The organism is Nocardioides luti, assembly GCF_014212315.1.
Taxonomy (GTDB): domain Bacteria; phylum Actinomycetota; class Actinomycetes; order Propionibacteriales; family Nocardioidaceae; genus Nocardioides; species Nocardioides luti.
The window spans coordinates 2,311,912-2,425,852 of record NZ_JACKXE010000001.1; the positions used below are offsets into that span (position 1 = coordinate 2,311,912).

Sequence of the window (113,941 nt, forward strand, 5' to 3'; positions counted from 1 at the left end):
CCGGCACCCACGACGATGACGGGCAGGCCGGACTGGCTGATCTCGTGGCAGGCGGCGCACAGCGCGGAGATGTCGTCGGGTCCGAGGTCCTGCATCTCGTCGATGAAGATCGCCACGCCCTTGCCGAGGTCGGCCGCGAGGCCGCCCAGCTCGCTGAGCAGCTCGACCAGGTCGATCTCGATGTCGCCGGAGTCGGCCCGGCCGCGGACGGCCGGCACGTCGATGCCCGGGCTCCAGCGGTCGGCGAGCTTCGCGGCCGAGCCCGCCTCGCGCTGGGCGAAGGAGCGGATCACGCCGAGGACGTGGTCGACGTCCTCGCTCTGCGGGTGGCCGAGCTCGCGCACGGCCTGGTGGAGCGCGCTGGACAGCGGGCGACGCAGCCCCTGGTCGGGCCGGGCCTCGAGCTTGCCGGTCCCCCACTGCTTGCGGACCGCGGCGGAGCGCAGCGCGTTGAGCAGCACGGTCTTGCCGACGCCGCGCAGGCCGGTGAGCACCAGGCTCCGCTCGGGGCGACCGTGCGCGACCCGCTCGAGCACCACGTCGAAGGCGCGGAGCTGGTCGTCGCGACCGGCGAGCTCGGGCGGGCGCTGGCCGGCGCCGGGGGCGTAGGGGTTCCTGATCGGGTCCACGATCGGACCGTATCCGGGAATCTAGCGAGATCCCTAGAGTGACGCGCCGAGGGCCAGCGTCAGGCGCCGGAGGCGATCCGCCGCACCGGCTGGGTGTCGTGCGGGCCGCGCCGGTCGCTGCGGCGCTGGCCGAGCGCGACGTCGTACGCCGTGTCGAGGCCCGACCGGAGCAGGTCGATCAGCTCGGGGACCTCGTCGACGGCGAGCCGGAAGGAGCCGGAGCAGACGTTCTCGCGCCACAGCGACAGCACGACCATCCCCGACTCGTGGTGCCACGAGACCCGCATCGCGCGGTCGGTCCCGCGGGCGTCGAGGAAGATCGACCCCGCCTCCGGGAGCGGACGCGCGGTGGGCATGGGGCCATTCTGCCCCCGGGTGCGCCCGACCGGTAGCGATCTCGACGAGCCCGCTGCGCGGGGAGAGTGCCTAGGATGACCCCGTGCCCGAGCTCCCCGAGGTGGAAGCCCTGGCCCTGGACCTGAAGGGCCGGCTCACCGACCGCGCGATCGTGAAGATCCACGTCGCGGCGTTCAGCGCCCTCAAGACCTTCGACCCGCCGCTCTCGGCGCTCGAGGGGACGATGGTCGACGACGTGACGCGGCACGGGAAGTACCTCGACGTGCACGCCTCCGGGCTGCACCTCGTGCTGCACCTGGCCCGGGCCGGCTGGATCCGCTGGCGCGACGAGGTGCCGACGATCCCGCCCAAGCCCAGCAACAAGAACCCGCTCGCCGTCCGGGTCGTGCTCGACAACGGCGCCGGCCTCGACATCACCGAGGCGGGCACCAAGAAGAGCCTGGCGATGTACGTCGTGCGCCGGCCCGACGACGTGCCCGGCCTCGCCAGCCTGGGCCCCGACCCGATGACCGACGCGTTCACGATCGAGGTGCTGGCCGACATCCTCCAGCGTGAGGGCCGCAAGCAGATCAAGGGCGTGCTGCGCCACCAGGGCACGATCGCCGGGATCGGCAACGCCTACTCCGACGAGCTCCTGCACGCCGCGAAGCTGTCGCCGTTCAAGCCGGCCAACAGCCTGACCGACGCCGAACTGCAGACGTTGTACGCCGCCATCCGCGACGTCCTGGGCGACGCGGTCGCCCGCTCCAGCGGCCTCGCGATGAGCGAGCTCAAGGGCGAGAAGAAGTCCCACCTCAACGTGCACGCGCAGACCGGCAAGCCCTGCCCGGTGTGCGGGGACATCGTGCGCGAGGTGTCGTTCGCGGACTCGAGCCTGCAGTACTGCCCCACCTGCCAGACCAACGGCAAGCCGCTCGCCGACCGGCGGATGAGCAAGCTCCTCAAGTAGACGAGAGATCCCATGAACCAGGTCCCCAGCGTCAGCGTCGAGCAGGTCCCGACCCCTCTCCCGGAGGGGCTGGCGGTCCTCGACGTGCGCGAGGACGTCGAGTGGGACCACGGGCACATCGAGGGTGCGGTGCACGTGCCGCTGATGGAGCTGCCGCAGCGCCTCGACGAGGTGCCGGTCGGCCAGGTCCTCGTGGTCTGCAAGATCGGCGGCCGCTCGGCCCAGGCCACGGGCTACCTCGTGCAGCAGGGCATCGACGCGGTCAACCTCGACGGTGGGATGGTCGAGTGGGCGGCCGCGGGCCGCGACTTCGTGAGCGAGTCGGGGGCCGACCCCCGGGTCGTCTGACCCGGGAGCGGCCCCCGACCGTGCCTGCCTGAGGACTCAGGTCACGAGCAGGTCTTCGTCTGGTAGTCGTTGAAGGCCTTCTCCTGCGCCTTCTCGTCCTTGCTGAGGTCGTCGGTGAGCTTGGTGATCTCCTCCTCCGACGCGTCGTCCGGGAGGTCCTTGATCAGCTTGATGGTCAGCTCGAAGCCCTTGCGGGCGTCCTCGGAGATGCCCTTCGGGGTCCCGGTCTCCTCGATCTTGTCGCCGGCCTTCTTGAGGGCCTTGACGATGTCGGCGTCCTTGGCGTCCTCGCCGAGCTGGGTGAAGTCCTTCTCGATCGCGGCGAAGTTCGCGCAGAAGTCCTTCACGGACGCGTCCTCGGGGGCACCCCCACCGCAGCCTGCGGTCGTTCCGGCCACCAGCGCCAGGGTGGCGGCGAGCAGGGTCAGCTTCATGAATGTCTCCTCTTGTCGGTCCGTCTCGAGGTCACCCTGCCCCATGGCAGCGCATTCATGCATCGGTGGACGCGTCGAACAGCGCGGCGGTCTTGACCGCCAGGGTCACCGGGAGCCGGCGCAGGTACGCCGCCCGCGACAGCTCCACCACGCCGAGGCTCGCCAGGTGCGGGGTCGACCACTGCACGTCGACGATCCGGTCCGCGGCCCGGTCGTCGCGCAGGCCCTCGACCAGGCCCACCAGGGCGACCTTCGAGGCGTCCCGCTCGCGGTGGAACATCGACTCGCCCGCGAAGAGCCCGCCGACGGCCACGCCGTACAACCCCCCGACGAGGCGGCCGTCGCGCCAGGCCTCGACCGAGTGCGCCCAGCCGAGCTCGTGCAGGCGGAGGTACGCCGCGCGGATGTCGGCGTCGATCCAGCCGGAGTCCCGCGACGGGTCGGCGCAGGCGTCGACGACCTCCTCGAAGGCCGTGTCGACGCGGATCTCGTGGTCCCGGCAGGAGCGGCGCAGCGAGCGCGAGACGACCAGCCGGTCGAGCGGGAGGACCCCGCGGCGGACCGGTGAGAACCAGTACATCGGGTCGCCCGGGGTGCCCGACGGCATCGGGAACAGGCCCCGGCGGTACGCCGCCAGCAGGGTGCCCGGCTCCAGGTCGGCGCCGATCGCCACGAGGTCGTCGTCGGCGTCGAACGCCGCGGCCTCCCCGAAGGACCAGGCGGAGGGCGGGGGCTCGACGGGCACGGCGCCCACCGTAGTGGCCGCCCGCGGGCGGAGACGCGGCCGTTCCTGTGGGCCCGTAAGTACGCTGGCGCCATGAGTGTGAAGAGCAACGTCGGCAAGCGCCTGGCGCCACGCATCACGAGCCTGGCCCCCGACCTCACGACCTCCTTCGTGCGCGAGGCACTGAACCGCGCCATCCTCGGCGCCGGTCCGCTGCCCGCCGCCGCGAAGGCCGCCGACAAGCAGCTCGCCGAGCAGAAGGGCGACGTCGGCAAGGCCGTCCACGAGGTGATCGAGAACCACGTCCGCTACGCCGGCGCCCAGGGCTTCGTCACCAACATCGGCGGCCTGGTCACCGCGGCCCTCACGATCCCGACGAACATCACCGGCCTGGCGCTGATCCAGTGCCGGATGGTCGCGGGCATCGCGCACCTGCGCGGCTACGACCTGCAGGACCCGCGGGTCCGCAACGCGATCCTGACCTGCATCCTCGGCGAGGACTCGGTCAACTCGCTCGTGAAGAAGAAGAAGCTCCCGGCCCCGCCGATGGCGCTCGCCACGGCACCGGCGCACGACCCCGACCTGGACCGGATCATCTCCGCCGAGGTCGCCTCCGAGCTGATCACCAAGGTCGCCGGCAAGCGCCTGGCGATGACGGTCGGGCGCCGGGTCCCGGTGGTCGGCGGTGTCGTCGGAGCGGGGGCTGACGGCTACGCCACCTGGCGGATCGGCCGCTACGCCGACCGCGAGCTCCTGCCGCGCAGCACGCGGTAGGCCTTGAGGGCGCGCCGGCCGGTGCTGCCGTCCTGCAGGCGGCGTACGAGCTTCTCGCGCCAGCGGTAGGTCGGGCGCAGGTAGGACCGCTCGAGCGCGAGCTGGGTGTCGCGCAGCTCGGCGGAGAGCCGGCCCTCGACGCCGCGCAGCCGCGCGGTCTCGAGGAGCAGCGCCCGGATGGCGTCGACGGCCGCGCCCGCGACCTGCTTGTTGTTCGGGCGGTCGGGGTCCGCCCAGTCCGCGAGCGGGGCCGGGCCGGCCAGGTCGTCCAGGTCGCCGACGACGTCGTACCCGCGCTTCTCGACCTCGGCGCGCCACGACGCCGCGACCTCCTGCGCCCACGGGTGGACGTCGGGCGGCAGGGCCAGGCGCGGTGAGGCGGTGCGCTGCGACAGCGTCTGGTGGGCGAGCAGCTCGCGCACCAGCGGCCGGTAGTCCGGCGGGTCGATGACCCGGTTGGCGGCCAGGTTGATGCGGCGCACGAGCGCCGTCTCGGGGACGCCGAGCGAGGGGTTGACCCGCTCCGCCTCGAGGTCGAGCTCGATGCCCTCCAGCCCGAACGCCCGGCTGAAGCGCTCCCAGAGCAGCTGCGGCGGGCCACCGGGCGGCGGCACGGTCACGAGGTGGACGCGGTCCGGAGGCAGGTCGCCGCCCCAACGGTCGAGGATGTCCGGCACCTCCTGGACGCCCCAGAACCACGACGACAGCCGGCTCTCGCGCAGCGGGTCGCGGATCTCCTCGAGGAAGCGCTGGTAGCTGATCACGCTGCGGTGCTTGACGTTCTCCTGCCACTCGGCCGGGATCTGGCGGACCAGGTCGCGCACCGAGAGGATCACGTGGACCTCGGTGCCGTCCTCGTGGCCCAGCGACGCGAGCGCGCGGGCCACCTGCGAGCGGGACGCGGTCGCGAGGATCTCGTGGCTGATGATCGAGGTGCCGCGGGCACGGCGCACCTCGCCGGCGAGCCGGTCCCAGGCACCGACCGCCTCGGTCTCGAGCCCGCCCCACGGCAGCCGCATCAGGTCGAGCGCGGCCAGGAAGTGCGCGTCGAAGCGGTCGGCCGGGTAGTGCAGGCCGTGCGCGAGCAGCAGGCGACGGTTCCGGAACAGCACGTCCTGGAGGTACGACGTGCCGGTCTTGGGGGTGCCGACGTGCAGGAGGACCCGCTTCGTCACATCCGCTCCTTGCCGTCGTCCGGGGCGCCCACACGCCCGCCGTCCAGCAGGAACCTGATCGCCAGCGCGAGGGTGCCCTCGTCGGACGGGACCGCGCCGGGGTCCCCCGCGGGGGCCCGTGCCGGCAGCAGCGTGTCCAGGTCGCCGTGGACAGCGTAACCAGCACGGCCGAGGTCGTCGCGCATCCGGGCGCCACGGCGTCGCAGCCAGCCGGCGTGCCGGGCGGGCACACCGAGCGCCGGTCCGTCGTGGGCGGCCAGCAGCGGGCGCAGGGTGTCGCGGAGCAGCACCTGGCAGGGCTCGCGGAGGACCAGCAGGCGCAGGACGGCGCCGACCCGGCGGGCCAGGTCGGTCGCGTCGGCCGAGACCGGCGGCGCAGGCGTGAAGCCACGGCGTACGCCGACCAGGCGCGGGAGCGCGGCAGGATCGAGCACGATCCGCACGCGGTCGGCGCCGACCCGCCCGCTCCAGGCCCGGGCCTGGCGCACGAGGTCGACCGAGCGGGGCACCTGGTTGCGCCGGGCCAGGGTGGCGACCCAGTCGGGCCACGGCGGCGCCCCCTCGTCGAAGCACAGCGACGTCCAGGCGTCGACGAGCATCCGGTCCAGGTGGGTGCCCGTCACCAGGATCACCGAGCCGCGCCCGCCCGGCGGCCGGCCGCGGGCGACCAGCTGGGCGCGGACGGGGTCGGCGATCTCGGGGTCGCCGACGACCCGGTAGCGCGTCCGCCACGGACGGAGGCGGGCCACGCGTGGCTCCGGCGGCTCGCCGAGCGCGACGACGTCCTCGGCCACCAGGCCGGTGGCCACGCGGAGCAGCTCGTCGGCCGACAGGTCACCCGGGTCCACGGGCGGCGGGCCGAAGGCGCGCGGCGCCATCCCGCCCACGAGCTCGAGGTCCGGACGGCCGCGGCCGGGTGCGGAGGCGGCGAGCACCCGCTCGACGAGCACCGGGCCGGGGCGCCCGGCGACGTTGAGCCGGCGCAGCAGCTCGAGCTGCTGGGCACCGGGCACCACCCGGCCCGCAGGCTCGGCGGCGTCGCTCCAGTCCAGCCAGGGCGTCGTCCCCCCGGCCCGCAGGTGGGCGACCCAGCCCCAGGCGCGGCGGACGCCGGGCGTGAGCTGGTCCGGCGCCGGCGTCACGGCCGCCGCAGCCGCTGGGCCTGCGTGCGCACCCGCCGCACGAGCTGCCGCTCCGGGTCGGGGCGGCTCGCGGCCTCTTGGGTCATCGCCGACAGCGCGGCCAGGGCGACGCGGAGCTGCTTCTTGGCCTTTACGCGGTCGGGGTCGTTCCACCGCTGGCCCTCGGGCAGGCGGAGCGGCTGCAGGTCGTCGAGGCTGCCGATTACGTCGACCCCGCTGCCCACGATCCACTCGCGCCAGCGCTCGGTCTCCGCGTCGGCCCAGTCGAAGAGGTCCTCGCGCAGCCGGACCGGGCGCGACGAGCGGGCCGCGAGCGTGCCCTCGGCCAGGGTGCGCCGGATCAGGTCGTCGTACGCCGGGTCGCGGTTCACCCGGCCGACGCGTTTGTTCAGCTTGCGGATCACCTGGGTCTCGGCGGCGCCCAGGCCCTGGTTGGTGTTCGCGCTGTCGAGCGGCGCCCAGGCGGGGTCGATCCCGAGCACGCCGCACATCCGCCGCCAGAGCAGGTCGCGGTCGCTGCCGGCCGGGGGCACCGTGACGACGTGCACCCGCTCGGGGGGCAGGCCCGCGCCCCAGGTGCCCAGGACCGTCGGGAGGTCGAAGGCCCGGTAGAACCACGGGCTGCCGTTCTCGACCTTGGTGAGGAACTGCCGGTAGGACCACTTGCGGCCCTGCTTGATGCTCTCCTGCCAGGCCGCGGGGATCTGGCGGGCGAGGTCGCGGGCGCTGTAGACGACGTGCACCTCGTGGCCGGACAGGTCCCGCATCACGCGCGCGACCTGCGCGGGCGAGGCGGGCGCGAGGATCTCGTGGCTGACGACGACCGTGCCCTTGCGCCGGTTGACCTGCCGCACCAGCGCGGGCCAGCCGCCCTCGGCATGGCCGGGCGCGCCACCCCAGTCCTGGCCGAGCAGGTCGAGCGCCGCGCGGAAGTGGAAGAGCCCCGGGCTGACGAGCGGCGACTTCGTGGGGAAGTGCACGCCGTGGCGGGCCAGCGAGCGGGCGTTCAGCGCCAGGCGGTCCTGCAGGTAGGTCGTCCCCGTCTTGGGTGCGCCGATGTGCAGGAAGACGCGACGGCTCATGCCCCCGATTCTGCCGTACCGCCCGCCCGGTCCCCCGCGAGGGCGCGCACCACGGCCGACGGCGACGGGCGGCCCAGGTGGCCGGCCATCCAGGCGCTCGTCGCCACGACCTGCTCGAGGTCGACGCCGTGCTCGATCCCGAGCCCGTCGAGCATCCACACGAGGTCCTCGGTGGCCAGGTTGCCGGTCGCGCTCTTGGCGTACGGGCAGCCGCCGAGGCCGCCCGCGCTGGCGTCGTACGTCGTCACGCCGGCCTGCAGCGCGGCGTACGTGTTGGTCAGCGCCTGGCCGTAGGTGTCGTGGAAGTGCAGGGCGAGCTGGTCGACGGCCATGCCGGCGGCGCCGAACGCGTCGAGGAGCGCCGTGACGTGACCGGCGGTGCCGACGCCGATCGTGTCGCCGAGGCTGAGCTGGCTGGCGCCGAGGTCGAAGAGCCGCTTGCCGACGGTGACGACCTGCTCGAGCGGGACCGCCCCCTCCCACGGGTCGCCGAAGCACATCGAGACGTAGGCCCGGACGTCCAGACCCGCCTCCCGGGCGCGGACGACGGTGGGCTCGAACATCGCGAACTGCTCGTCGAGGCCTCGGTTGAGGTTCTTCTGCGCGAAGGTCTCGGTGGCCGAGCCGAAGATCGCGATGTGCCGCGCGCCGAGCTCCAGGGCGCGGTCCAGGCCGCGCTCGTTGGGCACCAGCACCGGCAGCTCGCCGGCCCGCGCGCCGAGGCGCTCGTGCAGCAGCGTCATCAGGTCGCCTGCGTCCGCGAGCTGCGGGACCCACTTCGGGTGCACGAAGCTGGTCGCCTCGACGACCGGCAGCCCGGCCGCGAGCAGCCGCTCGACGAACTCGGCCTTGACCTCGGTCGGGACCAGGGCCTTCTCGTTCTGCAGGCCGTCGCGGGCGCCGACCTCGTAGATCGTCACCCGCTCGGGGAGGCCGTCCGCGCGGACCACCGTGGGGGTCCTCATGCGTCGGCGCCCGTCGTCGCGTCGGGCCCCGCGGCGTCGGCGTCGGCGTCGCTGTCCTCCTGGGCGTCGGCGTCGGGCTCGACGAGGAACAGCCGGGCGCCGAGCGCGACCTGGTCGCCGGTCGCGACGTCGACCGCGCCGACGGTGCCGGCGAAGGGCGCCTTGAGGCTGAGCTCCATCTTCATCGCCTCGAGCACCCCGAGGACGTCGCCCTCGGCGACCGCCTGGCCGGCCTCGACGCGGACGTCGAGGACGGTGCCGGGCATCGGCGAGAGGATCGAGCCGTCGCCGGCGGCGGGGCCGTGGTCGGCGAAGGCGTCGGGGCGGTCGAAGACGAAGCGGTGCCCCTCGTAGGACACCTCGGCGATGTGCGGCTGCACGTTGACGGTGGCCCGGACCCGCCGGCCGTCGACGGTCAGCACGGCGACGTGGTGCTCGGCGCTGAGCTGGCGTACGTCGTGGTCGCCGACGCGACCGCGGGCCCGGTCGACCAGCACGGTCTCGTCGAGCTCGACGACGGTCGGCGCCGGGTCCGCCCCGAGGCGCCACCCGTCGGACTGGAACGGGTGGCCGGTGTCCTGCAGCGCCACGAGCATCGCCTGGATCCACGCGACGAAGACCCGCGGCACGTCCCGCGCCGGCTCCTCGATCGTCTGCTGGTCGAGCCAGGCGGTGTCGATGGTCGCGTCGCGGAACTCGTCGCTCGCGACCAGCGTGCGCAGGAAGCCGGCGTTGGTCGTGAGGCCGAGGATCGCGGTGTCGTCGAGGGCGGCGACCAGGCCGCGGCGGGCGGCCTCGCGGTCCGGACCGCGGACGATGATCTTGCCCAGCATGGGGTCGTACGACGTGCTGACGACCTGCCCGTCCTCCAGGGCCTCGTCGACGCGGACCGTGGTGGCGTCGGGCAGGCCGGTGCCGGCGCCGCCGGGCCAGCGCACCAGCGTGGCCGTGCCCGCCTGGGGCAGGAAGCCGTGGAACGAGTCCTCGGCGTACACCCGCGCCTCGATGGCGTGGCCGCTCAGGCTGAGCTCGTCCTGGCGGAAGGGCAGCGGCTCGCCGGACGCGACGAGCAGCTGGAGCCGCACCAGGTCGACGTGCTCGCCGGGCGCGCCGGTGGCGCGCTGCTGGGGGGTCGAGTGGACGACGACCGACTCCGTCACCGGGTGCTCGACCTGGAGGCGGGTGTTCATCTCGAGGAAGTAGACCTCGCCGGTGTCGTCGTCGAGGAGGAACTCGACGGTGCCGGCGTTGACGTAGCCCACGTGCGCCGCGAGGGCCACGGCCGCGTCGGTGACCGTGCGGCGTACCTCCTCGGAGATCGTGGGCGCGGGCGCCTCCTCCAGCACCTTCTGGTGGCGGCGCTGGGTCGAGCAGTCGCGCTCGAAGAGGTGCACGACGTTGCCGTGGGTGTCGGCGAGCACCTGGACCTCGATGTGGCGGCCGTGCTCGACGTACTTCTCGACCAGGATCGTGTCGTCGCCGAACGCGGACGCGGCCTCGCGCTTCGCGGCCGCGATCGCCTCGGCGAGGTCGGCCTCGGCACGGACGATGCGCATCCCCTTGCCCCCGCCGCCGGCGGCGGCCTTGACGAGCACCGGATAGGACATGGCGCCGGCCTCGCCCTCGCCGCGCGGGACGACCGAGACGCCGGCGGCGATCGCGATCTCGCGGGCGGCGTCCTTGCGCCCCATCTGCTCCATGACGGCGGAGGACGGGCCGACCAGGGTCAGGCCGGCCTCCTCGACGGCGCGGGCGAAGGCGGCGCGCTCGGAGAGGAAGCCGTAGCCGGGGTGCACCGCGTCGGCGCCCGCGCTCACGGCGGCCGCGACCACCTCGTCGATGTCGAGGTAGCTCGACACGCGCACCGCCTCGTCGGCCTCGCGCACGTGCGCGGCGCCCTGGTCGAGGTCGGAGTGGATCGCGACGCTGCGGACCCCGGCCGCACGGCAGCCGCGGATGATCCGGCGGGCGATCTCGCCACGGTTGGCGATCAGGACGGACGTCACCATGCTGCTCACATCCTGAAGATGCCGTAGGAGGGCTCCGGGATCGGCGCGTTCGCCGCCGCGGCGAGGCCCATGCCGAGCACCCGGCGGGTGTCGGCGGGGTCGATGATGCCGTCGTCCCAGAGGCGGGCGGTGGAGTAGTACGGCGAGCCCTGGTGCTCGTACTGGTCGCGGATCGGGGCCTTGAAGCCCTCCTCGTCGTCGGCGGACCACTCCTGGCCCTTCGCCTCGAGGCCGTCGCGCCGGACGGTCGCGAGCACGGAGGCGGCCTGCTCGCCGCCCATGACGGAGATCCGGGCGTTCGGCCACATCCACAGGAAGCGCGGGTCGTAGGCCCGTCCGCACATGCCGTAGTTGCCGGCGCCGAACGAGCCGCCGATGATGACGGTGAACTTCGGGACGACCGAGCAGGCGACGGCCGTGACGAGCTTGGCGCCGTCGCGGGCGATGCCGCGGTTCTCGTACTCGCGGCCGACCATGAAGCCGGTGATGTTCTGCAGGAACACCAGCGGCACGCCGCGCTGGTTGCACAGCTCGATGAAGTGGGCGCCCTTGAGCGCGGACTCGCTGAAGAGGATGCCGTTGTTCGCGACGATCCCCACCGGGTGGCCGTGGATCCGCGCGAAGCCGCAGACCAGGGTCTCGCCGTAGAGCTTCTTGAACTCGTGCATCCGGCTGCCGTCGACGACCCGCCGGATCACCTCGCGGACGTCGTACGGCGTGCGCGTGTCGGCCGGCACCACGTCGTACAGCGTCGAGGGGTCCTCGTGCGGCTCCTCGACCAGCTCGCTCGGTGGTTGAGGAAGGCGTCCTGCGCCTGTCTCGAAACCACCGTGCCGCGGGAGCGTGTCGACGATGCTGCGCACGATCGCGACCGCGTGCGCGTCGTCCTCGGCGAGGTGGTCGACGACGCCCGAGGTGCGGGCGTGCACGTCGCCGCCGCCGAGGTCCTCGGCCGTGACGACCTCGCCGGTCGCGGCCTTCACCAGCGGCGGGCCGCCGAGGAAGATCGTGCCCTGGTTCTTCACGATCACGGTCTCGTCGGACATCGCCGGGACGTAGGCGCCGCCGGCGGTGCACGAGCCCATCACGCTGGCGATCTGCGGGATGCCGCGCGCGGAGAGGTTGGCCTGGTTGAAGAAGATCCGGCCGAAGTGCTCGCGGTCGGGGAAGACCTCGTCCTGCATCGGCAGGAAGGCCCCGCCGGAGTCGACGAGGTAGACGCAGGGCAGGCGGTTCTCGGCCGCGACGGCCTGGGCGCGCAGGTGCTTCTTCACGGTGATCGGGTAGTACGTGCCGCCCTTGACCGTCGCGTCGTTCGCGACCACCACGACCTCGCGGCCGCTGACCCGGCCGATGCCGGTGACGATCCCCGCGCTGGGAACGGCGGTGTCGTCGGCGGCGTCCTTGCCGTACATCCCGGTCGCGGCCAGCGGGCTGAGCTCGAGGAACGGGCTGCCCGGGTCGAGCAGCCGGTCCACCCGCTCACGCACCAGCAGCTTGCCACGGTCGGTGTGCTTGGTCCGGGCCGCCTCGCTGCCACCCTCCCGCACCCGCGCGAGGCGCTGCCGCAGGTCGTCGACGAGGTCCCGCATCTCCTGGCTCACGGGGCAAGGTTAGCGAGCGTTAACCGGGGCGTCCACGTGCCGGCGGATTCACCGGGTACCCGGTGAATCCGGCGCTCCTGTCATGGAGTTCCGTGACAGGAGCGCCAGTTCCGTGACACCAGTCCGGCAGGAGCTGAGCAGCGGACTCAGGAACGGCCGAAGAGCCGCTTGAGGAAGCCCCGGCCGTCGCTCGGGCCGGCGGCAGCGGCCTTCTCGGCGGCGCTGTGGCCGCCCGGGCACCAGTCCCCGGCAGGCACGCCGGCCCTGACGGTGGCGACGTGCTGGCCGCAGCCGGCCCAGGTCGTCTTGCCGCAGGTCTTGCATCGGACTGCTCGGCACATGGGTGGTTCTCCTTCGGATCGGGTGTGGTGGAGCGGGGGGTCGGGACGGGTCAGCTGTGGGAGAAGCGGATGTCGGGGAGGACGCGCGTGAGCCAGCGCGGAGTCCACCATGCTGCCCGGCCGGTCAGGCGCAGGAGTACGGGCAGCAGGACCAGCCGGACGAGGAAGGCGTCGAGGAGCACGGCGATGCCGAGCACGATGCCCATCTCCTTGGGCGGCAACGGCCCGGACAGCGCGAAGGTGAAGAACACCGCGACCATCACGGCGCCGGCCGCGAAGATCACCCGGCCGGAGTGGGCCAGCGAGCCCACCAGGGCGTCCTTAGGGTCACCGGACTGCTCGAAGTGCTCCTTGGCCGAGGCGAGCAGGAAGACGGTGTAGTCCATCGCGATCGCGAAGATCATCGCGAAGAAGAACACCGGCGCCCAGGCGTCGAGGAAGCCCTGCGACTCGAAGCCCATGACACCGGAACCCCAGCCCTCCTGGAAGACGAGTCGGGCGACGCCGAAGGCCGCCGCGGTCGAGAGCAGGCTCGCGAGCGTCCCGAGCAGCGCGATGAGCGGGGCCCGGAGGGCGATGAGCAGCAGCAGGAACCCGAGCGCGAGGATCACGCCGATCACCAGCGGGGTGGAGTCGTCGAGCTGGGTCTTGAGGTCGAGGTTCTCGACCGCGGCCCCGCCGACGTACGCCGAGGCGGGCAGGTCGGCGCGGAGCCGGTCTACGGTGGCGCTCAGAGCGGGGTCGGAGGGGTCGACGTCGGGCACCGCCTGGATCAGGGCGTACGACGACCCGTCGGCTGCCGGCGTCGCCGGCATCGCACCGGCGATCCCGCTGTCGTCGGCGAGGACGGCGGACGCCTCGGCCGCGTCGGCCTCGTTCACCACGATCGTGAGGGTCCCCGGAGCACCGTCGCCGAACGCGCCCTGGACGAGGTCGTAGCCCACACGGGCCGAGGCGTCCTCCGGCAGCACCTTGATGGACGGCATGGCGGTCTTCAGCCCGAGCACCGGGGCGGCCAGCGCGAGCAGCACCACGAGGGCGGCCAGGCCGAAGACGACCGGACGCTTCCACAGGCGCTCACCCCAGGCGGCGAACGTCGGGGAGCGGTGCTCACCGGAGTGCGACCAGGGCAACGACAGCTTGTTGATGCGGGTGTCGAGCTTGACGAGCACCAGGGGCAGCAGGGTCAGGGTGGCGGCGAGGACGAAGACGACGGCGAGCATGATGCCGCCTGCCATCGAGCGGAACGACGGGGACGGCACCAGCATCACGGCCGACAGCGAGATGAGCACGGTCGCGCCGGACAGCAGCACCGCCTTGCCCGCGGTGTCCATGGTCTCGGCGACGGCCTCGCGGGCGGTGCGGCCCGAGCCCCAACGCGAGGCGCGGTAGCGGACCACGATGAAGAGCGCGTAGTCGATGCCGAGGGCGAGCGCGAACATCATCGCGAAGTTCATCGCCCAGATCGAGACCGGGACGACGTGGTTGATCAGCACCAGGGAGCCGGCCGACGCGACCAGTCCGGCCAGCGTCAGGATCAGCGGCAGCCCGGCGGCCACCAGCGCACCGAAGGCGAGCACCAGGATCGCGAGCGTGACGGGCCACGAGAACATCTCGGACTTCAGCATCGCCGAGAGGTTGGCCTCGTCGAAGTCCGACCAGAGCAGCGAGGCACCGGTCGGGTTCACCTGGATCCCCGACTGGGAGAGACCCTGCAGGGGACCCTTGAGGTCGTCGGCGACGCGGACCATCTCGTTGGGGTCGGCGTCAGCACCGGCCACCAGGACCGCGGTCGTGCCGTCCTTGCTGAGGGTGGCGCCGGGCTGGGGCTGGACCACGTCGGCGATGCGCAGGTCCTCCTCCAGGATCGCGGTGGCCCGGGCCAGAACCTGCTTGCCGGCACCCGAGGTGAGAGGTCCGTCGGTGGAGTGGACGACGACCTGGATGGCGGTGGACGCATTGCCGCCGAAGTGCTCCTGGGCGAGCTCGCGGGCGGTGACGGAGTCGGATCCGTTCGCCTGCCAGCCGGCTCCGGACAGCTCGGTCTCGACCCGCGGGGCGAAGGCGCCGAGGCCGACGATGACGAGCAGCCAGACGACCGTGGTCAGCCGGGCGTGGCGGGTGACGGCCACGCCGAGCCTGCCCAGGGGGCCGGATCGGGAGCCGAGGTCGGGATCGGGTGACGAAGCGTGGCGACGGGTGGCCGTCGAGGTCATGGCGGTCTCTTCCGTGAGGAGGGCTGGAGGATCAGACGAGGGAGGGAAGGGCCCGCGCCGCGGTGTAGACCGCGACGACGAGCACGAGGACGGTGAAGGCGACCTGAAGGCGGCGGGTGTCGACCCGGCACGCCAGCCGGGCACCGAGCACGGCGGCCGCCGCCGAGGCGGCGGTCAGGGCCAGCACCAGCCACCAGTCGGGGGCGACGCCGACGCCGGCGCGCACCGCGAGCGCCATCGCGCTGGTCATCGTGATGACGACGAGCGAGGTGCCGACGGCGTACTCCATCGGCAGCGCGAGGGCGAGCAGGAGGGCAGGGACGACCAGGAAGCCGCCACCCACCCCGAGGAAGCCGGTGAGGAGGCCGACCACGGTCGCGGTGACGAGCACCTTGAGCGCGCGCGGGCACTGGCAGGCGAAGGTCGGGCTGAAGGTGATGATCGGCTCGTCCAGCACGCGCGGGTGATCGCCCGCGCCGCCCCGGCGGCGCCACAGCCGCAGCGCCATGACGGCGGCCACGACGAGCATCAGCACGGCGAAGCAGGCGAGCAGCACCGGCCCGGGCACGTGCGTCGAGGCCTTCGCCCCGACCACCGCCCCGCCCAGCGCCACCGTGCCGAAGGCGACGCCCCGGGCGAGCAGCACGTGGCCGGAGCGGTACGCCGTCACGGCGCCGATCAGTGAGGTCACGCCGACCACGACCAGCGAGCCGGTCGTCGCCTGCGCGGGGCTCTGGCCCAGCGCGTAGACCAGCACCGGGACCGCGAGGATCGAGCCGCCGCCGCCGAGCGCACCGAGGCTGAGCCCGATCAGCCCACCGGCCGCGATCGCGAGGACGAGGGTCACGCCGACTCCGGGCCGACCAGGTGCAGCCCGACCTCCGCGGCGTGGTCGAACGAGTCGTCGATCGCGACGAGGGTCCGGCCGGCCGCGTCGAGCAGCGACGCCGCGACCGAGGCGCGGTAGCCGCCGGCGCAGTGCACCCAGACCTCCCCCGCCGGCACCTCGCCGACCCGGGTGGGCAGCTCGTGGAGCGGGATGTTCACGGCACCCGCGATCCGGGCCGCGTCGTGCTCGTCGGCGCGGCGGACGTCGAGCACGACGACCTCACGGTGGTGCCGCACCTGGGCGAGGTCGGCGAAGGTCGCGGTGGGGAAGGAGGCCAGGGCGCCCGTGGCCCAGTCCTCGGGACCGCCGGTGGCGTGCGCGGCCGGGCGGTCGATGCCGATCCGGACCAGCTCGCGCTGGGCCCGGGCGACGTCGGCAGAGGTCTCGCCGAGCAGGGTCAGCGGCGCGCCCCAGGGCAGCAGCCAGCCGAGGTAGGTGACGAAGCCGCCGTCGAGACCGAAGTTCAGCGTGCCAGGGGCGTGCCCGGCGGCGTACGCCGTGCGGGTGCGCAGGTCGACGACCCACTCGCCGGCCTCGATGCGCCGGCGCAGCTCGACCGCGTCGGCGACGGCGGGAGCCGACAGGTCGGGCTCGCCAGGGCCGGCCGCGTTGGCCGGCGCCATGTGGGCGTAGTACGCCGGCCACGGGCCCAGCCCCTGCAGCAGCTCGCGCACCCAGGTGTCGACGTCCTGGACCAGGACCGGGTTGGCCTGCCTCTCCCGGCCGATCGTCGACGAGGTGGCGTCCGACTGGGTCGCCGAGCAGAACGAGCCGAACCCGTGGGTCGGGAAGACGGCCGCCTCGTCGGGGAGCAGGTCGGCCAGCCGCCGCGCGGACGCGTACTGGTGGTGCACCAGGTCATGGGTGTGCTCGGCGCCGAGCAAGTCCGGGCGCCCGGTGGCGCCGTAGAGCAGCGACCCGCCGGAGAAGACACCGACGGCGGTGTCGGTGGCCGCGTCGACCAGGGCGTAGCTCAGGTGCGTGAAGGTGTGCCCCGGGGTCGCGAGGGCCGTGACCCGCATCCGCGTGCCGATCGCCAGGACCTCGCCGTCGGTGACCGGCGTGCGCGTGAAGGAGACCGCGTCGGCCGCGTTGACGACGTACGCCGCCCCCGTCCGCGCCGCGAGCGCGAAGCCCCCCGTGACGTAGTCGTTGTGGAGGTGCGTCTCGAGGACGTGGGTCAGCCGCACGTCGTGCTCGTCGAGGAGTGCCAGGACGCGGTCGATGTCGCGCTGGGGGTCGACGACGAAGGCGACCTCCCCGTCGTGGACGAGGTAGCTGCGGTCGCCGAGGGTCGGGGTGTCGATCGTGACGATCGTCAGCTCTCGGAGCTCGGTCATCGGGCACCGACCTCAACCGGACGCCCGGAGGCGATCCAGGCCCGCGTCCCACCCGTGACGTCGACGGCGTCGTAGCCCCCGGCAGCGAGCAGGTCGCACATGGCCCGGCTGCGGTTGCCGCTGGCGCAGATGACGTGCACGGGTGCGAGGCGGGACAGGTCGCCCATCCGGGCGGACAGTCGGCCCATCGGGATGGAGACGGCACCGGGCACGTGGCCGGCGGCATACTCCGCCGGCTCGCGCACGTCCACGAGGACGGCTCCTCGGTCCAGCTTCGCCGCCAGCCGGTCCACGTCGATCTCAAGCATCTCGGTCCTCTCCGCTCGTCTAAGATACCCCCCGGGGTATGTGTGATGGACTCACGTTAACACCCCCCGGGGTATTGTCAAACCCACCGGAAGAGGAGGATCCACCCATGAGTGCACGCACGCTGACCGCGGAGAACTTCGAGCAGACCGTCCTGGAGAACGACGTCGTCCTCGTCGACTTCTGGGCGTCCTGGTGCGGCCCGTGCCGCCAGTTCGCCCCGATCTACGAGGCCGCCGCCCAGGCCCACGACGACGTCGTCTTCGGCTCGGTCGACACCGAGGCCGAGCAGCAGCTGGCTGCGATGGCGCAGATCACGTCCATCCCGACGCTGATGGCCTTCAAGGAGGGGACGCTGGTCTTCGCCCAGCCGGGCGCGCTGCCGGCCGCCGCCCTCGAGCAGCTGATCAGCCAGGTCAAGGAGCTCGACATGGAGAAGGTCCGCGCCGAGCAGGACGCCGCCGCGCCCGACGGCGAGGCCTGACGTGGAGCTCGACCCGCAGGAGATGGTCCCGGTCATCAACCGGATCAAGCGTGCCCAGGGCCAGCTGGCCGGCGTGCTCAAGATGCTGGAGGAGGGCCGGGAGTGCGAGGACGTCGTCACCCAGCTCGCCGCGGTCTCCAAGGCGCTCGACCGGGCGGGGTTCGCCATCGTGTCGACCGGGCTCCAGCAGTGCCTGACCCGGGGTGACGGCCTCGACGGCCTCGACGTGAAGAAGATGGAGAAGCTCTTCCTCTCCCTCGCGTGAGCGGCGCCCGCGTTAGCGAACGCTAACCTTGGGCGGTGACCACCGACGTGAGCACCGGGGCTCCCGGTCCGCTGAGCCGTCGCGAGCAGATCCTCGCCACGGCCGCGGAGCTCTTCGCGGCGCGCGGCTTCCACGGCGTCTCGGTCGCCGACCTCGGCGCGGCGGTCGGCATCTCCGGCCCGGCGCTCTACAAGCACTTCGTCTCGAAGGACGCCGTCCTCGCCGAGATGCTGGTCTCGATCAGCCAGGACCTGCTCTCCGTCGGCCGCAGCCGGGTCGCCGACGCGGCCGGCCCCGCGGACGCGCTGGTCGCCCTCGTCGACTGGCACGTCGACTTCGCGCTCCGGCACCGGCCGCTGATCGTCGTCCAGGACCGCGACTGGGAGTCCCTGCCCCGCGAGGCGCGCGAACGCGTCCGTACCCTCCAGCGGGAGTACGTCGACCTCTGGGCCGACCAGCTCCGGCTGGTGCACGGCGGTCTGGCCCTCGAGCGCGCGCGGGCGATGGCGCACGCGGCGTTCGGCCTGATCAACTCCACCCCGCACAGCGGCCTGCTGCCCGACGTCCCCATGCACGACCTCCTGCGCCAGATGGCGCTGGGCGCGCTCGGCCTCGACGACCCGGACCGCCGGTGAAGCGGTCACGCGTGCTGGTCCTCGCCGCGGTCCTCGGCCTGCTCGCCGGGGTCCTCGTCGCCTTCCTGGTGCCCGGCACCCGGACGACAGGTCCCTCCGCGGACGCCGACCCGCTCGGCCTCGGCGTGCCGTTCCGCGACCTCCCCGACTGCACCGGCGCGAGCATCCTGGTGATCGGCTTCGGCGAGAGCCGGGCGCCGCTGGCGGCGGCCATCCAGGACAACGCGGGCGCCGACGTGAGCTACCTGCGCACCGCGGACTCGTGCGCGGCCGTCTACGGCCGCGAGACGCAGCCCGCCCCGACGTACGTCGCCTACCTCGGGCCCTACGACAGCCCCAGCGAGGCCTGTGCCCAGCGGATGACGCCGGCGCACCGTGGCGACAACGTCACCCGGCTCCGCGCCAGCAGCCGGATCCACGTGCAGTGCATCTGCGAGCTGCCGACCGAGACCTTCCCGGAGCTGGCCGTCGGGCGCCCGCAGGACGCCGCGACCCAGATCTGGACCCGCGCCCTCCAGACCACGCTCGACGACATCGGCCGCAACCCCACCCACCACATCAACGGGGTCTACGACCAGCGCACGGCCGACCTGGTGCGGACCTTCCAGTCCTTCCGCGACGTCGCGGACACCGGCGTCACGGACACCGACACCTGGCAGCTGATCCGGACGCGGGCGTGCGGGGAGTACGACTACTGAGCCGGACCGCTCAGAAGAGGTGGTCGACCGGTCGCTCCGGGTCGTCGAGCAGGTCGAGCACCCGGGCCGCCCGCAGCGCGGCGTCCAGGCCCGTCTCGAGGTCGTCGCCGACCGGGGGCTCGGGGTCGGGCACCGCCCGGGCGTGCAGCTCGGCCAGCAGGTCGTCGCGGGCCAGGCCGCGCAGCCCGAGCAGCACGAACGGGTCGGCCTCGATCAGCCAGGTCAGCTGGTAGAGCACGCCGAGCGCGTGCGCGCACGGGTCCACCCAGGCGTCGCAGGTGCAGGCCGAGGCCAATTCGCCGCCGTACGGCAGGAGCTCGACGCCCGCCTCCTCCGCGTGCTCGACCAGCGTGTGCGGCAGCTCACCGGCCAGCAGCGCCGCGACCCGCCCGGCCTCGGCCGCGACCGTCTCGACCAGGGCGCCGCGCGACGGGAGGTCGAGCAGCGGGACCGAGCCCGAGACCGTCCACAGCCCCTGGTCGTCCTCGACGGCCGCCACGAAGCCACCCTCGTCGGTCGTGATCTGCCCGATCCGCCCCGAGCGCGACAGGGCGCGGCCGGCGACCAGGTCGCGATCGGCGTACGCCGACTCCTCGACGGCCCGCACCCACGCCTTGCCCCACCAGGTGCTCGCCCGGGCCGCGCCGCGGCAGGCGGCGACGCGGGGGTGCACCAGCGCGGTCAATCCGGGTCCTCGAGGTCGGTGCGACGCAGGCTGACGAAGTCGCGCAGGTCCTCGTTGCTCAGCTCGGTCAGCGCCGCCTCGCCCCCGCCGAGGACGGAGTCCGCGATGGCCCGCTTGCGGCCGAGCAGCTCGGCGATCCGCTCCTCGACGGTGCCGCGGGTGACCAGGCGGTGCACCTGCACCGGCCGGGTCTGGCCGATCCGGTAGGCGCGGTCCGTCGCCTGCTCCTCGACGGCCGGGTTCCACCAGCGGTCGAAGTGGATGACGTGGTCGGCGCGGGTCAGGTTGAGGCCGGTGCCGCCGGCCTTCAACGACAGCAGGAACACCGGGACGCTGCCCTCGTCGTCGGCCTGGAAGCGCGCCACCATCGCCTCGCGCTCGCGCACGGGCGTGCCGCCGTGCAGGAACTGGTGCGGGACACCCGCCCGGGCCAGGTGGGTCTCCAGCAGCCGCGCCATGGCGACGTACTGCGTGAAGACCAGCACCGCACCGTCCTCCGCGAGCACCGTGCCGACCAGCTCGTCGAGGAGGTCGAGCTTCTGCGAGCGGCCGGACAGCCGGGTGCCGGACTGCTTGAGGAAGTGCGCGGGGTGGTTGCAGATCTGCTTGAGCCCGGTCAGGAGCATCAGCACCAGGCCGCGCCGGGTGGCCGGGTCGCTGGGGTCGGCCCGTTCGATGCGCTCCATCGTGTCGCGCACGTACGCCTCGTAGAGCACGACCTGCTCGCGGGTCAGACCCAACGGGTGGTCGGTCTCGGTCTTGGCGGGCAGCTCGGGCGCGATGCCGGGGTCGGACTTGCGGCGCCGCAGCAGGAACGGCCCGATCAGGTCGGCGAACTGGCGGGCCTTGGTCGGCTCGAGCCCGGACTCGATCGGCGCGGCCCAGACCTTGCGGAAGGCATTGCGGCTGCCGAGCAGTCCCGGCGTGGCCCAGTCGAGGATCGACCACAGCTCGGTCAGGTCGTTCTCGACCGGGGTGCCGGTCAGCGCGACGCGGGCGGCGCTGGGGATCTCGCGCAGCGCCCGTGCGGTGGAGGTGCGGGCGTTCTTGACGTGCTGCGCCTCGTCCGCGACGACCAGGCCCCACCCGACCGAGGCGAGCAGGACGTGGTCGCGGCGCATGGTGCCGTACGTCGTCAGCACGAACCCGGGGCCGGTGAGCCCCTCGGCCCCGGCGAGCCCGCCGAGGTCGCGCTGGGAGCCGTGGAAGCGCCGCACCGGGACGCCGGGGGCGAAGCGGGTGATCTCGGCCTCCCAGTTGCCCAGGAGGCTGGCCGGGCAGACCACGAGGGTGGGCCCGGGCGCGACCCGGCCCGCGGCCGCCGCCTGCTCGCTGCGGTGCAGGTGCAGCGCGATCAGCGTGACGGTCTTGCCGAGCCCCATGTCGTCGGCGAGGCAGGCGCCGAGCCCGAGGTCGGTCATCTCGGCCAGCCAGGTCAGACCGTGGCGCTGGTAGTCGCGCAGCGTCGCCGCCAGGCCCGCCGGCACCGCCACCGGGTCGCGGGTCGCCGCACCGAGCAGCCGCTCGCGGACCTTGAGCAGGCTCGCCCCGACGACGACCTGCTCCTCCTGCTCGTCCACCTGGACGATCCCGGTGAGCGTCGCCGCGACCGCCTGGGCGGGCTTGACCGTGCGGACCAGCCGCTTGCGCGCCTTCCGGGCGATCGCCGGGTCGACGACGGTCCAGCCGCCGCGCAGCCGCAGGATCGGCGCTGCCGAGCCGGCCAGCTGGTCCATCTCCTCGTCGGTCAGCGGGTCGCCGTGCAGGGCGATCCGCCAGGAGAAGGCGAACATCGTGTCGAGGCCGAGCATCCCCTCCTGCAGCGGCTCCTCGCGACGACCGGCCGGCGCCCGGTCGAGCACGGTCGTGGCGGTGAGGTCGCGCCCCAGGCTGCGCGGCCAGAGCACGTCGACGCCGCGCTCGTGCAGCGCCCCCACGCCCCGGTCGAGCAGGCTGACCAGCTCGTCGGTGTCGAGGGTGATCTCGTCGGGCACCCGCAGCTCGAGCAGCCGGTCCAGCGGTGGCCACGCCTCCGCGGCCGCCCGCAGCGCGATGGTGGCGTGCGTGCGCGCCCGGTCGCCGAAGCCGTGACTGGCGCCGGGGCCGCTCTCGGTCCAGAGCAGCGCGGCGTCGCAGACGTGCAGCTGGTTGCGCTCGTCGTGGACCTGCAGCACCACGCGCAGCGAGCCCGCCACCAGCTCCTCCTCGTCGGCCTCGACCCGCAGGGAGATCGTGACGAGGTGCGGGCGGTCGTCGGGCGCGCTCAGGTGCCGCGCCAGCCGCGACTGCAGCCGGCTGGCGTAGTCGTCCGGGCCGGCCCGTCGGCGCGCGGCCGGGCCGCCCCGACCCCCCGGGCCGGTCGGCGTGGTCGTGGGGCGGCCGGCGGCGGACGCCGTCTGCCGGGTGGCGACCGGCGCGCTGCGGGGCATCGCGTCCGCGACCGCGTCGAGCACCTCGTGGACCAGGGCGGCGGCCTGGCGCTCGTCGACCCCGGCGTACGCCCGCGAGCGCGCGAGCATCTCGACCCGGTCCCGGTCGGCGTGGTCGAGCGCCGCGACCCGCCAGCTGGCCCCGCCCTCGACGGGCTCGAACTTCCCCGCCGCCACGAGCCGCATCCCGAGCAGGGCCGCCCCCGAGAGCAGCCCGACGCTCGGGTGCAGGTCGTCGCGCGCGTGCGCCCGGGTCAGCACCGGCAGGGCGGCACGGATCGGCAGCGCCACGGTGCGCCGCGCGTCGGTGAACTCCACGACGCCCTCGCGGGGCGGGTCGGCCGCACGGAAGACGGCCGGGCCCGTGACAGGGACGAAGCTCACCCGGTGCCCTCCCCTCGTCGACGCGTCCTCGGTGCCGGGACGCTAGCGTCCGCCGCCGACACCTCGACGCCCCCTGCTGAGGGGGCAACCCTAGGCTCGTCCCCATGAGCATCCTCGACGCCCCGATCGCCCGCCTCGACGGAACCCCCGCCACGCTCGGCGAGATCACCGGCGGTGGCCCCGCCCTCCTCGTCAACGTCGCCAGCAAGTGCGGCCTGACCCCGCAGTACACCGCGCTGGAGCAGCTGCAGGAGCAGTACGCCGACCAGGGCTTCACCGTCGTCGGCATCCCCTGCAACCAGTTCGGCGGCCAGGAGCCCGGCTCGTCCGAGGAGATCGCCGAGTTCTGCTCCGCGACCTACGGCGTCACCTTCCCCATGACCGAGAAGGTCGAGGTGAACGGCGAGGGCCGCCACCCGATCTACGACACCCTCGTCCAGACCCCCAACGAGAAGGGCGTCGACGGCGACATCACCTGGAACTTCGAGAAGTTCCTCGTCGACAGCCAAGGCCAGGTCGTCGCCCGCTTCAACCCCGGCCTCGAGCCGGACGACCCGGTCGTCGTCGGCGCGATCCAGCAGCTCCTCGCCTGAGACGCTCGCCGCGGGGCGGACCCACCCACCCCGGACCCCCACCCACCCGCACCGTCCGACGCGGGCGCGTGGCTGGCCGGGTGGGCGCGGGGAGCGCACCCACTGCGGGCGCGTCAAGGCGACCCACCGCCCGCCCTTCAACGGACTCCTTCACCGCACCGGTCTCTGCGGGCGGTCCCGGGAGCAAGCGCCCGCGGTGGGTGGGCGCACCGCGCCCACCCCGCGAGCACGGCCGACCAAGGGCTGCAAACGACCCGACCCCGTCGGACAGACCCGGCCCCGCCGGCCCCCACACCGGCGCGATCGGTGACCGATCGCACTCAGCGCAGCGACCAAAGTCGGATGCGCCCTGTCGGCGGTGCGACCTAGCCTCGACCGGGTGAGTACCGACACCTCTCCCCAGACCACCGAGAGCACCCCGCCCGACGGGAGCGGCGGCAGCGACCGCCTCGACCGGGGCGTCCTGATGGTCGCCGGCGTGGTCGTGCTGGGCGCGATCATGTCGATCCTCGACATCACGGTCGTGTCCGTGGCCCTCAACACCTTCCAGCGCGAGTTCGACGCGACGTCGGCGGAGGTCGCGTGGACGATGACGGGCTACACCCTGGCGCTGGCCAGCGTGATCCCGCTGACCGGCTGGGCGGCCGACCGCTTCGGCACCAAGCGGCTCTACCTCCTCGCGGTGCTGCTCTTCGCCGCCGGCTCGGCGCTCTGCGCCACGGCGGACAGCCTCGAGATGCTGGTGACCTTCCGGGTGGTCCAGGGGCTCGGCGGCGGCATGCTGATGCCGCTCGGCATGACGATCCTGACCCGCGCGGCCGGCCCCGAGCGGGTCGGCCGGGTGATGGCGGTGCTCGGCATCCCGATGCTGCTCGGCCCGATCTTCGGCCCCATCCTCGGCGGCGCGCTCATCGACTCGGCGAGCTGGCACTGGATCTTCCTCATCAACCTGCCGATCGGCGCCCTCGCGCTGGTCTACGCCTGGATCGTGCTGCCCGCCGACGAGGTGGAGCCGTCCGAGACGTTCGACTGGCTCGGCATGGTGCTGCTCTCCCCGGGCCTGGCGGCCTTCCTGTACGGCGTCTCCTCGATCCCCAGCGCCAAGGCCGAGCACGGCACCGTGTGGACCGCGCAGGTCGTCGCGCCGGCGATCATCGGGGCGCTGCTCATCGCGGCCTTCGTGCCGTGGGCACTCCACCGTCGCAACCTCCACCCGCTGGTCGACCTGCGGCTGTTCACGAACTCCCGGATGACGGTCGCCGTGATCGCGATGTCCCTCTTCGCAATCGCGTTCTTCGGGGCCAGCCTGCTCTTCCCGCTGTACTTCCAGCAGGTCCGCGGCGAGTCCGCGCTCCAGTCCGGGCTGCTGCTGGCGCCCCAGGGTCTCGGCGCGATGATCACGATGCCGCTGGCCGGGATCCTGGCCGACCGGATCGGCCCCGGCAAGATCGTGATGACCGGGATCGTCGTCATCACGGTCGGCATGGAGATGTTCACCCAGCTGAGCGAGAGCACGTCGTACGCCTACCTCCTCGGGGCGCTCTTCATCATGGGCCTCGGCATGGGCGGCACGATGATGCCGATCATGTCCGCCGCCCTGGCGACGCTGAAGGACCACACGGTCGCGCGCGGCTCCACGCTGCTCAACATCGTCCAGCAGGTCGCGGCCTCGATCGGCACGGCCGTCTTCGCGGTGCTGCTCACCAACGGCCTGCTCGAGGTCGACCCGACGGACCCGTCGGGCGCACCGGCCGCCACGGCGGACGCCTACGCCACGGTCTTCGTCGTCGCGACGATCATGGTGGCGGCCGTTCTGGTGCCGGCGTTCTTCCTGCCCCGGCGCCGGCTGGCCGCGTCGAGCGAGGCGCCGGTCGTCCTGCACTGAGACCGGCACCGACCCACCGCACCACCCCACGAGGGCGCGGCCGCACACCGCGGTCGCGCCCTCGCGGCGTCCGGCCGTCGCGCGCCACCGGACCCTCCGGAGGTCGTCCCGGCGCTGGAACACGTTGCACATCCGCGAGATCTCCGCGTGGTCGCCGCCACACCCGGGACGCCCGAAACCCCGTGGTTGAGCGTGAAACGGCGCTGTGACGGCCGTCGCGTGACTCGGAGCACGTCGCTCCGGCTTGCGTACGCCGCGCGGCGGTTGCGACGGTGGAGGATCAAGCGCGACTCACGCAGCTCGCCTTTCCCGCGGCAGCTCGGCCCCGATCCTGTGCCGACCCGCACTCGACATCTCGGGTTCCCCGAACCCCCCGACCGTCGATCCCCCGAAAGGTCTCCTCCGTGTCCCTGCTCGCTTCCCGTCGTCCCGACCCCGCTCCCGACCAGGTCGCCGACCGCCCCGCCGACGCCGGCCGGGTGGGCTCGCGCTCCGAGGTCGTCACCCTGCCCGTCCGGGGCCGCCTGCGGCTCCCGACCCGGCACCGCCAGATCGTCGCGGTCATCGACCCCGTGTGGGCCGCCCCCGACAACGCCACCGCCTCGGTGCGCGCCGAGGAGGACATCCTCGCCGCGGCCGCCGAGCGGCTCACCCGCCACCTGCACCCGGGCGAGATCATCGCCCGAACCGCCGAGGGCAAGCTCAGCCTCCGCCTGCGCCACGAGGACCGGGCCGCGCGCCCGGTCCGGCTGCAGGAGATGGCCTACCACGCGATCGAGGTCTTCGGCTCGCTCGACCAGCGGGGCGTCAGCGACCTCGGTGTCGGCTGGGCGCCCATCACGCGCAAGCAGGACCCGCTCACCGCGGAGTCGTACGCCGCCGCGGCCGCCTCCGAGTCGGTGCGGCAGCGCGACCTGCAGCCCCGCCAGGACGGCGCGCACGTCAAGGCCCGGCACCCGGTCATCAACCTGTGGACCTCGAGCCGCCAGGTGCTGGCCGCGACCGTCGGCTCGGTCGTGCTGCCGTTCCTGCTGCTGGTCGGCCTCTACGCGATCGGCATCGACGTCTCCGGCGCCCTCTACTGGGCGCTGGTCGCGGCGCTCGGGCTCACCGCCCTGACCATCTGGGCGGAGTGCTCGCAGGCCCTCGACCCGCCGCGGCTGCCCGCCACCCCGGAGGGACCGGCCCCGCGCGCGACGGCCGTGATCGCGGCGTACCTCCCCAACGAGGCCGACACGATCGTCGAGACCGTGCACCGCTTCCTGGAGCAGGAGTACTCCGGCGGCCTGCAGATCGTGCTGGCCTACAACACCCCCGTCGTCCTCGACGTCGAGGACGAGCTGCGCCGCCTCGAGCGCGAGCACGCCGACCTCACCGTCCTCAAGGTGCCCGACAGCACCTCGAAGGCCCAGAACGTGAACGCCGCGCTCCGGGTCGCCGAGGGCGAGTTCGTGGGCATCTTCGACGCCGACCACCACCCGGCCGCCGGCTCGTTCGACCGGGCCTGGCACTGGATCGCCGACGGGGTGGACGTCGTACAGGGCCACTGCGTGATCCGCAACGGCCACGACTCCGCGCTCGGCAAGCTCGTCGCCGTCGAGTTCGAGCAGATCTACGCCGTCGCCCACCCGGGCCGTGCCGCGGTCTACGGCTTCGGCATCTTCGGTGGCTCCAACGGCTACTGGCGCGCGTCCGCGCTCGAGCGGATCCGGCTGCGCGGCTCGTTCCTCACCGAGGACATCGAGGCGTCGATGCGGCTGCTCGAGGCCGGCGGCCGGATCGTCAACGACCCGGGCCTGGTCAGCCGCGAGCTGGCCCCCGAGACCGCGAAGTCGCTGTGGAACCAGCGGATGCGCTGGGCGCAGGGCTGGTTCCAGGTGTCCTGCCGGCACTTCGTCTCCACGCTCCGCAGCCCGACGCTGTCGCTGCGCCAGAAGCTCGGCGTCGTCTACCTGCTCGGCTGGCGCGAGCTCTACCCGTGGGTCGCGATGATGGCCTGGCCGCTCTTCGGCTTCCTCGCCTGGCGCGACGGCGGCCTGGACCTCGGCTCGCCGATGTTCCTGCTGCTGACGCTGTTCATCACGCTCTCCGGCCCGCTGCAGACGTTGGCCGCGTGGCGCCTCGCGGCACCGGACCTGCGCCAGCACCCGTCGTGGTTCGTGATGGCCGCCCTGGCCAACCTGCTCTTCTACACGGAGCTGAAGAACCTCGTGAACCGGGTCGCGCACCTCAAGCAGCTCCGCGGCGAGCACCAGTGGGTCGTCACCCCGCGCACCGCGGCGAGCTCCGGCTCGTCCGACGCGCCCACACCCCCCACCACCGACACGCCCACGTCCACCTCCACGGACAAGGAGGCCGCAGCATGACGGTCACCCCCCTGAACCGCCCCCGCTCCACCGCCCCCGACCCGCTCGACGAGCACGCCGTCGACGTGGCCGAGCAGGCCACCACGATCGACGAGGCACCCCGCTCCAGCCGCCCGATCTACCCGCTGGGCTGGCTACGCGGTCTCGCCGCGCTCTTCGTGGTGTTCTTCCACGCCTACCAGAACAACCGCTCCGGCCCGGAGAGCGCGTGGCCCTGGTCGGGCACCGCCCACCAGCTGATGCTCGGCACCGACCTGTTCGTCGACATGTTCTTCGTGCTGTCGGGTCTCGTCCTGTGGCTGCCGGTCGCCCGCGCCGCCGCGGACGGCCTGCCTGGTCGACCCGGCCGGGTGCTGCTCTACCGCCGGATGGCGAGGCTGGTGCCGCTGTACGTCACGGTCGTCCTGGTCGTCTGGGCGGTCACCAACCCGGACCTGCCGGGCCACTGGCAGGACCTGCTGCTGCACCTGACGTTCACGCACGTCTACAGCGACCAGTACATCTTCTGGACCGACGGCCCCGCGTGGTCGCTCGGCGTGGAGTTCCACTTCTACGTGCTGATGGCGCTGGCCGTCCCGGTCGTGAACGCGCTGGTCCGGCGTACGACGTCCCGCCGCGGCCGGCTCGCCGTCGTCTCCGCCCTGCCGGTGCTCTCCTCGCTCGTCGGGGTCGGCTACCTGCTGTGGAGCACGGTGCTCACCGACCAGGCGCCCGAGAACTGGTCGATCTGGTTCTCGCCGCTCTCGCGGGCGGCCGACTTCGGCATCGGGATGGGCCTCGCGGTCCTCGCCGCCGCCGGTGTGCGCCTCGCGCGCCCGGTGCGGGGCCTGCTCGCCGCCACCGGTCTGCTCGCCCTGACGGCGCTGGTCCTGACCCGTCCGGTCACCAGCGTGGCGGGCGAGTGGTGGCACCCGGCGTACGCCGTGGCGATCGCCGTCGCGATGGCCTCGATCGTCTTCCACGACGGCCCGTGGCCGAGCGTCCTGGACTGGAAGCCGCTCGCGTGGGTCGGTGGCCTGGGCTACGGCATCTACCTGATCCACGAGCCGGTGATGCGCTTCCTCGGCTCGATCGGGGTGCTGCCCGAGGCACGACCCGGCCCGCAGTTCGTCGTGACGTTCGTGCTGGTCCTCGGCCCGACGCTCGGCCTGGCCTGGCTCTCGTCGCGCACCGTCGAGGCCGCGGGCCTGCGGATGCTGTCGATGATCGACCGCAACGGCCGGCCGCGCGACTACTACGCGCACCTCTCGGCCGACCGGCTCGAGCAGGACGAGCTCGACGGCTCCGACCGGGACGGTGCCCGGGCCGAGGAGGTCAGGACTCCGTCGCCAGCGCCAACGGCCTGACCTCGGTCGCCCCCTCGCGTCGCAGCGCCCGCGCCGCCAGCGTGAGGGTCCAGCCGGTGACGACCCGGTCGTCGACCAGCAGCACCGAGCGACCCTCGAGGGCGCCGGGCTCCGCCTCCAGGCGGAACCGGCGCCCGACGGCCGCGACCCGCTGGGCGGAGTTCATCGCGCCCTGGCCCGGGACGACCGACTCGTCGACGATCGCCCAGCGCCCCACGACCGGGATCTTGAGGTAGCGCGACAACCCGTCCGCGAGGTCGGCCGTGAGGGTCGGCCGGGTCGCGGACTCGACGACCACGATGGCGTCGACCGCGGGGCGCCAGTCGCCCAGCACCTCGACGACGGCCCGCACCAGCGGGACCGGGACCGGGCCGTCGGGCGTGCCGGGGCGGAAGAGCTCGCGCAGCGCCTGGCCGTAGCCGAGGTCGGTCAGCCGGGCGACCACCCGGCCCTCGGCCGCGCCGTCGGCGATCTTGCCCTTGAGCTCGATGCCGAGGTTGGCCAGCGCGGACGGCCACATCTTGCGCGGCTCGACCACCACACCGGGCCGCGAGAGCCGGGCCCCGGCCTCCTCGACGGAGGCCTCGGACACCGTCGCCGAGAGCTCGAGGCCGCCGCAGTTGTCGCAGCGCCCGCACTCGGTCGCGTCGGGGTCGTCGAGCTGGTCGCGCAGGAACCACATCCGGCAGCGGTCGGTGCGGAGGTAGTCCAGCATCGCCTGCTGCTCGCGCTCGCGCGCCTCGCTCACCCGGCGGTAGCGCTCCTCGTCGTACGACCACGGCTGCCCGGTCGACTCCCAGCCGCCGCGGACCCGCCGGGCGGCGCCGTCGACGTCGAGGACCTTGAGCATCGTCTCGAGGCGGTTGCGGTTGAGCTCGACGTACGTCTCCAGCGCGGCGGTGCTCATCGGGCTGGGTGAGTCGGCCAGCACGGCGAGGGTCTGGCGGACCAGCTCCTCGCGCGGGAAGGCCAGCGAGGCGAAGTAGGCCCAGATGTCGCGGTCCTCGATCGCCGGGAGGAGCACGACCGTGGCCTCGTCCGTGCCGCGACCGGCACGGCCGACCTGCTGGTAGTAGGCGACCGGCGAGGCCGGGGCGCCCATGTTGACGACGAAGCCGAGGGTGGCGTCGAAGCCCATCCCCAGCGCGCTGGTGGCCACGAGCGCCTTCACCCGGCCGGCGATCAGGTCCTGCTCGAGGGCCTGGCGCTCGGTGGTGTCGGTCTGGCCGGAGTACGCCGCGACGTCGTGCCCGCGGGTGCGCAGGTAGTCGGCGATCTCCTGCGTCGCGGCCACCGTCAGGCAGTAGATGATGCCGGAGCCGGGCTGCTCCGCGAGGTGGTCGGCGAGCCAGGCCAGGCGCTGCTCGGCGGTCTTCAGGCGGACCACGCCCAGGCGCAGCGACTCCCGGTCGAGGGAGCCGCGCAGCACGAGCACGCTCTGGCGACTCTCGGGGGGACCGAGCTGCTCGGCGACGTCGGAGGTCACCCGCGCGTTGGCCGTCGCGGTGGTGGCGAGGACGGGGATGCCCTCGGGCAGGTCCTCGAGGAGGGTGCGGATCCGGCGGTAGTCGGGGCGGAAGTCGTGGCCCCAGTCGGAGATGCAGTGCGCCTCGTCGACCACCAGCAGCCCGCAGGTGGCGGCCAGCCGGGGCAGCACCTCGTCGCGGAAGCCGGGGTTGTTGAGCCGCTCGGGGCTCACCAGGAGGACGTCGACCTCGCCCGCGCGGATGGCGTCCTGGATCGGCTCCCAGGACTCGATGTTGGTGGAGTTGATCGTGACGGCCCGGATCCCGGCCCGCTCCGCGGCCTCGATCTGGTTGCGCATCAGCGCGAGCAGCGGCGAGACGATGACCGTCGGGCCCGCCCCGGCCTCGCGCAGCAGCAGCGTCGCGACGAAGTAGACCGCCGACTTGCCCCAGCCGGTCCGCTGGACGACCAGCGCCCGGCGGCGGTCGACGGCCAGCGCCTCGATCGCGGTCCACTGGTCCTCGCGGAGGCTGACCTCACCCTGCCCGCCCCGCGGCCCGACCAGGGCGCGCAGGTGCGCCTCGGCGCGCTCGCGGACGTCGGTGCCGGTCGGGGCGCTCGGGGCGGTGCCGGGGGTGCTCACGCCCGCCTGTCTACCAGCGCGTCCCGACACCCGGCGTACCGCCTCCACAGGGCCGCGGGACGTCATGCGCTCCGAGGAGACGGGTGCCCCGTCCGGATGACGTCCCCGGGCGGGACGGGTGCGCGTCTGTGATGCGGGCGGGCGCCGGCTGGGGGCGGGGTCGGGGCCGTCGGGATCCCCGGATATCCGGGGAATTTGGCGCTTTCCGGGTGTTGCAACACCCGGAAAGTGACAGTTTCCCCCGGGAAGTGGGGGCGAACGGGCCGTAGGCTCCGCCCCCATGGAGCCCGAGACCACGCTGCCGCCGCGCCACCTGCTCGCGTGGGCGTCGCTCGGGCTGGCCGCGTTCTTCAGTTACCCACTCGTGCAGGTCGTGCGCGCCGGCCAGCGGGGCGAGATGCCCGCGCTCGCGGCGGCCGGGATCGCGGCGCTGATCGCGCTGCTGTTCGTGATCGGCCCCCTGTGGGCGGCCCAGCACCTGCTGCGCCTGAGGATCGCGGTGTCCCGCGAGCACCTGACGACCTACCTCGGCGGCCGCCTGCACCACCGGCTGGCCCTCGCCGAGCTCACCGAGGTGCGGCCGGTGGTCGACGGGTCGGTCGGCGCGCTCACCCCGGAGGCGTGGAACCCGGCCGTGTGGCTGATCGGCCCCGACCAGCACGGCCGCCGGCGGGCGCTCAAGATCACCCTCCAGCGCGTGACCACGATGGCGCCGCTGCTGGAGGCGCTGCGCCCTGTCGTGGCCGCGCGGCCCGACCTGGTGCGCGACGAGCCCGCGCGGAAGCTGCTGGCGGAGTACCTCAGCGACCCGCGCTGAGGCCCACCAGTGCCCACCCGCGCCCACCCGGGCGCCGCGGGTCACCAGATCCGCACGCGCTCCGCGGGGTCGAGCCACAGGCCGTCGCCGGACGCGGTCTCGAACACCTCGTGGAACTCGTCGAGGTTGCGCACGATGTTCGCGCGGAACTCCGGCGGGCTGTGCGGGTCGATGGTGAGGTACTGCTGCTCCTGCTCGGCACGCCGCTTGGTGCGCCAGCAGTAGGCCCAGTTCATGAACAGCTTCTGCCGGTCCTCGACCGAGGCCGAGCCGCCCTGCGAGATGACGTACGCCGTGTGGCCGATCGTCAGGCCGCCCAGGTCGCCGATGTTCTCGCCGACGGTGAGCGCGCCGTTGACGTGCTCGCCCGGCAGCGCCCGCGGCTCGAAGGCGTCGTACTGCTCGATCAGGGCCTTCGACTTCACCTCGAAGGCGGCCTTGTCGTCGGCCGTCCACCAGTCGTTGAGGTTACCCTGGCCGTCGTACTGCGCGCCCTGGTCGTCGAAGCCGTGCCCGACCTCGTGCCCGATGACCGAGCCGATGCCGCCGTAGTTCTCGGCCGGCTCGGCGTCCGGGCTGAAGAACGGCTTCTGCAGGATGCCGGCCGGGAAGCAGATCTCGTTGGTGCCGGGGTTGTAGTAGGCGTTGACGGTCTGCGGCAGCATGAACCACTCGTCGCGGTCGACCGGCGAGCCGATCTTGGCGAGCTCGCGGTCGGTCTCGAACGCCGAGGCGGCCGCGACGTTGCCCAGCAGGTCGTCGGCGCTGACGTGCAGCGCGGAGTAGTCGCGGAACTTCTCGGGGTAGCCGATCTTCGGCAGGAACGTGTCGAGCTTCTCGTAGGCCCGCTGCTTGGTCTCGTCGGTCATCCAGTCGAGCTGCGAGATCGAGGAGCGGTACGCCGCCAGCAGGTTCGCGACGAGCTCGTCCATCTGCGCCTTGGAGGACGGCGGGAAGTGCCGCGCGACGTACTCCTTGCCGACGGCCTCGCCGACCGCGCCTTCGACGAACGCGACGCCGCGCTTCCAGCGGGCCCGCAGCTCCGGGGTGCCGTTGAGGGTGCGGCCGTAGAAGTCGAAGTTGGTGTCGACGAAGTCGTCGGTGAGGTACGGCGCCGCCGAGCGCAGCACGTGGACGAGCATCCACGACTTCCACTCCTCGATCGGCACCTCCTCGATCACCGTCGAGAGGTGCGCGAAGAACGACGGCTGGCGCACGCACGACTGCGCGATGGTCTCGGCGTTGCCACCGAGGTTGGTGACGTAGGCGTCCCAGTCGAACGCCGGGCAGAGCTCCTTGAGCTCGTCGGCCGACATCAGGTTGTAGGTCTTCTGCACGTCGCGGGTCTCGGCGCGCTCCCAGTGACCGGCCGCCAGCTTCGTGTCGATCTCGAGCACGGTCGCGGCCGCCGCGGGGGCGTCCTCGTGGCGGCCGAGCGCGAGCAGCTTGGTCAGGTAGGCCACGTAGGCGTCGCGCTGGCCCGCGAACTTGTCCTCGCGGTAGTACGACTCGTCCGGCAGCCCGAGCCCGCCCTGGGTCAGGTGGACGAGGTAGCGGTCGGACTGGCGGCTGTCGGTGTCGACGTACGACCCGAAGAGGCCGTGCCCGCCGACCCGCTCGAACTCGCCGAGGAACGCCGCCAGGTCGCGAGTGTCGCGCAGCGCGCCGACCGCGTCGATGAGCGGCCGGACCGGGCGGATGCCGCGCTGGTCGATCGTCTCGGTGTCCATGAAGGAGGCGAACAGGTCGCCGATCTTGCGGGCGTCCTCGTCGATGTTCGCGGGGTCGCCCTCGGTCACGGTGCGCGCGAGGTCCTCGATGATCGTGCGGACCTGCCCCTCCGCGACGTCGGCCAGCTGGACGAACGGCCCCCAGCTCGACCGGTCGGACGGGATCTCCACCTCGTCCAGCCAGCGGCCGTTCACGTGGCCGAAGAGGTCGTCCTGCGGACGGATGTCGGGGTTCATGCCCTCACGGGCGTCATCCAGGATGCTCACGCTCCGACCCTAACCGGCGGGCCGAGGAACCGGTACGGTCGCCAGCATGACCGATCTCCCCACCGACGCCGTGCGCGTCGTCGCGACCATCCCGACCAAGCCCGAGGCGACCGAGGCGGTGCGCGGCGCGCTGCGCGAGCTGGCCGCGGCCAGCCTCCGCGACGAGGAGGGCTGCCTGGCCTACGACGTCTTCGAGTCGCAGGCCAAGCCCGGCGTCTTCGTCACCATCGAGGCCTGGCGAGGCAAGGACGACCTCGACGCCCACATGGGCACCCCCCACGTGGCGAGCGCCATCGGGATCCTGGGCGACGGCCTCGACGGCAACCTCGACATCCACCCGCTGGCGCCGCTCTGAGTCCCGTCAGTCGCGGACCCGCACGACCGACTTGCCGAGGGTGCGGCGCTCGTCCATGTCGACGAGCGCCCGCCCGACCTCGTCGAGGGCGTAGCTCTCGCCGATCGGCGGCTTGACCACGCCGCTCTCCATCATCGGGACCAGCTCGGCCCACTGCTCGAGCATGTAGCCGGGCCGCATCATCGCGTAGGCGCCCCAGCCGACGCCGCGGACGTCGACGTTGTTGAGCAGCAGCCGGTTGACCTTGACCTCGGGGATGCCCTGCCCGGAGGCGAAGCCCACGACGAGCAGCCGGCCCTGGGCGGCCAGCACGCGCAGCGAGTCGGTGAAGAGGTCGCCGCCGACGACGTCCATCACGACGTCGACGCCCCGGCCGTCGGTCAGCGCCATCACGGCGTCCTTGAAGCCGTCGACCAGCACGGTCTCGTCGGCGCCGGCCCGCTTGGCCATCTCGGCCTTGGCGTCCGAGCTGACCACGGCGATGGTGCGGGCGCCGTACCCCTTGGCGACCTGGATCGTCGCGGTCCCGACGCCCCCCGCGGCGCCGTGCACGAGGACGGTCTCGCCCTCCTGCAGCTGGCCACGCTCGGCGAGCGCGAACTGCGCGGTCAGGTAGTTCATCGGCAGCGCCGCACCCTCGTCGAAGGTGATCGAGTCGGGCAGCGCGAAGGTCGAGACCTTCGGGTTGACGACGAGCTCCGCGCCCGCGCCGTACGGCGCCACGCCGGCCACCCGCTGACCGGGCTCGAAGCCGCCGCCGCTGACGACGGTCCCGGCGAAGTCGACGCCCAGGGTGAACGGGAGCTCCGGCTTGAGCTGGTACTGCCCCTTGCTCAGCAGCAGGTCCGGGAACGAGATCCCGAGGCGGTGCACCTCCACCAGGACGTCGTCGGGACCGGGCGTCGGCTCCGCGACGTCACGGATCTCGAGATCGGCGGGACCGGTGGTGGTGACGACCTGGACTGCGCGCATGCCGTGCACGCTACCCATCCGCTGCGGCCGTCGGCGACGAAGGGCTGTCGTGAGACTCGACGACCGGCTGCGCGCGACGTTGATGCACGCCACCGCGCGCTGGACGGTCCGCTACGGCGAGGACCTGCGCTTCGCCGGCTCCGACCTGCCGGCGCCGGACCGCGTCCACGTGCCGACCCGCCACGGCGAAGTGCCCGTGCACGTCTACCGCCCGCGGGGCGAGGCGCAGCGGGTGCTGCCGGCGTACGTCCACTTCCACGGCGGCGCGTGGCTGATGCGCTACCCCGAGATGGACGACTTCTGGTGCCGGTACGTCGTGGCCACCGCCGACGTGGCGGTCGTGAACGTCGACTTCCGGACCGGGCCGTACGTCGCCTACCCGGTCGCCCAGCACCAGTGCCACGACGTCGCGGCCTGGCTGGCCGAGCACGGCGACGGTCTCGGCCTGGACGGCTCGCGGATCGCGGTCGGCGGGTTCAGCAGCGGCGGCGGCCTCGCCGCGTCGGTGTGCCTGCAGGCGCGTGACGCCGGGTCGTTCACCCCGGTCCTGCAGGTGCTCGGCGTCCCCGCGCTCGACCTCGCCAGCGACCTCCCGGCCGGCGCCGGGATGATCTCGCCGTCGTTGCGGGGCCTCGTGCGCCGCGTCTACTTCCCCGACCCGGCGACCCGCGCGGAGCCCTACGCCTCGCCGGTCCTCGCCGCCGACCTCACCGGCCTGCCGCCCGCGGTCGTGCTGACCGCCGAGCGGGACACCCTGCGGCGCGACGGCGACCGGTACGCCGAGCGGCTCCGCGAGGCCGGCGCCGAGGTGGTCCATGACGTCACCCCGGGCGCCGACCACTACTTCCTGACCGAGGACCCGGTCCGGGCGCGCTCCACGATGGCGATGACCGCCCTCGAGATCCGGCGCCGGCTCTCGATGGTCGAGTAGGTCGCGCAGCGACCGTATCGAGACCCCGGCTCCCAGGCCCCGAGACTCAGCCGGGGTTGACGATCCGGTCCGCCTCGAAGTGCATCGGGTCGGTGTAGTGCCAGTCGCCGCCCCAGGCGAAGCCCCACTTCTTGAAGATGTCGACGACCCCGCGGTCCATCTCGCCGACGGTGCCGCGCTGGTTGCCGGGGGTGTTGAGGTCGAGCGCCAGCCCGAAGGAGTGGTTGGACAGCGACGTGGTGCCCGCGATGAAGCGGGGGTAGTAGCAGCCGGCGTACTCGCCCGGGTGGATCTTGTCCGTCAGCCCCCGGGCCTCGACCTCGTTCAGCGCCGCGATCAGCTGCGGGAAGATCAGCTTGTTGCAGGTGACGTTGCCGAGGATCGGGACCTGCTGGGTGGTGATGTGGGCGGCCACCCACGAGGCCTCCGGCGCGATCCGGCCGCCCCCGAGGACGCTGTAGTTGAACGTCCCGACGGCCTCGCCGACCGAGCCGACCAGGAAGGCCGTCTGCTGGACCTTGGGGTCGAGGCCGTAGCGCGCCACCGCGTCCAGCATCTGCACCGACGCCTTGCTGCCGGCCAGCTGCTCGATCTTCTTGCGGAGCGACTCGGGCGAGGTCTGGCCGGTGTTGATGACGATCGCGTTGTCGGGCTTCATGCCGAGCGTCTTGATCCAGGTCTCGTTGACGACCGCGTCGACCTGCCCCACCTGCGGCGCGAAGGCGCCGATGTGGATGTCCGGCGCCTGCTCGTCGCTGCCGAGGTGGAGGTAGCCCGCCTTCGTGATCGGGGCGGACTTCTTCAGCTCCGGGTCCAGCGCGAGCTCGCCGCCGGCGACCCGGTCCCAGACGTCCTGGGTCTCGGCGCTCGCGGCGGGGGTGAAGTTGCGGTACGTCGACGGGTCGACCGCGGCGACGTTCATCAGCTTGTTCTCGATCGAGACCTGCGCCATCGCTAGGGGCTGGGCGCCGACGACGCCCTTCAGCCTGCTGATCGCCGTGAGGGTCTCGGGGCTGAGCGAGTCGGGGTTCCACACCAGGATGTCGCCGAGCGTGAGCTGGCCCTTGCGCGGGCCGGGCTCGTCGACCGCGTGCTCCGGGTCCGCCACCGCGGGCACCGCGCTGCCGGACTTCTCGGGAGCGGCGACCGCCGTGGTCGAAGCCGGGCCCGGGTCGTCCGGACCGGCCTTCGTCGACCCGTCCGAGCCCTGGCAGGCCGCCAGCAGCAGTGCAGGCAGCACTGCGGCCACCACCAAGCGCCCCGTTCGCATGACTCTCCCTCTTCCCCACCTGCAGGGTAGGCGCCCGGCTCAAGAAGCGGGAGCGGTCCGGGGAATCGGCGGTCAGGACGGCTCCGGCGTCCGGATCGTCAGCCACGAGACCGCGCCGCCCGCGACCAGCAGCAGCGCGCAGGCGACGATCGCGACGTCGTACGCCGCGTCGAAGGCGACGGGGTCGGCGTACTCCGCACCGCCCAGCCCGACGGCGACCGGCAGCGCCGCGACGGCGAGCAGCGAGCCCGCGCGGGCGACGGCGTTGTTGACGCCGCTGGCGATCCCGGCGTGCTCGTCCGGGGCAGCCGCCAGGACGGTGGAGGTCAGGGGGGCGACCATCAGGGCCAGCCCGAGCCCGAAGACGGTGATCCCGGGGAAGACGTCGAGCCAGTAGCTCACGTCCGGGCCGACCCGGAGCAGCAGCGCGATCCCGGCGGCCATCACCAGCGGCCCGAAGGTCATCGGGATCCGCGGACCGATCCGGGCGCCGAGCGCGCCGCCCCGCTTGGCGAGGAAGAACATCACCACGGTGAGCGGCAGCGTCGCGATGCCGGCCGCCAGGGCGCCGTACCCGCTCACGGTCTGCAGCTCGAGCACCAGGAAGAACATCGCCGCCCCGAGTGCGCCGTAGACGAGGAAGGTCATCACGTTGGCCGCGCTGAAGGTGACGTCGCGGAAGATCCCGAGCTGCAGCATCGGCTCGCGCAGCCGGCCCTCGGCGACGACGAAGCCGACCCCGGCGAGCACCGCGACGACCCCGGCGTACGGCGCCAACGGGCCGCCCCACTCGATGAGGGCGTAGGTCAGCCCGCCCAGGCTCGCGGAGCCGAGCACCGCCCCGAGCAGGTCGAAGTGGTTCGAGGCGTGCGGGTCCCGGGTCTCGGGGACCGCGCGCTGCGCGATCGCGACCGTGACGGCGGCCAGGGGGAGGTTGACCAGGAAGATCCAGCGCCAGTCGGCGTACTCCACCAGGGCGCCTCCCACGAACGGCCCGAGCGCGGCGGCGATGCTGCCGAGGCCCGACCACGAGCCGATCGCCGCGGCGCGGTCCTCGCGGGCGAAGGCGCCCTGGATCATCGCGAGGCTGCCGGGGGTCAGCAGGGCCGCGGCGACGCCCTGCAGGACCCGGGCCGCGATCAGGACCTCCGGGTTCGGGGCCAGGCCGCAGAGCAGGGACGCGACCGCGAAGCCGACGGTGCCCCAGACGAACACCCGCCGCCGGCCGAAGCGGTCACCCAGCGAGCCCCCGAGCAGGATCAGGCTGGCGAGCGAGAGGAGGTAGCCGTTCGACACCCACTGCAGCTCGGCCAGGCTGGCGTCCAGGTCCTCGCCGATGGTCTTGAGGGCCACGTTGACGACCGAGCCGTCCAGCAGCGTCATGCCCGAGCCGAGCGTGGCGGCGGCCACCACGGCCCGCCCCGTGGGGGTGCCGAGCCGGACTCCTGCGCCCCCGTTGGTCCCGCCCGTGTCGCGCATCACCGCAGCGTAGGCCCCACGACCGGCAGCACGTCGTACCTGCCAACCGCCTGACTAGAATCGGGCCATGCCCCGCGCGACCCTCCTCGAGGCCTCCCGGACCACCACCCGCCTCGTGGAGCACGTCGAGCGCCTCGGCGCCGAGCACCCGCCGATCGAGCTCGGCAGCGTCGACTACACGGTCCACCGGCCCGAGCTGTTCAGCCAGCGCTTCGGCCACGTCCTCGACTACATGGCGCGCGTCGAGCTCGAGGTGGACCGCAACGTGCTCGAGCTCATCACGCTGCTGCCCGACCCGCCCGAGGTCGACCGGCGCTTCTACGCCGACGTCTGGCAGCCGCAGGAGATCCAGCACGGGCTGATCCTCGACCAGCTCCAGGTGCACGTCGGCCGCCCGCCCGCCACGCCCGACCTCGACACGGTCGGCGCCAAGATCAAGGTGCTCGGTGCGCTGGCGCACGTCGGGGCGATCCAGGACGTGGTCCGGATGCTCTACTACCTGACCGGGATGGCCACCGAGCGCTCCGCGGTGCTGGCCTACAACCTGCTCCACGACGGCGTCCGGGAGATGGGCGAGACCTCGGTGGCCGAGACCGTGATCGCCCCGATCCGGCGCCAGGAGCCGGGGCACTACGCGTTCTACCAGCTGTCCGCGAAGGGCCTGTGGGCCGAGCTCGCCGGCTGGCAGCACTGGCTGGTGCGGCGCCTGCGCCGCTTCTCCTTCGCCCCCGTCGGCGCCAACGACGACGCCCAGAAGGCCGACTTCGGCGAGGTGATGCGCACCCTGGGCATCGACCGCGAGGCCAGCACCTTCGCCCAGCAGATCTCCCGCGTCGAGCGCGAGCTGCTGTGGGCCCGCGACCGCGGCCTCAAGGTGCCGGATTACGTCGCCGCGGCGTTCCGCGAGGCGGTCGAGCTGGCGCAGGCGCGGCGCGCCGGCTGAGGCTTCTGCGCTGACCCGGCGCCCGCGGGGTGTGGTGCCCGCGCGGTGTTGCGCCGGGCCGGGCTCCTGTCATGAAACTGGCGCTGGTGTCATGGAGTTCCGTGACAGGAGCGCCAGTTTCACCGGGTACCCGGTGAAACCGCCCCTCACCCCCGCAGCACCCGCTGCGCGATCCAGGCGATGTCGGCGGCGGTGTCGGCGGGGTCCGCGGACGGCTGCATCACGTGGCTGAGCACCAGCCGGACGACCATGTCGGTGGCGGCGTCGAGGTGCTCGTCGTCGAGGCCCACGTCGTACGGCGTGATCCGGTCGCCGATCACGATCTTGGCGGCGGCGAGCAGCGACTCGGCGTGGGTGGTGAGCAGCGGCAGCAGCTCGGTGTCGGCGCCGTGGGTGGCGGAGACGACCGCGTGCAGGAGCTGGTTGTCCTGGGCCAGCTCGAGGACGCCGCGGGAGGCGGCCTCGATCGCGCCGACCAGGTCGTCGGGGTGGGCGTCGAAGGCGAGCGTGACGACCCCGAGGAAGCGGTCCAGCTCGTGCAGGATCATCGCCTCGGCGAGCGCGGGCTTGCTGCCGATCTCGTTGTAGACCGTCTGCCGGCTGACCCCGACCTGGTCGGCGAGCTTGCCCATGGTCACGCGGGCCCAGCCCACCTCGCTGGTGAGCGCCACCCCGGCGGCCACGACCCGCTGGCGCATCGTCGGCGCCGCGGGGGCCACGGCGCTGCCGGGGAGGGTCGTCATGGTCCCCAGTCTAGGAACCACCCGGGCGGGACCCGTCCACCCCGCCGCAGGCGCGGGCGCTGCGCCCGACACCGCCGCACCCGCGACGGTCACGGCTCACCCCTCGAGCGTGAGCGCCAGCACCGGGCACGACGCGACCGCCGCCTTCACCTGGCTGCGGTGCTCCTCGGCGGGCGACTCGTCGCGCACGTGCATCACGTCGTCGTCGTCGAGCTCGAAGAACTCGTGCGCCATCGCCTCGCACATGCCCAGGCCCTCGCAGGTGTCGCGGTCCACCACGATCCTCATCAGGCGGCACCCGTCGTCGAGTCCGACTTCGAGAGCGGCACGAAGTCGACCTTCTCGCGCACGCCGCAGTCCGGGCAGCACCAGCTGTCGGGGATGTCGGCCCAGGCGGTGCCCGCCGCGAAGCCCTCGTGCTCGTCGCCCGCGGCCACGTCGTAGACGTAGTCGCAGCCCGGGCACGACGCCGCCAGCACCTCGACGGCCTGCGCCGCCGCCACGGTGTCGTCGCCGGCCTCGGCGCGGTCGTCGCGGACCGGCGGGGGGTACGCCGCGAGCAGCTTCTCGCGCTTGCGCGGCTGCAGGTTGGCGCGGGTCAGGTCGCCGTCGAAGTGCGCGAGGACGCGGGGGTCCATCACCCGGCGGTAGACCGGCGGCACGAGGGCCAGCACGATCATCCCGGCGTACCCCGTCGGCAGCACCGGGCTCTCCTCGAAGTCGCGCAGCGTCTGGTAGCGGCGGGTGGGGTTCGCGTGGTGGTCGCTGTGCCGCTGCAGGTGGTAGAGCAGCACGTTGGTCGCGATGTTGTTGGAGTTCCACGAGTGCGACGGGTCGACCCGCTCGTAGCGCTGCCGCTCGCCGACGCCGACCTTCTGCCGCAGCATCCCGTAGTGCTCCATGTAGTTGACGACCTCGAGCAGCGAGAAGCCCACGACCGCCTGGATGAGGAGGTACGGCGTGATGCCGATGCCCAGCCACGCGATCAGCGCCCCCCACAGGACCGCGGACATCGCCCAGGCGTTGAGCACGTCGTTGCCGAGCCGGAAGGGGTGCTGCTTCTTGCGGGCGTAGCGCCGCTTCTCGATGCTCCAGGCCGAGCGCAGCGAGCCGCTGACGGTCCGCGGCCAGAAGGCGTAGAAGCTCTCGCCCATCCGCGACGAGGCCGGGTCCTCGGGGGTGGCGACGCGGACGTGGTGGCCGCGGTTGTGCTCGATGTAGAAGTGGCCGTAGAAGCTCTGGGCCAGTGCGATCTTGGACAGCCAGCGCTCGTGGCTCTCCTTCTTGTGCCCGAGCTCGTGCGCGGTGTTGATGCCGATCCCGCCGATGCAGCCGATGGAGACGGCCAGGCCGATCTTGTCGATCGTGGACAGCTCGCCGTTGCCGAGCGGGTCGCCGTGGGCGACGAGCCACATGGCGCCGACGAAGCCGACGTACTGGATCGGCAGGAAGAGGTAGGTGATCCAGCGGTAGTAGCGGTCCTGCTCCAGCGCCTCGATCACGTCGTCGGGCGGGTTGGAGCGGTCCAGCCCGGCCACCAGGTCGATGGCCGGCACGACCACCAGGATCACGAACGGGCCGATCCAGAAGAAGGCACCCCAGCCGGTCAGCGCCCACAGGCCGTAGCCGATGAAGGCCAGGACCGGCACGACCAGCCCGATCAGCCACAGGTAGCGCTTCTGGTCGGTCCAGCCGGTGCTCGATCCGTCCGGGACGGTGCTGTTCGGGATGCTGCTGCTCATGGGAGCCTCCTCGGTGCGGGCTTTACAACACCCTAGGGAATGTCAACCTCCTTGACAACCCCCCACTTTTTGTAAAGCGCCCGGGACGGTCGCGGCTTGCGTCCCGCGGCCGCGCCGACGAGATTGGGCGGATGGCTTCCAGCGAGCACCCCTGCGGCATCGACTTCGGCGGCACCGGCATCAAGGCCGCGCCCGTGGACCTCGAGGCCGGCGACTTCGCCGCCGAGCGGGTCCGCACCCCCACCCCGCACCCCTCCACCCCGGACGCGGTCGCGCAGGTCTTCGTCGAGCTGCTCGCCCAGCTGCCCGACTCCGGCGCCCCCGTCGGCGTCACCGTCCCGGGTGTGGTCCGCCACGGCGTGGTCCACTCGGCGGCGAACATCGACAAGTCCTGGATCGGCACGGACGCCGACGCGCTCTTCACGAAGGCCACCGGCCGCGACGTGCACGTGGTCAACGACGCGGACGCCGCCGGCCTCGCCGAGGTGAGGTACGGCGCGGCGCGCGGCCGCCGCGGCCTGGTCATCGTCACCACGCTCGGCACGGGCATCGGCTCGGCGCTGGTCCACGACGGGGTGCTGGTGCCGAACTCCGAGCTCGGCCACCTCGAGGTCGAAGGCCACAACGCGGAGAAGCGGGCGGCCAACAGCGCCCGCGAGGCCGAGGACCTGAGCTGGGAGCAGTGGGCGAAGCGGCTCACGACGTACTACCGCACCCTGGAGAAGCTCTTCTCCCCCGACCTGTTCGTCGTCGGCGGCGGGATCAGCAAGAAGTCCGACGAGTTCCTGCCGCTGCTCGACCTCGACACCGAGATCGTCCCCGCCGCGCTGCGCAACAAGGCCGGGATCGTCGGCGCCGCGCTCTACGCGTCCGAGAGCGGGTCCTGAGCGGCGCCCCGATCAGTCGGTCGCGGCGAGACGCACGTGCTCGGTGTGGCTGATCGCCTGCTCGATCAGCTCCGCGACGTGCTCGTCGTAGAGGCTGTACACGACGTGCCGACCCTGCCGCTCGCTCTCGACCAGGCCCAGGTTGCGCAGCAACCGCAGCTGGTGGGACACGGCCGACTGCTCCATCCCGACCGCACCCGCGAGGTCACCGACCGTGCTCGGGGCACCGTGCAGGCGGGTGAGGATGAGCAGGCGGCTCGGCGTCGCGAGCGCCTGCAGGGTCGTCGCGACGGACTTGGCCGTCGCTGCGTCGAGCGTCGCGAGCTCAGGGCGAGTCTCGCCACGGTGTCCCATGCCCGCATCCTACGCAGGACAGATGAACACATGAACATCTGTTTATACTTACGGACGTGATCCCCTCCTCTCCACCCGACCAGGACCACGACCACCAGCACGACCACGCGCACCACCACGAGCGTGCGCACGGTCTTCGTGGCCGGCTCGCCGAGCTGGCGCGTCCGCACAGCCACGATGCGGCGGACTCGGTGGACGAGGCCCTCGTGTCGAACGCCCGCGGCATCCGGGCGGTCAAGGTGGGCCTCGTCGTCCTGGGCGCGACGGCGCTGGCCCAGGGCGTGCTCGTGGCGCTCACGGGATCGGTGGCCCTGCTCTCCGACACCATCCACAACGCCTCCGACGCCCTCACGGCCCTGCCGCTGTGGGTGGCTTTCGTGCTCGCGCGCCGGCCCCCGTCACGCCGCTACACCTATGGCTACGGCCGGGCCGAGGATCTCGCCGGTGTCTTCATCGTGGTGATGATCGCCGCCTCGGCACTGGTGGCGGGCTACGAGTCGGTACGTCGGCTCCTGGACCCGCCGCCGGTCCAGCACGGCTGGGTGGTCGTCGCGGCCGGCCTGGTCGGGTTCGCCGGCAACGAGCTGGTGGCGGGCTACCGGATCCGGGTGGGTCGCGAGATCGGCTCGGCCGCCCTCGTCGCCGACGGGGTGCACGCCCGCACGGACGGCTTCACGTCCCTCGCCGTGGTGGCCGGGGCACTCGGTGTGCTCGCCGGCTTCCCTCTCGCCGACCCGGTCGTGGGAATCCTCATCGCGGTGGCCATCCTCGTCGTCCTGCGCGGTGCGGCGCGTGACGTGTGGCGCCGACTCATGGACGCCGTCGACGGCGAGCTCGTCGACAGCGCGGAGCGTGCCCTGGTCGACACCCCGGGCGTGGCGGTGGTCGAGGACGTCCGGTTGCGCTGGATCGGCCACCGCTTGCACGGCGAGGCGACGGTCGCGGCCGACCCCTCCCTCGACCTGGCCTCGGCCGGTCGCATCGGCGAGAGCGCCGCGACACGGTGGCGGGCGGGAACCGCCAAGCTGGCCGACGCCCGCGTGCGCGTCATCGGCCGGGAAGACGTCACGGGCTCGCGGGACCGAGCGACCTGAGTCCCGGACAGGCGCGAACCCCTCAGGCGGTGCCGCGGATCGCCGCCGCGACCGCCTTCGGGACGTCGGGGTGGAAGACGGTCGGGATGATGAAGTTCGGGTTCAGCTCGGAGTCCTTGACCACGTGCGCGATCGCCTCCGCGGCCCGCAGCAGCATGTCGAGCGTGATCTCCGAGGCGCGGGCGTCGAGCAGGCCGCGGAAGACGCCGGGGAACGCCAGCACGTTGTTGATCTGGTTCGGGTAGTCCGAGCGGCCGCTCGCCACGACGGCGGCGTACTTCTCCGCCTCGGCCGGGTCGACCTCCGGGTCCGGGTTGGCGAGCGCGAAGACGACCGCGTCGGGGGCCATGTCCTGGATCCACTCGGCCTTCAGGACGCCCGGGGCGCTCACCCCGATGAAGACGTCGGCGCCGGCCAGGCCGGCGCGGAGGTCCCCGCGCACCCGGCGCGGGTTGGTGACGTCGGCCAGCTGCTTCTTGGCGGGCGGCAGCGCATCGTCGTCGGCGGACAGGCAGCCCTCGCGGTCCCAGACGACGACGTCGGTGACGCCGGCCGCGATCAGCAGGGTGACGATGGCCGTGCCGGCAGCCCCGGCGCCGGAGACGACCACGCGGACCTGGTCGAGCTCCTTGCGGACCACCCGCAGCGCGTTGGTCAGCGCGGCCAGGACGACGATCGCCGTGCCGTGCTGGTCGTCGTGGAAGACGGGGATGTCGAGCGAGGCCCGCAGCCGGCGCTCGATCTCGAAGCACCGCGGCGCGGCGATGTCCTCGAGGTTGATGCCGCCGAAGCCGGGGGCGATCATCTCGACCGCGCGCACGATCTCGTCGGTGTCCTGGGTGTCGAGGCAGATCGGCCAGGCGTCGATGTTGGCGAAGCGCTTGAACAGCGCCGCCTTGCCCTCCATCACCGGCATCGCGGCGCCGGGCCCGATGTTGCCCAGGCCCAGCACGGCCGAGCCGTCGGTCACGACCGCGACCGTGTTGCCCTTGCTGGTCAGCCGCCAGACGTCCTCGGGGTGCTCGGCGATCGCCATGCTGACCCGGCCGACGCCGGGGGTGTAGGCCATCGACAGGTCGTCGCGGTTGCGCAGCGGCACCTTGGAGGTGACCTCGATCTTGCCGCCGAGGTGCAGCAGGAAGGTCCGGTCGCTGGTCTTGTGCACCTCGACGCCGGGGATCGCGTCGACCGCGACCTCGAGCTCCTTGGCGTGGTCGGCGTCGCTCGCCGAGCAGGTGACGTCGACGACGAGCCGCTCGTGGCTGGACTCCGCGACGTCGATCGCGGTCACGATCCCGCCGTCCTGCGCGATCGCCGTGGCGACCGCCCCGACGATCCCGTGGTCGGGAGCCGTGTGCAGGCGCATGGTGATGGAGTACGACGAGGTGGTGGCGGCCATGTCGGCACTCTCGTCCGCACGCGTGGTTACGAGCAAGTCACATGCGCACGAGCGGGGACCACAACGACCAGAACGCCCCTCAGCGGGGGACGCCGAGCTCCTTGAGCAGGTTGCGCGAGAACCGGTCGCCCATCGTGGCCATCACGCCCTTCATGGCGGAGGTCACCGCGGGCGACGACATCTTGGGCAGCGGCAGCTCGACGGTGACCTCGAGCGAGGTCTCCAGGTGCGTGCCGCCCTCGACGTCCTTGAGCACGTAGAAGCCGCGGACCCCGGCCTTCTCCTTCGCGCCCGCGGGCGGGGCGTGCTCGAAGTCGATCCGGTCGTGGTCGGTGAAGGTCATCGCCTCGGTGAACTTCGGGGCGAAGCCGACGCCGACGACCTCGACACCGGTCATCTCCCAGAACCACGCGTCGCCGTCGGCGGTGATCCGGCGGACGAACGGCGTGAGCCGGGCGATCTTCGCGGGGTCGACCAGGACCGCCCAGATGGCGTCCCGGTCGGCCTTGACCACGGCCTCGGCCGAGGTGCTCGCGGTGAAGCTGGCCATCAGGCCGCGAGCGCCTTCTCGATGTCCTCGACGATCGCGTCGGGCTCCGTGGTCGGGCTGTAGCGGCCGATGACGTTGCCCTCGCGGTCGACGAGGAACTTCGTGAAATTCCAGTTGATCCGGCCGCCCAGCAGGCCCTTCTTCTGCTTGCGCAGCCACCGGTAGAGCGGGTGGGTGTCCTTCCCGTTCACCTTGACCTGGGCGAACATCGGGAACGACACGCCGAAGTTGCGCTCGCAGACCGCGCCCATCTCGTCGTCGCCGAGCGGCTCCTGCTTGAACTGGTTGCTCGGGAAGCCCAGGACCGTGAAGCCCCGCTCGCCGTACTGGTCGTGCAGCTTCTGCAGCGCCGGCAGCTGGGAGGCGTAGCCGCACTGCGAGGCGGTGTTGACGACGAGGGCGACCTGACCGGCGTACGCCGAGAGGTCGACCTCCGAGCCGTCGAGGGCGCGGGCGGAGAAGTCGCTCAGGGTGGGCATGACCTCGATTGTGGCAGGCTCGTGGTCATGCCCCAGGTGACGGCCGAGACGTGGGTCCCGGTGCCCCCGACGACGGCGTTCGCCGTGTCCCAGACGACCGGCGAGGTGCGCCTGCGCTGGGACCCCTTCATCCGGCACCAGCAGCTGGTCGACGCCGACCTCCCCGCCAAGGGGGTCCGCACGGTCACCCGCGCCCGCGTCGGCCCGCGGATGGTGAGCGAGTACGTCTCCTACCGCCCGCCCACGTCGGTCGGGATGACGATGGTGACCGGGCCGTGGTTCTTCGACTCGTTCGGCGGCGGCTGGCGCTTCAAGCCCGAGACCCGCAACGGCGTCGAGGGCACCCACGCGGTCTGGAAGTACACCTACTCCGTCCGCCCCGCCTGGCTGCGGCGGGTCGCCGAGCCGGTCGGCCAGTGGCTCCTCGGCCGCGAGATCGGCGCCCGGATCGCGGCCTTCGGCCGGGCCTGCGAGGACCCTGTGGTGCTCGCCACGTTGGCAATCTGAGCCGACCAGGTTTGAGGAGGGCCCCGATCGAGCACGTAGGGGCTGGGTGCCGGCCGTTCCGTCCAGCCCGGCCGGCCACCCCCGACTTCGAGGAGCTCTTCACATGTCGTTCGTCACCGTCTTCACCGTCGGCACCATGGGCTTCGTGCTCCTCGTGCCGATCCTGATGGTCGCGGTGCTGATGTCGACCGTCTCCCCGCTGCGCCAGGCCGTCTCGGCCGAGGTCGAGGAGGACGGGGCAGACGATCTAGCCCCCGCCACGGTCACCCCGCTGCGCCGCGCCGCCTGACCACTGACGTCAGCAGCACCAGCGACGCCGCCTGGCAGACGCCGATCACGACCACCAGGTCCGTGACCCCGTTGTCGTAGAGCGCGCCACCCAGGGCCCCGCCCGCGAGCGCGGCCGCTCCCTGGAATGCCGCGAACACGCCGTACGCCGTCGCGAGGCGTCCGCTCGGCACCAGGTCCGCCACCAGCGCCTTGACCGTCGAGTCCTGGATGCCGACCGCCAGGCCCCAGACGACCAGCCCGACGAGCACCAACCGCAGCGTGTCCGCGAAGGCCAGCAGCGGCACCAGCGCGACGAGCACCGGCAGCGCCAGCAGCACCCGCGCCCCGACCCGGTCGTAGGCGAAGCCGGTCGCGAGGGCGGCCACCGCCTCGACCGCCATCGCCAGGGCGTAGACGAGCGGGACCGCGGCCGGGCGTACCAGGTCGGCCTCGACCAGGTGGAACGAGATGATCCCGAAGGTCATCAGCCCCAGGGTGCTGGCCGCGCAGGAGACCGCGAAGACGTAGAAGATCCGCGGCAGCCGGGTCGGGTGCTCGATCGGCGCCGAGGCCCGGACCTCGAGCGGCTCCTCGTCGAAGACCGTCATGTCGGGCACCCGACGGCGTACGACGACCAGCAGCGCCATCGCGGCAGCACCCGGGACCGCGAGCACCGCGAGGCCGGCCCAGGTGCGCGCCGTCAGCGCGATCACCCCGGCGACCAGGAGCGGGCCGGCGAACGCGCCGACCTGGTCGAGCGCCTTGTGGACCGCGAAGCCGCGCCCGCGGCCGACGGCCCGCGCCGCGTGGGCCAGCAGCGCGGACTTCGACGGGCTGCGGACGGCCTTGCCGGTGCGCTCGAGCAGCACCATCGTGGCCCCGAAGGCCAGCCCGGCCCCGCCCAGGAACGGCGCGACCGCCATGAGCGGGACGCAGACAGCGGTCAGGGCGTAGCCGACGATCGTCAGCGACCAGTAGCGACCGCTCCGGTCGGCCAGCGGCCCGGACACCAGCCGCAGCACCAGCGCGGCGGCCTCGCCCGCCCCGGTGACGACGCCGACCAGCAGGGCCGAGGCCCCCAGCGAGGCGAGGAACGGCCCGGTGATCGCGCGGGCGCCCTCGTAGACCATGTCCGCCGCGAGGCTGACCACGCCGAACCAGACGACGGTCCGCCACGGCGACCACGCCGGGGCGCGCGTCGTCGTGCCCGGTGCGGACTCCTGCCCGGACACGCGCCTCAGCCGATCAGCCGGCCCCGCACCTCGGCCGGCTGCTGGTAGCCGACCGGGTTCGCGTGGCCGTCGAGCTGCACCTGCACCTGGCGGTCGCCGAGGTCCAGCGTGATCCGCCCGTCCTCGATGACCGAGACCTCGCCGCGGATCAGGTAGAGGTCGCCCTCGACCCGCTCGAGCAGCGACTCCGGCGCGCAGCGCGTGACGTCGCCGATGGCGACGGCCACGAGCGGGGCACGCAGGGTGCCGCGGAAGCGCCAGAAGAGCAGCAGCACCAGCAGCAGCGCCAGGTCGGCCAGCAGCGTGGCGACCAGGCCGAAGCGGTGCGTCACCTCGCCCTCGGCGGTGTACGCCGCCGGCTGGCCGCGCAGCACCCGGACCCGGATCTCCTTGCTGTCCACGGCCCGCTGGGCGGTGGCCTCGTCGACCTCGGCGTTCCACTCGGTCTGCTGCGGGTCGATGTCCTTGTCGAAGCGGAAGGAGACGAGGTACTCCGGCTGCTCGGCCGCGGGCACCGAGCCGCCGCCCGTCACGGTGGCCGTCACGTCGATCCCGGACCGCTCGACCCGCCAGTTCACCCAGCTGCTGTGCACGAGCGGCAGGTTGATCATCACGACCATCAGCAGGACGAGCAGCAGCGGCTTGATCCGGGGGCGGCGTTTCACCGGGCCAGTATCGCCCCCGCCTCGTGCCGGGCGACAAAGGAGGATCGCCGGCACCGGGTGCCGGAGATCCTCCTACGTCGCGCGGACCTTCGGCGTCAGCCGCACAGCCGCCAGGAGGACGCCACGGGCGCGGGCTCCGCCACCACAGGGCGCGGGTGCCGGTGCCGCCACCGGCGCCGCGCTGCCTCGAGCGCGACCGGGGCGACGGTGAAGAGCGCCAGGGCGGTGATCGCGACGTCGATGTTGTCCCCGACCCACGGCACCGAGCCGAGGAAGAACCCGAGAAGGGTGATCGTGGCCGTCCAGAGCACCGCGCCGACCGCGCTGGCGGTCACGAACCGGCGCCGGTCGAGCCGGGTGATGCCGGCGACCAGCGTCACGTAGGTGCGCACGAACGGCACGAAGCGGGCCACGACCAGGGTCGGCCCGCCGCGGAGCTCGAGGAAGGTCCGGGCGCGGTCGAGCAGCGCCCGGCTGACCAGGCGGCCGGTGTGGCCGTAGACCCGCGGCCCGAGCGCTCGCCCGATCTCGTAGCCGACCAGGTTCCCGGCGAGGGCGGCCACGGCCAGGACGGCCAGCGCCGCGACCAGCTCCAGGCCGGGCACCGAGGAGCCCAGCACGTCGACCTGCCCGCCGGCGACGAAGAGGCCGACCGCGAACAGCAGGCTGTCACCGGGCAGGAACGGGAAGAGCAGCCCGCACTCCACGAGGAGCAGCGCGGCCGAGAGCCAGATGAACGACCCGCCGAACCGGTCCAGCAGCGAGGCGGCGTCGAGGAAGGACAACGGGGTCGACATCAGCAGCATCGACGCGACAGGACTCACGGGACCTGAACCGCGCACCGGCCCGCCTCATTCCCGGGCACCGCGAACCCGCCCGGGAACGACGAAGGCCCCGGACGGGGTCCGGGGCCTTCGAGGTGCTGCTGGTGGTGCGCGAGGGGGGAGTTGAACCCCCACGTCCTTTCGGACACACGGACCTGAACCGTGCGCGTCTGCCTATTCCGCCACTCGCGCGAGAAGCGGGCTCAGGCTATCCCAGCGCCTCGGACATTCCCAAACCGGCCGGAGGCCTTGCAGCGTGCGCCTCCCGGACCCCGTTACGATCGGTCGCGACCCCGGCGACCGCCGGGCTGTGCGACGCGCCGGGGTGGATCGATCGACCTCGGGGTACGTCGCGACAGCGACACCGGACCACCTCCCCTGGTGGACCGGCCGGTGAGGACGGAAGGAGGCGGGCCCGTGGGCGGACTGTCGAAGTTCGAGCACAAGCTGGAGACGATGATCTCCGGGGCCTTCGCCCGGGCGTTCCGCTCCGCGGTGCAGCCGGTCGAGATCGCGGCCGCGCTCCAGCGCGAGTGCGACAACAACGCCCAGATCCTCTCCCGCGACCGACGCCTGGTCCCCAACGACTTCCACGTCGAGCTCTCGCAGACCGACCTGGACCGCCTGGCGCCGTACGACACCGCGATGGCCGACGAGCTGGGCAACCAGCTCCGCGAGCACGCCGAGCAGCAGTCCTACGTCTTCCCCGGCCCGGTGACCATCGCCTTCGAGCCCGCCGAGGACCTCACGACCGGCCGCTTCCGGATCCGCAGCCGCGCGCAGGCGAAGGTCACCGGCAACGCCACCCACACGCAGGTACGCCGGGCCCGGGCCGTGCTCGAGGTCAACGGCACCCGCCACCCGCTGCAGTCCCCCGGGCTCGTGGTGGGTCGCGGCACCGAGGCCGACGTGCGGATCAACGACCCCGGCGTCAGCCGCCGCCACATCGAGTTCGTGGTCGGGGCCGGCTCCGGCGAGGGCCGGCCGCTGGACATCGCCGTCCACGACCTCGGCTCCACCAACGGGATGCTGGTCGACGGCCACCGCATCACCCAGACCCCGGTGCACGACGGCACCCGGGTGAAGATCGGGAACACCACGATGACCGTCCGCGTCATCGAGGAGGACATCGATGTCTGAGCTCACCCTGTTCCTGATCCGGATCGCCTACCTCGCGATCCTCTGGATCTTCGTGCTGTCGGCGATCTCGGTGATCCGCTCCGACATGTTCGGCGCGCGCGTGCCCGAGGCCTCCCGGGCCGCCGGCCGCGGCAGCAAGCCGCCCAAGGCCGCCGCCAAGCCCCCGAGCAAGCGCCGCGGCTCGCCCACCCACGTCCTGGTCACCGAGGGCGGCAACGCCGGCGAGCGCGCCGAGCTCGACCAGGCCCCGATCCTGATCGGCCGCGGCAGCGACGCGGCCATCCGGCTCGACGACGACTACGTCTCCACCCGGCACGCCCGGATCGCCGCGTCCGGCGACCAGTGGTTCGTCGAGGACCTTGGCTCCACCAACGGCACCTACATCGGCAGCGTCCGGATCACCCAGCCGACGACGCTCACGCTCGGCACCCAGGTCCGGATCGGCAAGACCATCCTCGAGCTGAGGAAGTAGCCGATGACCCAGTCCGGACAGGAGCGGGACGAGCAGGCTCCGGCGGCCGCCGGCGGCCTCCGCCTCGACTTCGCGGCGATCTCCGACGTCGGCCGGGTCCGCAAGGACAACCAGGACTCCGGGTACGTCGGCCCGTGGGTGCTCGTGGTCTGCGACGGTGTCGGCGGCGCCGCGCGCGGTGACATCGCCTCCGCGACCGCGGTCCAGCAGCTCCGCAAGCTCGACGAGCCCCCGACCGACGACCTGCTGGGCCAGGTGGCCGGCGCCCTGCACCGCGCCCACGACCGGATCGGCGAGCTGGTCGACGAGGACCCCTCGCTCAACGGCACCAGCACCACGGCGACCGTCGCTCTCTTCGACGGCACCCGCCTCGGGATGGGCCACGTCGGCGACAGCCGCGCGTACCTCTTCCGCGACGGCGCGATCAGCCAGCTCACCAAGGACCACACGTTCGTCCAGTCGCTCATCGACGAGGGCCGGATCACCGAGCCCGAGTCGCGCGTGCACCCGCACCGCAACCTGATCCTCAAGGCGCTCGACGGCATCCACGAGGCCGAGCCGGACCTCTTCCACGTCGAGCTGGCCGCCGGTGACCGGCTGCTCCTCTGCAGCGACGGCGCCAGCGGCGTCCTGGACGACGGCCGGCTGGCCGACATCCTGCGCGGCGGCAGCCCGGACTACGCCGCGGTCGAGCTGGTCCGCGCGAGCCTCGAGGCCGGCAGCTCCGACAACGTGACCTGCCTGGTCGCGGACGTCGTCGACGCGGCCACCCCCGACGAGCAGCTCCAGCCGGTGCTGGTCGGCGCGGCCGCCGAGCTGCGCAAGCGCTCCCGCGGCGGCAAGGCCGGGCTCTTCCGCGGCCACCGCGCCGGCGACACCGGGGAGCTCGAGCCGGTCGCGGGCGAGGACCCGCTGCCGGACAACGTCCCGTTCGCGATCTCCAACGACCCGATCGACCCCGAGGCCGCGCGCTACGCCCCGCAGCCGCCGCGCCGGTTCACCTGGTTCAAGCGCCTGCTCGCGCTGGCCGTCGTGGTCGGCATCGCCTGGATGGGCGGCGCGGCCGCCTGGACCTGGAGCCAGACGCAGTACTACGTCGGCGACCAGGACGGCGAGGTCGTGATCTTCCGGGGCGTCAACGCCGACCTGCCGGGCCTGGCCCTGTCGAAGCCCTACGAGACCACCGACGTCACGCTCGACCGGCTCTCCGACTACGACGCGGGCACGGTCCGCGACGGCATCGAGGCCGGCAGCCTCGCCGACGCCCGCAAGACCGTCGAGAACCTCGCCGGCAAGCAGTCCGCCGACACCGGCACCTCCAGCACCGACACGGGGACCGGCTGATGGCCCAGAGCTCCACCCTCCTGGGCTTCGTGCACCGCCGCCGGCGGGGCGCCGAGCTGTTCCTGCTCGTGCTCGCGCTGCTCGTCGGCGTGGGCGCCTACGCCGCCGTCGGCATCGGCGTCGAGGGCAAGGTCCCGGCCGACATCGTCGGGTACGGCGGCTGGCTGGCCGCCCTGGTGATCGCCGCGCACGTCGTGGTCCGGGTCGTGGCGCCGTACGCCGACCCCGTGCTGCTCCCCGTCGTCGCCGCCCTCAACGGGCTCGGCCTCGCCGTCATCCACCGGCTCGACCTGGCCTACGAGACCGACGGCCGCGACAGCACGCCGTCCGGCTTCGCCCAGCAGCAGCTGATCTGGATGACGCTCGGCGTGCTGCTGTTCGTGGCCGCGCTGATCATCCTGCGCGACCACCGCACCCTCCAGCGCTTCACCTACACCAGCGGCCTCGGCGCGATCCTGCTCCTGCTGCTGCCGATGGTCCCGGGCCTCGGCAAGACCATCAACGGCGCCCGCATCTGGATCGGCGTCGGCCCCTTCAGCTTCCAGCCCGGCGAGGTCGCGAAGGTGCTGCTGGTCGTGGCCTTCGCGGGCTACCTCGTGCTGCACCGCGACGCCCTGGCCCTGGCGGGGCGCCGCGTCGTCTTCATCGACCTGCCCCGCGGCCGCGACCTCGGCCCGATCCTCGGCATGTGGCTGGTCAGCCTCGGCATCCTGGTCTTCCAGCGCGACCTCGGCTCCAGCCTGCTGTTCTTCGGCCTCTTCCTCGTGACGCTGTACGTCGCCACCGAGCGCCCCGGCTGGCTGGTCGTCGGCAGCGCGATGTTCCTCGGCGGCGCCGCGCTGGCCTACGAGCTGTTCGGCCACGTGGCGGTCCGCGTCAACGTCTGGCTGAACCCGCTCTACTACTACGACGACAAGCACGGCGCGCTGAGCTACCAGCCCGTCGAGGCGATGTTCGGCATGGGCTGGGGCGGCCTGATCGGCCGCGGCTTCGGCGAGGGCAGCCCCGAGCGGGTGCCCTACGCCAACTCCGACTTCATCCTCAGCTCGATCGGCGAGGAGCTCGGCCTGACCGCCGTCATCGCGGTCATCCTCTGCTACGGCCTGATCGTCGAGCGCGCCCTGCGCGCGGCCCTGGTGTGCCGCGACGGCTTCGGCAAGCTGCTCGCCACCGGCCTGGCCGCCGTCTTCGCGCTCCAGGTCTTCGTCGTCATCGGCGGTGTCACCAGCCTGATCCCGCTCACCGGTCTGACCACGCCGTTCCTGTCGTACGGCGGCTCCTCCCTCGTCGCGAACTGGGTGATCATCGCGTTGCTGCTCCGCATCTCCGACCAGGCCCGTCGCCCCGTCCCCGACCTCTCGGGCTCGGACGACGACGCCGAGGCCGACTCCGAGGCCACCCAGGTGGTGAAGGTCCAGTGAACAAGCCGATCCGCACCATCTCGATCTTCTGCCTGCTGCTGTTCCTGGCGCTGATGCTGAACGCGACCTACCTGCAGTACTACAAGGCCTCGAGCCTCGACAACGACCCGCGCAACCGGCGCGTGGTGGTGGCGTCGTACGCCCGCGAGCGCGGCGCGATCCTCGTCGGCCGCACCCCGGTCGCGGAGAGCAAGCCGTCCGACGACCAGTACAAGTTCCAGCGCACCTACGCACAGCCCTTCAAGTACGCCCCGATCACCGGGTTCTTCTCGTACTACAACCAGACCGGCATCGAGCAGAAGCAGAACGACGTGCTCTCCGGCGACGACTCGCTGCTGTTCGTCACCAAGCTCGTCGACCTGCTCAGCAACGACGCGTCCAAGGGCGGCAGCGTCCAGCTGACGATCGACCCGGACGCCCAGACCGCGGCCTTCGACGGCCTGTCCGCGCTGCCCGGCGACGTCGAGGGCTCGGTCGTCGCCCTCGAGCCGCGGACCGGCAAGATCCTCGCGATGGTCTCGCTGCCGACGTACGACCCGAACAAGCTGGCCAGCCACGACCTCAGCTCGGTGTCCTCGAGCTACGAGGCGCTCAGCCAGGACCCGTCGGAGCCGCTGCTGAACCGCGCGATCCAGACCCGGCTGCCCCCCGGCTCGACGTTCAAGATCGTCACCGCGGCCGCCGCGATCGAGAGCGGCAACTACGACGCCAGCTCGCAGGTGCCCGGCGGCGCGGAGTACACCCCGCCGCAGACCGACAACGTCATCGACAACGAGGGCCGCGACTGCGGCACCGGCCGGATCCCCTTCGCCCAGGCGCTGGAGAACTCCTGCAACACCACCTTCGCGGCGCTGGCCAACGAGGTCGGTGCGGAGAAGATGGCCGAGCAGGCCGAGGCGTTCGGCTTCAACAGCCACTACCTCGACGACCTCGGGCCCCAGGCCGAGTCGGCCTTCCCGACCGACCCGAACCTCTCGCCGGCCTTCGTCGCCCAGACCGGCATCGGTCAGTACGAAGTGGCCGCCACCCCGCTGCAGATGGCCATGGTCGCGGCCGGGATCGCCAACGGTGGCACCGTGATGAAGCCCTACCTCGTCGACGAGGTGCAGTCACCCGAGCTCGACGTGCTCAAGAAGACCGAGCCCAGCGAGCTGTCGCAGGCGGTCTCCGCCTCGACGGCCAGCGAGCTCACCAAGCTGATGGTCTCCACGGTCGACGACGGCACCGCCAACCCGGCCGCGATCCCCGGCGTCGAGGTGGCCGGCAAGACGGGCACCGCCCAGAGCGGCCAGGACAACGTGCCGCCGTACGCCTGGTTCGTCTCGTTCGCCCCGGCCGACGACCCGCAGGTCGCGGTCGCCGTGATGATCCAGAAGGCCGGCATCCCGCGCGACGAGATCGCCGGCGGCGTCTACGGCGGCCCGATCGCCAAGGCCGTGATGGAGGCGATCCTGCAGTGAGCGACGCACCCGTGAGCGAGCGGTTCGCCGACGACGCGCGCCGCTACCGCCTCGACTCCCGGATCGCCACGGGCGGGATGGGTGAGGTCTGGCGCGGCACCGACACGGTGCTGGGCCGCGAGGTCGCGGTCAAGCTGCTCAAGCCGGAGTACGCCGACGAGCCGTCGTTCCGCTCGCGCTTCGAGACCGAGGCCCGGCACGCGGCGTCGCTGCACCACCCCAACGTCGCCGGGGTCTTCGACTTCGGCGAGTCGACCGCGACCGACGGGTCGGACGCCCCGAAGCCCTACCTCGTGATGGAGCTCGTCGACGGTCAGCCGCTGTCGGTGCTGCTGCGCTCGGGCGAGCCGCTCGACCCCGTGGCCGTGCGCGAGCTGCTGGCCCAGGCCGCGGACGCGATCGGCGCGGCGCACGCCGCCGGCATCGTCCACCGCGACGTGAAGCCCGCCAACCTGATGGTGACCCCCGACCGGCAGGTCAAGATCACCGACTTCGGCATCGCCCGCGCCGCCGAGGGCCTCGGGCTCACCGAGACCGGCCAGGTGATGGGCACCCCGCAGTACCTCTCCCCCGAGCAGGCCCGCGGCCAGGCCGCGACGCCCGCCTCGGACGTCTACTCGCTCGGCGTCGTCGCCTACGAATGCCTCGTCGGCCAGCGTCCCTTCCAGGCCGAGACCGCGATCGCCACCGCGCTGGCCCACCTCAACGACCCGATCCCCGCGCTGCCCGCCTCGGTCCCGGCGGACCTCGCCGCCGTGGTCCGGCACGCGCTGGAGAAGAACCCCGCCGACCGGTTCCCCGACGCCGCCGCCTTCGGCGCCGCGCTGCGCGACCCCTCGACCGCCGCCACCGAGATCGTCGGCGCCGCCGACGGCGGCGAGCAGACCCAGGTGATGCAGGGCGTCCCGCCGGTCGCCGGTGCGGGTGCCGCCGCCGGGCTCGCCGGAGCGGGCCTCGCCGGAGCCGGTGCGGGCGCCGCCGCCGGCACGCCGTACGCCGACCCCACGCCGACCCCGTCCGAGCCACTCGCCCCGACCCCGTCCGACCACCGCGGCGGTGGGGGTGCCGGCGGCCGGCTGCTCCTCATCGGCGTGATCGTCGCGGCGATCATCGCCGCGGTCGTGCTGGTCGTCGTGCTCGGCAACGCCTCCGACGAGGCCCCGCCGACCGACCAGCCCACGCAGAAGTCGCGCACGAAGACCAAGCCGCCCAAGACCAGCGACGCACCGTCGGAGTCCACCTCGGAGCCGACCGAGGAGTCGTCGTCGGCCACGCCGTCCGAGACGCCGACCTCCGAGAAGCCCACGCCGTCCGAGACCCCGAGCGAGACCCCCACCCCGACCGAGACGCCGAGCGTGACGCCCAGCGCCGACCCCACGCCGACGACCCCGCCGGCGTCCTCGCCCGCCGCCTCGTCCCCGGCGGCCACGGCCTCGGCGGCCGACCCCTCGGCCAGCCCCGGGAAGGCCGGGGACAGCGGCTCGCCCACCCCGCAGCCCCGCACGGAGAGGCACCAGCGATGAGCAACCAGCAGCCCACCGTCGGTGGCCGGTACGAGCTCGGCGAGCTCCTCGGCCGCGGCGGCATGGCCGAGGTCCGCAAGGGCACCGACACCCGCCTGGGGCGGGTCGTCGCGGTCAAGCGGTTGCGCACCGACCTCGCGAGCGACGCGACCTTCCAGGCCCGCTTCCGCCGCGAGGCGCAGTCGTCGGCCTCGCTGAACCACCCCGCGATCGTCGCGGTCTACGACACCGGCGAGGAGATGTCGACCGACGGGTCGGAGGTCGCCCAGCCCTACATCGTGATGGAGTACGTCGCCGGCCGGACCCTGCGCGACATCATCCGCGAGGGCCGCAAGATCCTGCCCGAGCGCGCCCTCGAGATCAGCAGCGGCGTCCTCTCGGCCCTCGACTACAGCCACCGCGCGGGGATCATCCATCGCGACATCAAGCCCGGCAACGTGATGCTCACGCCCAGCGGCGACGTCAAGGTCATGGACTTCGGCATCGCTCGCGCGATCAGCGACGCCTCGTCCACGATGACCCAGACCGCGGCCGTGGTCGGCACCGCGCAGTACCTCTCCCCCGAGCAGGCCCGCGGCGAGACCGTGGACTCCCGCTCGGACGTCTACTCCGCCGGCTGCCTGCTCTACGAGCTGCTCACCGGCCGCCCGCCCTTCGTCGGCGACAGCCCGGTCGCGGTGGCCTACCAGCACGTCCGCGAGCCGGCCGTGCCGCCGTCGGACCACGACACCGACCTGCCGCCCGAGATCGACGCGATCGTGATGAAGGCGCTCGCGAAGCGCCTCGAGGACCGCTACCAGTCGGCCGCCGCGATGCGCAGCGACATCGAGCGCTACCTCGCCGGCCGCCCGGTGCACGCGACCGTGCCTCCGCAGCCGCCGGCCGCGACCCAGGTCGTCCCCGCCGTCGCCCCGGTGCCGGTGGACGCCACCAGCGTCCGGACCCCGGTCTACGACGAGGACGAGGACCGCAGCCGCGCCGGCCTGTGGGTCGTGCTCGGGCTGCTCGTGCTGCTGCTGATCGGCGGGGCGGCGTACCTCCTGCCCCGGATGTTCGACAGCGCGCCCGACCAGGTCCAGGTCCCGAGCATCGTGGGGCTCACCGAGAAGCAGGCGCGCGCCGCGATCGGCGACGCCGGGCTGTCGGTGGGCACCGTCGACCCTCAGAACAGCGACACGGTCAAGGAGGGGCGGGTGATCAGCCAGGAGCCGGACCGCGACCTCTACCTCGACCCCGGTGCCTCCGTCGACTTCGTCGTCTCGCTCGGCAAGCCCGAGGTGAGCGTGCCGTCCGTCGTCGGGTCGACCCGGCAGGACGCGAAGACCGTGCTCGAGAGCGCCGGCTTCAAGGTGACCCAGCAGGAGCGGGACTCCGACGTGACCAAGGGCCAGGTCGTGGCGACCTCGCCGCCGGCCGGGACCCAGGTCGAGGAGGGCGCGGAGATCACGATCTTCTACTCCGACGGCCCCGAGAAGATCCCGAACGTCGTCGGCATGCAGCAGGCCCAGGCCGAGCAGGCGCTGCGCGACGCCGGCTTCATCCCGGACGTGATCGAGACGCCGGACACCACCGAGCCCAAGGGCACCGTGATCAAGCAGAGCCCGCCGGCCGGTCAGACCGACCAGCAGGGCACCGTCGTCACGATCCAGGTGTCGTCGTACGAAAAGCCCTCGGAGAGCCCCTCGCCCAGCGAGTCGACCTCGCCCACCGCGACCCCGAGCGATCCCGCCACCTCGCTGCCGCCGACGCCCTGACCCCGTCCCGTCCCCGGACCGGGGGGTGGGGACGGCGCCGGTCGGCGCCGGGTCAGCGCAGCGGCGTCGCGTAGGTGAGGTCGAGGAGCCCGTCGTACGCCGGCGCGGTGATCTCGTCCTCGAGGGCGAGGTCGTAGCCGACGGAGATCTCGGGGTTGTCGGCCTGCTCGCGGTAGACCTTGAGGTAGGCGTCGTCGTCGAGCGCCGTGAGCAGCGCGCCCTGGTCACCGACGGCGGAGATGACGTAGGGCTGGGAGTACGGCACGCCCTGCAGCTGCACGGCGTTGCCCTCGCACTTGATGCCGGTGGTCGACACGACCCGCTGGCCCTGGACGGTCACCGCGCGCGCACCGGCCTGCCACATGGCGTTGACGACCGCCTGGATGTCCTGCTGGTGCACGACGAGGTAGTTCAGGTCGAGCGAGGTGGAGTTGATGACGTCCTCGGGCGCGTCGGAGAGCGTGACCGTGACGCCGGGCCCGGAGCGCGGGACCAGCCCGGCGGGGTCCTTGAGGCGCTCGATCTTGCGCTGGTAGCGCTTGACCTCCTTGTCGTTCACCGAGTTCGTCAGGATCGCGACGTCGGCGTTGAGGTCCTTGACCCGCTGCTGGAGGCCGGCGTACGTCCTCGCCTCGTTGCTCACCAGGGACGCCAGGTCGGTGTAGCGACCGGGTCGCAGGTCGGTGCCCTCGCTGTTCTCGGCACTGACGACGAACAGGCCACCGCACAGCAGGACCGCCAGGGGCGTGCCGATCCGCCAGGGGCCCCAGGCGCGGTGGGGGCGCCGGGTGTGGCTGGGCGCGGCGTGGTGCTCGGGGTGCTCCCCGGCGGGCCGCTCGTCGATCGTGCGCGTCACGCCGACTAAGGTAGCCCGCGACCTGTGACATCACGTCACGGGCGCACGCACGCGAACCGAGGAGCACCATCGTGGCCAAGTCGAAGTTGCCCAAGGAGCGGGACCTGCTGGCCCCGGTCCGCGGACCCGTCTTCTCGGTGCGGTTCATCGTCGCCGTGGCCCTGATGGTGCTGGGCATCGCCTGGATCGCCTACTACTACCTCGTGGTGCGGGTCGACCCGACCGTGCTCCCCGCCCCGAAGGCCGGCAGCCCGGCGTTCATGGCGGACCTGAAGAACTGGAACTACCTCATCGGCTTCGGCGCCCTGATGATCGGCCTGATGGTCGCGGCGCACCCCGACACCCCGCTCGGCCGCGGCCGCGGCGTGGTCGTCGGCATGCTCGGCTGCTTCCTCATCGGGCTGCTGTGGATCTGCACGTTCTACGTCATCAGCGACAACGTCTCCCGGGTCGCGATCTTCAACGACCTCGGCCAGTACAACCTGCTCGTCGGCATCGCCTTCATGGCCGTCGGCTTCACCTTCGCCACCCGCTGGGAGTGACGGCGACTCCACGCCCCTCCGCGCGGTAGCGCGCCAGCTCACCGGACCGCCGGTCTCCCTCGGGAGGCCGGCGGTTTGTGCACATCTGGGGACAAACCTGTGGAGAACTACATCGGTGTAGTTCTCCACAGGTGATTCCACAGGTGTGGAGAACTCGCGGGGTGCGGGCGGGGTCGCGGGACGGCGCGCTGGCGGGGTCGCCGGCGGGTGGCTGCTTCATCACGGGATGCAGGTGAAGCACGGCTTCCCACGGTGAATTCGCCGTGGGGAGCTCCACTCCGCCTGCATCCCGTGATGAAGCGTCAGGCAGCGCCGCCACGCCCGGCGCACCCAGCCCCGGACGGGCCCGGGCGGACGGGCCCGGGCGGGCGCAGCCGTCAGGCGAGGGTGGCGGTGCGGAGCAGCACGGCCACGACGAGGACCACGAGGACGGCGCCGAGGCCTAGGGACTGCCACAGCGTGCGGCGGGGGCGGGGCGACCAGACCAGGACGGCGGCGATGACGACGCCGCCGAGGAAGCCGCCGAGGTGGCCCTGCCAGGAGACGTTGGGGATCGCGATCGTGATCACGAAGTTGATGCCGATCCAGATCAGCAGCTGCTGCATCTGGCCGCCGACCTTGAGGGCCAGCACGAGCAGCGCGCCCATCAGGCCGAAGATCGCGCCGGAGGCGCCGAGCGTGGAGCCGGCCCCGGGGGCGACCCAGTAGACGAGCGCCGAGCCGGACAGCGCGGAGAGCAGGTAGAGCGCGAGGAAGCGCGCGCGCCCGATCGCGAGCTCGAGCTGGGGGCCGAGGACCCACAGGGCGAGCATGTTGAAGCCGATGTGCCAGACCTCGACGTGCGCGAACGCGCTGGTCAGCAGCTGCCAGTAGGCGCCGTCACTGACGCCCAGCACCCACTCGCGGGTGGGCGCGGCGTTGCAGACGGCCTCGCTGCTGATCCCCGGGAAGTAGGCGCTCGGCTGGCCCGACGGGACGCAGCGGCCTTCGGGCAGGAGGGCGAGCAGGTTGTACAGCCGGCTGCGGGCGCCGCCGGTGGCGAGCATCGCGAGCCAGACCACGACGTTGATCCCGATGAGCACCATCGAGGTGATGCCGGCGTTGCTCGGCCGGAGGCCGCCGTACGCCGTCCGGCCGCTGCGCGTGGACTTGCGGCCCTCCGCGATGCAGGACGGGCACTGGAAGCCGACGGCGGCGTCGCGCATGCAGTCCGGGCAGATCGACCGGTCGCAGCGCTGGCACCGGATGTACGACTCACGGCCGGGGTGCCGGTAACACGTCGGCACCCCGGCTGCGGGAGTCTCTGGAGCCTGGTTCTCGTTCAGGAGCGGACGATCTCGACGGTCTCGATGCCGACGGCGTCCTTCGGGCGGTCGCCGGGGCCGGTGGCCACCTTGCCGAGGGCGTCGACGACGTCGCGCGAGGCCTGGTCGGCCACCTCGCCGAAGATCGTGTGCTTGAAGTTCAGCCACGTCGTGGGGGCGAGGGTGATGAAGAACTGCGAGCCGTTGGTGCCGGGGCCGGCGTTCGCCATCGCGAGGAGGTAGGGCTTGTCGAAGGTGAGCTCGGGGTGCGGCTCGTCCTTGAACGTGTAGCCGGGGCCGCCGGTGCCGGTGCCCTGGGGGCAGCCGCCCTGGATCATGAAGCCCTCGATGATCCGGTGGAAGCCGAGGCCGTCGTAGAACGGACCGCTGCGGCCGTTGCCGGCGTCGTAGGACTTGGTGCCCTCGGCGAGGCCGGTGAAGTTCTCGACCGTGGCCGGCGCGTGGTCCGGGAACAGGTTGATCGTGATGTCGCCCTGCGTGGTCTTCAAGATGGCCTGCTGGTCAGCCATGACTGCCTCTCGCGTGTGGTGGGTACAGAGGTGGTACGTCGATCGTGTTCGTGCCCCCCGATCCTCGCACGCGGGACAAGACGCCCGCGCGGGCTGGGGTGGCATCGGGCATGATCGAGTGGAAGCCACACGACGAGAAGGAAGTGTCACGCCCATGGGCCTGCGCAAGAAGAAGACCCTCATCGACCAAGCGTCCGACTACGTCGAGGCCGTCCGCCCGCAGCTCGAGTCAGCGGTCGGGACCGCGCGCGACGCCGCCAAGGACGCCGCCAAGGAGGCCAAGGAGCGCGCGCTGCCCCTGCTCGCCGAGGCCCGCGACAAGGCGGCCCCGGTGCTCGCGGACGCCCGCGACAAGGCCACGCCGTACCTCTCCGACGCGCGTGACAAGGCGACGCCCTACCTCAGCGACGCGCGCGACAAGGCCACGCCGTTCCTGCACGACGCCCGGGACAAGGCCGCGCCCTACCTCAGCGACGCCCGCGACAAGGCCGCCCCGGCCCTCGCCGGCGCGCGTGCGAAGGCCGGCCCCGCGCTCGCCGACGCCCGCGACAAGGCGGGCCCGGCCCTGGCCGACGCCCGCGAGAAGGCGGCGCCGTACGTCGCCGCCGGTGCGGCCTACGCGGCCGACAAGGCCTCGGTCGGTCGCGACCTCGCCGCCGCCAAGGTCGCCGAGCTGCAGGGCAAGCCGCAGAAGAAGAAGGGCTCGACCTTCAAGAAGATCCTGCTGTTCGCGGGTCTCGCCGGCCTGGCCGGGTTCGTCGCCAAGAAGCTGCAGGGCGACAAGGCCGCGGACAACTGGCAGTCGTCGTACGTCCCCACCCCGGCTCCCGCCCCGAAGGCCCCGGCCCAGGCCGCCGCCCCCGTCACCCCGGCGGCTCCGGCCTCCGGTGCGACCGACGCCGCCTCGGTGGACGACCCGGCCGGCTCCTCGCCCGACGAGGCGCTCGCCGACCAGGTCGACGAGGCCCACCCGGTGACGACGCCGGACGAGCCCGCCGAGGTCGTCTCGATCGAGGACGCGCCCAGCAAGGACGAGAGCAAGTAGCACCCTCCCCCTACGCGGGGGACAGCGTCACCTGAGCCGGCCGGAGGGGAGATCCTCCGGCCGGTTCTCGTCGATCCAGGCGTCGATCTGCTCCCACCACCCGAAGAGCCAGTCGATGCGGGCCTCGCGGCCCTCGGGGATCTCGGCCCGCGGCACCTGCCACCAGCGCATCACGATCCGCTTGTCCATCGGCAGCTCGCGCCACAGGTCGGCGACCGAGGCCAGGTGGTCGAGCCCGGTGTGGGCCACGAGCACGACGTCGGCCTCGGGAGCGGCGTCCAGCGCCGCGATCAGGCCGCCCGGGCGCGGGGCGAGGACGTTCGTCATCGCCTCGGCCCGAACCGCCATCCGCTCGAGACCGAGCTTGCGCAGCCGGTCGATGCCGCGCTGGCGACGGGCCGGGGTGAAGTTGCCGCCCTCGGGGAAGATCACGAACGCGTCGTCCTCGTCGAGGTTGCTCGCGAGCGTGGCGATCTGGGACTCGAGGTCCTCGCCGCGGCCGGGGTTCGGAGTGATGAAGCGGGCCGGGATCCGGCGCAGCACGACGTCGATCATCGGGTCCCAGGCCAGGGTGTCCTTGAGGACCACGCGCGGCTCGCGGCGGTACCAGTGCATCAGCGCGTGGATGAGGACGAACGAGTCGCCCGGCCCCGCGTGCCGGCAGCAGACCACCAGCGGCCGGCCCGGGTGGGCGTCCGGGGTGGGCCCGTCGGTCGCGATCGAGAGCCGCAGCACCCGCCGCGCCTCGCGGAAGAACACCCACATCACGCCCTGGACCAGGTCGTAGTGGATGCCCTCGAAGTACGGCGTGCGCATCTTCCGCCCGAAGCCCGAGGCGATCCACAGCCCCAGCAGCACGACCAGCATCACCGCCTCGCAGGTGAGGTAGAGAATGAGGACCCACAGCAGCCGCAGCGCCCGCCAGCGGCCCGGGAGCAGCGGCGACAGCGCGGCCGCCCCGATCAGCCAGAGCGGTAGCGTCACCCACAGCAGTCCCGTCAGCAGGACCACGGCGGGAGCGACGACGACGCGCCTGAAGACGCGGATCACTCCACCGGTCCGAGCCGCTCGTCGAGGAAGGCCACCGAGGCGTCGTACGTCGCGTCGATGCGGCGCTGCACCCCGGAGAAGTCCCGGGTGCCGAAGAAGGAGTCGTCGCGCGAGGAGGTGCCGCGCGCCGGGAGGACGTGCGCCTCGACGGTGTCCGGCAGCTCGGCCATCTCGCGGTGGAAGCGGTGGCGGCGCGCGATCTCGAAGGACACCCGCGCGACCTCCCACGGCCGGCGCGGCACGCTCAGCGCCCGGTCCACGCGCCCGACCTGGAGCACGAAGATCCGGGTCGCGCCGAGCTGCACGGCCCGGCCGACCGGGATCGAGTTCACGATGCCGCCGTCGAGGTAGTGGCCCTCGCCGACGCGGGCCGGCGGCAGGAGACCGGGTACGGCGGCACTGGCGACGACCGCGTCGACGACGTTCCCGGTGTCGAACCAGTGCTCGGCGGCGCGCTCGATCGAGGCGGCGCAGACCTGGAAACGGACCGGCAGCTCCTCGAAGGTGACGTCGCCGAGCTCCTCGACCAGCCGCTGCTTGAGCGGCTTGGCGGAGTAGATGTGGGTGCCGGTGGCCATCGCCCGGCGCACGGTCCGCAGCGCGCGGTCGCCGTACACCTCCCGTCCGCTCTCGCTGGCGCCGCGCCAGAGCTCGGTGAGGCGGTCGATGACCGCGAGGGACGGGTCGCGGGCGATCATCGCGCCGTTGAGGGCGCCGACGCTGGTGCCGAGCACCAGGTCCGGGACGATCTCGCGCTCGAACAGGGCGCGCAGCATGCCGACCTCGACCGCGCCGAGGACGCCTCCGCCACCCAGGACGAACGCGGTCGTCACGGGTGGGCGGCGCTTGCGGTGGTCAGCTCGGGGTGCTCGACCCGCATCCGCTGGGTGACGCGGTGCTCGACCCAGAAGATCAGCAGCGGCACCAGGCCGGCGACCAGCGCCAGCAGCGTGAAGGCCACGCTCCACCCCGCCTTGCGGGAGAGGAAGAACGCGACGACGACGTAGATCATGAAGACCCACCCGTGCACGGCCCACATGATCGCGGAGCTCTCGCCGAACTGCTGGAGCGAGGAGCCCTCGGTGGCGAGGTACTTCAACGGCAGGGAGACCAGGGCGCAGAACGCGAGCAGGACGCCCACGACGAGGGCCAGCACGCGGTAGGCCTTGAACAGGTTCTTCACGCCGACGACACTACTGGCCGTCCGCAGCGGTGCCCGCGGGCTCCGCCTCACCGGGCGCGGCCGGAGTGGCCTGGGTCTCCTGCACCGGGGGGTGCAGCTCGTCGCGCATCCAGCGCACCCACACGAAGAGCGCGAACGCCCCGAAGAACCACCACTCGATCGCGTAGAGCAGGTTCCGCAGCGCGGTGAAGGTGCCGGCGTCGGGCAGCTGGTCGAGGGTGGCCGGCGCCAGCCCCGCCGTGCCGTCGTTGACCGCGGTCGGCCCGGTCGGCCAGTCCCCCGCCGGCAGGTCGTCGGCGATCACGACGTACGCGCCGTAGAGGTCCTGGTCGACGTGCTGGATCACGTCGGCGATCCGCAGCTGCGGCAGCACGTCGTCGGAGGGGTCGGGGTCGGCCTCGCCCGTGCCCTGGGGTGCCTGGAGGTAGCCGGTGAAGTCGCCCTCGCCGGTCGGCGGCGCGGGGGCGTCCGCGGGGTCCGCGACCCAGCCCCGGACGACCGGGACGGCCGGGTCGCCGGGCCCGGTGATCGCGAGCGGCGTGACGACCCAGTAGCCGGAGGTCCCGTCCTGCTCGCGGCCCGAGACGAAGAGCGTCCCGCCCGGCACCCAGGTGCCGCCGAGCACGACCGGCTGGCCGATCTTCGTGCCGGGGAACGGGTCGTCGGGCCCCAGGAGGCTGGTGAACGGCACCGGGTCGAGGTGGGTCAGGTCGACGGCCGCGGCCACGCGGCGCTCGTGCCAGGCGTCGTACTGCCACACGCCGAGGGCCACCGCCGTGGCGGTCAGGACCAGCGCGAGGAGGTGCACCGCCCAGTAGCGCGGGGCGAGCAGGGTGGGCACCGCCCCAGTCTACGAACCTCGCCTCATCGGACCGGCCGCGGTCGTCCCGCCCACTGGTCTGACCACTTGACCACCGACCGGGCTCGTCCTACGGTCCCTCACATGCCCCTGCAACCCGTGACCCGCCGCTCGGTCCCCGACGAGGTCTTCGACCAGGTGCTCGCCGGCGTGGTCGACGGCGAGCTCGAGGCCGGCGAGGCGCTGCCCAGCGAGCGCCGGCTCGCCGAGGTCCTCGGCGTCTCGCGCCCGGCGGTCCGCGAGGCGCTGCAGCGGATGGCGCAGACCCGGCTGCTCGACGTCCGGCACGGCGGCGCGACGACCGTCCGCGACTTCCGGAGGTACGCCGGCCTCGACCTGCTCCCGCGGCTGCTGGTGCGCTCGGGCGTGCTGGACGCGAGCGTCGCGCGCAGCATCCTCGAGGCCCGCCTGGTGATCGGCCCGGGCGTCGCGGCCCTCGCCGCGCAGCGCGGCGGCCCGGCCCTGGTGGCGCCCCTGACCGAGGTGGTCGACGCCCTCGCGGCCGCCGACGGCCCGGACGCCGACGTCGCCCGGCAGATCCACGCGCTGGCCTACTGGGACCTGGTGGTCGACGCCGCCGACTCGATCACCTTCCGCCTGATGTTCAACAGCCTGCGCACGGCCTACGAGCCCGCGATCGAGGCGCTCGCCCCGGTGATGGCCGAGGAGGTCGGCCAGGTCGGTGCCTACCGCGTGCTCACCGCCGCCATCGGCGAGGGCGACCCCGACACCGCCCGCGCCGCGGCCGAGCGGGTCCTGCGACCCGCCACCACCAGCCTGCTGACCGCGCTCACGACCCTCGAGGAGACCCCGTGACCAAGGCATCCCCCGAGGTCGAGGCCCTGGCGGCCGACCGGCTGGCCGCCGACGAGCAGCGGATCACCGGCGCCGCCGGTCCCGGCCGCCGCACGAACGTCTCGCTGGGCACCGCCTGGCGCTCCTTCCTGCGGGCACCGTCGCCGTGGATGATCGGCGCCTTCCTCACCGCGGCCGTCGTCGCGCGCGTCGCGGTCGGCCTCATCGCCGACGACGGCGGCTCGTGGTGGGAGCTCGCGATCCCGGCGGCCCTGCTCGCGGCCTTCCCCGTCATCGAGTGGGTGATCCACGTGGCGATCCTGCACTGGCGCCCGCGCCGGGTCGGCCCGGTCCAGGTCGACTCGCTGCTGGCCCGCAAGCACCGGGCGCACCACGCCGACCCCCGCGAGATCCCGCTGGTCTTCATCCCGTGGCAGGCGCTCTGCTGGCTGCTCCCGGCGTACGTCGTCGTGGCGCTGCTCGCGCTGCCCACGCTGCCCGGCGCGCTGTCGCTGCTGGTGTCGGTCTACGCGATCAAGCTCGGCTACGAGTGGACGCACTACCTCGTGCACAGCGACTACCGGCCGCGGTCGGGGTGGTACCGGTCGGTCTGGCGCAACCACCGCCTGCACCACTACAAGAACGAGCACTACTGGTTCACCGTCACCAGTGCCGGCACCGCCGACCGGCTGTTCGGGACCTACCCGGACCCGGCGACGGTCGCGACGTCGCCCACGGTCAAGAGGCTGCACGCGCTCGACGGCGCGTGAGGGGCCTGCCGAACCCCGCCCGGACCCGGCCCGGGTGCGGCACGATCGTCCCGTGACCCTCCACCACCTCAACTGCGGGACGATGCGCCCGGTCGGCTCCTTCGGCGGCCGGATTGCGCCGGAGCACCTCGTCGCGCACTGCCTGCTCGTGGAGCGGCCCGACGGCCTGCTCCTCGTCGACACCGGCTTCGGCACCGCCGACGTGCTGGACCCCTCCCGGCTCGGCCGGCCGTTCGTCGCCGGCGTCCGGCCGGCGCTCGACCCGGCGGAGACCGCGCTCGCGCAGGTCCGGGCGCTGGGGTACGCCGCCGGGGACGTCACCGACGTCGCGGTGACCCACCTGGACCTCGACCACGCCGGCGGGCTCGCGGACTTCCCCGCGGCCCGCGTCCACGTGCTCGGCGACGAGCTCGAGGCGGCACTGCACCCGACGCTGCGCGAGAGGGCGCGCTACGTCGCCGCGCAGTGGGCGCACGGCCCCCGCTGGGAGCGGCACGCGGTGGCCGGCGAGGAGTGGTTCGGCTTCGGCGCCGTGACCGCGCTCGGCGACGACGTGCTCCTCGTCCCCCTGCGCGGGCACACCCGCGGCCACTGCGGGGTCGCCGTCCGCCGCCCCGACGGCGGCTGGCTGCTGCACGCCGGGGACTCCTACTTCCACACCGACGAGAAGCAGACCCCGCCGCACGTGCCGGCCGGGCTCGCGGTCTTCCAGCGGGTGATGGGGGTCGACGACCTGCAGCGGCGCCACAACCAGGAGCGGCTGCGCGAGCTGCACGCCGCCCATGCCGACGACGTGACGATCTTCAGCGCCCACGACGCGAGCGAGCTCGCGGCGCTGACCTGAGGCCGGACCTCGGGCCGTGCCTCAGAGCCCGGTCGGCTCCGCGAGCGGGGTGACCTCGTTGCAGATCCCGAAGGGCAGGGTGCCGAGCAGGGTCAGCCGCGCCGCGACCGGCGGACGGCGTACGTCGTAGCCGATCCGCCCGGTCGTCGGGTCCGCCACCCCGTCGGCGAAGCCGTCGCCGAAGGCGAGCCCGTCCGCCGTCGGCCAGTCGTCGCCGAGGCGCAGCCGCTCGAAGAGGTCGAGGCGGTCGAGGTCGGTCCGCACCGTCGCGAGGTGGTCGCCGAAGCCGACGGCGAAGGCGTGCAGGTCGTCGAGGTCGTCCACGTCGTGGTGCGCGAGCACGGCGTCCTGGTCCTCCGCGGTGGCGTCCGGTCCGAGGGCCTCGTCGAGCGGCACGCAGCCGCGGTGGACGTACGTCGCCTCCGACGGTGCCCCGACCAGGTCGACGACCGTGGCGTCGGTGCCCCAGCTCATCGCGCCGTCCTGCGTGGTCCCGGACGTGACCAGGTGGGTCCCCTCGTCGACCTCGGCGCCGGCGAGCCCGGCGACGCCGGCGTCCACTGCGCGGCGCACGCCGCTCAGGTCCAGGTCGGGCCGCATGGCGAGCACGTAGCCGCTGCCCGACGGCCCGGTGAAGTGGGCCTCCCAGTCGACGTCGTCCTGGGTGAAGCCGTAGTCGAGCGCCAGCACCGACGCGTCGTCGCGGAGCATCCCCTGCGCCAGCAGCGGCGCCTCGGCCTCGGCCCGGACCCAGAAGTCCGCGCGGTCGGCCATCAGGTCGGCGCTGGTCAGGTCCGGCACCCCGAGCTGCGCCCGGATCTCGTCGAGGTCGGTCACGGTCAGCTCGGTGGCGTCGGCGGGCACCAGCGGCAGCACCGCGGCGGCCGGCTCCAGCGCCGGCGCGAAGGACGGGCTACCGCTCAGCCGCGCCGGCGGGCCGTCGTACGCCATGTCAGGGGGCGGGACCTCGTCACCGCACGCCGACAGGCCGCCGAGGAGCAGCGCCAGCACGGGGGCAGCGCGCAGCAGGGTGGGGCTCATCCGCCTTCACTCGGGCTCTCTGACAGGGGACACCGGTCGTCCCGGACGCGTGGGGGGCACGTCCGGACGGCGACCGTACTGTTCCACAGCGGTGCCGGGCATCGTCCGATCGGGCCCGCGTGGATGGTCCGTGCGGCCCGGTTGGGGGCGGTCGGGGGCGGTCAGTACGGCGTGGTCCGGGCCATCGCCAGCGCCCGCTTCATCGAGAACGGGTCCGCCTGCATGACCAGCCAGGGCCGCCCGAACCACAGGTAGCCGTCGACGAGCCGCCGGGCCAGCGCCCGGGTGGTGTCGCCCAGGCCCCAGGCCTCGTCGGCGACGTCGGTCGTCGGCGGGATGCCCAGGGTCACGCAGACCCGTTCGTCCGGCGTCTGGCAGACCTTGGCGTTGTCGGGGTGGCTGCCGCGGGCCCGGTTGAAGTCGAAGCCGCGGCCGTTCGACGACGTGTTGACCACGAAGTGCTTGGTACCCAGGCCCCGCGCCTCCAGCTCGGCCGCGACGGCGGCGCCGAAGACGACGTTGTCCTCCGTGGTCGCGTAGTGCGTGGAGTTCAGCGCGAAGCCGCGCGCGCTCGCGACCCCCGCCCGCTCGAGGATGTCCGCGGCCAGCTCGGGGTGGTTCGCCGGCCAGTCCGAGGCACCCCCGTCGATGTAGACGCTGGTGTTCTCGAGCGCGGACAGCTTCCTGGCGGCGTACGCCACGAGCCGGGACGGCACCCGCGACCCGTGCGGCGCGCAGAGCGCGAACGGGCCGTCCGGCTGCAGGATGATCGCAGTGTGCGCCGTGCCGGTCGCGTCCGCGAAGGCGTCGATCCACTGCTTGTACGACCGCTTCTCGGCCCGGGTGGGCAGCCGGTCGCACGCGGCGTGCTCCCACGGCACCATCCGGAAGATCGTCATCTGCACCAGCACGTCGGGGTCGCCGCCGGTCGAGTTGGCGATGTAGTCGGCCACCTTGCGCCGGATCTCGGCAGGCCCCCCGCTCCACGCCCCGAACCACTTGGCCTTGGGCCGCAGCGCGATCTTCGCGAGCAGCTCCTTCTTCTTGCCCGTCGCCTTCACGTACGGCGCCCAGCCTGGTCGCCCGAGCCCTGGTAGACGCCCATCCGGTGCCCGGCGAGCGGATTGACGTCCGTCGTCGTCGCGGGCCCCGCGAGCGGCGCGACGGACACCGCCCCCGTCGACGACTGTGCCGACGCGCCCGCCTGGGTCGGGGCCAGGCCGGTGAACAGGGCGACCAGGGCCAGCAGGACCCCGGCGCGCAGCAGCGGGACGGGACGGGAACGGGGGTGCACGTGGATCTCCTCAGGCGGCCGAGCTCGCGCCGGACAGGTCCCCCCATCGTGCGGGCGAGCCCGGGCACTGTTAGGAGAAGGGCCGAGGACTGACCGATCGGCCATCCGCATGGCCCGTGCGGGTCAGGCTCTGCGACGCACGAGCGCGACGTTGGACGTCAAGCGCTGAGGCGGATCGCTATCTCCGAGCTAGCTGTAGTTCCCCGTGACGTTGTGAACGCGGTCGGCGGGGACTTGGCCTCCGATGCCGGTGGGGGGTCGATGGTGATTGTAGAAGTGGAGCCAGGCTGCGTAGGTGGCCGCGCGGGCCTCGTCTGACAGGTAGGGCTGGGCGTAGGCCCATTCGGTGGTGAGGGTGCGGTTGAAGCGCTCGACTTTGCCATTGGTTTGGGGGCGGTAGGGCCGAGTTCGGCGGTGTTTGACGTCTTCGCCCAGGGCTGCGGTGAATACCTTGGAGCGGTAGCAGGAACCGTTGTCGGTCATCACGGCTCGAACGCTGATGCCGGCATCAGCGAAGAACGCCCGGGCCCGTTTCCAGAAACCAGCGGCGGTCTCCTTGCGTTCGTCGAGGAGTTGCTCGGAGTAGGTCAGCCGGGAGTGGTCGTCGACGGCGTGGTGGAGGTAGACGTAGCCCCGCGAGGCTGGTGCGCCGGCACGGGCTGTTCGGTCGCTGGCGGCGTGTGCGTGTCGGTGCTGTGCGGAGGTGCGGCCGAAGGCACGCCATCCTCCTCCGTCGGGGATCTTTCCGAGCTTCTTGATGTCGATGTGGACCAGGTCGCCGGGTGCGGCTGTTTCGTAGCGGATCGGCTTGGGACGGCGGACGGGCAGGCCGGTTGCCTGGTCGAGGTGTGCCAGCAGCGGCATCCGATAGCGAGTCAGAACCCGTCCGACCGTGGAGCGGGGAACACCGAGGTGGTAGCCGATGCGGTGTGGTCCCCAACGGCGGCTGTAGCGCAGCTTCACGATCCGCTGCTCCAGACGCCGCGGACAGCGTGCCGGTGAGGTCACGGGCCGCGAGGACCGGTCGGTCATCGGCTGGCCGGCGCGGTAGCGACGGGCCCACTGCGACGCTGTCGCGGGCGAGACCTGGAACCGCTCGGCAGCGCGACGAACCGCCCAGCCATCTTCAACGATCAACACCGCCAATCGGCGGCGTCCTTCAGGGGTCAGCGGGGCGTTAGCGTGGGTCATGAAGACCTCCAGTCAGAGGGTGGCGTGGTAACCCCCTCCGTACTGGAGGTTTTCGCTATCCGTCTACGCCTCGACGTTCACAACCTGTCGGGGAACTACAGCTAGCGCAGCGACCGTAGGGATGCGGCCGCCGCTCTGTCCAAGAGCCTGGACGTGTCAGCCGCGACATGACCACCATGCGACGTCAACTCACAGTGCTCCAGCACACCGCGTCACCCGCCTCGCTCGATCTCGCCCCGCTGGCGCCGGAAGCGACCTTGGTAGAGACTCGCAATTCTTCTCGCAGGTCTCCAGGCACGATCCACATTGCCGTCTTGCGACGGACCAGCGAAGGACTCGCCGAATGCTCCCGATGGACGTTGGCGATAGAAGGCCCGCCGAGGGAGGTACGTATCGTGGAGGTCAATCGACATCGCACCGGGCCGGCAGAGGTGGGTTGTCAACGCCTAGCGCATCGCGCTTGTGACCTTTGAGCGGTAGTCCTTCAGTAGCTTCATAACCCCCCGGGCAGCGTCTCGCGGCACCTCGTGCCCGTCCAGGTCTCCCAGCCATTGGAGTAACTGGCGACCATCGAGGAATCGCACCCCGTCGATGATGGCATCACTCGGTACGCCGGTTCGAGCGGCACCCCACAGGACGACAACCGGGGTAACAGTCACCGGCTTGGCCGTCGTCCGGTGCCGCGCGCCACTCTCTCGCTTCAGCACCGAGCGAAGAAGGCCCTCCGCCCGTAGGGCGGCCCGCCGCGAGGACCTGGCCATGGCTGGAACGTCTTCCGCGGTGACGTGGTTTCGCCACTTGGAGTCGATAGCTAAAACGCCGCCGTGGCGCGTGATAACAAGATGGTCGATGTCCCCTGCTTGGAGTTCAAAACTGTCGATCCAATCCCAGATCAGGCGTTTGCGCTTAGCGCGTTGAAGCTCGCTGCGCGTGTTGTCTTCTCCCCAGGCCCCCCTGAGCTGCCAAACGGCCTCCTGATCGTGGGCTAGGAAGGCCGAGTTCAACAGGTGCAACCCCGCCGCGATGAGTGCCGCGTGGACGAGTCCCAGGGAGTAAAGGCGCCCGGGCATCGGGACAATCAGAAGGATGAGACTGCTGATGACCCCAATGACCACAAAACCGGCCAGCACCAGTGCGACCACGGTGGCATTACGACGCAGCCACTCATTGCGACGACGCTTCAATCGTCGCGCTGGGTAGGACGCAATGCTGGCCATGTTGCCCCCTCTCACGCACGCAGTTAACACGACGCCTAGCCATGATGCAGAGGGTTAGCGGGATCGCACGAGAACCCGCCCCGTGCCGTCGAGATGCTGACATGATCCAGCCGTGACTCCTGGCCAGCGGTTGCGTGAGCTCGCGATTAGGCACGCCGCCTTCGCGTGGCTGGACCGCCAACGCGCGGCTGGCAAGGAGACGTTCAGCCAGGAGGACACCAGCGGCCTCACCCTGGCTGGTGAGACCATCAGACTGATGCCCACTCAGCAGGGGATCTGGAAGCCCGGCCAGCTCGATGCGGCCCTCTCCATTCGGACCGTCTACCGTCCGGAAGGCACCGACCGCCCCTATGCCGACGCGGTAGGAGTTGACGGGTTTTACCGTTACAAGATGCGTGGCGACGATCCGAACCACTATCAGAACCGGGCCCTACGCGCGGCGCTGGCCGAACGCGTTCCGCTGATCTGGTGGCTGGGCGTGCAGGGTGGCGGATACAGCGCCCTCTATCCGATCTACTTGGTGAACGAGGAGCAGGCCGACCTCCAGTTCGTCGTGGACATCGAAGCTGTGCCTCAGCCTGACATCGTCTGGCCATCCACCGAACTTAAGCTCGATCCGTCGTACCGCCAGCAGCTCACCAAGCTCCGCTTGCACCAACGTCCTTTCCGTGCTGCAGTTCTTCGGGCTTACCAGACCGCGTGCGCTGTCTGCTCCTTCCGGCACAGCGACCTGCTCGACGCGGCGCACATTCACGAGGATGGAGCCGGCGGACTGCCAGTCGTCACCAACGGCCTTACGCTTTGCAAGATGCATCACGCTGCCTTCGACCGTCGGATCCTTGGCATCACCCCTGGCTTCGAGGTTCGGATCAACGCTGAGGTCCTGAAGGAAATCGATGGGCCGATGCTCCGCCACGGAATCCAAGATTTCCATGGCAAACAGCTGATGGTCCTACCTCAACGCCGTTCAGAGCGCCCAGACCGCGATCTCTTGGAGACTCGATATCAGGCATTCCTCGATGCCAGCTGATCGTGGACTCAGCTCTGCGTGTCCGCGACGGTTGTCAACCCACCGGTTGGAATTCAACCACATCGTCAATTGCCGGGACTTGCACGTGCCGGCCACGCGGCCCGACCCGGGTGGTGGCGTGCGCGGTCACTCACCCGATCACCTCACCCGCTGCCCGATCCATCGCCGCGTCGTACGCCGTCGCGATGTCGGTCTGGAGGGCCGCGGCGAGCGACCACGAATCCGACGAACGGAGCGCGTGCGCGTCGTCTCACGGCCGCCCCTTCGCTATACAGGTTAGGGCGTCGTAGCCGGCGACCCATCGTTCGTAGGCGTCGCCGTCCAACGTCCCCCCGTCCTGAACTGCGGAAACACCGCGACCCCACCGCCGCGGGAGTCGTGACGACATAACGCCCGGCCAGCCCGGTTCACTCGGCGAGGTAGTAGTCATCGACTCGTGAGCGGTCCGCTTCCACATACGAGCGCGGCGGCTGCGGGCCCCGTAGAACTTGACTCCACCGTGCATCGCCCTCGTCACCACCCGTCAGCACTCGTCACCTAGCCTTGAAATGACGCTCGGCCCGCCCCGAGGGGCGGACCGATCCACGGGCCTTCGAAGCATAAGTGCCGCTTGGTTTCGAGGCTTCGAATCACCTTGCGTGGAGCGGGCTTTCGGACTCGTTAGAGGCCGTCAACAATCGTCATCGCGGGACGCTGATGAAGGAGGCGGCGGGGTCTCGCCGGTGACGTCGCACAGCCCGTTGTGCCGGTTCACAGGTGCACAGCGAGGTGGTTTAGTCCTCGACATGAGTGCGATCCAACATCTCTCGATGCGGGTGCCGTGGCGCGACCGACCCTGGGACGGGGCCGTCTGCGACGACCCGTTGGGCAACTCGTCCTGCACGCTCCTGGCGAACGTCGGGCCTAAGAGGGATGACATGTACGAAGTCGCACATGCGGGTGTGGACTTCGCCGACCTGGACGCGTCCCGGCTCCCATGCCTCAGCGAACGGGCCACGTTCATGTCGCCGGTGGGCTACTCGGTCACAAAAACCCACCCGTACGCTTGGAATAAGGCGCTCGCCGGGCTTCAACCCACCGAGGTGATCATGCCGCCGTTCGCATTCGAGGCAGTCCCCTTCCGGTGGCTCAACCGGGCATCGTTCTACGAGGAGGTGGGATCTGCCCGCGTCCCCGAGTTCGATCCGGCGGCAGAGGACGCTGCGACCCAAGCTATGGGATGGGACGACGCCGACTGGATTATGAACGGCCATAACCAGCGCGCGGTCATCCGGGAGTTCTTTGCCCCCGTGAAGCCGGGCGACTCGCTGGTCTTCATGTATCTGAAGCACTCACCGTTGCAAGAGGAACGGACCGACCGTCTCATCGTGGGAGCCGCACGCGTGAGCGGCGTGACGCTGCCGCCGTCGTGGAACGGCGACGGCGAGCAAGCGTTTCCTTCGTCGATGTGGGAGACCGCGGTCGAACACAGCCTCCGGCCGACCATGGAGGATGGGGTGCTGCTTCCCTATCAGGCGTTAGTGCCCTTGTTGGACGGCGGCGTGGATGTCTCCCCGGCACTTGCGTGGGCACCCGAAGGCCGCTTCAACGAGTTCAGCTACGTCACCGAGCACCTGAGTGATGATGCCGCAATTGAGGCTTTGGCGAGCCTGGCCGCCGCAGTCGCAGGCATGAGGGATCTCGGCGTCGACGTGCCGGACATTGCACGCGAGTGGGTCACCCAGCAGAGTGACCGCCTGTGGCAGTTGCGCGGACCGGCACCGGGGCTTGCGTCCGTGCTTGCGCACCTCGGTGTGGAGCAGAGCCACCTGACCGCCCGCGCTGTCCTCGCTGCCGCCCCGGCTGATCCTTGGTCCGCCATCGACGCTGGCATGGCCGAACACTCCGCGTTTCCTGACACCGTGCGCCCGTTCATCTCCAAGGCGAACGCCAAGATCTGGTCGAAAATTGGGGCTGTGGCGCAGAACTGCCTCAGGATCCTCTCTGGCTTAGACATTTCGGCCGCGCAGGTTGACGTTCTCATGAACGGCCAGACCGACGTTCCGCTCACGCACGAGGAGCTCTCGGACAACCCCTACTTCGCCTCGATCTGCACTTACGGACAGGCGGAACACGTCCCTTTCACCACGGTAGACCGCGCCTGCTTTCCCGCCGGTCATGTCGAATGGGTCGCGCCCTTCCCCCCGTCGGCGATGATGGACAGCAACCTCGACCGGCGGCGGATCGAAGCTCTGATCACTGAGGTGGTCGAGTGGGCCGGTCACCAAGGCGACACGCTCCTTCCGGAGGCCGAGGCGCTCGACCGAGCAAATCAGATGGTGCTATCCCGGCATCCCGAGCTGACCGCTACTAAGTTGCTGGGCGTCGACCTCGACCACGACACGCTGGCCGACTGGGAGGACTGGTCCCCGCTGGTCGCCCGCGAGCTGGCGGACGGCCAGCCGGCATTCAAGTTGCGTCGGTTCGAGGACATCACCACATCAATCCGTGACTTCGTCGGGTCCCAGCTTCAGCGCGCACGCCTCGGACACATAAAGGGCGCCCGGCAGTTGCTCGACGAGGCGCTGGAGAGCAACGAGCTGGTGGACACCGGCGCGCCGCTCGACAATCTCGAGGAACGAGCACGTACCGAGAAGGCTGAGGGTCTGTCCGCGCTGCACGATGCGCCGCTCTCCGTCCTCATTGGTCCTGCTGGAACAGGCAAGACGACACTGCTCAAAGCCTTAGTTGGTCTGACAGGCGTTTCGGACGGCGGGGTGCTCTTGCTAGCGCCCACCGGCAAGGCGCGGGTCCAGTTGGAGATGAAGGTCAAGCTTCCCGCAAGGACGCTCGCGAGCTACCTGTCCCCCTCACATCGATACGACGGAGAGTCCGGGCGCTACCTCGTCCAAGGAGACCATCAGCGCACGTCGTATGGGCTTGTCGTCATCGACGAGGCATCGATGATGACCGAGGAAATGCTCGCGGCAACGCTAGACGCGTTCTCATCCGTCCGTCGCTTGGTCCTGGTGGGTGATCCACGCCAGCTCCCGCCGATCGGCCCGGGGCGTCCATTCGTCGATCTGGTCAACAAGCTTAAGCCTGAGCAGTTTGACACCGCCGTACACGTTGCCAACTGCTACGTCGAACTCCAGGTGCCGCGACGGCAGCTGCCCGACGGCACCCTTGGGACTCGAAAGGACCTTGAGCTGGCGAGCTGGTTCGGCCACGCGACTCGGGGTGCGGGCGACGACAGCATCTGGAGCGAACTCGCCGACAAGCCAGACCTGGGCACCGTGCGGTACGAGCCCTGGGGTGACCGGAGCGTCGTCCAAGCACTGACCCAGACGCTGGGCGAGGAGCTAGACCTCACCAGCCACGACAAAGAGGCGTGGGCGTTCGCCATGACCTATGGCGGGGTGTTCAACGACCCCTACCTCAACTGGAATCGCGGCGCCGGGGAGCATGCTGAGGACTGGCAGATCCTGTCGCCGACGAGATCTCGAGCCTTCGGGACCGTCGAGCTGAACCGGCACATTAAGCGCACCTACCGGACCGATGACACCATGTTGGCGACTAAGAATCTCAGGTCGAACACCCCCTGGCCCATCGGTCCCGAGCTCATCGTGCGAGGCGACAAGGTCATGCACACGATCAACAAGCGAATGAAGGCTTGGCCCAAGGATGCCGGTGGACTGGACTACGTTGCAAACGGCGAGATTGGTGTGGCCATCGGCTTCCTGACTCCACGTCACAAACGGCCCAAGAATGCCCTCAAGCTCGATGTCGAGTTCTCGTCCCAGCCTGGCGTTCAGTACGGCTATTGGCCAACTTCCGGCGACTCCAACGTCCTGCTCGAGCTCGCCTGGGCCGTCACCGTGCACAAGTCGCAAGGCTCCGAGTTCGGCACCACCTTCCTGATACTTCCCTCCAGGACGAACGTTACGCGCGAACTGATGTACACGGCGTTGACCCGACAGAAGGATCGGGTGATCATCTTGCACGACGGAGTCCTCTCCGATCTACGCGAGCTTGCCAGCCCATGGCGATCCGATACCGCGCGCCGCTTGACCGACCTTTTCGTGGCACCAGAGCCGGTGACACTGGAGCACCGCGCCCAGGCACGACGGTTCGACCGGCAGCTATTGCACGTGTCGACGACCGGAGTTCCGATGGCGTCGAAGAATGAGGTCATCATCGCGGGGATCCTCGAGCAACTCGTGCCGGGCAAGTGGGAGTACGAACGCGCTCTGCAGGGCAAGGATGGGCGCGAGGTGCTGCCCGACTTCACAATCACCCTGAACGACGGACGCACGGTGTTCTGGGAACACGCGGGCATGCTCGACGTACCCGACTACGCCAGCAAGTGGGAACTGAAGAAGAAGTGGTACGCCGACAACGGAATCCTTCCTGACAGCGCCGGCGGTGGACCATCAGGCGTGCTCATGTGGACCGACGATCTTGGCGGCGCGAATGCACAGTCATGGCTCGATCACGCAGCCTCGGTCTTTGCAGTGGAGCCAGCGACGGTGGGCTCAACGGGAGTCCCCACTCACAAACGACCCGCCGTGAAGAAGAGCGCGCCAAAGCAGACGAAGAACTAGACAGCTTCAGTCCCGGTGGCGGAAGTATCCCCCTGCTGAGGTCCATCGAGCGCGTCGTCTCCCCGTGCCGGTGGAAGGGTGCAGAGAGTGTTTTTCAGACTGACGATCGGCGAGCCGGATTCTTATCCGGCCACAAGCTGCATCAAGGTGGTGTAGTCGGTGACGACGTCGTACTTCACGTGTTCACCGGCTGTGTTGAGTTGGGCAAAGAACTTGCGCGCACAGTCGATCTTGGCTTCCTCCACGCCCTTGAGTTGAAGGGTCGACATTGAGCCCTTGGTCTCAGCGACGAAGTACACGTGCTTGACGGTGCCATCCGTGAAGGCGATTGCCCAGTCGGGGTTGTAGTCGCCAACGGGCGTGGGGATGAAGAATCCGCGCGGGAGCTTCGCGTAGACGGCCACCTCGGAGCTAGTGTCGAGCTCCGCTACGAAGTCACGCTCGACCTTTGAGTCGGTTACGACGTAGTCGTACACGCTCTTCGTGAGCTTCTGGCCGGCCTTGGCGAAGTCCTGCGCGGTCTGATTCTGGGTGAAGATCGCCGCGTCGAATCGGTCGTCGAGGGTGTCGTAGCTTAGGTGCTCGACGATGATGGTTGCCTTCTGCTCGTTGATGAGACGCGCTGCTTCGGTGATGAACTGCTCGGGATTGAGGCGGAATTTGGCGAAGACGTCAGCCCGGATCTGGGTCAGGATCGCTGCTGCCGTCTTCCTGGTGAGCTGAGTCTTCTCTGTGATCTCGCCGAGGAGGTCGTACTTCACCTGGCTTCCTGCTGTGACTGTCTCGGTCTGGGTCGTCGTGCGCGACACCGTGAAGCCGCCGCCCGAGCTCAGGTCCTCGACCTCCATCTGCTCTCGCTGCTGACCGGACTGAACGACGTACTGCATCGCAGCGACGTTGAGGTGCTTGTCGATGGCGCGGATGCACTTGGTGATCAACTCGGTCGAGTCGAACTCGACTTGATAGACCGCCTTGTGGTTGATCCTGCCCCAGAGGGCTTGGAACTCCTTCCTGTGGAAGTTCTCCTCATTGAGTGGGATGCGCTTTGGCTTCCTGTCGTTGGTGATCGCCGGGACATCGATGTAGAGCATGTCCACCAGTGGCCAAACGAAGTCAATGACCGACTTGAGCACCTCGGAGGTCGGCTCCGGCAGCGTGCCAGCTTCGCGGGCCGTCTTGTAGGCATCCGAGATGGTGTCGTCCTCATTGAGGTAGTCGTTCTTGACCAGGTACTTGTACAGCGCCTCAGCAACCGGCGACTCGACAACCACTTCGCCAGACTCCGTCTTGATGGTCTTCCCGACGAAGAACTTGACGCTGGCCTCGCGCGGGCGGGCCGCGAGCGACTCCGCGATCTCCTTCTGGAGGCCGGTCACAAAGTCGGTGTATGACTCGTCGGTTACGACCGTCAACTCGTTGATCTCGTGGACCGTGACGGGATTGTCCATCCGCTCTCCATGCTGGTCGACCGACAGTCGGAGGCCCCGTCCGATCTCCTGTCGACGAGAGATCGTGTTGTCGCTCTTCTTCAGCATTCCCATGATGAAGACGTTGGGGTTGTCCCAACCTTCACGCAGGGCCGAGTGCGAGAACAGGAAGCGCACGGGCTCCGTGAAGGACAGCAGGCGCTCCTTGTCCTTCAGGATCAGGTCGTATGCGTCTGCATCGGTCGACTGTCCGGCGTCGTCCCCTCGGGCGGCGACCTTGGGGTCAACCAGACGCGCGGTCTTCTTGTCGATAGAGAAGTACCCCTGATGCACCTTCCGGACCGGATCGCGGTTCAGGTAGTCGCGGTAGGCGGATGTCGCTTCGTCGAGTTCCAGTTCGCTCATGACGTCTTCGACGATGAGGGAGTATTCCTCCTCGAAGACTCTGGCGTAGTCGCCGAGAGTGTCCTCACGGTCGTAGTCGCGGTACTTTGCGACCTCGTCGATGAAGAAGAGCGACAGAACCTTCACGCCTTGGGTGAAGAGCTGGCGCTCCTTGTCGATGTGAGCGCGGATCACCTCGCGGATCTGGATCCGCCGCTTGGTCTCCTCGGTCACGTCACGATCGGCGAGCTGTCCGGCAACGACGACATCTCCGTTGCTGAGGGTGAGCGTGTCGTCCACCGCACTGATGTCGGTGACAAATAGATCCTTGTAGGCCTCCATCTCATTGGACAGGTCGTGGAGACGACTGCCGCGCTGGAGACGCTTGATCTGGCGCTTGATCACGCCGCCTGCAGTGGCCACTTCCATCTCCACGCGGGCCGTGGGGAGTTGCCCCTTCTTGACCTCAATGGCGTCCAGGTAGAGGTACGCAGAGAGCCCGTTGAGGCCCCTAACGGTGATGCCGCGAACGGCGATCTTCTTGACGAGCTTCTGGTTGTACGCATCCAGCGCGTCCAGCCGATGCACCTTGGTGTGCTCGACCTTGTGGGTAGCGGAGTACCGCAGAACGGCCAGCGCGTTGAACCGGGACAGGGCCTCGAGGGACTTCGCAGCGCCGATCTTCTGCGGCTCGTCAATGATGACGATGGGCCGATTGGCGCTGATCACGTCGATGGGCCGACGTGACTGGAAGTCGTCGAGGACGTCGTAGATGCGACGGTTGTCCTTCCCGGTGGCATTGAAGGCTTGGATGTTGATGATCATGACCTGCACGCCTGCATCGGAGCTGAAGCGCTCGATCTCATGCAGTTGGGAAGAGTTGTAGATGAACGAGCGAGGCTTGCGGCCGTAGATCTCCTGGAAGTGCTCTGCCGTGATGTCGAAGGTCTTCTTGACGCCTTCGCGGATCGCTACAGAGGGCACGACGATGATGAACTTCGACCATCCGTACCGCTTGTTCAGCTCCATGATCGTCTTGATGTAGACGTAGGTCTTCCCGGTGCCGGTTTCCATCTCGATGTCGAGGTTGGGCGAGCCAGGCGCAGCCTTGCTGTCAGCGACCTTCGTGGAGAGTGGCAGGTTCCGCGACTGCTGAACGTGATGGAGGTTGGTGAGCAGTTGGGCGGGGGTCAATAGGATCTCTGCGTTGCGGAGCCCTGCGTCGGCGGACGCGTCATCAAGGCGCGCCAAGCGGCGTCCTGGATCGATCCGGTACGAGACGCCATCTACCTTCGGCTGACCGGCAAAGACGTTCACGACTGCGTCGACGGCGTCCGTCTGGTACTGCTGAACCTTGAACTGAAGCTTCATGAGTGGGTCACACCGTCGCGATCGTCGTGTTGGGGCTCAGCTGCTTGAGCAGCTGTTCGGCGTTGATCCGCGCGGCGTCAGTCTCGAACGCAGCGTCTCGAAAGAGCGCATGAAGCGGTTGGGGGCCCGCGATCGACCTCAACATTTCCTGGCTCACCTTCCGCGCGAAGCAGGCGATCACGGCCCCGTCAGCGACGTCGAAGATCACGGTGCCGTCAACATTGAGCTCGACAACAGGGGAGGCGGGATCGATCCCAAGGTCCAAGAGGGCGTCGAACAGCAGGTCTTCGTCGGTGCGGTCTGGCTTCACGGTCGCCTGAAGCTCCAGGAGGGATTCCTGGCTCACTTCGTCCGGAGTCCTCCGAACGTCGGCGCGCGTGCTGCTGTCTAAGCGGAGCGCCCGGAAGCCGATGTCGCCAGTGAAGCCGTTTGCCCTAAGAGCCGACCCTGCGCGCCGCACACGTTCGCGGCCGATCGCCGCGATGGTGCTGAACCCTTCGGCAGCCGCGGGGGTGCCGGCACCACACGGCTCATCAAGCTGAATCATGATGAAACGCCGCTGGCCGCCGTCCGTGACGTTCTGCTGGAGCACAGCTTCGGCCGTGGCACACGAGCCTGCAAAGAAGTCCAGCACCAGATCATCCGGCCCCGTGGCGACCGAGACCAGGGTCTCAAGCAGCCCGACCGGCTTGGGTGTGTCGAACAGGCGACCCATGCCGAGAGCTTCGAGGTCAGCCTGTCCCGTCATCGTCGATGGCCCGATGACGATGTCCTTCATGGTCATCCCGTCGACGTCCCGGATCTTGGTCCGGATCCGAAGCTTTCCGTTCGTGGTGTCGAACTCAAGATCTTCGTGGTCGGCGAGGATCTTCGCCCGGCTCCAGCGCCAGGCATGCCAATTCAATCCCGGGCGTGAGTTGGGGTGGGGCATCGCGGTGATGAAGCCCGGGTACGTCGTCTCGTCATGAAGGTCGCTGACGCGGACCTCGCCGCTGTCCGGGTTGTAGTGGATGCGGAACACCATCGTCGGAGCAGTGCGCTCGTTGAACTTCGAGTTCGTGTTGTAGAGCTCGTTCTTCGTGACGTATGGCCCCTTCGCATCCTCCTTGAGCGCATACGCGGCACCCTTGTAGACGTCGGGCATGAGCTTGCGGAACGTCGCCCCGGAGCCCCGAAACTGATTGACCGCCTGGGCGTCCTTGGCGAAGCACAAGATGTATTCGTGAGTGCCAGCTGGGCCACCGTCAGAGATCTGTCGCCCCTTCAAGTTGCTCACCCAGGTGATGGTTGCTACGAAGTTGTTAGGCCCGTACAGCTCGCTCAGGAGCATCTTGAGTTGAGCGACCTCGTTGCCGTCGATGCTGACGAAGCCGACCCCGTCCTCGGTGAGCAGCGAGCGCGCCACCTTCAAACGCGCATACATCATGCTGAGCCACGCCGAGTGGAAGCGACCGCCAGTCTCGGACGTCGCAACGAGGCGCGCGCCCGCTTCGTCGACCTGACCGGACTGCTTCAGGTAGTCGTCCCGCGAATCTGCGAAGTCGTCCGCATACAGGAAGTCGTTGCCGGTGTTGTAGGGCGGGTCGATGTAGATCATCTTCACCTGCCCAAGGAGCGGCTCCTGCAGCAACTTGAGCGTGTCCAGGTTGTCGCCCTCGATGAAGAGGTTCCTCGTGGTGTCGAAGTCGACGGACTCAGTTCGGATCGGTCGGAGGGAGCGCGCAGTGGGAGAGTTCGAGAGGAGAAGAGCCTCCCTCTTCCCAGGCCAGTCCAGCCGATAGCGCTCTTGAGGTCCCTCAACCAGTTGGCCACTGAACTCCTGGCGAAGGACATCCCAGTCGACGGCACGCGTGGCCGTACCGTCGGCTGACCGAACTTCCGTGACAGCGTGAGGGAAGCGCTCTACCAGATAGCCGAGGTTGTCGGAGAGAGCGTCGAACGAGGTGAGGTTGAGCCTGGACAAGTCAGATCACCTTGACGTCGGTGGCAGGGGACAGTTCGCGGAAGATCTGCTCGGCGTTGATCCGTGCGGCATCAGAGGAGAAACCCGAGTCGCGGAACACGGCGCGCAGCGGTTCCCGTTGGGCGAGTGCGCGAACCAGGTCAGGTGAGATCTCACCTTCGAAGCAGGCGACCAGTGCGCCGTCATCGACGACGAACACCTCGTGACCTTCCAGATGCCGCACTGCAACCGGCATCGATGGGTCGAGGCCCCAGCTGAGGAAGACCTCGAACAAGATGTCTTCGCCGGTGCGGTCCGGCTTCAGACTGTTCTGGAGTTCCATTAGCGAATCTTGAGGGATCGCATCCGGTGTGCGTTCGACCGCAGCGAGGTTGGTGGTGTCCAGCCGCAGGGATCGGAACCCGACGTCGAGATCGCCACCCAGCACCCCAGCCGCCTCCTTCGCTTGCGCACCGGCGCGGCGCAGACGCTCTCGGGCGACGCTGGCGATGGTGTCGTATTCGGGGTTCTGCAACGCCTCGTCAAGCTGCACAAGGATGTACCGCCGGTGCCCGCCGTCCGCCGCGTTGAGGTCCATGACGGCCTGCCCAGTTGATCCAGAGCCAGCGAAGAAGTCCAGGACGACGGCATCCTTCGCACCATTGGTGACGAGACGGATCCACCGGGCGAGGACGCGAGTGTCCTTGGGGTACCCAAAGATGTCGCTACCAAGAACTGTCGCCAATGACTTGCCCGCGGACGTGCGCTTCAACTCAAATACAGACGTAGGTACCTGTCCCTCGCCTGAGTCAAGGTACGTCTTCCTGTTGATGTACTCATTGTGATCCTTGCCCCACATGATCAGCCCGGCGTCAATGTCGGCCTGCATGCGCTCCGGCTGCGAATAGATCCATCCCCGGCTCGGAACTTTCACGGGCAGCTTGGTCACCGGGTGCAAAACGTCGTACCGAGGCCCTCCTCCACCGGGCCAGGAAATGTCGCGTTTGCGGAACACCCGGCCATCGGGCTCGAACTCGTAGAACCGATTGTTCTGCTTCGCGGGATCGCCGTCCGGAAGGCTGGCGATCCACTCCTTCATGAGCGTTGTGGCCTCGGCTTGATCACCACCCGCCTCGGTCCAGACTCTGCGCGCGGCTTCTGCAATCGCGGCGTCAGCTGGACGATCTTCACGCCAACGGACGTTGAGCGCTGACAGTGTCGCTTCGTTCTTCGCATAGATCAGCATGTAATCCGCGCCGTTAGAGACGTAGCGCGAGTCATTCTTGCGACCGCCTTGCCACACGACGTCCGAGATGAAGTTCTCGGCTCCGAAGATCTGGTCGAGGAGCAGGCGGAGGGTCGCGTGCTCGCGGTCGCCGATCGCGGCGATGATGACGCCGTCATCGGCCAACAAGGCACGCGCCAGCTTCAGGCGGGGGTACATCATGCTGAGCCAGTCGGAGTGGAAGCGACCGTTCGCCTCGGTGTTGGCGACGAGGCGGTCGCCTGCAGCCGACTTCTGGCCCGAACGGGCGAGGTAGTCGGCGCTCGACTCAGCGAAGTCATCGTTATAGACGAAGTCATTCCCGGTGTTGTACGGCGGGTCGATATAGATCACATTGACCTTGCCGAGATACGACTCCTGAAGGAGCTTGAGCGCGTCGAGGTTGTCGCCTTCGATGAACAGGTTCTTTGTGGCATCGAAGTCGACGGACTCGCCGCGCATCGGGCGCAAGGTCTTGGCGATGGGAGCGTTCGCTGTGAAGGCCGCTGCACGCTTCCCCGGCCAGTCGAGCCGGTAGCGCTCCTGAGGCCCTTCGACGACGTGGTCCGAGAGCTCCTGCCGAAGCAGGTCGAAGTCGATCGCGGAGAACGGGCTACCTTCCGCGTCCAGGGTCTCTGTGACGACCGATGGGAACAGCTCGGCGAGCCTCTCGATATTGGCCTGCGTCAGGTCCGGGGACGTCATTCGTAGCTTCTGCACTGCTGCCCTGTCTCTACTTCAGCTCTTCGAGTGTTGCTTGCTTGGCCTTGAGCTCGCGTCGGAGCTCGATCTTGCGGTTGAGCTGCGGCTCGGTGCGCAGCCGCCGTGTCAACGTCCCGATCTCACGCTCCAGCTGCGTGACGCGGGCCATTCTTTCGATGGCCTCCGACAGTCCCTCGCCGGGGCGTCCGGTTACCGCCAAGAGAGACGTCAGGATCGCTTCGTAGAGGCCCGGGAGGTTGAGCGCTGGTGGGAGGTCCCGACGCCCCACGCCATTCGATTGCCAGTTGCTGCGGAAGTACGAGCTGAGCCTCGGCCCCCGCACACCGAGCTCCTTGCGGGCTGCCACCACCTGGATCTCTCCGGTTGGACGGGTCAGCTCGAAGATGATGGGAGAAGGGATCGCCATGTCGATTGCCTTCAGAACACCGTCAGTCAGGTCCGCGCCCTTGAGATCAACCTCGAAGACCTGAAACTCGTCGAACGGTTCGACGGGAGCAAGGCGCACGGACTCCACACCGATCTTGTAGGCCCATCGGATGCGTTGAACGTCGTCCACGAATTGCTGCTTGAGCTTCGCGCTCACTCCCGCCTCGGCGTAAAGGCGCTCCTTCGGGACGCTGCGGTCTACGCGTCCATGGTCCGGCCATCTGTACAGCGTAGCCGTCATACATCCGCACCTTCGGCTGGAACGATGGCGATGAAGGCAACCAGCTCGAAATCGTCCAGTCCGGCGAATGTCTGCGTAAGTGCGGTCGTCTTGCCACCGGAGAAGAGGCTGTCGATGTCCCGTTCTTCGGTGACATCGAGCAGGGACCGAATCGCGCGCGTGAGCAGTTCGGAGTAGGCCGACATGTCGGTTCCGTCGCGCGTGGCTTCGTTGAAGACGTGGTACGCGGCGGGCACCGGCTCCGAGACACCGTGGCATGCGCCCCGCAAGAGATCGAGCAGGTGCTTGACCTCGGTGTGGTCTGTGATGACCCGACCATCATCGTCGAGGTAGACCAAGTAATAGGGGTGGAGTCGGTTGTGGCGATTAATGTCTACCGACTCGTCGACGTTGCGTAGGGCGAAGATGGCTCCTGGCTTAAGCCCCCTCGCGGGGTCAGCCACCACTGCCGCGTGAAGGCCTTTGGGAGCCGACCCGAGATCGCCGTACTCCTTGACGAAGGCAAGGAGGTCCATGCGGAAATCGTTGAGTCCCAGGTCCGTGATGGACACCCCTGTGCGAACGTCTTCGAGTTCGATGACCTCGTCTTGGAGCTTGCGGAGTTGCTCACGCCGAAAGGCTGTGTCGCTGCTCTCCTGGGTCAGGACGTTGTCATCTGCAGTGGCTGCGAGGTCGGCGATCACCATGCGGTTCTCGACGCGCTCCTTGAGGTTGATGTACTCGTCGAGGGAGATGTCGGGCCAGAAGTTGACCAGCTGGATTGTGGCGTTGGTGGAGCCGATGCGGTCGATGCGACCGAAGCGCTGGATGATCCGCACTGGGTTCCAGTGGATGTCGTAGTTGATCAGGTAGTCGCAGTCCTGGAGGTTCTGGCCTTCGGAGATGCAGTCAGTGCCGACCAACACGTCGATCTCACGGGTCTCTTTCGGCATCACCAGCGCTTTGTCCTTAGATCGCGGCGAGAAGAGCGTCAGGATCTCCTGGAAGTCGAAGCCCTTCCCGAGCGAGGTGCCGTTGGACGTGCCCGTTACGACACCCAGCTCAAGGCCTGCCTGTGTCAGGGCAGGTGCGAGTTCGCGGTAGAGATAGTTGGCCGTGTCCGCGAACGCCGAGAAGATGAGGACCTTTCGGTTTCCTTCGTTGAGGGGCTGCCTGACCTTCGCCTCGACCTGACTGCTGAGGCGCTGAAGCTTCGCGTCGTGTGCAGGACTGATCCGCTCCATCTCGTCGATGAGCTCCTGCAAGGTTTCACGGTCGTTCCAGAGGTCGCGGCGCCACGAGACCGTGTCCATGTCGGCGAGTTCGACTTGAAACTTTCGACCCACGCTGCCGGACTCAGGGACCTCGAAGTCGTCGTCCTCTGCTCCGATGTCTGCGAACGCCGTAGCGAGGTCCTCGAGGGCCTTGTCATGGTTATCGAGCGCTGTCAGGGCGGCGTCAACGGCACGGTGAACCTTCTTGAGCGTGATCCGGAAGGCTTCCACTGAGCTTTCCAAGCGCTTGAGCAGGTTGACTGTCATGAGCTTTTGGATGCCCCGCTCGCGGCCCGCGTGGTCGAGGTTGCCGCGCGCCGTTCCGCCGCTGACGTTATAGAGGTCGACGTACTTCTGAAGCTTGCTCGGGAAGACGTACGACAGGGGAGCGTAGACCGCGAGAGTGAGCACCTGAAGCTGTTCGAAGATCTCGTTGAAGCTCGGAGCGTTCGGGACATCGGTCAACGGCTCACGGAGCGAGAGCGGGGGCAGGCGCCTCGGGAAGACGCCGATCTCCGAGGTGTCATAGAACGCCTGTATGTGCTTGCGAGACCGGGCGATGGTGACCGCGTCCAGTAGCTCGAAGAAGTCGAAGTCGAGCATCGCGAGGATGGAGTTGCTCGTTCGCTCCTCGGCGGGCAGGCCGGACCACTTGGTGAACGCCAGCTGCGCCTGACGAAAGACCTGCTCCACGCTGGTGGAGATGTCGAGCTTTCCCGAGAGGTTCTCTGACTCGCCTTCATAGGCAAGCGCGAGCTGGTTCTTCAGGTCGAGGAATCGGTTGTTCACCGGCGTCGCGGAGAGCATCAGCACCTTGGTCTTGACGCCCTGCTGGATGACCTGTCGCATGAGGCGCTGGTAGCGCGACTCCCTCTCCTGCGCATAGTCCGCGTTGCGGAAGTTGTGCGACTCGTCGATCACCACGAGGTCGTAGTTGCCCCAGTTGAGCCGATCGAGCCGGATCTGTCCGGCGTATCCGGTAGTCCTACCCAGGTCCGTATGTGCGAGGACGTCGTAGTTCATCCGGTCCTTGGCAAGGACATTGGTCGTCAGGTTGGTGTTGTACGTCGTCCAGTTGTCCTCAAGCTTCTTCGGGGCGAGGACCAGTACCGACTTGTTCCGCAGCTCGTAGTACTTGATGACGGCTAGCGCGGTGAACGTCTTACCGAGCCCGACGCTGTCGGCGAGGATGCAGCCGTTGAAGGTCTCTAGCTTGTTGATGATCCCCGTCGCTGCGTCCTTCTGGAAGTTGTAGAGGCGATTCCAGATTTCGGTGTCCTTGTACCCCGTCAGGTCATTCGGCAGGACGTCTTCAGTGACTTCGTCGAGGAACTCGGCGAAGAGGTTGTAGAGCACGAGGAAGTAAATGCGCTCCGGGCTGTTCTCGGCATAAACCGATGCGATGTGCTCACGGACCAGCTCGGTGACGTCCTGGACCTGCTGTGGGCTGTTCCAGATGGCGTCGAAGGTCTGAAGATACGCGGCAGTCAGCGGTGCCTCGTCGATCTTGTTGACGAGGTTCGAAACGGCATCACCCCGCTCATAGCCCAAGTCGGAGCTGGTGAAACCCTGCAGCGGCATATACGCGGCCCGGTCGTCGACCACCGCGAACTGCTGCATCGGCGCTCCAGTGGTGTTCGACTTGAACGTGACCTTCGCTTTGATCCACTCAGCGCACTCGCGTGCGATGGCACGCTGGGTCAGCTTGTTGCGCAACCTGATCTCAAACTCGGACCCGTAGAGGCTCGACTCCCGCTTGGCCTGCGGAATGTAGAACTCCCGACGCTCCTTCCTGAGCTTGTCGGTCGCCTGGCCTGCCACGAAGGTCGGCGCGGTGAAGATGAACTCCAGTGCCCCGACGTGCTCCAGTTCCTTGCGCAGTGCCTCGAACGCATAGATCGAGAAGGCTGACGCCGCGATACGCACCTTCGAGTCGCGTCCGAGCGTGGCCTTCAGGTCGTCACCCAGTAGGCGATTGACGTTGTCGATGATCTCCATTGGTCACTCTGCTCCGGCCGTGTCGGCTGCATCGGCCCGGACCCAGGCATCGACTTCGGAGACCTGGAACTTCCAGAGGCGTCCGACCCGGTGGGCAGGCATGCCCTTCGTGGCGATCCAGCTGTAGACGCTGTCCTTCGTGACGCCAAGATGTTCGGCGATGGCGTCAGCAGACACCCAGGGCTCGGTCACGGGGCTCACGCTAACGGGATCAAGTCGGATCTTTGCCGGTTTGGGGCAACCGCGCACTGTCAGTGCGCCAAACTCGGGCCATGGCCGCCCCTTCGTTCTCTTTAGCCGCCCCGCCGCTGCAGACATCGCTCGACCGGTTCGTCGCGATGCTGCGCATGCCACGCGACCTACTCGCCATCCATCCGCGGTCGAAAGGCAACTCGGGCAAGGCCGCAGCGCTCAACCCGGCCTTGGTGCTGGGTACGATCTCGGCCTTCGAGGGTTTCGTCGAGGACTTCATCGCGGTGGGTCTAGCCAAGCAGGGCGCAACGATGGGGGAGATTGCGAACGAGATCGGCAAGTGGAACAACCCTGACCTCCGAGAGTTCTCGACTCGAGTCGAGGCCCTGTTCGGCGGACCAGGCAAGAGCGTGACAGGTCGCCAGATCCGCATGAACATCAACACGCGCGCCGGTCACAGCACGTGGGCCGAGCGAGAGGTCGACTGGGCTGACGTTCTGCTGGACGCGTCGTCGTGGATGCAGGTGCGCCATGCTCTGACTCACGGTCTCGTTCCCTCGTGGAGCGACGTCCGGTGGCCACCGCCCTTGAGGAAGGACCCGAAGCGGCCGCCCGCCTCCCGGGTTCTGCGCAAGTCCGGCAATGGCCACACTCTCGTACTGCAGAACGCCCTGAACTGCTGCCGCATTTACACTTTGGGGGCGCAGCACGTTGCAGACAGGGCCGCGGCCTGGCTCGATGAAACGCTGGACTGGTCGAACTTTCCCGAGTTCAAGCTCAAGAAGAAGTGAGCGGCTGAGACGCCGGGTTGAGAGTGATCGATCACGGGTCCAGCGTGCCTCCCCCACCATTCCCCTAGGGGCCGATCTCAAACTCAACCGAGACACTCCAGCAAAGAACAAACCCCGAGACTGACCTGCGGTTTCTATCGGTGGAGCCTAGGGGACTCGAACCCCTAACCCCCTGCTTGCAAAGCAGGTGCGCTACCAATTGCGCCAAGGCCCCGTGGAACGGGAGTGCTCAGGCCTTGTCGACGTGGTCGGTGGCCTCGGCCCAGAGGGCCTGCTCGTGACGTCCCTCGTCGATCTTCTTCTTCGCGAAGACGGCACCGACGGCGGCCGCCAGGACCAGGAGGATCTTCTTCACGGTGTCTCCCAGGGATCGGGTCGGTGCGGTTGGTGGGCCTAAGAGGACTTGAACCTCTGACCTCTTCCTTATCAGGGAAGCGCTCTAACCGTCTGAGCTATAGGCCCGCACCCGGCAGCTGCCGGGGGTGGTCGCCGAACGACCGAGGTGGAGACTACCGGACCCCTGAGCGTCGGGACAAAACGGGATGGACCCCGCCCCGGACCGCCGTCCTCAGGGAGCGATCGGCCTCAGCGCTCGTCCTCCGCGAGGGTGACCTCGATGCCGCCCAGCAGGGCGGCGGCCATGTTGTAGAGGAAGGCGCCGAGCGTGGCGATCGCGGTCAGCAGGACGACGTCGATCACGGCGACGAGCATCGTGAAGCCGAGCACCCGGGAGGTCCCGACGTAGTCCTGGACGTTGAAGTCGGAGGGGTTCTGACCGCCGACGATGTCCTGGACCGTCTGGTTGATGGAGTCCCAGACGCCGGCGGCACCGAGCACCGACCAGACCATCAGGACGGAGACGACCGTGACGACGCCGAACGCGACCGACAGCAGGAACGCCGTCTTCATGACCGACCAGGGGTCGATGCGCGAGAGGCGCAGCCGAGCGCGACGCGGCGGCTTGCCGGACACGGCCGCCTTGCGGCTGGCCGACTTCGACTCCGGGTTGGCGTTCGCCCGGTGCTCGTCGGCGGCCTTGCTCAGCTTGGCCTGGATCCGCTCGGTGAGCGGGAGCCGGGTCACGGTGTCGTCGCTGCTGTCGCGGATCGCGGCGCGGGTGGAGGTGCGCTCGGCGGGGCGCTCGGTCATCAGTCCTCGCTCTCCCCAGCCTCAGCCGGGCCAGTCGGGTCGCTCGGGTCGGTCACGTCGGTCGCTTCGATTGTTGCATCCGCGTCGGCATCGACCGATTCGGCGGCCGGGGAGGGTACGCCGGTCTGGTCACCGGGCACGACCTCGCCCTCGGCGACCTCGTCCTCCAGCTTGGCCTCGACCGAGCGGGCCACGACGGCGACCGCGTCACCGGACTTGGGGGTCACGAACTTCACGCCCATGGTGCTGCGACCGGTGGCCCGGAACTGGTCGTTGATCGGGCTGCGCACGACCTGGCCGTTCTGGGTGATCGAGAGGATCTCGTCGCCCTCGACCACAATGAAGGCCCCGACGAGGACGCCGCGGTCCTCGTTCGCCAGCGACATCGCCTTGATGCCGATGCCTCCCCGCGACTGCAGGCGGTAGTCGGAGATCCGGGTGCGCTTGGCGAAGCCGCCGTCGGTGATCGTGAAGACGTACTGCTCCACGACGTCGGGCAGCTCGCCCGGGGCCGTCGACTCGCCGGCGGCCTGGGCCGCCTCGGCGGCGGCCTCCTCGGCCGCGACCTGCTCGGCGCGGATGACCGACATCGACAGCAGCGCGTCGCCGTCGCGGAACTTCATCCCCGAGACGCCCGAGGTGGCGCGGCCCATCGGGCGCAGCTGGGTGTCGTCGGCGCGGAAGCGGATCGCCTGGCCCTTGCGGGAGACCAGCAGGATGTCGTCCTCGGCGTTCACCAGCTCGGCACCGATCAGCTCGTCGTCGTCCTCGCGGAAGTTGATCGCGATGACGCCGGCCTGGCGCGGGCTGTTGTAGTCGCCGAGGCGGGTCTTCTTGACCAGGCCGGTCCGCGTCGCGAGGACGAGGTAAGGCGCCTGGTCGTAGTCCCGGATCGCCAGCACCTGGGCGATGTTCTCGTCCGGCTGGAAGCTCAGCAGCCCGGCGACGTGACCGCCCTTGGCGTCGCGCGACGCCTCGGGCAGGTTGTAGGCCTTCGTGCGGTAGACCCGGCCGGCCGTCGTGAAGAACAGCAGCCAGTGGTGGTTGGTCGTGGAGATGAAGTGCTCGACGACGTCGTCGCCGCGCAGGGTCGCCCCGCGCACGCCCTTGCCGCCGCGCTTCTGGGTGCGGTACTGGTCGGCGCGGGTGCGCTTCGCGTAGCCGCCGCGGGTGATCGACACGACGAGGTCCTCGTCGGGGATCAGGTCCTCCATCGAGAGGTCGCCGTCGGCGGCGATGATCTGGGTGCGCCGCTCGTTGCCGTACTTCTCGACGATCGCCTCGAGCTCGTCGGCCACGATCTGCCGCTGCCGGGTCTCGTTGGCGAGGATGTCCTCGAGGTCGGCGATGGTCAACTCGATCTCGGCGAGGTCGTCGATGATCTTCTGGCGCTGCAGGGCCGCGAGCCGGCGCAGCTGCAGGTCGAGGATCGCGATCGCCTGGATCTCGTCGATGTCGAGCATCTCGATCAGGCCGTCGCGGGCGTCGTCGACCTCGGGCGAGCGCCGGATCAGCGCGATCACCTCGTCGAGCATGTCGAGGGCCTTCACGAGGCCGCGCAGGATGTGCGCGCGGCGCTCGGCCTCGGCGAGCCGGAAGCGGGTGCGGCGCTGGATCACGTCGACCTGGTGGGTGACCCAGTTGCTGATGAACTGGTCGATCGTCAGCGTCCGCGGGACACCATCGACCAGGGCCAGCATGTTGGCGCTGAAGTTGGTCTGCAGCTCGGTGTGCTTGAGCAGGTTGTTGAGCACCACGCGGGCGACGGCGTCGCGGCGCAGCACGACCACCAGGCGCTGGCCGGTGCGGCCGGACGAGTCGTCGCGGACGTCGGAGATGCCCTGGACCTTGCCGGAGTCGGCGAGCTCGGCGATCTTGAGCGCCAGGTTGTCGGGGTTGACCATGTAGGGCAGCTCGGTGATCGACAGGCAGGTGCGCCCCTTGGCGTCCTCGTCGATCTCGATGACCGCGCGCTGGGTGACCGAGCCGCGGCCGGTGCGGTAGGCCTGCTCGATGCCCTCGCGGCCGACGATCAGCGCGCCGTTCGGGAAGTCGGGGCCCTTGATCCGCTCGACGAGCGCGTCCTGGAGCTCCTCGCGGCTGGCGTCGGGGTGGTCGAGCGCCCAGCGAGCACCGTCGGCGACCTCGCGCAGGTTGTGCGGCGGGATGCTGGTGGCCATGCCGACCGCGATGCCGGCCGAGCCGTTGACCAGCAGGTTCGGGTAGCGCGCCGGCAGCACGATCGGCTCCTGCGAGCGACCGTCGTAGTTCGGCTGGAAGTCGACCGTGTCCTGCTCGATGTCACGGACCATCTCGAGCGCGAGCGGGGCCATCCGGCACTCGGTGTACCGCATGGCGGCCGCCGAGTCGTTGCCCGGCGAGCCGAAGTTGCCCTGGCCGTTGACCAGCGGCGCGCGCATCACCCAGGGCTGCGCGAGGCGGACCAGGGTGTCGTAGATCGCGGTGTCGCCGTGCGGGTGGTACTGACCCATGACGTCACCGACGACGCGCGAGCACTTCGAGAAGCCGCGGTCGGGGCGGTAGCCCCCGTCGTACATCGCGTAGAGCACGCGACGGTGCACCGGCTTGAGGCCGTCGCGTACGTCGGGGAGCGCCCGCCCCACGATGACGGCCATCGCGTAGTCGATGTAGGCGCGCTGCATCGACGTCTGCAGCTCGATCGGCTCGATCCGCCCGCCGGGGCCGGAGCCCTCGCCGCCGGTCCCGAGGTTGCTGGGGGTCTCAGTCACGTGTCAGAACTCTCTGTCGGTCAGTCTCGTCGCGTCTACTCGGATCTAGGGATGTCGCTAGACACCTAGATATCGAGGAAGCGAACGTCTTTTGCATTGCGCTGGATGAAGGAGCGTCGCTGCTCGACGTCCTCGCCCATCAGGATCGAGAAGATCTCGTCGGCCTGCGCGGCGTCGTCCAGGGTCACCTGGAGCATCAGGCGCTGCTCGGGGTCCATCGTGGTGTCCCACAGCTCCTCGGCGTTCATCTCACCGAGACCCTTGTACCGCTGGACCGGGTTCTCCTTGGGCAGCTTGCGCCCGTTGGCGAGACCGTCGCGCATCAGCGCGTCGCGCTCGGCGTCGGAGTAGACGAACTCGTGGTCGGCCGGCTTGTTCCAGCGGATCCGGTAGAGCGGGGGCTGGGCCATGTAGACGTAGCCGTGCTCGATCAGCGGCTTCATGAAGCGGAACAGCAGCGTCAGCAGCAGGGTGTTGATGTGGTGGCCGTCGACGTCGGCGTCGGCCATCAGGACGACCTTGTGGTACCTCAGCTTCTCGAGGCTGAACTCCTCGTGGATGCCGGTGCCGAGCGCGGAGATGATCGCCTGGACCTCGGTGTTGGCGAGCACCTTGTCGATGCGGGCCTTCTCGACGTTCAGGATCTTGCCGCGGATCGGGAGGATCGCCTGGACCCGCGAGTCGCGGCCCTGGCGGGCCGAGCCGCCGGCGGAGTCACCCTCGACGATGAAGACCTCGCACTCGGCGGGGTTCGTCGACTGGCAGTCCGACAGCTTGCCGGGCAGGCCGCCGCCCCCGAGCAGGCCCTTGCGGCCGCGGGCCAGGTCGCGCGCCTTGCGGGCCGCGATCCGGGCGGACGCGGCGGCCTGGGACTTGCGGACGATGTCGCGACCCTCGGCGGGGTTCTTCTCCATCCAGTCGCCGAGCTGGTCGTTCATGATCCGCTGCACGAAGCCCTTGGCCTCGGTGTTGCCGAGCTTGGTCTTGGTCTGGCCCTCGAACTGCGGCTCGCCCATCTTGATCGAGATGATCGCGGTGAGGCCCTCGCGGATGTCGTCGCCCGAGACGCGGTCCTCGCGCTTCTTGATCAGGCCCCACTCCTCGCCCCAGTGGTTGACCAGACCGGTGAGCGCGGCGCGGAAGCCCTCTTCGTGGGTGCCGCCCTCGTGGGTGTTGATCGTGTTGGCGAAGGTGTGGACCGACTCGGTGAACGAGGTGTTCCACTGCATCGCGACCTCGAGGCTCATGTGGTTCTCCACGTGGTCCGGGGTCTCGGCCTCGAAGGCGATGATCGACGGGTTCGCCTTGTCCTTGCGCCGGTTGAGGTGCTCGACGTAGTCAACGAGGCCACGGTCGTAGCGGAAGACCCGCTCGATGCCGCCGCCCTCGCCGGCGCGGATCGCGTCGGCACCGGCCTGGTCGACCTCGTTGGCGATGGTGTCGTCCTCGACGGCCTCGAGCAGCTCGGCGGCGGCGGGGCGCTCGTCGCGGACCACGATCTCGAGGCCCTTGTTGAGGAAGGCGTACTCGCGGAAGCGGTTGGTGATGGTCTCGAAGGAGTACGTCGTGGTCTCGAAGATCTCCTCCGAGGCCCAGTAGGTCACGGTGGTGCCGGTGCGCTCGCCGGGCTCCATCTCGCGGATCATCTGCAGGTCGCCGTCGGGGACGCCGATCGTGAAGCTCTGGCGCCACAGGTGGCCACGGTTCTTGACGTCGACGGTCAGGTGGCTCGACAGCGCGTTCACCACGGAGACGCCGACGCCGTGCAGGCCGCCGGACACCTTGTAGCCGCCGCCGCCGAACTTGCCGCCGGCGTGCAGCATCGTGAGCGCCATCGTCACGGCCGGCATGTCGGCGCCGGGCGCGGTGTCGGTCGGGATGCCGCGCCCGTTGTCCTCGACGCGGATCGCGCCGTCGGCCATCAGGGTGACGACGATCCGGTCGCAGTGACCGGCCAGCGCCTCGTCGACCGCGTTGTCGACGATCTCCCAGATCAGGTGGTGCAGGCCGCGCTCACCGGTCGAGCCGATGTACATGCCCGGGCGCTTGCGCACCGCCTCGAGGCCCTCGAGGACCTGGATGGCGGAGGCGTCGTACGACGTGCCGGCGTCGGGCGCGGTGCCGCGCAGGGCCGGGGGCACGGTGTCGGCGACCGGGGTGGCGGCGGGATCCTCGACGGGGAGATCAACCGGGTTCTGGACGGGCTGTTCCTCGGCCACACACACCTCTTCGCACAGGGCGCCCGGCGCGGTGTGCCGGAGCGCTGACATACAGAGGGCCGCAACAGCAGACGCCGGCGACCTGAGCCCATGATAGCCCTCTGGAGGCCGTATTCCACGGTCCGACCCCCAGGAATGGGACCATCTGTGGACAAAACATGCCCCTGAGCGGGTCGTGAGGGCCTGCGAGACGCCCGATCAGGGGTGCGGATGGGTCCCCGTACGTCCCTGAGGCCCGCAGATCGGCAGTCCGGCCGCTGTGGCGTCCGGCCGGTCAGCCGTAGGTGTCGCGCGGACCGCGCCCGTCGCGCACCGAGCGGGGGCCCTTCTTCCAGGTCGGCAGGTGCGGTCCGACGACCTCGATGAGCGCGATGGTGCCGTGCCCGAGCTCCTCGTTGAGACGGCGTACGACGGTGGGCGCGAGCAGCTTGAGCTGGGTGGCCCAGGCCGTGGAGTCGGTGCGGACCACGAGCTTGCCGTCGGCGAAGGTCTCGGGGGTGCAGTGCTGGGCGACCTCGGCGCCGACCAGCTCGGCCCAGCGGCCGAAGACGCCGTGCACGCGCAGGTCGAGCTCCCAGCCGTGGTCGTCGACGAGCCGGCCGACCGTCAGGTCGAGCAGCTGCGGGTCGCGGTCGTCGGGGTGCGCTCCGGAGACCCGGCCTCGGATCCGGGTGTCGGGGCGGGTGCGGCGCCGCTTGGCCATCGGGGTGGAGCCGGCCATCGAGCGGGTGAGCGCACGGGCCAGGTCGAGGCCGTCGTCATGGTGCGGCTCGGGGGGCGTCGCCAGCGGGATGCCGCCCGGCCCGGTGGTCGGGGTGCCCGGGGAGTCCTCCGCCCCGGGGGCGGCAGGATCGGCGTCGGGGGAGTCGGGCGGCGCCCCGTCAGTCATCACGGCGTACCTCGCCGTTGCCGACCAGGAAGCGGGTCCCCGCCAGCGCCTCGGGCACGTCGCCGGCCACGGCCGCCGTCACGAGCACCTGCTCGGCGCCCGCCACGAGCTCGGCCAGCTGCGCGCGCCGCTCGGTGTCGAGCTCGGCGAAGACGTCGTCGAGGATCAGGATCGGGTCGTCGCCGTCCGCGCGGAGCAGGTCGTACGACGCCAGCCGGAGCGCCAGCGCGAACGACCACGACTCCCCGTGGGACGCGTAGCCCTTGACCGGCAGCCGCAGCCCGGTCTCGCCGGAGTCGGAGGGCGCGCTCTCGCCGGGGCCGTGGCCCAGGGTCAGGACCAGCTCGTCGCGGTGCGGCCCCACCAGCGAGATGCCGCGGTCGAGCTCGTCGTTGCGGCGCCGCTCGAGCTCGGCCAGCAGCGCGTCGGTGAGCGCGGAGCGGTCGAGCGTCGCGGGCAGCTCGAAGGAGGAGCGGTAGGCGATCTCGGCGTCGTCGCGCGACGCCCCCCGCGCGACGGTCTCGTAGGCCTTGCCGACGTAGGGCCGCAGCTGCTCGACGAGCTCGATCCGCTCGGCCAGCAGCTCCGCGCCGGTGCGGGCCAGGTGCGCGTCCCAGACGCCGAGCGTCGAGAGCGCACTCTCCTGCGAGGAGCTGCCGCGGCGCGCCTGGCCGGCGGTCTTGAGCAGCGAGTTGCGCTGGCGCAGCACTCGGTCGTAGTCGGAGCGGACGCCGGCGAGCCGCGGCGTGCGCAGCACCAGCAGGTCGTCGAGGAACTTGCGACGGTCCGACGGGTCGCCCTTGACCAGGGTCAGGTCCTCGGGGGAAAAGACCACGGTGCGGACCAGGCCGAGGAGCTCGCGGGCCCGGGGGAGCGGCGACCGGTTGATCCGGGCGCGGTTCGAGCGGCCGGGGTTGAGCTCGACCTCGAGGATCGCGGTGCGCCCGTCCTTGACCACCGCGGCCCGCACGATCGCCTGCTCGGTGCCGGCCCGCACCAGGGGCGCGTCGCTGGCGACCCGGTGCGAGGACAGCCGGGAGAGGTAGTCGATCGCCTCGACCAGGTTGGTCTTGCCCTGTCCGTTGCGGCCGATGAACGCCGTGACGCCCGGCTCCAGCGCGACGTCCGCGCTGGCGTACGAGCGGAAGTCGTGCAGGGTCAGGTGCGAGACGTACACGGCACGGGCATCAGGGGGTCGGGTTCGCGTCGCCGCCGACGGGCGGCTCGGTGTGCACGGCGTGACCGCCGAACTGGTTGCGCATGGCGGCGATCGCCTTCATGGCGGGGCTGTCGTCCTGGCGCGAGGTGAACCGGGCGAAGAGCGAGGCGGCGATGACGTTCATCGGCACGGCGTTGTCGATGGCCGCCTCGACGGTCCAGCGGCCCTCGCCCGAGTCGTCGGCGTAGCCCGAGAGCTTCTCGAGGTGGGTGTCGTCCTCGAGCGCGGCGACCAGCAGGTCGAGGAGCCAGGAGCGGATCACGGTGCCGGAGCGCCACGAGTCGAAGACCTCGGTGACGTTGTCGATCAGGTCGACCTTCTCGAGCAGCTCCCAGCCCTCGGCGTAGCTCTGCATCATGGCGTACTCGATGCCGTTGTGGACCATCTTGGCGAAGTGGCCGGCGCCGGGGTTCTTGCCGGCGTGCACGAAGCCACCCTCCTCCGGCTTGAGGGTGTCCAGGGCCGGCTGGACCTTCGCGACGTTCTCGTCGGAGCCGCCGCACATCAGCGCGTAGCCGTTCTTCAGGCCCCAGACGCCGCCGGAGACGCCGCAGTCGACGAACCCGACGCCCTGCCTGGCGAGCAGCTCGGCGTTCACGGCGTCGTCGGTGTACTTCGAGTTGCCGCCGTCGACGACCAGGTCGCCGTCACCGAGCAGCTCGCCGAGCGCCTTGACGGTCTCCCAGGTGGGGTCGCCTGCGGGCACCATCACCCAGACGACCTTGGGGGACGGCAGCTTCTCGACGAGCTCCTCGAGGCTCGCGACGTCGCTGACGTCGGGGTTGCGGTCGTAGCCGACGACGGTGTGCCCGCCGTCGCGCAGGCGGGTCCGCATGTTCCCGCCCATCTTGCCGAGTCCGACGAGGCCGATGTCCATGCGTTGAGTCCTTCGCGGTGAGCGGGTTACGAGAGCAGGCGGCGCGGCATGAGCAGGTAGCGGAAGGGCGAGTCCTCGTCGCCCTCACCGACCGAACCGCTGATGACCACCGGCTTGGAGGCCTGGGTGAAGGCGAGCTCGACCACGGACTGCTCGATGGCGCTCAGCCCGTCGAGCAGGAACTGCGGGTTGAACCCCGTGGTGATGTCCTCGCCCTCGATGGTCGCCTCGATCGACTCGGAGGCCTGGGCCTCGTCGCCGGAGCCGGCGTCCAGGGTGAGCACGCCGTCGCTGAAGGCCAGCTGCACGGCGGTGTTGCGCTCGGCCACGAGCGCGACGCGCTTGACCGACTCGATCAGCGCGGCGCGGTCGACCTTGGCCACGGTCTGGTGCTCGGCCGGGAACAGGCTGCGCACCTTGGGGAACTCCCCGTCGAGCAGGCGGGTGGTGGTCCGGCGTACGCCGCCGGGGGCCGCGCCCTCGAAGCCGATGATGCCCTCGCCCGAGCCGGAGGCGGCCAGCGCGATGGTGACCTCGCTGCCGGCGGTCAGCGACTTGGCCGTGTCGCCGAGCACCTTGGCGGGTACCAGGGCGGCGATCGACTCGTCGGGGGTCCGGGGGCTCCAGCCGACCTCGCGGTGGGAGAGCCGGAAGCGGTCGGTGGCCAGGAGCGAGATCGTCGAGCCGTCGATCTCGATCCGGACGCCGGTCAGGACCGGCAGCATGTCGTCGCGGCCGGCGGCCGTGACCGCCTGGGCGACGGCGTGCGCGAACTGGTCGCTCTGCACGGTGCCGGTGGCGGCGGGCATGTCGGGCAGCGACGGGTAGTCGTCGACCGGCATCGTCTGGAGGCTGAAGCGGGCCGAGCCGCAGGTCAGCGAGACCCGGGCGCCGTCGAGCACCATCTCGACCGGCTTGGCCGGGAGGCTGCGGCAGATGTCGGCGAGCAGGCGACCGCTGACCAGCGCGCGACCCTCGTCCGCGACGTCCGCCTTCAGCGTCGCCCGGGCGGAGGTCTCGTAGTCGAAGGTCGAGAGCACCAGGCCCTCGTCGCTCGCGTCGATGAGCAGACCGGCGAGGACGGGGACGCTGGGGCGGACCGGGAGGCTGCGAGCAGCCCAGGCGACGGCATCGGCGAGCACGTCGCGCTCGACGCGGAACTTCACGGTGGGCCCTTCGGTGGTGAGTCAGCAGCTTCTGGGAGGTGAATCCTGCCATGCGGGGCACGAGCGCGGGAGGTTCGGTGCGGTTTCTTGTGGTCCGGTACGCCGGCCGGCAGGTGTGCGGGGGAGCGGTCCGTCGGGGCTTGTCCACAGGTCGGGGCCCGGATGGATGTTTGCGAGTGATCGATCTGGTTGGAGGTGAGTCGTAGTCATAGCAACGGTGGAATCTGTGGAGAGACCGCATCGTCGCAGGTCAGCCCTCGCAACCGTGGTGCACAGGGGCTGTGGAGGAGCGGGACGACACGTCGCGGGGGGCTGTGCACTCGGCGGCCGCCGAGGGGGTTTCCCCCGGTTCGTCCACAGGCAGATCGAGGTCGTGTGCTCCGGGCCCACACCTCATCCACAGGCCGGCGAACCACACGAACCTGTCGTGCTGCGCGCCGTGGACGAGCCGCTCAGGACTGGCGGGCCTGCATCTTCACGCGGTTGGTGAGCTCGCTGACCTGGTTGAAGACGGCCCGGCGCTCGGCGAGTAGCTGGTTGATCTTGCGGTCGGCGTACATCACCGTCGTGTGGTCCCGGTTGCCGAACTGCGCGCCGATCTTGGGCAGCGAGAGGTCGGTGAGCTCGCGGCAGAGGTACATCGCGATCTGGCGGGCCATCACCAGGTGCCGGCCGCGGCTCGGGCCGGTGAGCTCCTCGATCGAGAGCCCGAAGTAGGCGGCCGTCTGGGCGATGATCAGCGCCGCGGTGATCTCCGGCTCGCCGCCCTCGGGGATCAGGTCCTTGAGCACGATCTCGGCCAGGGTCATGTCGACCTCCTGGCGGTTCAGGTTCGCGAACGCCGTCACCCGGATCAGCGCGCCCTCGAGCTCGCGGATGTTGGTCTGGATCTTCGAGGCGATGAACTCCAGCACGTCCGGCGGGGCGGTGAGCCGGTCCATCGCGGCCTTCTTGCGCAGGATCGCGATGCGGGTCTCGAGGTCGGGGGGCTGGACGTCGGTGATCAGTCCCCACTCGAACCGGTTGCGCAGCCGGTCCTCGAGCGCCTCGAGGCGCTTGGGCGCGCGGTCGGAGGTCAGCACGATCTGCTTGTTGGCGTTGTGGAGGGTGTTGAACGTGTGGAAGAACTCCTCCTGCGTCTGGGTCTTCCCCTCCAGGAACTGGATGTCGTCGATCAGCAGCACGTCCACGTCGCGGTAGCGCCGCTTGAAGCGGTCCTGCCGGTCGTCGCGGATCGCGTTGATGAACTCGTTGGTGAACTCCTCGCTGGAGACGTAGCGCACCTTGGCCCCGGAGTAGAGGCTGCGCACGTAGTGGCCGATCGCGTGGAGCAGGTGGGTCTTGCCCAGGCCGGAGTCGCCGTAGACGAGGAGCGGGTTGTACGCCTTGCCGGGTGCCTCGGCCACGGCGACGGCCGCGGCGTGGGGGAAGCGGTTCGACGAGCCGATGACGAAGGTCTCGAAGGTGTACTTCGGGTTGAGGCGGGTCTCCAGCGCGGTGGTCTGCCGCTGCAGGGACTCCTGGGACTCCGGCACCGGCACCGGCTGGGGGGCCCGCTCGAGCGGGTGCTGCTGGATTGTCGACATGTCGATCTCTCGACTCATCGGCTGGTCGATGTGCTCCACGGGCTCGGGCAGCGCCTGGTCGTCGAGCTGGGTGTTGACCGTCACCGCGATCCGGATCTCGCGGCCGAACGCGACGGCGAGCGCGTCCTCGAGCTGGCCGCGAAGCCGGCCCTCGAGCTGGCCGCGGGTGAACTCGTTGGGCACGGCGATGATCGCGGTGCTCTCGTGGAGGGTGACCGGCTCGCTGGCGCGCAGCCAGGCGCGCTGGTTCGGCTGGAGGTCGTCGACGACGCCCCGCCACGCCGTGGCGAGGTCCCGGTCGGTGTCGCGTCCGGGCTCCCGCCCGGGGTCCCTGCCGTTGCCAGTGTCCGAGGTGCTCTGGTCCACGGGTGCTGCCGCCTTCTGCTGTCGTCGCGCGTCGTCGGGACCCATGCTCTCCGCCGACCCCGCCGATGTGCAGGAGAATCCGGAAGTCCGAGCCCTGAGCCGATTTCTTTCCACAGCTTTGTCCACAAGCTGTGAACCCACCCCGTCCACTGTGGAGAGGATCGTCCCGGCAGGCCCGCGAACGCGTCCCGGATCAGCGTTTCCGCAGGTCAGATGGCCTGTGACCACCGTTGTGGCGGGGGTCACACCACCGGTCGACCTGGGGATGTCCGGGGGCTGCGGGCCCCGTCGGAAGGGGCGAACGTAACAAGGTGCGGGGGGCGGGAGCAAGACGTCATCCACAGGCTGGGGCGGACCCGGTCGCGGTGGGTTTGACCCTGTGGATTGCCAGCGCGTACCGTTGGCCGGTCACCCGGTGTCGACGGGTTGCCGCATGTCCACGGGACAGCACGACGTCCGTGGGTCTGCGGTGCCAGTTGAATGGGTCCCACCGCGCCGTCCGGCGTGGTGACCCGGCACTGCCGATCCGCCGGCGTGGCTGCCCCTGAACCACCATGGAGAGAAGCTCGTGAGCAAGCGTACGTACCAGCCGAACAACCGCCGCCGCCACAAGGTGCACGGATTCCGTCTGCGGATGCGCACCCGTGCGGGTCGCAGCATCCTGGCGTCGCGTCGCCGCAAGGGCCGCAAGAGCCTGGCCGTCTGAGGGCTGCTCCACACCTCGTGCTGCCTTCGGCCCACCGGCTGAGGGACGGCGACTCCTTTCGCACCGCGGTCCGCCGCGGCAGGCGGGCGGGTTCGCGGACCCTCGTGGTCCATCTCGTCGCCCCTGGCGACGGGGTGGACGCCTCGACCCCCCGGGTGGGCTTCGTGGTCAGCAAGGCCGTGGGCAACGCCGTCCTCCGCAACCGCGTGAAGCGCCGTCTCCGCCACCTCGCCCGGGAGCACGTCTCGACGCTCCCGGGCTCTGCTGTGCTCGTGGTCAGGGCGCTGCCGGCTGCGGCCGCGGCGTCCTACGAGGAACTCGGCGCCGACCTCACGCGTTCCCTCCACCGGGTGCTCCCATGAACGGGTGGACACGGTGAAGTACGTCCTGATCGGCCTGCTGCGGGCCTACCGCGCCCTGATCAGCCCGCTCTACGGGCAGGTCTGCCGCTACCACCCGTCCTGCTCGGCCTACGCACTCGACGCGGTGCGCGAGCACGACAGCCTGCGCGGCAGCTGGCTCGCCGTACGGCGCCTGGCCCGCTGCCATCCGTGGGCGGCCGGCGGCTACGACCCCGTCCCACCCCGTGTGCGCGCGGGAAGCCCCTCCATCCCCCAGCAAGGAGCCTGACCCGTGGGTATCTTCGGTGACATCGGCGGCTTCATCATGACGCCGCTGTACTACGTGATCTCGGTGATCCTGGTCGGGTTCCACACCCTGCTCAGCACCTTCATGGATCCCGACGGCGGTGCCACCTGGGTGCTGTCGATCGTCGGCCTCACGCTGGTCATCCGCACCGCGCTGATCCCGCTGTTCGTCAAGCAGATCAAGTCCAGCCGGAACATGCAGCTGATCCAGCCCAAGGTGAAGGAGCTGCAGAAGAAGTACGGCCACGACCGCGAGAAGCTCGCGGCCGAGACGATGAAGCTCTACAAGGACACGGGCACCAACCCGTTCGCGTCCTGCCTGCCGATCCTGCTCCAGATGCCGATCTTCCTGGCGCTGTTCCGCCTGCTCGACCAGGCTGCGAAGAACCAGAAGGCGCACGGCGTGCTGACCGTGGACCTGGCCAAGAAGTTCGGCGAGGCGAAGCTGTTCGGCTCGATCCCGATCAAGGACACCTTCCTCAAGGCGGACGGCAACACCGGCGTCATGGTGCTCGCGGCGATCCTCGTGGTGGGCATGACGGCCACGACGTTCCTCACCCAGCGCCAGCTGATGAGCAAGAACATGCCGGCCGACGCGCTCAGCGGGCCCTACGCCCAGCAGCAGAAGCTGCTCCTCTACGTCCTCCCCGTCGTCTTCGCCGTCGGTGGCGTGGCGTTCCCGATCGGCGTCCTCTTCTACTGGACCACCTCCAACCTGTGGACGATGGGCCAGCAGTTCTACGTGATCCGCAACAACCCGGCCCCGGGCACCCCCGCCGAGCAGGCGAAGAAGGACCGGGACGCGGCCAAGGCCGCGCGCCGCGGCGGCCCGGCCGTCGTCGAGGTGGCGCCCGAGCCCGAGCCGGAGCGCCGGCCGAACACCCGGCTGCAGCCGAAGAAGCAGTCCCGAGAGCAGCGCAAGAAGTCCGGTGGCAGGCCCACGGACACCCCGAAGAGCGAGGGAGACCAGCAGTGAGCGAGAACGACCTGTCGAGCGAGACCGAGGCGACCGACGAGCAGATCGAGCAGGGACAGCCCGCCGAGGAGCAGGGTCCCGAGGGGACCGCCGCGGACACGGCGCCGGCACCCCGGCTGGACCGCGTCCAGCAGCTCGAGCAGGAGGGCGACATCGCCGCCGACTACCTCGAGGAGCTGCTCGACATCGCCGACCTCGACGGTGACCTGGACATGGACGTCGAGGGCGACCGGGCGGCCGTCTCGATCGTCGGCGCCGACCTGCAGCAGCTCGTCGGTGCGCGTGGCGAGGTGCTCGACGCGCTGCAGGAGCTGACCCGGCTCGCGGTCTACCGCGAGACCGGTGAGCGCTCGCGGCTGATGCTCGACATCTCCGGTCACCGCGCCGCCAAGCGCGAGGAGCTGGTCGCGCTCGCCGAGAAGTCCATCGCGGAGGTCCGCGCCAGCGGCGAGTCCGTCTCGCTGGACCCGATGTCGCCGTTCGAGCGCAAGGTCGTCCACGACGCGGTCGCCGCGGCCGGGCTCAGCTCGGAGTCCGAGGGCGTGGAGCCGCGTCGCCACGTGGTGATCCTGCCCGCATGACCTCGGCCCACCCGACGGCCACGGGGTGACCCGGTGACCGACGACGTTTCACGTGAAACACCCTCCGTGCCCGCTGTGGCCCGGAGGGTGTTTCCGCATGACCGACTGGCTCTGGCCGAGCGGTACGCCGAGTTGCTGACCACCGAGGGAGTCGTCCGGGGTCTGATCGGCCCGCGCGAGGCGCCGCGGCTCTGGGACCGGCACCTGCTGAACTGCGCCGTGCTGGGCGAGCTGCTCCCCACGAACGCGACCGTGTGCGACATCGGCTCCGGCGCCGGCCTGCCCGGCCTGGTGCTCGGCATCGGCCGCCCTGACCTGCGGATCACGCTGGTGGAGCCGCTGCTGCGCCGCACGACCTTCCTGAGTGAGGTCGTCGACGAGCTGGGCCTGGACCACGTGGAGGTGGTCCGGGGTCGGGCCGACGCCCTGCACGGCGAGCGCCGCTTCGACGTAGTGACCTCGCGAGCCGTGGCGCCGCTCGAGCGGCTCCTCGGCTGGTCGATGCCGCTGGTGGCCGCGACCGGCGCTCTGGTGGCGATGAAGGGCTCCTCCATCAACGAGGAGATCGAGGTCGCGGCGCCGGTCCTCCGGGAGCTGGGCTGCGCCGACCCCGAGGTCCACGTGCTCGGCGAGGACCTGCCGGAGTCCACCACCGTCGCCGTGCGGGTGGCCTGGGCCGACCCGAGCCGCGTATCGTGGCCGCCTGCGGTTGGACGTGACCGGCAGCCGGCTCCCGGCGCCCGTCGTCCCCGCACCACATCGAAGCGGAGGCGGCGCGCGTGACGGAGGAGTCTCGTCCCGACGTCGCTCGCGACGTCGCTCCCGATGCGACCGACGCGCCACCCTCCCCCGGGTTATCCACCGGTGCGACTGAGCCTGACAGGCCTAGTTATCCACAGGTTGACCCCGTTCCTCCACAGCCCCCGACAGACAGCGACGCCCCCGTGGTTTCACGTGAAACATCCTCCGCCCGCCCCTTCACCGTGCGGACCGCCGGTGACCTCGCGGACGCCGGCCCGGTCTTCGACGACCACGCGACACCGCTGGCGCGGGCGGCCGAGCACTCGGTGCTCGCCCGACACGGTGCCCGGATGCGACCGTCGCTCCCCCGTCCCGCTGCCACCCGCGTCATCGTCGTGGCGAACCAGAAGGGCGGGGTAGGCAAGACGACGTCCACGGTGAACGTGGCGGCCGCCCTGGCCCAGCTGGGTCAGCGGGTCCTGGTCATCGACCTCGACCCGCAGGGCAACGCGTCGACGGCCCTCTCGGTCGAGCACCACCGCGGCGTTCCGTCGACGTACGACGCCCTCGTGGACGGTGTGCCCCTTGTCGACGTGATCACCCCGTGCCCGGAGGTGGAGAACCTCCACGTCGTGCCGGCCACGATCGACCTGGCCGGCGCCGAGATCGAGCTGGTGAGCGTGGTGGCGCGTGAGAACCGCCTGCACCGGGCGATCCACGGCCACCCCCTGGTCGGCACGGCCGAGGAGGCGGGTGAGGAGCGCTTCGACTTCGTGCTCATCGACTGCCCGCCCTCGCTGGGCCTGCTCACGCTCAACGCACTGGTCGCCGGCGCGGAGATGATGATCCCGATCCAGGCGGAGTACTACGCCCTGGAGGGGCTCGGTCAGCTGATCGAGACGGTGGACATGGTCAAGAAGCACCTCAACCCGCGGCTGGCGGTCTCCACGATCCTCGTCACGATGTACGACGCCCGGACCCGGCTCGCGGCCGGTGTCGCCGAGGAGGTCCGTGAGCACTTCGGCGACCTGGTCGTGAAGACGACGATCCCCCGCTCGGTGCGGGTGTCCGAGGCGCCGTCGTACGGCCAGACCGTGATGACCTACGATCCTGGCTCGCCGGGAGCCCTGTGCTACCTCGAGGCTGCCCGGGAGATCGCGACCAAGGGAGCACCCCAGTGAACGCCGGCAACACAGCCCGTCCCCCGCAGCGCCGTGGCCTCGGCCGCGGGCTGGGCTCCCTGATCCCGACCGCGCCCAGCGCGCCGCCCGTCGACGACACGCCCGCAGCGGGCCGCGTCCCCGACGCGTCCTCCTCCGCGGAGCAGGGTGGGCAGGGCGACGGAGGTGCTCCGGCGTCCTCCCCTGCGTCCCTGGAGTCCAGGGTGATCGCCGCGCCCGAGCAGGCGCCGGTCCCGGGCGCCTACTTCGCCGAGATCCCGGTCGGGCAGATCCAGCCCAACCACGTGCAACCTCGTCAGGTCTTCGACGAGGACGCGATGGCGGAGCTGGTGCACTCGATCCGCGAGGTCGGGCTGCTGCAGCCGATCGTCGTCCGCCGCACCGGTGACGAGGCCTTCGAGCTGGTCATGGGTGAGCGGCGCTGGCGCGCCTCGCAGGAGGCGGGGCTCACCGCGATCCCGGCGATCGTCCGGGAGACCGAGGACACCGACATGCTCCGGGACGCGCTCCTGGAGAACCTGCACCGCTCGCAGCTCAACCCCCTCGAGGAGGCGGCGGCCTACGCCCAGCTCCTGGAGGACTTCGGCTGCACCCACGAGGAGCTGGCCACCCGGATCGGCCGCTCGCGCCCGCAGATCAGCAACACCCTGCGCCTGATGAAGCTCAGCCCCGCGGTCCAGCGCCGCCTGGCCGCCGGTGTGCTCTCCGCCGGCCACGCCCGCTCGCTGCTGGCCGTCGACGACGCCGAGGTGCAGGACCGTCTGGCCCAGCGGGTCGTGGCCGAGGGCATCAGCGTCCGCGGGCTCGAGGAGATCGTCGCCGTCGGCGACCACGGCTCCGCCACCCCGCGGGTCCCCCGCCGCAGGCCCACCGCCCCCGGGCTGGCCGACCTCGCCGACCGGCTCTCGGACCGCCTGGAGACTCGGGTCAAGGTCGACCTCGGCAAGAGCAAGGGCAAGATCACCGTCGAGTTCGCCTCACTGGAGGACCTCCAGCGGATCGTCGACGTGATGGACCCCCGCAACCGGGACGACCGCCCGATCTGAGGCCCGGTCCTGGGCTGCCGCGACCGCCCTCGGCCGCGGCCTCGGGCGCTGTGTGTTGGCGGCCCGGCGGTCGCTCGAACGCGATAGTCCGACACGAATCCGTCGTCCCGGGACCGGGCTGACAGCAAGAACGTGTCGGACTATCCCGCCACGCCCCCGCACCCGAGCGTCTCGACGCCGGGAACCCATTGATCTAACGACTTAGCAATAAGTCCATAAGTCGACAAACCGACGAAACGTCATGCCGACGGATGTTTCACGTGCAACCAGCGGGGCTCAGCTCTTCGCGGCGCGTTTGGCCGCACGCTTGGCGGCCCGCTCCCGCTTCTCGGCGGCGTCGAGGGCGGCCGCCTCCTCGAGCGTGGGGGCCGTGCCGCCGTGGCGGGCGGGGACCCACCAGGCACCGGGGGGCTGCTCGTCGGCGGGGTACTCCGCGATTGCGGTGTCGAGCATGCCGGACATGATGCGGTGCAGCTCGGCGGTCTGCTCCACGGCGTTCTCCGTGGTGGGGTGCAGCGGGTCGCCGACGTGGATCGAGATGGTCTTGCCGCGCGAGAAGTCCTTCTCGTGGTCCTTGGTCATCATCCGCTGCGTTCCCCAGAGGATGACCGGCACGAGGGGGACGCCGGCCTCGGCGGCGATGCGCACGGCGCCGGACTTGAACTCCTTGAGCTCCATCGCCCGGGAGATCGTGGCCTCGGGGAAGATGCCGACGGCCTCGCCGGCCTTGAGGTAGTCCACGGCGGTGCGGTACGACGCCAGGCCCTCGCCCCGGTCGACCTCGATGTGGTGCAGCGACCGCATCAGCGGGCCGGTGTACTTGTGGTCGAAGAGCTCGCGCTTGGCCATGAACCGCACCAGGCGGCCCGAGGGGTTCGCGGCGAACCCGCCGTAGATGAAGTCGACGTACCCGATGTGGTTGAACGCCAGCATCACGCCGCCCTCGCGGGGCACGTTCTCCGTCCCGGTCATCTGGAAGCGCTGGCCGAGCACCTTGAAGGCGGTCTTGGCCGTGACGATGATCGGGGGATAGGTGATGTCGCGCATGCGCTGAGCCTAGGGGCAGCGTGGGAGCCCCGGCACCCGCCAGGGGGAGCGTCTCGCGGGACCGCTCAGCGGCGCATGGCGAGGAAGTCGGCGATCCGGCCGATCGCCTCCTCGAGCACGGCCACGTCCGGCAGCGTGACGAGCCGGAAGTGGTCGGTCTCGGGCCAGTTGAACCCGGTGCCGTGGGTGACCAGGAGCTTCTTGGCCCGGAGCAGCTCGATGACGAACTTCTCGTCGTCGTCGATGGGGTAGACCTCGGGGTCGAGCCGGGGGAAGCAGTACAGCGCGCCGCGCGGCTTGACGCTGGAGACGCCCGGGATCTCGTTGAGCAGTCGGTGCGCGAGCATGCTCTGCTCGTAGTACCGACCGCCGGGACCGATCAGCTCCTCGACGGACTGGTAGCCGCCCAGGGCGGTCTGGATCGCGTGCTGCGCCGGGACGTTCGAGCACATCCGCATGTTGGCGATGAGCGTGAGCCCCTCGAGGAAGTCGGTGGCCATCTCCCTGGGCCCCGAGATCATCACCCAGCCCGCGCGGTAGCCGCACACGCGGTAGGCCTTCGAGAGGCCGCTGAAGGTCAGGCAGAGCACGTCGTTGCCGGCGTACGTCGCGGCGTGGTGGTGGACCGCGTCCTCGAAGAGGATCTTCTCGTAGATCTCGTCCGCGAAGACCACGAGCTCGTGGCGGCGCGCGATGTCGATCAGGCCCTTGACCGTGGCGTCGCTGTAGACCGCGCCCGTGGGGTTGTTCGGGTTGATGATGACGAGGCCGTGGGTGTTCTCGGTGATCTTGGCCTCGATGTCGGCGAGGTCCGGGTTCCACTCGTTCGCCTCGTCGCAGCGGTAGTGCACCGCGGTGCCGCCGGCGAGCGTGATCGCGCCGGTCCACAGCGGGTAGTCCGGGGCGGGGACGAGGATCTCGTTGCCGTCGTCGAGGAAGGCCTGGAGCACCATCGAGATCAGCTCGGAGACGCCGTTGCCGATGAAGACGTCCTCGACGGAGGTCTCGCGCAGCCCGTGCGACTGGTAGTAGTTCATCACCGCGGTGCGGGCCGACCAGATGCCCTGCGAGTCGGCGTACCCCTGCGACTTCGGCAGGTGGTGGATGATGTCGGCGAGGATCGCCTCGGGGGCCTCGAAGCCGAACGGTGCGGTGTTGCCGATGTTGAGCTTGAGGATCCGGTGGCCCTCGGCCTCGAGCCGCTGGGCCTCGACCAGGATCGGACCCCGGACGTCGTAGCGGACGTTCTGCAGCTTCTTGCTCTGTCGGATCGGGCGCACGGCGTCATCCTGTCAGGCCCGCTGCGGGCCTGCGGGGGAGATACCGCGCCCTGATACCCCCGCGGGGCCGCCCGGGCGTCCTAGCATGGGTGGCAGGCGTCGTCGGCGGCCCCTGCCGGCGCGCGGGAGGGCACCATGTCGCGCAGGATCGTCCGGCTCACCCTGGACCACCTCGACGCCCTGGCGACGCCGTGCCGGTCCTGCCTGTTCTGGGAGCTCGACCCCGTCCGGCGGGCCCGGGTCGACGACGCGTGCGGCGAGAAGGACGCCTGGGTGTCGGAGGTGCTCCGCGAGTGGGGCTCCTGCGGCCGGGTCGCGCTCGTCGACGACCGACCGGTGGGCTTCGTCGTCTACGCCCCCCAGGCGTTCGTGCCCGGGGCGTCCGGCTTCCCGACGTCGCCGGTCTCGCCGGACGCGGTGCTGGTGACCACGGCGTACGTCGATCCCGCGCACGCCCGGGGCGGACTCGGGCGGATGCTGGTCCAGGGCATGGCGCGCGACCTGATCGAGCGCGGCGGGATCCGGGCCGTCGAGGCGTTCGGGGACATCCGCGGCGCCGGGCGCTGCGCGCTGCCGGTCGACTTCCTCGGCAGCGTGGGCTTCAAGACCCAGCGGGCGCACGCGACGACGCCCCGGATGCGGATGGAGCTGCGCTCCGCGCTGACCTGGAAGGACGAGCTCGAGACGGCCCTGGAGCGGCTGCTCGGAGCGGTCCGCCCGGGGAAGAAGCAAGCGCCCGCCCCCGCGCCGAAGGCGACGAGGAGCGGGCGCTCGGTGCTCTGAGCCCGGAGGGGCGATCAGGCGATGTAGTCGGCCAGCTCGTTGAGGATCGCGGCCTTGGGCCGGGCTCCGACGATGGTCTTGACGACCTCGCCACCCTGGTAGACGTTGATCGTCGGGATGCCGGTGACGCGGTACGACGAGGGGGTGACCGGGTTCTCGTCGACGTTCATCTTGAGGAACGTGATCTTGTCGCCGTGGGCGGTCGCGATCTCGTCGAGGATCGGGGCGACCTGGCGGCACGGGCCGCACCACTCCGCCCAGAAGTCCACGAGGACCGGCTTGTCGGACTTGAGGACCGTCGCCTCGAACTCGGCGTCGGTCACGGCAGCGATGTTCGCCACGGGCACTCCTTAGGTGATCGGTGAGGTCTGTCTCCAGTCAACACCAGGTCGGGGACGCTTGTTCCCGGCCCGGGTCGACGGGCGTGGTGGGTCGAGCGGTCAGAGACCGGCGGTCTTGACCGACTCCGAGGCGGCTCCGGCGGCGACGGCCTCCTGGGCCTGGCCCTGCGTGGCGGCGCTGTGGTCGAGCTCGGCGAGGTAGCGCTCGGCGTCCAGCGCGGCGGCGCAGCCGGTGCCGGCGGCGGTGATGGCCTGCCGGTAGTGGTGGTCCACCAGGTCGCCGGCCGCGAAGACGCCGGGCTGGTTGGTCGCCGTGGAGGGGTGCTCCACGAGGACGTAGCCGTTGTCGTCGAGGTCGATCTGGCCGGTGAGCAGCTCGGAGCGCGGGTCGTGGCCGATCGCGATGAACAGGCCGGTCGCGTCGAGGTTGCGGGTCTCGCCGGTCACGGTGTCCTTG

At 70.7% G+C, this 113,941-nt stretch carries 106 protein-coding genes and 3 tRNA genes (2 of these 109 running past the window's edge); 43 read left to right on the forward strand and 66 right to left on the reverse strand.

The annotated features are described in order from the left end of the window. Together H5V45_RS11030 and H5V45_RS11035 are read right to left on the reverse strand one after the other, a co-directional pair. Positions 1-629, reverse strand: partial view of an AAA family ATPase gene (locus H5V45_RS11030; RefSeq protein WP_185252964.1) — the 5' portion only. 586 nt of this gene lie to the left of the window's left edge; only the first 629 of its 1,215 coding nucleotides appear in the window; its start codon is at positions 627-629; the stop codon falls past the left edge of the window. A 59-nt stretch (positions 630-688) separates the two neighbouring features. After that, complete coding sequence (locus H5V45_RS11035; protein WP_185252965.1) at positions 689-985, reverse strand: hypothetical protein; 297 nt, start codon at positions 983-985, stop codon at positions 689-691. 83 nt (positions 986-1,068) lie between these two features. On the opposite strand from H5V45_RS11035, the gene H5V45_RS11040 reads away from it, so the two are divergent. Both H5V45_RS11040 and H5V45_RS11045 read left to right on the forward strand, forming a co-directional pair. After that, positions 1,069-1,935 carry an Fpg/Nei family DNA glycosylase gene (locus tag H5V45_RS11040; RefSeq protein WP_185252966.1) on the forward strand — a complete coding sequence of 289 codons (867 nt, stop codon included), beginning with the start codon at positions 1,069-1,071 and terminating at the stop codon, positions 1,933-1,935. A gap of 12 nt (positions 1,936-1,947) precedes the next feature. Then, complete coding sequence (locus H5V45_RS11045) at positions 1,948-2,283, forward strand: rhodanese-like domain-containing protein (RefSeq protein WP_185252967.1); 336 nt, start codon at positions 1,948-1,950, stop codon at positions 2,281-2,283. 41 nt (positions 2,284-2,324) lie between these two features. Here H5V45_RS11045 and H5V45_RS11050 read toward each other — a convergent pair whose 3' ends face one another. Both H5V45_RS11050 and aat read right to left on the reverse strand, forming a co-directional pair. Continuing rightward, positions 2,325-2,717, reverse strand: coding sequence for a hypothetical protein (locus H5V45_RS11050; RefSeq protein WP_185252968.1), 393 nt, complete (start codon positions 2,715-2,717; stop codon positions 2,325-2,327). A gap of 55 nt (positions 2,718-2,772) precedes the next feature. After that, positions 2,773-3,462: a leucyl/phenylalanyl-tRNA--protein transferase gene (gene aat, locus H5V45_RS11055; protein WP_185252969.1), complete on the reverse strand. Its 690-nt coding sequence runs from the start codon at positions 3,460-3,462 to the stop codon at positions 2,773-2,775. Between the two features lie 72 nt (positions 3,463-3,534). Between aat and H5V45_RS11060 the strand changes: the two genes are divergently transcribed. After that, positions 3,535-4,215: an EcsC family protein gene (locus H5V45_RS11060; RefSeq protein WP_185252970.1), complete on the forward strand. Its 681-nt coding sequence runs from the start codon at positions 3,535-3,537 to the stop codon at positions 4,213-4,215. Here the strand turns inward: H5V45_RS11060 and H5V45_RS11065 are convergent. From H5V45_RS11065 to H5V45_RS11115, 11 genes are all read right to left on the reverse strand, one after another. After that, complete coding sequence (locus tag H5V45_RS11065; protein WP_185252971.1) at positions 4,176-5,390, reverse strand: hypothetical protein; 1,215 nt, start codon at positions 5,388-5,390, stop codon at positions 4,176-4,178. The two genes, H5V45_RS11060 and H5V45_RS11065, sit on opposite strands and share 40 nt — an antisense overlap. Continuing rightward, on the reverse strand, positions 5,387-6,532 hold the full coding sequence (locus tag H5V45_RS11070) for a hypothetical protein (protein ID WP_185252972.1): 1,146 nt from the start codon (positions 6,530-6,532) through the stop codon (positions 5,387-5,389). Before H5V45_RS11070 ends, H5V45_RS11065 begins: the two co-directional genes overlap by 4 nt. Next, positions 6,529-7,614: a hypothetical protein gene (locus H5V45_RS11075; protein ID WP_185252973.1), complete on the reverse strand. Its 1,086-nt coding sequence runs from the start codon at positions 7,612-7,614 to the stop codon at positions 6,529-6,531. The genes H5V45_RS11070 and H5V45_RS11075 overlap by 4 nt, the downstream gene beginning before the upstream one ends. Next, on the reverse strand, positions 7,611-8,579 hold the full coding sequence (locus H5V45_RS11080) for a hydroxymethylglutaryl-CoA lyase (RefSeq protein WP_185252974.1): 969 nt from the start codon (positions 8,577-8,579) through the stop codon (positions 7,611-7,613). The genes H5V45_RS11075 and H5V45_RS11080 overlap by 4 nt, the downstream gene beginning before the upstream one ends. Beyond that, a complete protein-coding gene (locus tag H5V45_RS11085; protein WP_185252975.1) occupies positions 8,576-10,588 on the reverse strand; it encodes an ATP-binding protein in 2,013 nt (670 codons plus the stop codon). Before H5V45_RS11085 ends, H5V45_RS11080 begins: the two co-directional genes overlap by 4 nt. Before the next feature lie 5 nt (positions 10,589-10,593). Next, positions 10,594-12,180, reverse strand: a complete 1,587-nt coding sequence (locus H5V45_RS11090; RefSeq protein WP_185254604.1) for a carboxyl transferase domain-containing protein — start codon at positions 12,178-12,180, stop codon at positions 10,594-10,596. Positions 12,181-12,338: 158 nt separating this feature from the next. Next, positions 12,339-12,533 carry a hypothetical protein gene (locus H5V45_RS11095; protein ID WP_185252976.1) on the reverse strand — a complete coding sequence of 65 codons (195 nt, stop codon included), beginning with the start codon at positions 12,531-12,533 and terminating at the stop codon, positions 12,339-12,341. Positions 12,534-12,583: 50 nt separating this feature from the next. Next, complete coding sequence (locus tag H5V45_RS11100; RefSeq protein ID WP_343061518.1) at positions 12,584-14,665, reverse strand: MMPL family transporter; 2,082 nt, start codon at positions 14,663-14,665, stop codon at positions 12,584-12,586. A gap of 115 nt (positions 14,666-14,780) precedes the next feature. Beyond that, the gene (locus tag H5V45_RS11105) at positions 14,781-15,596 is read right to left on the reverse strand and encodes a TSUP family transporter (protein WP_185252978.1); all 816 of its coding nucleotides are present in this window, start codon (positions 15,594-15,596) and stop codon (positions 14,781-14,783) included. Continuing rightward, positions 15,593-16,978 (reverse strand): MBL fold metallo-hydrolase, encoded by a 1,386-nt coding sequence (locus H5V45_RS11110; protein ID WP_185252979.1) that lies wholly within the window; start codon positions 16,976-16,978, stop codon positions 15,593-15,595. The genes H5V45_RS11105 and H5V45_RS11110 overlap by 4 nt, the downstream gene beginning before the upstream one ends. After that, entirely contained in the window at positions 16,975-17,286 is a 312-nt protein-coding gene (locus H5V45_RS11115; RefSeq protein ID WP_185252980.1) for a rhodanese-like domain-containing protein, read from the reverse strand. The genes H5V45_RS11110 and H5V45_RS11115 overlap by 4 nt, the downstream gene beginning before the upstream one ends. Before the next feature lie 107 nt (positions 17,287-17,393). On the opposite strand from H5V45_RS11115, the gene trxA (H5V45_RS11120) reads away from it, so the two are divergent. Genes trxA (H5V45_RS11120) through H5V45_RS11135 form a run of 4 tightly spaced genes read left to right on the forward strand, consistent with a single transcriptional unit; the run spans position 17,394 to position 19,366 of the window. Further along, a complete protein-coding gene (trxA, locus tag H5V45_RS11120) occupies positions 17,394-17,768 on the forward strand; it encodes a thioredoxin (RefSeq protein WP_185252981.1) in 375 nt (124 codons plus the stop codon). Between the two features lies 1 nt (position 17,769). Beyond that, positions 17,770-18,033, forward strand: a complete 264-nt coding sequence (locus tag H5V45_RS11125) for a metal-sensing transcriptional repressor (RefSeq protein ID WP_185252982.1) — start codon at positions 17,770-17,772, stop codon at positions 18,031-18,033. A 35-nt stretch (positions 18,034-18,068) separates the two neighbouring features. Next, on the forward strand, positions 18,069-18,668 hold the full coding sequence (locus H5V45_RS11130) for an SACE_7040 family transcriptional regulator (RefSeq protein WP_343061519.1): 600 nt from the start codon (positions 18,069-18,071) through the stop codon (positions 18,666-18,668). Between the two features lie 11 nt (positions 18,669-18,679). Continuing rightward, positions 18,680-19,366 carry a peptidoglycan-binding protein gene (locus tag H5V45_RS11135; RefSeq protein WP_185252983.1) on the forward strand — a complete coding sequence of 229 codons (687 nt, stop codon included), beginning with the start codon at positions 18,680-18,682 and terminating at the stop codon, positions 19,364-19,366. Positions 19,367-19,376: 10 nt separating this feature from the next. Here H5V45_RS11135 and H5V45_RS11140 read toward each other — a convergent pair whose 3' ends face one another. Beyond that, positions 19,377-20,051 (reverse strand): SWIM zinc finger family protein, encoded by a 675-nt coding sequence (locus tag H5V45_RS11140; RefSeq protein WP_185252984.1) that lies wholly within the window; start codon positions 20,049-20,051, stop codon positions 19,377-19,379. Continuing rightward, the gene (locus H5V45_RS11145; protein WP_185252985.1) at positions 20,048-22,864 is read right to left on the reverse strand and encodes an SNF2-related protein; all 2,817 of its coding nucleotides are present in this window, start codon (positions 22,862-22,864) and stop codon (positions 20,048-20,050) included. The genes H5V45_RS11140 and H5V45_RS11145 overlap by 4 nt, the downstream gene beginning before the upstream one ends. 104 nt (positions 22,865-22,968) lie before the next feature. Between H5V45_RS11145 and H5V45_RS11150 the strand changes: the two genes are divergently transcribed. The 4 genes from H5V45_RS11150 (at position 22,969) to H5V45_RS11165 (ending at position 29,054) form a co-directional block, all read left to right on the forward strand. Then, complete coding sequence (locus H5V45_RS11150) at positions 22,969-23,457, forward strand: glutathione peroxidase (RefSeq protein ID WP_185252986.1); 489 nt, start codon at positions 22,969-22,971, stop codon at positions 23,455-23,457. A gap of 379 nt (positions 23,458-23,836) precedes the next feature. Further along, positions 23,837-25,342 (forward strand): DHA2 family efflux MFS transporter permease subunit, encoded by a 1,506-nt coding sequence (locus H5V45_RS11155; protein WP_343061520.1) that lies wholly within the window; start codon positions 23,837-23,839, stop codon positions 25,340-25,342. A 404-nt stretch (positions 25,343-25,746) separates the two neighbouring features. Then, positions 25,747-27,708, forward strand: a complete 1,962-nt coding sequence (locus H5V45_RS11160; RefSeq protein ID WP_185252987.1) for a glycosyltransferase — start codon at positions 25,747-25,749, stop codon at positions 27,706-27,708. Continuing rightward, entirely contained in the window at positions 27,705-29,054 is a 1,350-nt protein-coding gene (locus H5V45_RS11165; protein ID WP_185252988.1) for an acyltransferase family protein, read from the forward strand. Before H5V45_RS11160 ends, H5V45_RS11165 begins: the two co-directional genes overlap by 4 nt. Here the strand turns inward: H5V45_RS11165 and H5V45_RS11170 are convergent. Further along, positions 29,023-31,230: a RecQ family ATP-dependent DNA helicase gene (locus H5V45_RS11170; protein WP_185252989.1), complete on the reverse strand. Its 2,208-nt coding sequence runs from the start codon at positions 31,228-31,230 to the stop codon at positions 29,023-29,025. The two genes, H5V45_RS11165 and H5V45_RS11170, sit on opposite strands and share 32 nt — an antisense overlap. A gap of 214 nt (positions 31,231-31,444) precedes the next feature. Here H5V45_RS11170 and H5V45_RS11175 point away from each other — a divergent pair, with 214 nt between their 5' ends. Then, on the forward strand, positions 31,445-31,981 hold the full coding sequence (locus tag H5V45_RS11175; RefSeq protein ID WP_185252990.1) for a hypothetical protein: 537 nt from the start codon (positions 31,445-31,447) through the stop codon (positions 31,979-31,981). Between the two features lie 41 nt (positions 31,982-32,022). Here the strand turns inward: H5V45_RS11175 and H5V45_RS11180 are convergent, their stop codons facing one another. Continuing rightward, on the reverse strand, positions 32,023-33,978 hold the full coding sequence (locus H5V45_RS11180; protein ID WP_343061522.1) for a M13 family metallopeptidase: 1,956 nt from the start codon (positions 33,976-33,978) through the stop codon (positions 32,023-32,025). A gap of 46 nt (positions 33,979-34,024) precedes the next feature. Between H5V45_RS11180 and H5V45_RS11185 the strand changes: the two genes are divergently transcribed. Beyond that, positions 34,025-34,333, forward strand: coding sequence for a putative quinol monooxygenase (locus tag H5V45_RS11185; protein WP_185252991.1), 309 nt, complete (start codon positions 34,025-34,027; stop codon positions 34,331-34,333). Between the two features lie 6 nt (positions 34,334-34,339). Here the strand turns inward: H5V45_RS11185 and H5V45_RS11190 are convergent, their stop codons facing one another. Beyond that, positions 34,340-35,305, reverse strand: a complete 966-nt coding sequence (locus tag H5V45_RS11190) for an NADPH:quinone oxidoreductase family protein (protein WP_185252992.1) — start codon at positions 35,303-35,305, stop codon at positions 34,340-34,342. Positions 35,306-35,354: 49 nt separating this feature from the next. Between H5V45_RS11190 and H5V45_RS11195 the strand changes: the two genes are divergently transcribed. Further along, positions 35,355-36,236 carry an alpha/beta hydrolase gene (locus H5V45_RS11195; RefSeq protein ID WP_221633987.1) on the forward strand — a complete coding sequence of 294 codons (882 nt, stop codon included), beginning with the start codon at positions 35,355-35,357 and terminating at the stop codon, positions 36,234-36,236. A 46-nt stretch (positions 36,237-36,282) separates the two neighbouring features. Here H5V45_RS11195 and H5V45_RS11200 read toward each other — a convergent pair whose 3' ends face one another. After that, positions 36,283-37,488 (reverse strand): M15 family metallopeptidase, encoded by a 1,206-nt coding sequence (locus tag H5V45_RS11200; protein WP_343061523.1) that lies wholly within the window; start codon positions 37,486-37,488, stop codon positions 36,283-36,285. A gap of 90 nt (positions 37,489-37,578) precedes the next feature. Continuing rightward, positions 37,579-38,985: an MFS transporter gene (locus H5V45_RS11205; protein WP_185252994.1), complete on the reverse strand. Its 1,407-nt coding sequence runs from the start codon at positions 38,983-38,985 to the stop codon at positions 37,579-37,581. A gap of 67 nt (positions 38,986-39,052) precedes the next feature. Here H5V45_RS11205 and H5V45_RS11210 point away from each other — a divergent pair, with 67 nt between their 5' ends. After that, on the forward strand, positions 39,053-39,928 hold the full coding sequence (locus H5V45_RS11210; protein ID WP_185252995.1) for a GTP-binding protein LepA: 876 nt from the start codon (positions 39,053-39,055) through the stop codon (positions 39,926-39,928). A gap of 146 nt (positions 39,929-40,074) precedes the next feature. Here the strand turns inward: H5V45_RS11210 and H5V45_RS11215 are convergent, their stop codons facing one another. The 3 genes from H5V45_RS11215 to H5V45_RS11225 form a co-directional block, all read right to left on the reverse strand. Then, the gene (locus tag H5V45_RS11215) at positions 40,075-40,671 is read right to left on the reverse strand and encodes a TetR/AcrR family transcriptional regulator (RefSeq protein ID WP_185252996.1); all 597 of its coding nucleotides are present in this window, start codon (positions 40,669-40,671) and stop codon (positions 40,075-40,077) included. A gap of 96 nt (positions 40,672-40,767) precedes the next feature. Beyond that, the gene (locus tag H5V45_RS11220; protein WP_185252997.1) at positions 40,768-40,959 is read right to left on the reverse strand and encodes a ferredoxin; all 192 of its coding nucleotides are present in this window, start codon (positions 40,957-40,959) and stop codon (positions 40,768-40,770) included. Next, positions 40,959-42,413, reverse strand: a complete 1,455-nt coding sequence (locus H5V45_RS11225; RefSeq protein ID WP_185252998.1) for a fatty acid desaturase — start codon at positions 42,411-42,413, stop codon at positions 40,959-40,961. Before H5V45_RS11225 ends, H5V45_RS11220 begins: the two co-directional genes overlap by 1 nt. Before the next feature lie 131 nt (positions 42,414-42,544). Here H5V45_RS11225 and ppgK point away from each other — a divergent pair, with 131 nt between their 5' ends. Beyond that, positions 42,545-43,300 carry a polyphosphate--glucose phosphotransferase gene (gene ppgK, locus H5V45_RS11230; RefSeq protein WP_185252999.1) on the forward strand — a complete coding sequence of 252 codons (756 nt, stop codon included), beginning with the start codon at positions 42,545-42,547 and terminating at the stop codon, positions 43,298-43,300. 12 nt (positions 43,301-43,312) lie between these two features. On the opposite strand, the gene H5V45_RS11235 is transcribed toward ppgK, so the two are convergent. After that, a complete protein-coding gene (locus tag H5V45_RS11235; RefSeq protein ID WP_185253000.1) occupies positions 43,313-43,654 on the reverse strand; it encodes an ArsR/SmtB family transcription factor in 342 nt (113 codons plus the stop codon). Between the two features lie 56 nt (positions 43,655-43,710). On the opposite strand from H5V45_RS11235, the gene H5V45_RS11240 reads away from it, so the two are divergent. Then, positions 43,711-44,748 carry a cation diffusion facilitator family transporter gene (locus tag H5V45_RS11240; protein WP_343061524.1) on the forward strand — a complete coding sequence of 346 codons (1,038 nt, stop codon included), beginning with the start codon at positions 43,711-43,713 and terminating at the stop codon, positions 44,746-44,748. Positions 44,749-44,770: 22 nt separating this feature from the next. Here H5V45_RS11240 and H5V45_RS11245 read toward each other — a convergent pair whose 3' ends face one another. The 3 genes from H5V45_RS11245 to H5V45_RS11255 form a co-directional block, all read right to left on the reverse strand. After that, a complete protein-coding gene (locus H5V45_RS11245; protein WP_185253001.1) occupies positions 44,771-46,147 on the reverse strand; it encodes an NAD-dependent malic enzyme in 1,377 nt (458 codons plus the stop codon). A gap of 79 nt (positions 46,148-46,226) precedes the next feature. Then, a complete protein-coding gene (locus H5V45_RS11250) occupies positions 46,227-46,697 on the reverse strand; it encodes an SRPBCC family protein (protein ID WP_185253002.1) in 471 nt (156 codons plus the stop codon). Continuing rightward, a complete protein-coding gene (locus tag H5V45_RS11255) occupies positions 46,697-47,176 on the reverse strand; it encodes a glutathione peroxidase (protein ID WP_185253003.1) in 480 nt (159 codons plus the stop codon). The genes H5V45_RS11250 and H5V45_RS11255 overlap by 1 nt, the downstream gene beginning before the upstream one ends. A 27-nt stretch (positions 47,177-47,203) precedes the next feature. On the opposite strand from H5V45_RS11255, the gene H5V45_RS11260 reads away from it, so the two are divergent. Both H5V45_RS11260 and H5V45_RS11265 read left to right on the forward strand, forming a co-directional pair. After that, entirely contained in the window at positions 47,204-47,683 is a 480-nt protein-coding gene (locus H5V45_RS11260) for an SRPBCC family protein (protein WP_185253004.1), read from the forward strand. A 103-nt stretch (positions 47,684-47,786) separates the two neighbouring features. Continuing rightward, positions 47,787-47,972, forward strand: coding sequence for a hypothetical protein (locus tag H5V45_RS11265; protein ID WP_185253005.1), 186 nt, complete (start codon positions 47,787-47,789; stop codon positions 47,970-47,972). Here H5V45_RS11265 and H5V45_RS11270 read toward each other — a convergent pair. From H5V45_RS11270 to H5V45_RS11285, 4 genes are all read right to left on the reverse strand, one after another. Continuing rightward, positions 47,947-49,185 carry an MFS transporter gene (locus H5V45_RS11270; protein ID WP_343061525.1) on the reverse strand — a complete coding sequence of 413 codons (1,239 nt, stop codon included), beginning with the start codon at positions 49,183-49,185 and terminating at the stop codon, positions 47,947-47,949. The two genes, H5V45_RS11265 and H5V45_RS11270, sit on opposite strands and share 26 nt — an antisense overlap. A 5-nt stretch (positions 49,186-49,190) precedes the next feature. Then, positions 49,191-49,850, reverse strand: a complete 660-nt coding sequence (locus tag H5V45_RS11275) for a hypothetical protein (RefSeq protein WP_185253006.1) — start codon at positions 49,848-49,850, stop codon at positions 49,191-49,193. A gap of 95 nt (positions 49,851-49,945) precedes the next feature. Beyond that, entirely contained in the window at positions 49,946-50,674 is a 729-nt protein-coding gene (locus H5V45_RS11280; RefSeq protein ID WP_343061526.1) for a DedA family protein, read from the reverse strand. Between the two features lie 105 nt (positions 50,675-50,779). Next, positions 50,780-50,866: transfer RNA gene (locus tag H5V45_RS11285), tRNA-Leu, on the reverse strand. 225 nt (positions 50,867-51,091) lie between these two features. Between H5V45_RS11285 and H5V45_RS11290 the strand changes: the two genes are divergently transcribed. From H5V45_RS11290 to pknB, 7 genes are read left to right on the forward strand one after another with little or no spacing between them, the layout of a single operon-like run. Then, a complete protein-coding gene (locus tag H5V45_RS11290) occupies positions 51,092-51,814 on the forward strand; it encodes an FhaA domain-containing protein (protein WP_185253007.1) in 723 nt (240 codons plus the stop codon). Next, positions 51,807-52,286, forward strand: a complete 480-nt coding sequence (locus tag H5V45_RS11295) for an FHA domain-containing protein FhaB/FipA (RefSeq protein WP_185253008.1) — start codon at positions 51,807-51,809, stop codon at positions 52,284-52,286. Before H5V45_RS11290 ends, H5V45_RS11295 begins: the two co-directional genes overlap by 8 nt. A gap of 3 nt (positions 52,287-52,289) precedes the next feature. Continuing rightward, positions 52,290-53,630 carry a PP2C family protein-serine/threonine phosphatase gene (locus H5V45_RS11300; RefSeq protein WP_185253009.1) on the forward strand — a complete coding sequence of 447 codons (1,341 nt, stop codon included), beginning with the start codon at positions 52,290-52,292 and terminating at the stop codon, positions 53,628-53,630. Continuing rightward, positions 53,630-55,051, forward strand: a complete 1,422-nt coding sequence (locus H5V45_RS11305) for an FtsW/RodA/SpoVE family cell cycle protein (protein ID WP_185253010.1) — start codon at positions 53,630-53,632, stop codon at positions 55,049-55,051. The genes H5V45_RS11300 and H5V45_RS11305 overlap by 1 nt, the downstream gene beginning before the upstream one ends. Next, positions 55,048-56,511, forward strand: a complete 1,464-nt coding sequence (locus tag H5V45_RS11310) for a penicillin-binding transpeptidase domain-containing protein (RefSeq protein WP_185253011.1) — start codon at positions 55,048-55,050, stop codon at positions 56,509-56,511. Before H5V45_RS11305 ends, H5V45_RS11310 begins: the two co-directional genes overlap by 4 nt. After that, positions 56,508-58,034 (forward strand): protein kinase domain-containing protein, encoded by a 1,527-nt coding sequence (locus H5V45_RS11315; protein WP_185253012.1) that lies wholly within the window; start codon positions 56,508-56,510, stop codon positions 58,032-58,034. The genes H5V45_RS11310 and H5V45_RS11315 overlap by 4 nt, the downstream gene beginning before the upstream one ends. Next, positions 58,031-59,788 carry a Stk1 family PASTA domain-containing Ser/Thr kinase gene (gene pknB, locus H5V45_RS11320; protein WP_185253013.1) on the forward strand — a complete coding sequence of 586 codons (1,758 nt, stop codon included), beginning with the start codon at positions 58,031-58,033 and terminating at the stop codon, positions 59,786-59,788. The genes H5V45_RS11315 and pknB overlap by 4 nt, the downstream gene beginning before the upstream one ends. 52 nt (positions 59,789-59,840) lie before the next feature. On the opposite strand, the gene H5V45_RS11325 is transcribed toward pknB, so the two are convergent. Beyond that, positions 59,841-60,644, reverse strand: coding sequence for a DUF881 domain-containing protein (locus tag H5V45_RS11325; RefSeq protein ID WP_185253014.1), 804 nt, complete (start codon positions 60,642-60,644; stop codon positions 59,841-59,843). Between the two features lie 71 nt (positions 60,645-60,715). Between H5V45_RS11325 and H5V45_RS11330 the strand changes: the two genes are divergently transcribed. Then, positions 60,716-61,186, forward strand: a complete 471-nt coding sequence (locus H5V45_RS11330) for a cell division protein CrgA (protein ID WP_185253015.1) — start codon at positions 60,716-60,718, stop codon at positions 61,184-61,186. A gap of 377 nt (positions 61,187-61,563) precedes the next feature. On the opposite strand, the gene H5V45_RS11335 is transcribed toward H5V45_RS11330, so the two are convergent. Both H5V45_RS11335 and H5V45_RS11340 read right to left on the reverse strand, forming a co-directional pair. Next, a complete protein-coding gene (locus H5V45_RS11335) occupies positions 61,564-62,391 on the reverse strand; it encodes a rhomboid family intramembrane serine protease (RefSeq protein WP_246415895.1) in 828 nt (275 codons plus the stop codon). Positions 62,392-62,507: 116 nt separating this feature from the next. After that, positions 62,508-63,020, reverse strand: a complete 513-nt coding sequence (locus tag H5V45_RS11340) for a peptidylprolyl isomerase (protein WP_185253016.1) — start codon at positions 63,018-63,020, stop codon at positions 62,508-62,510. A 154-nt stretch (positions 63,021-63,174) separates the two neighbouring features. Here H5V45_RS11340 and H5V45_RS11345 point away from each other — a divergent pair, with 154 nt between their 5' ends. Beyond that, positions 63,175-64,065 carry a hypothetical protein gene (locus tag H5V45_RS11345; RefSeq protein ID WP_185253017.1) on the forward strand — a complete coding sequence of 297 codons (891 nt, stop codon included), beginning with the start codon at positions 63,175-63,177 and terminating at the stop codon, positions 64,063-64,065. A 27-nt stretch (positions 64,066-64,092) separates the two neighbouring features. Here H5V45_RS11345 and H5V45_RS11350 read toward each other — a convergent pair whose 3' ends face one another. The 4 genes from H5V45_RS11350 to H5V45_RS11365 are packed head-to-tail and all read right to left on the reverse strand — an operon-like array spanning position 64,093 to position 67,139. Then, positions 64,093-65,115, reverse strand: a complete 1,023-nt coding sequence (locus tag H5V45_RS11350; RefSeq protein ID WP_185253018.1) for a 1-acyl-sn-glycerol-3-phosphate acyltransferase — start codon at positions 65,113-65,115, stop codon at positions 64,093-64,095. Further along, entirely contained in the window at positions 65,112-65,948 is an 837-nt protein-coding gene (locus H5V45_RS11355) for a patatin-like phospholipase family protein (RefSeq protein ID WP_185253019.1), read from the reverse strand. Before H5V45_RS11355 ends, H5V45_RS11350 begins: the two co-directional genes overlap by 4 nt. Next, on the reverse strand, positions 65,945-66,298 hold the full coding sequence (locus H5V45_RS11360; protein WP_185253020.1) for a DUF3817 domain-containing protein: 354 nt from the start codon (positions 66,296-66,298) through the stop codon (positions 65,945-65,947). Before H5V45_RS11360 ends, H5V45_RS11355 begins: the two co-directional genes overlap by 4 nt. A 10-nt stretch (positions 66,299-66,308) precedes the next feature. Further along, positions 66,309-67,139, reverse strand: coding sequence for an SURF1 family cytochrome oxidase biogenesis protein (locus H5V45_RS11365; RefSeq protein WP_185253021.1), 831 nt, complete (start codon positions 67,137-67,139; stop codon positions 66,309-66,311). Positions 67,140-67,241: 102 nt separating this feature from the next. Here H5V45_RS11365 and H5V45_RS11370 point away from each other — a divergent pair, with 102 nt between their 5' ends. From H5V45_RS11370 to H5V45_RS11380, 3 genes are read left to right on the forward strand one after another with little or no spacing between them, the layout of a single operon-like run. Beyond that, entirely contained in the window at positions 67,242-67,973 is a 732-nt protein-coding gene (locus H5V45_RS11370; protein ID WP_185253022.1) for a FadR/GntR family transcriptional regulator, read from the forward strand. Continuing rightward, on the forward strand, positions 67,970-68,722 hold the full coding sequence (locus H5V45_RS11375; protein ID WP_185253023.1) for a sterol desaturase family protein: 753 nt from the start codon (positions 67,970-67,972) through the stop codon (positions 68,720-68,722). The genes H5V45_RS11370 and H5V45_RS11375 overlap by 4 nt, the downstream gene beginning before the upstream one ends. Before the next feature lie 52 nt (positions 68,723-68,774). Beyond that, complete coding sequence (locus H5V45_RS11380; RefSeq protein WP_185253024.1) at positions 68,775-69,566, forward strand: MBL fold metallo-hydrolase; 792 nt, start codon at positions 68,775-68,777, stop codon at positions 69,564-69,566. A gap of 21 nt (positions 69,567-69,587) precedes the next feature. Here H5V45_RS11380 and H5V45_RS11385 read toward each other — a convergent pair whose 3' ends face one another. From H5V45_RS11385 to H5V45_RS11405, 5 genes are all read right to left on the reverse strand, one after another. Beyond that, entirely contained in the window at positions 69,588-70,607 is a 1,020-nt protein-coding gene (locus H5V45_RS11385; RefSeq protein ID WP_185253025.1) for a hypothetical protein, read from the reverse strand. A gap of 161 nt (positions 70,608-70,768) precedes the next feature. After that, positions 70,769-71,668 (reverse strand): glycoside hydrolase family 6 protein, encoded by a 900-nt coding sequence (locus tag H5V45_RS11390; RefSeq protein WP_185253026.1) that lies wholly within the window; start codon positions 71,666-71,668, stop codon positions 70,769-70,771. Further along, a complete protein-coding gene (locus tag H5V45_RS11395; protein ID WP_185253027.1) occupies positions 71,665-71,901 on the reverse strand; it encodes a hypothetical protein in 237 nt (78 codons plus the stop codon). Before H5V45_RS11395 ends, H5V45_RS11390 begins: the two co-directional genes overlap by 4 nt. Before the next feature lie 189 nt (positions 71,902-72,090). Then, positions 72,091-73,092 carry an IS481 family transposase gene (locus H5V45_RS11400; RefSeq protein ID WP_185253028.1) on the reverse strand — a complete coding sequence of 334 codons (1,002 nt, stop codon included), beginning with the start codon at positions 73,090-73,092 and terminating at the stop codon, positions 72,091-72,093. Between the two features lie 446 nt (positions 73,093-73,538). Beyond that, positions 73,539-74,309: a nuclease-related domain-containing protein gene (locus H5V45_RS11405; protein WP_185253029.1), complete on the reverse strand. Its 771-nt coding sequence runs from the start codon at positions 74,307-74,309 to the stop codon at positions 73,539-73,541. A 112-nt stretch (positions 74,310-74,421) separates the two neighbouring features. Here H5V45_RS11405 and H5V45_RS11410 point away from each other — a divergent pair, with 112 nt between their 5' ends. Both H5V45_RS11410 and H5V45_RS11415 read left to right on the forward strand, forming a co-directional pair. Beyond that, a complete protein-coding gene (locus H5V45_RS11410) occupies positions 74,422-75,339 on the forward strand; it encodes an HNH endonuclease (protein ID WP_185253030.1) in 918 nt (305 codons plus the stop codon). A gap of 917 nt (positions 75,340-76,256) precedes the next feature. Continuing rightward, complete coding sequence (locus tag H5V45_RS11415) at positions 76,257-79,922, forward strand: ATP-dependent DNA helicase (RefSeq protein ID WP_221633988.1); 3,666 nt, start codon at positions 76,257-76,259, stop codon at positions 79,920-79,922. Between the two features lie 122 nt (positions 79,923-80,044). Here H5V45_RS11415 and H5V45_RS11420 read toward each other — a convergent pair whose 3' ends face one another. Genes H5V45_RS11420 through H5V45_RS22670 form a run of 6 tightly spaced genes read right to left on the reverse strand, consistent with a single transcriptional unit; the run spans position 80,045 to position 91,143 of the window. Next, positions 80,045-83,104 carry a type III restriction-modification system endonuclease gene (locus tag H5V45_RS11420; protein ID WP_185253032.1) on the reverse strand — a complete coding sequence of 1,020 codons (3,060 nt, stop codon included), beginning with the start codon at positions 83,102-83,104 and terminating at the stop codon, positions 80,045-80,047. A gap of 7 nt (positions 83,105-83,111) precedes the next feature. Continuing rightward, on the reverse strand, positions 83,112-85,067 hold the full coding sequence (locus H5V45_RS11425) for a site-specific DNA-methyltransferase (protein WP_185253033.1): 1,956 nt from the start codon (positions 85,065-85,067) through the stop codon (positions 83,112-83,114). 1 nt (position 85,068) lies between these two features. Further along, a complete protein-coding gene (locus H5V45_RS11430; protein WP_185253034.1) occupies positions 85,069-87,015 on the reverse strand; it encodes a site-specific DNA-methyltransferase in 1,947 nt (648 codons plus the stop codon). Between the two features lie 28 nt (positions 87,016-87,043). Next, positions 87,044-87,700 (reverse strand): DUF4391 domain-containing protein, encoded by a 657-nt coding sequence (locus tag H5V45_RS11435; protein WP_185253035.1) that lies wholly within the window; start codon positions 87,698-87,700, stop codon positions 87,044-87,046. Next, on the reverse strand, positions 87,697-90,951 hold the full coding sequence (locus tag H5V45_RS11440; protein ID WP_185253036.1) for a helicase-related protein: 3,255 nt from the start codon (positions 90,949-90,951) through the stop codon (positions 87,697-87,699). The genes H5V45_RS11435 and H5V45_RS11440 overlap by 4 nt, the downstream gene beginning before the upstream one ends. Positions 90,952-90,954: 3 nt before the next feature. Next, a complete protein-coding gene (locus tag H5V45_RS22670) occupies positions 90,955-91,143 on the reverse strand; it encodes an excisionase family DNA-binding protein (RefSeq protein ID WP_185253037.1) in 189 nt (62 codons plus the stop codon). A gap of 80 nt (positions 91,144-91,223) precedes the next feature. Between H5V45_RS22670 and H5V45_RS11450 the strand changes: the two genes are divergently transcribed. Further along, entirely contained in the window at positions 91,224-91,934 is a 711-nt protein-coding gene (locus tag H5V45_RS11450) for a hypothetical protein (protein WP_185253038.1), read from the forward strand. A gap of 141 nt (positions 91,935-92,075) precedes the next feature. Here the strand turns inward: H5V45_RS11450 and H5V45_RS11455 are convergent. The 11 genes from H5V45_RS11455 to dnaA form a co-directional block, all read right to left on the reverse strand. Beyond that, positions 92,076-92,148 (reverse strand) — tRNA-Ala (locus H5V45_RS11455). 15 nt (positions 92,149-92,163) lie between these two features. Continuing rightward, positions 92,164-92,289 carry a DLW-39 family protein gene (locus tag H5V45_RS21550; RefSeq protein ID WP_221633990.1) on the reverse strand — a complete coding sequence of 42 codons (126 nt, stop codon included), beginning with the start codon at positions 92,287-92,289 and terminating at the stop codon, positions 92,164-92,166. Between the two features lie 30 nt (positions 92,290-92,319). Continuing rightward, a tRNA-Ile gene (locus tag H5V45_RS11460) sits at positions 92,320-92,396 on the reverse strand. 123 nt (positions 92,397-92,519) lie between these two features. Further along, a complete protein-coding gene (locus H5V45_RS11465) occupies positions 92,520-93,083 on the reverse strand; it encodes a DUF3566 domain-containing protein (RefSeq protein WP_185253039.1) in 564 nt (187 codons plus the stop codon). Next, positions 93,083-95,746 (reverse strand): DNA gyrase subunit A, encoded by a 2,664-nt coding sequence (gene gyrA / locus H5V45_RS11470; protein ID WP_221634466.1) that lies wholly within the window; start codon positions 95,744-95,746, stop codon positions 93,083-93,085. The genes H5V45_RS11465 and gyrA overlap by 1 nt, the downstream gene beginning before the upstream one ends. Before the next feature lie 152 nt (positions 95,747-95,898). Beyond that, positions 95,899-98,052, reverse strand: a complete 2,154-nt coding sequence (gene gyrB, locus H5V45_RS11475; RefSeq protein WP_425491435.1) for a DNA topoisomerase (ATP-hydrolyzing) subunit B — start codon at positions 98,050-98,052, stop codon at positions 95,899-95,901. A gap of 274 nt (positions 98,053-98,326) precedes the next feature. Then, the gene (locus H5V45_RS11480; protein ID WP_185253042.1) at positions 98,327-98,941 is read right to left on the reverse strand and encodes a DciA family protein; all 615 of its coding nucleotides are present in this window, start codon (positions 98,939-98,941) and stop codon (positions 98,327-98,329) included. Continuing rightward, positions 98,934-100,118 (reverse strand): DNA replication/repair protein RecF, encoded by a 1,185-nt coding sequence (gene recF, locus H5V45_RS11485; protein ID WP_185253043.1) that lies wholly within the window; start codon positions 100,116-100,118, stop codon positions 98,934-98,936. Before recF ends, H5V45_RS11480 begins: the two co-directional genes overlap by 8 nt. A gap of 10 nt (positions 100,119-100,128) precedes the next feature. Further along, a complete protein-coding gene (gene gnd / locus H5V45_RS11490) occupies positions 100,129-101,037 on the reverse strand; it encodes a phosphogluconate dehydrogenase (NAD(+)-dependent, decarboxylating) (RefSeq protein ID WP_185253044.1) in 909 nt (302 codons plus the stop codon). A gap of 26 nt (positions 101,038-101,063) precedes the next feature. After that, complete coding sequence (gene dnaN, locus H5V45_RS11495; RefSeq protein ID WP_185253045.1) at positions 101,064-102,203, reverse strand: DNA polymerase III subunit beta; 1,140 nt, start codon at positions 102,201-102,203, stop codon at positions 101,064-101,066. A 452-nt stretch (positions 102,204-102,655) separates the two neighbouring features. Next, entirely contained in the window at positions 102,656-104,200 is a 1,545-nt protein-coding gene (dnaA, locus tag H5V45_RS11500) for a chromosomal replication initiator protein DnaA (RefSeq protein ID WP_185253046.1), read from the reverse strand. Between the two features lie 523 nt (positions 104,201-104,723). On the opposite strand from dnaA, the gene rpmH reads away from it, so the two are divergent. The 8 genes from rpmH to H5V45_RS11540 all read left to right on the forward strand — a co-directional run bounded on the left by rpmH (position 104,724) and on the right by H5V45_RS11540 (position 110,033). Then, the gene (gene rpmH, locus H5V45_RS11505; RefSeq protein ID WP_185253047.1) at positions 104,724-104,861 is read left to right on the forward strand and encodes a 50S ribosomal protein L34; all 138 of its coding nucleotides are present in this window, start codon (positions 104,724-104,726) and stop codon (positions 104,859-104,861) included. Positions 104,862-104,878: 17 nt separating this feature from the next. Beyond that, positions 104,879-105,223, forward strand: coding sequence for a ribonuclease P protein component (rnpA, locus tag H5V45_RS11510; RefSeq protein WP_185253048.1), 345 nt, complete (start codon positions 104,879-104,881; stop codon positions 105,221-105,223). A 4-nt stretch (positions 105,224-105,227) separates the two neighbouring features. Further along, entirely contained in the window at positions 105,228-105,491 is a 264-nt protein-coding gene (gene yidD / locus H5V45_RS11515; protein ID WP_185253049.1) for a membrane protein insertion efficiency factor YidD, read from the forward strand. A 36-nt stretch (positions 105,492-105,527) separates the two neighbouring features. After that, a complete protein-coding gene (gene yidC, locus H5V45_RS11520) occupies positions 105,528-106,484 on the forward strand; it encodes a membrane protein insertase YidC (protein WP_221634471.1) in 957 nt (318 codons plus the stop codon). Beyond that, a complete protein-coding gene (locus H5V45_RS11525) occupies positions 106,481-107,065 on the forward strand; it encodes a Jag family protein (protein WP_343061527.1) in 585 nt (194 codons plus the stop codon). Before yidC ends, H5V45_RS11525 begins: the two co-directional genes overlap by 4 nt. An 87-nt stretch (positions 107,066-107,152) precedes the next feature. After that, a complete protein-coding gene (rsmG, locus tag H5V45_RS11530; RefSeq protein ID WP_343061528.1) occupies positions 107,153-107,848 on the forward strand; it encodes a 16S rRNA (guanine(527)-N(7))-methyltransferase RsmG in 696 nt (231 codons plus the stop codon). Between the two features lie 161 nt (positions 107,849-108,009). Further along, positions 108,010-108,987 (forward strand): ParA family protein, encoded by a 978-nt coding sequence (locus H5V45_RS11535; RefSeq protein ID WP_343061529.1) that lies wholly within the window; start codon positions 108,010-108,012, stop codon positions 108,985-108,987. Further along, complete coding sequence (locus H5V45_RS11540; protein WP_343061530.1) at positions 108,984-110,033, forward strand: ParB/RepB/Spo0J family partition protein; 1,050 nt, start codon at positions 108,984-108,986, stop codon at positions 110,031-110,033. Before H5V45_RS11535 ends, H5V45_RS11540 begins: the two co-directional genes overlap by 4 nt. A gap of 276 nt (positions 110,034-110,309) precedes the next feature. Here the strand turns inward: H5V45_RS11540 and H5V45_RS11545 are convergent, their stop codons facing one another. Together H5V45_RS11545 and H5V45_RS11550 are read right to left on the reverse strand one after the other, a co-directional pair. Then, a complete protein-coding gene (locus H5V45_RS11545; protein WP_185253052.1) occupies positions 110,310-111,080 on the reverse strand; it encodes a lysophospholipid acyltransferase family protein in 771 nt (256 codons plus the stop codon). Positions 111,081-111,145: 65 nt separating this feature from the next. Continuing rightward, the gene (locus tag H5V45_RS11550; RefSeq protein WP_185253053.1) at positions 111,146-112,360 is read right to left on the reverse strand and encodes an aminotransferase class I/II-fold pyridoxal phosphate-dependent enzyme; all 1,215 of its coding nucleotides are present in this window, start codon (positions 112,358-112,360) and stop codon (positions 111,146-111,148) included. A 135-nt stretch (positions 112,361-112,495) separates the two neighbouring features. On the opposite strand from H5V45_RS11550, the gene H5V45_RS11555 reads away from it, so the two are divergent. After that, positions 112,496-113,143 (forward strand): GNAT family N-acetyltransferase, encoded by a 648-nt coding sequence (locus H5V45_RS11555; RefSeq protein WP_185253054.1) that lies wholly within the window; start codon positions 112,496-112,498, stop codon positions 113,141-113,143. Positions 113,144-113,157: 14 nt separating this feature from the next. Here H5V45_RS11555 and trxA (H5V45_RS11560) read toward each other — a convergent pair whose 3' ends face one another. Next, the gene (gene trxA / locus H5V45_RS11560) at positions 113,158-113,484 is read right to left on the reverse strand and encodes a thioredoxin (protein WP_343061531.1); all 327 of its coding nucleotides are present in this window, start codon (positions 113,482-113,484) and stop codon (positions 113,158-113,160) included. Between the two features lie 99 nt (positions 113,485-113,583). Next, positions 113,584-113,941, reverse strand: the 3' portion of a protein-coding gene (gene trxB, locus H5V45_RS11565; RefSeq protein WP_185253055.1) for a thioredoxin-disulfide reductase. The gene runs 653 nt beyond the window's last position; only the last 358 of its 1,011 coding nucleotides appear in the window; the start codon falls outside the window, past its right edge — the gene reads right to left on this strand; its stop codon occupies positions 113,584-113,586.

What these genes read in the sequence shown, in the direction of transcription:
- H5V45_RS11095 (WP_185252976.1), bottom strand. Translation starts at nt 12,533, where the DNA reads ATGTGCCGAGCAGTCCGATGCAAGACCTGCGGCAAGACGACCTGGGCC.
- H5V45_RS11090 (WP_185254604.1), bottom strand. Translation starts at nt 12,180, where the DNA reads ATGCGGGACCTCGTCGACGACCTGCGGCAGCGCCTCGCGCGGGTGCGG.
- H5V45_RS11370 (WP_185253022.1), top strand. Translation starts at nt 67,242, where the DNA reads ATGCCCCTGCAACCCGTGACCCGCCGCTCGGTCCCCGACGAGGTCTTC.
- H5V45_RS11210 (WP_185252995.1), top strand. Translation starts at nt 39,053, where the DNA reads ATGCCCCGCGCGACCCTCCTCGAGGCCTCCCGGACCACCACCCGCCTC.
- H5V45_RS11295 (WP_185253008.1), top strand. Translation starts at nt 51,807, where the DNA reads ATGTCTGAGCTCACCCTGTTCCTGATCCGGATCGCCTACCTCGCGATC.
- H5V45_RS11440 (WP_185253036.1), bottom strand. Translation starts at nt 90,951, where the DNA reads ATGGAGATCATCGACAACGTCAATCGCCTACTGGGTGACGACCTGAAG.
- H5V45_RS11110 (WP_185252979.1), bottom strand. Translation starts at nt 16,978, where the DNA reads ATGACCGAGCTCCGAGAGCTGACGATCGTCACGATCGACACCCCGACC.
- H5V45_RS11205 (WP_185252994.1), bottom strand. Translation starts at nt 38,985, where the DNA reads ATGCGCGACACGGGCGGGACCAACGGGGGCGCAGGAGTCCGGCTCGGC.
- H5V45_RS11545 (WP_185253052.1), bottom strand. Translation starts at nt 111,080, where the DNA reads ATGCGCGACATCACCTATCCCCCGATCATCGTCACGGCCAAGACCGCC.
- H5V45_RS11255 (WP_185253003.1), bottom strand. Translation starts at nt 47,176, where the DNA reads ATGCCCACCCTGAGCGACTTCTCCGCCCGCGCCCTCGACGGCTCGGAG.
- H5V45_RS11405 (WP_185253029.1), bottom strand. Translation starts at nt 74,309, where the DNA reads ATGGCCAGCATTGCGTCCTACCCAGCGCGACGATTGAAGCGTCGTCGC.
- dnaA (WP_185253046.1), bottom strand. Translation starts at nt 104,200, where the DNA reads ATGGGTCCCGACGACGCGCGACGACAGCAGAAGGCGGCAGCACCCGTG.
- H5V45_RS11060 (WP_185252970.1), top strand. Translation starts at nt 3,535, where the DNA reads ATGAGTGTGAAGAGCAACGTCGGCAAGCGCCTGGCGCCACGCATCACG.
- H5V45_RS11235 (WP_185253000.1), bottom strand. Translation starts at nt 43,654, where the DNA reads ATGGGACACCGTGGCGAGACTCGCCCTGAGCTCGCGACGCTCGACGCA.
- H5V45_RS11265 (WP_185253005.1), top strand. Translation starts at nt 47,787, where the DNA reads ATGTCGTTCGTCACCGTCTTCACCGTCGGCACCATGGGCTTCGTGCTC.
- H5V45_RS11245 (WP_185253001.1), bottom strand. Translation starts at nt 46,147, where the DNA reads ATGGCCGCCACCACCTCGTCGTACTCCATCACCATGCGCCTGCACACG.
- H5V45_RS11035 (WP_185252965.1), bottom strand. Translation starts at nt 985, where the DNA reads ATGCCCACCGCGCGTCCGCTCCCGGAGGCGGGGTCGATCTTCCTCGAC.
- H5V45_RS11185 (WP_185252991.1), top strand. Translation starts at nt 34,025, where the DNA reads ATGACCGATCTCCCCACCGACGCCGTGCGCGTCGTCGCGACCATCCCG.
- H5V45_RS11170 (WP_185252989.1), bottom strand. Translation starts at nt 31,230, where the DNA reads ATGACGTCCCGCGGCCCTGTGGAGGCGGTACGCCGGGTGTCGGGACGC.
- H5V45_RS11465 (WP_185253039.1), bottom strand. Translation starts at nt 93,083, where the DNA reads ATGACCGAGCGCCCCGCCGAGCGCACCTCCACCCGCGCCGCGATCCGC.
- pknB (WP_185253013.1), top strand. Translation starts at nt 58,031, where the DNA reads ATGAGCAACCAGCAGCCCACCGTCGGTGGCCGGTACGAGCTCGGCGAG.
- H5V45_RS11080 (WP_185252974.1), bottom strand. Translation starts at nt 8,579, where the DNA reads ATGAGGACCCCCACGGTGGTCCGCGCGGACGGCCTCCCCGAGCGGGTG.
- H5V45_RS11340 (WP_185253016.1), bottom strand. Translation starts at nt 63,020, where the DNA reads ATGGCTGACCAGCAGGCCATCTTGAAGACCACGCAGGGCGACATCACG.
- H5V45_RS11190 (WP_185252992.1), bottom strand. Translation starts at nt 35,305, where the DNA reads ATGCGCGCAGTCCAGGTCGTCACCACCACCGGTCCCGCCGATCTCGAG.
- H5V45_RS11250 (WP_185253002.1), bottom strand. Translation starts at nt 46,697, where the DNA reads ATGGCCAGCTTCACCGCGAGCACCTCGGCCGAGGCCGTGGTCAAGGCC.
- H5V45_RS11165 (WP_185252988.1), top strand. Translation starts at nt 27,705, where the DNA reads ATGACGGTCACCCCCCTGAACCGCCCCCGCTCCACCGCCCCCGACCCG.
- H5V45_RS11175 (WP_185252990.1), top strand. Translation starts at nt 31,445, where the DNA reads ATGGAGCCCGAGACCACGCTGCCGCCGCGCCACCTGCTCGCGTGGGCG.
- H5V45_RS11415 (WP_221633988.1), top strand. Translation starts at nt 76,257, where the DNA reads ATGTACGAAGTCGCACATGCGGGTGTGGACTTCGCCGACCTGGACGCG.
- H5V45_RS11115 (WP_185252980.1), bottom strand. Translation starts at nt 17,286, where the DNA reads ATGCTTGAGATCGACGTGGACCGGCTGGCGGCGAAGCTGGACCGAGGA.
- H5V45_RS11075 (WP_185252973.1), bottom strand. Translation starts at nt 7,614, where the DNA reads ATGAGCCGTCGCGTCTTCCTGCACATCGGCGCACCCAAGACGGGGACG.
- H5V45_RS11400 (WP_185253028.1), bottom strand. Translation starts at nt 73,092, where the DNA reads ATGACCCACGCTAACGCCCCGCTGACCCCTGAAGGACGCCGCCGATTG.
- H5V45_RS11260 (WP_185253004.1), top strand. Translation starts at nt 47,204, where the DNA reads ATGCCCCAGGTGACGGCCGAGACGTGGGTCCCGGTGCCCCCGACGACG.
- H5V45_RS11220 (WP_185252997.1), bottom strand. Translation starts at nt 40,959, where the DNA reads ATGAGGATCGTGGTGGACCGCGACACCTGCGAGGGCCTGGGCATGTGC.
- H5V45_RS11345 (WP_185253017.1), top strand. Translation starts at nt 63,175, where the DNA reads ATGGGCCTGCGCAAGAAGAAGACCCTCATCGACCAAGCGTCCGACTAC.
- H5V45_RS11555 (WP_185253054.1), top strand. Translation starts at nt 112,496, where the DNA reads ATGTCGCGCAGGATCGTCCGGCTCACCCTGGACCACCTCGACGCCCTG.
- H5V45_RS11305 (WP_185253010.1), top strand. Translation starts at nt 53,630, where the DNA reads ATGGCCCAGAGCTCCACCCTCCTGGGCTTCGTGCACCGCCGCCGGCGG.
- H5V45_RS11150 (WP_185252986.1), top strand. Translation starts at nt 22,969, where the DNA reads ATGAGCATCCTCGACGCCCCGATCGCCCGCCTCGACGGAACCCCCGCC.
- H5V45_RS11215 (WP_185252996.1), bottom strand. Translation starts at nt 40,671, where the DNA reads ATGACGACCCTCCCCGGCAGCGCCGTGGCCCCCGCGGCGCCGACGATG.
- H5V45_RS11085 (WP_185252975.1), bottom strand. Translation starts at nt 10,588, where the DNA reads ATGGTGACGTCCGTCCTGATCGCCAACCGTGGCGAGATCGCCCGCCGG.
- gyrA (WP_221634466.1), bottom strand. Translation starts at nt 95,746, where the DNA reads ATGCAGCGCGCCTACATCGACTACGCGATGGCCGTCATCGTGGGGCGG.
- H5V45_RS11045 (WP_185252967.1), top strand. Translation starts at nt 1,948, where the DNA reads ATGAACCAGGTCCCCAGCGTCAGCGTCGAGCAGGTCCCGACCCCTCTC.
- yidC (WP_221634471.1), top strand. Translation starts at nt 105,528, where the DNA reads ATGACGCCGCTGTACTACGTGATCTCGGTGATCCTGGTCGGGTTCCAC.
- H5V45_RS11300 (WP_185253009.1), top strand. Translation starts at nt 52,290, where the DNA reads ATGACCCAGTCCGGACAGGAGCGGGACGAGCAGGCTCCGGCGGCCGCC.
- ppgK (WP_185252999.1), top strand. Translation starts at nt 42,545, where the DNA reads ATGGCTTCCAGCGAGCACCCCTGCGGCATCGACTTCGGCGGCACCGGC.
- H5V45_RS11480 (WP_185253042.1), bottom strand. Translation starts at nt 98,941, where the DNA reads ATGACTGACGGGGCGCCGCCCGACTCCCCCGACGCCGATCCTGCCGCC.
- H5V45_RS11420 (WP_185253032.1), bottom strand. Translation starts at nt 83,104, where the DNA reads ATGAAGCTTCAGTTCAAGGTTCAGCAGTACCAGACGGACGCCGTCGAC.
- trxA (WP_185252981.1), top strand. Translation starts at nt 17,394, where the DNA reads ATGAGTGCACGCACGCTGACCGCGGAGAACTTCGAGCAGACCGTCCTG.
- H5V45_RS11385 (WP_185253025.1), bottom strand. Translation starts at nt 70,607, where the DNA reads ATGAGCCCCACCCTGCTGCGCGCTGCCCCCGTGCTGGCGCTGCTCCTC.
- gnd (WP_185253044.1), bottom strand. Translation starts at nt 101,037, where the DNA reads ATGGACATCGGCCTCGTCGGACTCGGCAAGATGGGCGGGAACATGCGG.
- H5V45_RS11050 (WP_185252968.1), bottom strand. Translation starts at nt 2,717, where the DNA reads ATGAAGCTGACCCTGCTCGCCGCCACCCTGGCGCTGGTGGCCGGAACG.
- H5V45_RS11430 (WP_185253034.1), bottom strand. Translation starts at nt 87,015, where the DNA reads ATGACGTCCCCGGACCTGACGCAGGCCAATATCGAGAGGCTCGCCGAG.
- H5V45_RS11450 (WP_185253038.1), top strand. Translation starts at nt 91,224, where the DNA reads ATGGCCGCCCCTTCGTTCTCTTTAGCCGCCCCGCCGCTGCAGACATCG.
- H5V45_RS11225 (WP_185252998.1), bottom strand. Translation starts at nt 42,413, where the DNA reads ATGAGCAGCAGCATCCCGAACAGCACCGTCCCGGACGGATCGAGCACC.
- H5V45_RS11335 (WP_246415895.1), bottom strand. Translation starts at nt 62,391, where the DNA reads ATGCGCGACGCCGCCGTCGGCTTCCAGTGCCCGTCCTGCATCGCGGAG.
- H5V45_RS11435 (WP_185253035.1), bottom strand. Translation starts at nt 87,700, where the DNA reads ATGACGGCTACGCTGTACAGATGGCCGGACCATGGACGCGTAGACCGC.